At 46.5% G+C, this 114548-nt stretch carries 118 protein-coding genes, 2 tRNA genes, 9 pseudogenes and 1 riboswitch (1 of these 130 cut by a window edge); of the genes and pseudogenes, 68 read left to right on the top strand and 61 right to left on the bottom strand.

Features of this window, described 5'->3' with window-relative positions:
* The first annotated feature begins 536 nt into the window (after window positions 1-536).
* The gene (locus tag DXE27_RS03515) at window positions 537-1091 is read left to right on the top strand and encodes a GNAT family N-acetyltransferase (RefSeq protein ID WP_231969638.1); all 555 of its coding nucleotides are present in this window, start codon (window positions 537-539) and stop codon (window positions 1089-1091) included.
* 58 nt (window positions 1092-1149) lie between these two features.
* Here DXE27_RS03515 and DXE27_RS03510 read toward each other — a convergent pair whose 3' ends face one another.
* Genes DXE27_RS03510 through DXE27_RS03500 form a run of 3 tightly spaced genes read right to left on the bottom strand, consistent with a single transcriptional unit; the run spans window position 1150 to window position 2747 of the window.
* Complete coding sequence (locus DXE27_RS03510; protein WP_231969637.1) at window positions 1150-1446, bottom strand: c-type cytochrome; 297 nt, start codon at window positions 1444-1446, stop codon at window positions 1150-1152.
* An 18-nt stretch (window positions 1447-1464) separates the two neighbouring features.
* Window positions 1465-2115 carry a BON domain-containing protein gene (locus tag DXE27_RS03505; RefSeq protein ID WP_128112925.1) on the bottom strand — a complete coding sequence of 217 codons (651 nt, stop codon included), beginning with the start codon at window positions 2113-2115 and terminating at the stop codon, window positions 1465-1467.
* A gap of 29 nt (window positions 2116-2144) precedes the next feature.
* On the bottom strand, window positions 2145-2747 hold the full coding sequence (locus tag DXE27_RS03500; protein ID WP_128112924.1) for a phosphoheptose isomerase: 603 nt from the start codon (window positions 2745-2747) through the stop codon (window positions 2145-2147).
* A gap of 106 nt (window positions 2748-2853) precedes the next feature.
* Between DXE27_RS03500 and rsmI the strand changes: the two genes are divergently transcribed.
* Window positions 2854-3759, top strand: a complete 906-nt coding sequence (gene rsmI, locus DXE27_RS03495; protein WP_128112923.1) for a 16S rRNA (cytidine(1402)-2'-O)-methyltransferase — start codon at window positions 2854-2856, stop codon at window positions 3757-3759.
* A 42-nt stretch (window positions 3760-3801) separates the two neighbouring features.
* Here the strand turns inward: rsmI and DXE27_RS09585 are convergent, their stop codons facing one another.
* The gene (locus DXE27_RS09585) at window positions 3802-3942 is read right to left on the bottom strand and encodes a hypothetical protein (protein ID WP_231969636.1); all 141 of its coding nucleotides are present in this window, start codon (window positions 3940-3942) and stop codon (window positions 3802-3804) included.
* Between the two features lie 107 nt (window positions 3943-4049).
* The gene (locus DXE27_RS09580) at window positions 4050-4286 is read right to left on the bottom strand and encodes a hypothetical protein (protein ID WP_231969635.1); all 237 of its coding nucleotides are present in this window, start codon (window positions 4284-4286) and stop codon (window positions 4050-4052) included.
* Window positions 4287-4394: 108 nt separating this feature from the next.
* On the opposite strand from DXE27_RS09580, the gene DXE27_RS03485 reads away from it, so the two are divergent.
* The 3 genes from DXE27_RS03485 to DXE27_RS03475 all read left to right on the top strand — a co-directional run bounded on the left by DXE27_RS03485 (window position 4395) and on the right by DXE27_RS03475 (window position 5931).
* Window positions 4395-4470 (top strand) — tRNA-Arg (locus DXE27_RS03485).
* Between the two features lie 80 nt (window positions 4471-4550).
* Window positions 4551-5702 (top strand): fatty acid desaturase, encoded by a 1152-nt coding sequence (locus DXE27_RS03480; RefSeq protein ID WP_231969786.1) that lies wholly within the window; start codon window positions 4551-4553, stop codon window positions 5700-5702.
* Window positions 5703-5745: 43 nt separating this feature from the next.
* Window positions 5746-5931 carry a hypothetical protein gene (locus tag DXE27_RS03475; RefSeq protein WP_041396810.1) on the top strand — a complete coding sequence of 62 codons (186 nt, stop codon included), beginning with the start codon at window positions 5746-5748 and terminating at the stop codon, window positions 5929-5931.
* A 20-nt stretch (window positions 5932-5951) separates the two neighbouring features.
* Here the strand turns inward: DXE27_RS03475 and DXE27_RS03470 are convergent.
* A pseudogene (locus DXE27_RS03470) lies at window positions 5952-6600 on the bottom strand (MBL fold metallo-hydrolase).
* An 81-nt stretch (window positions 6601-6681) separates the two neighbouring features.
* Here DXE27_RS03470 and gcvH point away from each other — a divergent pair.
* Window positions 6682-7077 (top strand): glycine cleavage system protein GcvH, encoded by a 396-nt coding sequence (gene gcvH, locus DXE27_RS03465; protein ID WP_128112921.1) that lies wholly within the window; start codon window positions 6682-6684, stop codon window positions 7075-7077.
* Window positions 7078-7080: 3 nt separating this feature from the next.
* On the opposite strand, the gene priA is transcribed toward gcvH, so the two are convergent.
* The 26 genes and pseudogenes from priA to dnaA all read right to left on the bottom strand — a co-directional run bounded on the left by priA (window position 7081) and on the right by dnaA (window position 33813).
* Window positions 7081-9207, bottom strand: a complete 2127-nt coding sequence (gene priA / locus DXE27_RS03460) for a replication restart helicase PriA (RefSeq protein WP_128112920.1) — start codon at window positions 9205-9207, stop codon at window positions 7081-7083.
* 266 nt (window positions 9208-9473) lie between these two features.
* Window positions 9474-10592: a uroporphyrinogen decarboxylase gene (hemE, locus tag DXE27_RS03455; RefSeq protein ID WP_128112919.1), complete on the bottom strand. Its 1119-nt coding sequence runs from the start codon at window positions 10590-10592 to the stop codon at window positions 9474-9476.
* Window positions 10593-10601: 9 nt separating this feature from the next.
* Window positions 10602-11018 carry a F0F1 ATP synthase subunit epsilon gene (locus DXE27_RS03450; protein ID WP_128112918.1) on the bottom strand — a complete coding sequence of 139 codons (417 nt, stop codon included), beginning with the start codon at window positions 11016-11018 and terminating at the stop codon, window positions 10602-10604.
* A gap of 21 nt (window positions 11019-11039) precedes the next feature.
* On the bottom strand, window positions 11040-12440 hold the full coding sequence (atpD, locus tag DXE27_RS03445) for a F0F1 ATP synthase subunit beta (RefSeq protein WP_071467468.1): 1401 nt from the start codon (window positions 12438-12440) through the stop codon (window positions 11040-11042).
* A gap of 55 nt (window positions 12441-12495) precedes the next feature.
* Window positions 12496-13365 (bottom strand): F0F1 ATP synthase subunit gamma, encoded by an 870-nt coding sequence (gene atpG, locus DXE27_RS03440; protein WP_128112917.1) that lies wholly within the window; start codon window positions 13363-13365, stop codon window positions 12496-12498.
* Window positions 13366-13382: 17 nt separating this feature from the next.
* On the bottom strand, window positions 13383-14924 hold the full coding sequence (gene atpA / locus DXE27_RS03435; protein ID WP_128112916.1) for a F0F1 ATP synthase subunit alpha: 1542 nt from the start codon (window positions 14922-14924) through the stop codon (window positions 13383-13385).
* Between the two features lie 45 nt (window positions 14925-14969).
* Complete coding sequence (locus DXE27_RS03430; RefSeq protein ID WP_128112915.1) at window positions 14970-15506, bottom strand: F0F1 ATP synthase subunit delta; 537 nt, start codon at window positions 15504-15506, stop codon at window positions 14970-14972.
* 1 nt (window position 15507) lies between these two features.
* Window positions 15508-15978, bottom strand: a complete 471-nt coding sequence (locus DXE27_RS03425) for a F0F1 ATP synthase subunit B (RefSeq protein ID WP_128112914.1) — start codon at window positions 15976-15978, stop codon at window positions 15508-15510.
* 63 nt (window positions 15979-16041) lie between these two features.
* On the bottom strand, window positions 16042-16308 hold the full coding sequence (atpE, locus tag DXE27_RS03420) for a F0F1 ATP synthase subunit C (RefSeq protein WP_011901869.1): 267 nt from the start codon (window positions 16306-16308) through the stop codon (window positions 16042-16044).
* Window positions 16309-16353: 45 nt separating this feature from the next.
* Window positions 16354-17229: a F0F1 ATP synthase subunit A gene (gene atpB, locus DXE27_RS03415; RefSeq protein ID WP_128112913.1), complete on the bottom strand. Its 876-nt coding sequence runs from the start codon at window positions 17227-17229 to the stop codon at window positions 16354-16356.
* Between the two features lie 40 nt (window positions 17230-17269).
* Window positions 17270-17761 (bottom strand): ATP synthase subunit I, encoded by a 492-nt coding sequence (locus DXE27_RS03410; RefSeq protein WP_128112912.1) that lies wholly within the window; start codon window positions 17759-17761, stop codon window positions 17270-17272.
* A 69-nt stretch (window positions 17762-17830) separates the two neighbouring features.
* Window positions 17831-18721 (bottom strand): ParB/RepB/Spo0J family partition protein, encoded by an 891-nt coding sequence (locus tag DXE27_RS03405; protein WP_128112911.1) that lies wholly within the window; start codon window positions 18719-18721, stop codon window positions 17831-17833.
* Window positions 18722-18741: 20 nt separating this feature from the next.
* Window positions 18742-19512, bottom strand: a complete 771-nt coding sequence (locus DXE27_RS03400; RefSeq protein WP_128112910.1) for a ParA family protein — start codon at window positions 19510-19512, stop codon at window positions 18742-18744.
* A gap of 14 nt (window positions 19513-19526) precedes the next feature.
* A complete protein-coding gene (gene rsmG / locus DXE27_RS03395) occupies window positions 19527-20198 on the bottom strand; it encodes a 16S rRNA (guanine(527)-N(7))-methyltransferase RsmG (RefSeq protein WP_128112909.1) in 672 nt (223 codons plus the stop codon).
* Window positions 20191-22113 (bottom strand): tRNA uridine-5-carboxymethylaminomethyl(34) synthesis enzyme MnmG, encoded by a 1923-nt coding sequence (mnmG, locus tag DXE27_RS03390; protein WP_128112908.1) that lies wholly within the window; start codon window positions 22111-22113, stop codon window positions 20191-20193. The genes rsmG and mnmG overlap by 8 nt, the downstream gene beginning before the upstream one ends.
* Before the next feature lie 106 nt (window positions 22114-22219).
* Window positions 22220-22959, bottom strand: a pseudogene (locus tag DXE27_RS03385) (sulfite exporter TauE/SafE family protein).
* 123 nt (window positions 22960-23082) lie between these two features.
* Window positions 23083-24012, bottom strand: coding sequence for a branched-chain amino acid ABC transporter permease (locus DXE27_RS03380; protein ID WP_128112907.1), 930 nt, complete (start codon window positions 24010-24012; stop codon window positions 23083-23085).
* A 2-nt stretch (window positions 24013-24014) separates the two neighbouring features.
* Complete coding sequence (locus DXE27_RS03375) at window positions 24015-24902, bottom strand: branched-chain amino acid ABC transporter permease (RefSeq protein WP_128112906.1); 888 nt, start codon at window positions 24900-24902, stop codon at window positions 24015-24017.
* A gap of 51 nt (window positions 24903-24953) precedes the next feature.
* Entirely contained in the window at window positions 24954-26180 is a 1227-nt protein-coding gene (locus tag DXE27_RS03370) for an ABC transporter substrate-binding protein (RefSeq protein WP_128112905.1), read from the bottom strand.
* Between the two features lie 22 nt (window positions 26181-26202).
* On the bottom strand, window positions 26203-26907 hold the full coding sequence (locus DXE27_RS03365) for an ABC transporter ATP-binding protein (protein ID WP_128112904.1): 705 nt from the start codon (window positions 26905-26907) through the stop codon (window positions 26203-26205).
* Window positions 26904-27665: an ABC transporter ATP-binding protein gene (locus DXE27_RS03360; protein WP_128112903.1), complete on the bottom strand. Its 762-nt coding sequence runs from the start codon at window positions 27663-27665 to the stop codon at window positions 26904-26906. Before DXE27_RS03360 ends, DXE27_RS03365 begins: the two co-directional genes overlap by 4 nt.
* A 94-nt stretch (window positions 27666-27759) precedes the next feature.
* The gene (locus DXE27_RS03355; protein ID WP_128112902.1) at window positions 27760-27984 is read right to left on the bottom strand and encodes a DUF3717 domain-containing protein; all 225 of its coding nucleotides are present in this window, start codon (window positions 27982-27984) and stop codon (window positions 27760-27762) included.
* A gap of 15 nt (window positions 27985-27999) precedes the next feature.
* Window positions 28000-28493, bottom strand: a pseudogene (locus DXE27_RS03350) (SET domain-containing protein).
* A gap of 3 nt (window positions 28494-28496) precedes the next feature.
* The gene (gyrB, locus tag DXE27_RS03345; RefSeq protein ID WP_128112901.1) at window positions 28497-30995 is read right to left on the bottom strand and encodes a DNA topoisomerase (ATP-hydrolyzing) subunit B; all 2499 of its coding nucleotides are present in this window, start codon (window positions 30993-30995) and stop codon (window positions 28497-28499) included.
* Window positions 30996-31006: 11 nt separating this feature from the next.
* Window positions 31007-32122: a DNA polymerase III subunit beta gene (gene dnaN, locus DXE27_RS03340; protein ID WP_128112900.1), complete on the bottom strand. Its 1116-nt coding sequence runs from the start codon at window positions 32120-32122 to the stop codon at window positions 31007-31009.
* A gap of 251 nt (window positions 32123-32373) precedes the next feature.
* Complete coding sequence (gene dnaA, locus DXE27_RS03335) at window positions 32374-33813, bottom strand: chromosomal replication initiator protein DnaA (RefSeq protein ID WP_128112899.1); 1440 nt, start codon at window positions 33811-33813, stop codon at window positions 32374-32376.
* Between the two features lie 227 nt (window positions 33814-34040).
* Here dnaA and rpmH point away from each other — a divergent pair, with 227 nt between their 5' ends.
* The 7 genes and pseudogenes from rpmH to DXE27_RS10405 all read left to right on the top strand — a co-directional run bounded on the left by rpmH (window position 34041) and on the right by DXE27_RS10405 (window position 40888).
* Entirely contained in the window at window positions 34041-34175 is a 135-nt protein-coding gene (gene rpmH, locus DXE27_RS03330; protein WP_011903922.1) for a 50S ribosomal protein L34, read from the top strand.
* A gap of 7 nt (window positions 34176-34182) precedes the next feature.
* Window positions 34183-34500, top strand: coding sequence for a ribonuclease P protein component (gene rnpA, locus DXE27_RS03325; protein ID WP_231969634.1), 318 nt, complete (start codon window positions 34183-34185; stop codon window positions 34498-34500).
* Between the two features lies 1 nt (window position 34501).
* Window positions 34502-34735, top strand: coding sequence for a membrane protein insertion efficiency factor YidD (gene yidD / locus DXE27_RS03320; RefSeq protein ID WP_128112898.1), 234 nt, complete (start codon window positions 34502-34504; stop codon window positions 34733-34735).
* 15 nt (window positions 34736-34750) lie between these two features.
* A complete protein-coding gene (gene yidC, locus DXE27_RS03315) occupies window positions 34751-36424 on the top strand; it encodes a membrane protein insertase YidC (protein WP_128113694.1) in 1674 nt (557 codons plus the stop codon).
* 39 nt (window positions 36425-36463) lie between these two features.
* Entirely contained in the window at window positions 36464-37828 is a 1365-nt protein-coding gene (mnmE, locus tag DXE27_RS03310) for a tRNA uridine-5-carboxymethylaminomethyl(34) synthesis GTPase MnmE (RefSeq protein WP_128112897.1), read from the top strand.
* A gap of 98 nt (window positions 37829-37926) precedes the next feature.
* Window positions 37927-39792, top strand: a complete 1866-nt coding sequence (locus DXE27_RS03305) for a phosphoenolpyruvate carboxykinase (GTP) (RefSeq protein WP_128112896.1) — start codon at window positions 37927-37929, stop codon at window positions 39790-39792.
* Between the two features lie 53 nt (window positions 39793-39845).
* A pseudogene (locus DXE27_RS10405) lies at window positions 39846-40888 on the top strand (FAD-dependent oxidoreductase).
* A 7-nt stretch (window positions 40889-40895) separates the two neighbouring features.
* Here DXE27_RS10405 and DXE27_RS03290 read toward each other — a convergent pair.
* The 3 genes from DXE27_RS03290 to DXE27_RS03285 all read right to left on the bottom strand — a co-directional run bounded on the left by DXE27_RS03290 (window position 40896) and on the right by DXE27_RS03285 (window position 44475).
* Entirely contained in the window at window positions 40896-43568 is a 2673-nt protein-coding gene (locus DXE27_RS03290) for a DNA topoisomerase III (protein ID WP_231969633.1), read from the bottom strand.
* 227 nt (window positions 43569-43795) lie between these two features.
* The gene (locus DXE27_RS10400; protein WP_415064440.1) at window positions 43796-43906 is read right to left on the bottom strand and encodes a hypothetical protein; all 111 of its coding nucleotides are present in this window, start codon (window positions 43904-43906) and stop codon (window positions 43796-43798) included.
* Window positions 43907-43935: 29 nt separating this feature from the next.
* Window positions 43936-44475 carry a DNA-processing protein DprA gene (locus DXE27_RS03285; RefSeq protein ID WP_269459827.1) on the bottom strand — a complete coding sequence of 180 codons (540 nt, stop codon included), beginning with the start codon at window positions 44473-44475 and terminating at the stop codon, window positions 43936-43938.
* Window positions 44476-44546: 71 nt separating this feature from the next.
* On the opposite strand from DXE27_RS03285, the gene def reads away from it, so the two are divergent.
* From def to DXE27_RS10395, 16 genes are all read left to right on the top strand, one after another.
* Window positions 44547-45062, top strand: a complete 516-nt coding sequence (def, locus tag DXE27_RS03280) for a peptide deformylase (protein ID WP_128112893.1) — start codon at window positions 44547-44549, stop codon at window positions 45060-45062.
* An 8-nt stretch (window positions 45063-45070) separates the two neighbouring features.
* The gene (fmt, locus tag DXE27_RS03275; RefSeq protein WP_128112892.1) at window positions 45071-46069 is read left to right on the top strand and encodes a methionyl-tRNA formyltransferase; all 999 of its coding nucleotides are present in this window, start codon (window positions 45071-45073) and stop codon (window positions 46067-46069) included.
* 2 nt (window positions 46070-46071) lie between these two features.
* Complete coding sequence (gene htpX / locus DXE27_RS03270) at window positions 46072-46938, top strand: zinc metalloprotease HtpX (protein ID WP_128112891.1); 867 nt, start codon at window positions 46072-46074, stop codon at window positions 46936-46938.
* 1 nt (window position 46939) lies between these two features.
* Complete coding sequence (gene rsmB / locus DXE27_RS03265; protein WP_128112890.1) at window positions 46940-48256, top strand: 16S rRNA (cytosine(967)-C(5))-methyltransferase RsmB; 1317 nt, start codon at window positions 46940-46942, stop codon at window positions 48254-48256.
* The gene (locus tag DXE27_RS03260; RefSeq protein ID WP_128112889.1) at window positions 48253-48834 is read left to right on the top strand and encodes a DUF4390 domain-containing protein; all 582 of its coding nucleotides are present in this window, start codon (window positions 48253-48255) and stop codon (window positions 48832-48834) included. The genes rsmB and DXE27_RS03260 overlap by 4 nt, the downstream gene beginning before the upstream one ends.
* On the top strand, window positions 48831-51137 hold the full coding sequence (locus tag DXE27_RS03255; protein WP_128112888.1) for a sensor histidine kinase: 2307 nt from the start codon (window positions 48831-48833) through the stop codon (window positions 51135-51137). The genes DXE27_RS03260 and DXE27_RS03255 overlap by 4 nt, the downstream gene beginning before the upstream one ends.
* Window positions 51138-51139: 2 nt before the next feature.
* Window positions 51140-51826 carry a response regulator gene (locus DXE27_RS03250; protein WP_128112887.1) on the top strand — a complete coding sequence of 229 codons (687 nt, stop codon included), beginning with the start codon at window positions 51140-51142 and terminating at the stop codon, window positions 51824-51826.
* Between the two features lie 102 nt (window positions 51827-51928).
* A tRNA-Phe gene (locus DXE27_RS03245) sits at window positions 51929-52004 on the top strand.
* A gap of 154 nt (window positions 52005-52158) precedes the next feature.
* Window positions 52159-52536, top strand: coding sequence for a DUF1924 domain-containing protein (locus DXE27_RS03240; RefSeq protein ID WP_128112886.1), 378 nt, complete (start codon window positions 52159-52161; stop codon window positions 52534-52536).
* Between the two features lie 7 nt (window positions 52537-52543).
* A complete protein-coding gene (locus DXE27_RS03235; RefSeq protein WP_231969632.1) occupies window positions 52544-53002 on the top strand; it encodes a diheme cytochrome c in 459 nt (152 codons plus the stop codon).
* On the top strand, window positions 52999-53556 hold the full coding sequence (locus tag DXE27_RS03230) for a cytochrome b/b6 domain-containing protein (protein WP_197712291.1): 558 nt from the start codon (window positions 52999-53001) through the stop codon (window positions 53554-53556). The genes DXE27_RS03235 and DXE27_RS03230 overlap by 4 nt, the downstream gene beginning before the upstream one ends.
* A 233-nt stretch (window positions 53557-53789) precedes the next feature.
* A complete protein-coding gene (locus DXE27_RS03225) occupies window positions 53790-54179 on the top strand; it encodes a tautomerase family protein (protein ID WP_128112885.1) in 390 nt (129 codons plus the stop codon).
* Between the two features lie 77 nt (window positions 54180-54256).
* Window positions 54257-54940, top strand: a complete 684-nt coding sequence (locus tag DXE27_RS03220; RefSeq protein ID WP_128112884.1) for a haloacid dehalogenase type II — start codon at window positions 54257-54259, stop codon at window positions 54938-54940.
* Between the two features lie 10 nt (window positions 54941-54950).
* Complete coding sequence (locus tag DXE27_RS03215) at window positions 54951-55346, top strand: MAPEG family protein (RefSeq protein ID WP_128112883.1); 396 nt, start codon at window positions 54951-54953, stop codon at window positions 55344-55346.
* 226 nt (window positions 55347-55572) lie between these two features.
* Window positions 55573-56370 carry a hypothetical protein gene (locus tag DXE27_RS03210; protein WP_128112882.1) on the top strand — a complete coding sequence of 266 codons (798 nt, stop codon included), beginning with the start codon at window positions 55573-55575 and terminating at the stop codon, window positions 56368-56370.
* 152 nt (window positions 56371-56522) lie between these two features.
* On the top strand, window positions 56523-56711 hold the full coding sequence (locus DXE27_RS10395) for a hypothetical protein (protein WP_415064459.1): 189 nt from the start codon (window positions 56523-56525) through the stop codon (window positions 56709-56711).
* Here DXE27_RS10395 and DXE27_RS03200 read toward each other — a convergent pair.
* The 3 genes and pseudogenes from DXE27_RS03200 to DXE27_RS09575 all read right to left on the bottom strand — a co-directional run.
* Window positions 56655-57161 (bottom strand): annotated as a pseudogene (locus DXE27_RS03200) (histidine phosphatase family protein); the annotation flags it as partial. The gene DXE27_RS10395 and the pseudogene DXE27_RS03200 overlap by 57 nt on opposite strands.
* A gap of 21 nt (window positions 57162-57182) precedes the next feature.
* Window positions 57183-57578, bottom strand: coding sequence for a GNAT family N-acetyltransferase (locus DXE27_RS03195; RefSeq protein WP_128112880.1), 396 nt, complete (start codon window positions 57576-57578; stop codon window positions 57183-57185).
* Window positions 57579-57757: 179 nt separating this feature from the next.
* A complete protein-coding gene (locus DXE27_RS09575; RefSeq protein WP_231969630.1) occupies window positions 57758-58099 on the bottom strand; it encodes a hypothetical protein in 342 nt (113 codons plus the stop codon).
* 82 nt (window positions 58100-58181) lie between these two features.
* Between DXE27_RS09575 and DXE27_RS03185 the strand changes: the two genes are divergently transcribed.
* The 4 genes from DXE27_RS03185 (at window position 58182) to DXE27_RS03170 (ending at window position 59871) form a co-directional block, all read left to right on the top strand.
* The gene (locus DXE27_RS03185; protein ID WP_128112879.1) at window positions 58182-58706 is read left to right on the top strand and encodes a DMT family transporter; all 525 of its coding nucleotides are present in this window, start codon (window positions 58182-58184) and stop codon (window positions 58704-58706) included.
* A 15-nt stretch (window positions 58707-58721) separates the two neighbouring features.
* Window positions 58722-59033, top strand: a complete 312-nt coding sequence (locus tag DXE27_RS03180) for an EamA family transporter (protein WP_172457103.1) — start codon at window positions 58722-58724, stop codon at window positions 59031-59033.
* Between the two features lie 359 nt (window positions 59034-59392).
* Complete coding sequence (locus DXE27_RS03175) at window positions 59393-59626, top strand: DUF2798 domain-containing protein (protein ID WP_128112877.1); 234 nt, start codon at window positions 59393-59395, stop codon at window positions 59624-59626.
* Window positions 59623-59871 (top strand): hypothetical protein, encoded by a 249-nt coding sequence (locus DXE27_RS03170; protein WP_128112876.1) that lies wholly within the window; start codon window positions 59623-59625, stop codon window positions 59869-59871. The genes DXE27_RS03175 and DXE27_RS03170 overlap by 4 nt, the downstream gene beginning before the upstream one ends.
* 18 nt (window positions 59872-59889) lie before the next feature.
* On the opposite strand, the gene DXE27_RS03165 is transcribed toward DXE27_RS03170, so the two are convergent.
* The 7 genes from DXE27_RS03165 to can all read right to left on the bottom strand — a co-directional run bounded on the left by DXE27_RS03165 (window position 59890) and on the right by can (window position 66065).
* Window positions 59890-61518: a peptide chain release factor 3 gene (locus tag DXE27_RS03165; protein ID WP_128112875.1), complete on the bottom strand. Its 1629-nt coding sequence runs from the start codon at window positions 61516-61518 to the stop codon at window positions 59890-59892.
* A gap of 58 nt (window positions 61519-61576) precedes the next feature.
* Window positions 61577-62314, bottom strand: a complete 738-nt coding sequence (locus tag DXE27_RS03160; RefSeq protein ID WP_128113691.1) for a pseudouridine synthase — start codon at window positions 62312-62314, stop codon at window positions 61577-61579.
* A 54-nt stretch (window positions 62315-62368) separates the two neighbouring features.
* Entirely contained in the window at window positions 62369-63706 is a 1338-nt protein-coding gene (locus DXE27_RS03155; protein ID WP_197712290.1) for a serine/threonine protein kinase, read from the bottom strand.
* Window positions 63707-63812: 106 nt separating this feature from the next.
* Window positions 63813-64466 (bottom strand): metallophosphoesterase family protein, encoded by a 654-nt coding sequence (locus DXE27_RS03150; protein WP_197712289.1) that lies wholly within the window; start codon window positions 64464-64466, stop codon window positions 63813-63815.
* Window positions 64467-64491: 25 nt separating this feature from the next.
* Window positions 64492-64929: an LpxL/LpxP family acyltransferase gene (locus tag DXE27_RS10010; protein WP_269459799.1), complete on the bottom strand. Its 438-nt coding sequence runs from the start codon at window positions 64927-64929 to the stop codon at window positions 64492-64494.
* Entirely contained in the window at window positions 64892-65434 is a 543-nt protein-coding gene (locus DXE27_RS10005) for an LpxL/LpxP family acyltransferase (RefSeq protein ID WP_269459798.1), read from the bottom strand. The genes DXE27_RS10010 and DXE27_RS10005 overlap by 38 nt, the downstream gene beginning before the upstream one ends.
* The gene (can, locus tag DXE27_RS03140; protein ID WP_128112874.1) at window positions 65394-66065 is read right to left on the bottom strand and encodes a carbonate dehydratase; all 672 of its coding nucleotides are present in this window, start codon (window positions 66063-66065) and stop codon (window positions 65394-65396) included. The genes DXE27_RS10005 and can overlap by 41 nt, the downstream gene beginning before the upstream one ends.
* Before the next feature lie 22 nt (window positions 66066-66087).
* Between can and DXE27_RS03135 the strand changes: the two genes are divergently transcribed.
* The 3 genes from DXE27_RS03135 (at window position 66088) to DXE27_RS03125 (ending at window position 67351) form a co-directional block, all read left to right on the top strand.
* Window positions 66088-66384: a DUF167 domain-containing protein gene (locus DXE27_RS03135; protein WP_128112873.1), complete on the top strand. Its 297-nt coding sequence runs from the start codon at window positions 66088-66090 to the stop codon at window positions 66382-66384.
* 278 nt (window positions 66385-66662) lie between these two features.
* A complete protein-coding gene (locus DXE27_RS03130) occupies window positions 66663-66953 on the top strand; it encodes a hypothetical protein (RefSeq protein ID WP_231969783.1) in 291 nt (96 codons plus the stop codon).
* Between the two features lie 77 nt (window positions 66954-67030).
* Window positions 67031-67351: an HU family DNA-binding protein gene (locus tag DXE27_RS03125; RefSeq protein WP_269459797.1), complete on the top strand. Its 321-nt coding sequence runs from the start codon at window positions 67031-67033 to the stop codon at window positions 67349-67351.
* 58 nt (window positions 67352-67409) lie between these two features.
* On the opposite strand, the gene rodA is transcribed toward DXE27_RS03125, so the two are convergent.
* From rodA to DXE27_RS03100, 5 genes are read right to left on the bottom strand one after another with little or no spacing between them, the layout of a single operon-like run.
* Window positions 67410-68561, bottom strand: a complete 1152-nt coding sequence (rodA, locus tag DXE27_RS03120) for a rod shape-determining protein RodA (protein WP_128112870.1) — start codon at window positions 68559-68561, stop codon at window positions 67410-67412.
* Window positions 68543-70450: a penicillin-binding protein 2 gene (gene mrdA / locus DXE27_RS03115; protein ID WP_128112869.1), complete on the bottom strand. Its 1908-nt coding sequence runs from the start codon at window positions 70448-70450 to the stop codon at window positions 68543-68545. Before mrdA ends, rodA begins: the two co-directional genes overlap by 19 nt.
* 8 nt (window positions 70451-70458) lie before the next feature.
* Window positions 70459-70983, bottom strand: a complete 525-nt coding sequence (mreD, locus tag DXE27_RS03110; protein WP_128112868.1) for a rod shape-determining protein MreD — start codon at window positions 70981-70983, stop codon at window positions 70459-70461.
* Complete coding sequence (gene mreC, locus DXE27_RS03105; RefSeq protein WP_128112867.1) at window positions 70980-71915, bottom strand: rod shape-determining protein MreC; 936 nt, start codon at window positions 71913-71915, stop codon at window positions 70980-70982. The genes mreD and mreC overlap by 4 nt, the downstream gene beginning before the upstream one ends.
* 24 nt (window positions 71916-71939) lie before the next feature.
* Complete coding sequence (locus tag DXE27_RS03100; protein WP_128112866.1) at window positions 71940-72983, bottom strand: rod shape-determining protein; 1044 nt, start codon at window positions 72981-72983, stop codon at window positions 71940-71942.
* Between the two features lie 64 nt (window positions 72984-73047).
* Between DXE27_RS03100 and gatC the strand changes: the two genes are divergently transcribed.
* The 12 genes and pseudogenes from gatC (at window position 73048) to DXE27_RS03040 (ending at window position 84341) form a co-directional block, all read left to right on the top strand.
* The gene (gatC, locus tag DXE27_RS03095) at window positions 73048-73341 is read left to right on the top strand and encodes an Asp-tRNA(Asn)/Glu-tRNA(Gln) amidotransferase subunit GatC (protein WP_128112865.1); all 294 of its coding nucleotides are present in this window, start codon (window positions 73048-73050) and stop codon (window positions 73339-73341) included.
* Window positions 73338-74855 (top strand): Asp-tRNA(Asn)/Glu-tRNA(Gln) amidotransferase subunit GatA, encoded by a 1518-nt coding sequence (gene gatA, locus DXE27_RS03090; protein ID WP_128112864.1) that lies wholly within the window; start codon window positions 73338-73340, stop codon window positions 74853-74855. Before gatC ends, gatA begins: the two co-directional genes overlap by 4 nt.
* Window positions 74855-76324, top strand: a complete 1470-nt coding sequence (gene gatB, locus DXE27_RS03085; protein ID WP_128113690.1) for an Asp-tRNA(Asn)/Glu-tRNA(Gln) amidotransferase subunit GatB — start codon at window positions 74855-74857, stop codon at window positions 76322-76324. The genes gatA and gatB overlap by 1 nt, the downstream gene beginning before the upstream one ends.
* Before the next feature lie 133 nt (window positions 76325-76457).
* The gene (locus DXE27_RS03080) at window positions 76458-76994 is read left to right on the top strand and encodes a DUF484 family protein (protein WP_331852073.1); all 537 of its coding nucleotides are present in this window, start codon (window positions 76458-76460) and stop codon (window positions 76992-76994) included.
* The gene (locus tag DXE27_RS03075; RefSeq protein WP_128112863.1) at window positions 76975-77976 is read left to right on the top strand and encodes a tyrosine recombinase XerC; all 1002 of its coding nucleotides are present in this window, start codon (window positions 76975-76977) and stop codon (window positions 77974-77976) included. Before DXE27_RS03080 ends, DXE27_RS03075 begins: the two co-directional genes overlap by 20 nt.
* 69 nt (window positions 77977-78045) lie before the next feature.
* Window positions 78046-79120: pseudogene (locus DXE27_RS03070) on the top strand (CobW family GTP-binding protein).
* Between the two features lie 213 nt (window positions 79121-79333).
* Window positions 79334-79711, top strand: coding sequence for an RNA polymerase-binding protein DksA (dksA, locus tag DXE27_RS03065; protein WP_172457147.1), 378 nt, complete (start codon window positions 79334-79336; stop codon window positions 79709-79711).
* Window positions 79712-79724: 13 nt separating this feature from the next.
* On the top strand, window positions 79725-80627 hold the full coding sequence (gene argB, locus DXE27_RS03060; RefSeq protein WP_128112861.1) for an acetylglutamate kinase: 903 nt from the start codon (window positions 79725-79727) through the stop codon (window positions 80625-80627).
* 10 nt (window positions 80628-80637) lie between these two features.
* On the top strand, window positions 80638-81288 hold the full coding sequence (gene slmA / locus DXE27_RS03055; RefSeq protein ID WP_128112860.1) for a nucleoid occlusion factor SlmA: 651 nt from the start codon (window positions 80638-80640) through the stop codon (window positions 81286-81288).
* On the top strand, window positions 81285-82427 hold the full coding sequence (gene metX, locus DXE27_RS03050; RefSeq protein ID WP_128112859.1) for a homoserine O-succinyltransferase MetX: 1143 nt from the start codon (window positions 81285-81287) through the stop codon (window positions 82425-82427). The genes slmA and metX overlap by 4 nt, the downstream gene beginning before the upstream one ends.
* On the top strand, window positions 82424-83017 hold the full coding sequence (gene metW, locus DXE27_RS03045; protein ID WP_128112858.1) for a methionine biosynthesis protein MetW: 594 nt from the start codon (window positions 82424-82426) through the stop codon (window positions 83015-83017). Before metX ends, metW begins: the two co-directional genes overlap by 4 nt.
* Entirely contained in the window at window positions 83010-84341 is a 1332-nt protein-coding gene (locus DXE27_RS03040; RefSeq protein WP_197712395.1) for an AmpG family muropeptide MFS transporter, read from the top strand. Before metW ends, DXE27_RS03040 begins: the two co-directional genes overlap by 8 nt.
* An 18-nt stretch (window positions 84342-84359) precedes the next feature.
* On the opposite strand, the gene DXE27_RS03035 is transcribed toward DXE27_RS03040, so the two are convergent.
* On the bottom strand, window positions 84360-85142 hold the full coding sequence (locus DXE27_RS03035) for an exodeoxyribonuclease III (protein ID WP_128112856.1): 783 nt from the start codon (window positions 85140-85142) through the stop codon (window positions 84360-84362).
* Between the two features lie 8 nt (window positions 85143-85150).
* Between DXE27_RS03035 and pyrE the strand changes: the two genes are divergently transcribed.
* Window positions 85151-85819, top strand: coding sequence for an orotate phosphoribosyltransferase (gene pyrE, locus DXE27_RS03030; RefSeq protein WP_128112855.1), 669 nt, complete (start codon window positions 85151-85153; stop codon window positions 85817-85819).
* Here the strand turns inward: pyrE and dapF are convergent.
* The 3 genes from dapF to DXE27_RS03015 all read right to left on the bottom strand — a co-directional run bounded on the left by dapF (window position 85816) and on the right by DXE27_RS03015 (window position 88515).
* On the bottom strand, window positions 85816-86670 hold the full coding sequence (dapF, locus tag DXE27_RS03025) for a diaminopimelate epimerase (protein ID WP_197712394.1): 855 nt from the start codon (window positions 86668-86670) through the stop codon (window positions 85816-85818). The two genes, pyrE and dapF, sit on opposite strands and share 4 nt — an antisense overlap.
* 59 nt (window positions 86671-86729) lie before the next feature.
* Window positions 86730-87566: an LpxL/LpxP family acyltransferase gene (locus DXE27_RS03020; RefSeq protein ID WP_231969629.1), complete on the bottom strand. Its 837-nt coding sequence runs from the start codon at window positions 87564-87566 to the stop codon at window positions 86730-86732.
* A 70-nt stretch (window positions 87567-87636) separates the two neighbouring features.
* Window positions 87637-88515: a lysophospholipid acyltransferase family protein gene (locus tag DXE27_RS03015; protein ID WP_231969628.1), complete on the bottom strand. Its 879-nt coding sequence runs from the start codon at window positions 88513-88515 to the stop codon at window positions 87637-87639.
* A gap of 189 nt (window positions 88516-88704) precedes the next feature.
* Here DXE27_RS03015 and metK point away from each other — a divergent pair, with 189 nt between their 5' ends.
* The 3 genes from metK (at window position 88705) to metF (ending at window position 92419) form a co-directional block, all read left to right on the top strand.
* Entirely contained in the window at window positions 88705-89871 is a 1167-nt protein-coding gene (gene metK, locus DXE27_RS03010) for a methionine adenosyltransferase (RefSeq protein ID WP_128112853.1), read from the top strand.
* Window positions 89872-89938: 67 nt separating this feature from the next.
* Window positions 89939-90044: riboswitch (S-adenosyl-L-homocysteine riboswitch) on the top strand.
* Between the two features lie 61 nt (window positions 90045-90105).
* Window positions 90106-91551, top strand: coding sequence for an adenosylhomocysteinase (gene ahcY / locus DXE27_RS03005; RefSeq protein ID WP_128113688.1), 1446 nt, complete (start codon window positions 90106-90108; stop codon window positions 91549-91551).
* A gap of 37 nt (window positions 91552-91588) precedes the next feature.
* Complete coding sequence (gene metF, locus DXE27_RS03000; protein ID WP_128112852.1) at window positions 91589-92419, top strand: methylenetetrahydrofolate reductase [NAD(P)H]; 831 nt, start codon at window positions 91589-91591, stop codon at window positions 92417-92419.
* 1 nt (window position 92420) lies between these two features.
* Here the strand turns inward: metF and DXE27_RS02995 are convergent, their stop codons facing one another.
* Window positions 92421-93038: a 5-formyltetrahydrofolate cyclo-ligase gene (locus DXE27_RS02995; protein WP_231969627.1), complete on the bottom strand. Its 618-nt coding sequence runs from the start codon at window positions 93036-93038 to the stop codon at window positions 92421-92423.
* A gap of 78 nt (window positions 93039-93116) precedes the next feature.
* Here DXE27_RS02995 and DXE27_RS02990 point away from each other — a divergent pair, with 78 nt between their 5' ends.
* From DXE27_RS02990 to DXE27_RS02980, 3 genes are read left to right on the top strand one after another with little or no spacing between them, the layout of a single operon-like run.
* Window positions 93117-95081, top strand: a complete 1965-nt coding sequence (locus tag DXE27_RS02990; RefSeq protein ID WP_231969626.1) for a lytic transglycosylase domain-containing protein — start codon at window positions 93117-93119, stop codon at window positions 95079-95081.
* A 35-nt stretch (window positions 95082-95116) separates the two neighbouring features.
* On the top strand, window positions 95117-96025 hold the full coding sequence (locus tag DXE27_RS02985; RefSeq protein ID WP_128112850.1) for a complex I NDUFA9 subunit family protein: 909 nt from the start codon (window positions 95117-95119) through the stop codon (window positions 96023-96025).
* Window positions 96025-97155 (top strand): polynucleotide adenylyltransferase, encoded by a 1131-nt coding sequence (locus DXE27_RS02980; RefSeq protein ID WP_128112849.1) that lies wholly within the window; start codon window positions 96025-96027, stop codon window positions 97153-97155. The genes DXE27_RS02985 and DXE27_RS02980 overlap by 1 nt, the downstream gene beginning before the upstream one ends.
* A gap of 8 nt (window positions 97156-97163) precedes the next feature.
* Here DXE27_RS02980 and DXE27_RS02975 read toward each other — a convergent pair whose 3' ends face one another.
* Complete coding sequence (locus tag DXE27_RS02975; protein WP_231969625.1) at window positions 97164-98339, bottom strand: class I SAM-dependent methyltransferase; 1176 nt, start codon at window positions 98337-98339, stop codon at window positions 97164-97166.
* A 37-nt stretch (window positions 98340-98376) separates the two neighbouring features.
* On the opposite strand from DXE27_RS02975, the gene DXE27_RS02970 reads away from it, so the two are divergent.
* From DXE27_RS02970 to DXE27_RS02935, 9 genes and pseudogenes are all read left to right on the top strand, one after another.
* The gene (locus DXE27_RS02970) at window positions 98377-99186 is read left to right on the top strand and encodes an SDR family oxidoreductase (protein WP_128112847.1); all 810 of its coding nucleotides are present in this window, start codon (window positions 98377-98379) and stop codon (window positions 99184-99186) included.
* Between the two features lie 22 nt (window positions 99187-99208).
* Window positions 99209-99606 (top strand): annotated as a pseudogene (locus DXE27_RS02965) (dihydroneopterin aldolase).
* Between the two features lie 26 nt (window positions 99607-99632).
* The gene (gene ttcA / locus DXE27_RS02960) at window positions 99633-100541 is read left to right on the top strand and encodes a tRNA 2-thiocytidine(32) synthetase TtcA (protein WP_128112846.1); all 909 of its coding nucleotides are present in this window, start codon (window positions 99633-99635) and stop codon (window positions 100539-100541) included.
* The gene (glmU, locus tag DXE27_RS02955) at window positions 100538-102034 is read left to right on the top strand and encodes a bifunctional UDP-N-acetylglucosamine diphosphorylase/glucosamine-1-phosphate N-acetyltransferase GlmU (RefSeq protein ID WP_128112845.1); all 1497 of its coding nucleotides are present in this window, start codon (window positions 100538-100540) and stop codon (window positions 102032-102034) included. The genes ttcA and glmU overlap by 4 nt, the downstream gene beginning before the upstream one ends.
* Window positions 102034-103866, top strand: coding sequence for a glutamine--fructose-6-phosphate transaminase (isomerizing) (gene glmS / locus DXE27_RS02950; protein ID WP_128112844.1), 1833 nt, complete (start codon window positions 102034-102036; stop codon window positions 103864-103866). Before glmU ends, glmS begins: the two co-directional genes overlap by 1 nt.
* 132 nt (window positions 103867-103998) lie before the next feature.
* On the top strand, window positions 103999-104670 hold the full coding sequence (locus DXE27_RS10000) for a TolC family protein (RefSeq protein WP_269459796.1): 672 nt from the start codon (window positions 103999-104001) through the stop codon (window positions 104668-104670).
* Entirely contained in the window at window positions 104606-105526 is a 921-nt protein-coding gene (locus DXE27_RS09995; protein ID WP_269459795.1) for an efflux transporter outer membrane subunit, read from the top strand. The genes DXE27_RS10000 and DXE27_RS09995 overlap by 65 nt, the downstream gene beginning before the upstream one ends.
* 188 nt (window positions 105527-105714) lie before the next feature.
* Complete coding sequence (locus tag DXE27_RS02940; RefSeq protein WP_462803968.1) at window positions 105715-106854, top strand: efflux RND transporter periplasmic adaptor subunit; 1140 nt, start codon at window positions 105715-105717, stop codon at window positions 106852-106854.
* Between the two features lie 7 nt (window positions 106855-106861).
* Window positions 106862-109898 (top strand): annotated as a pseudogene (locus tag DXE27_RS02935) (efflux RND transporter permease subunit).
* Between the two features lie 19 nt (window positions 109899-109917).
* Here the strand turns inward: DXE27_RS02935 and DXE27_RS02930 are convergent.
* The 3 genes from DXE27_RS02930 to DXE27_RS02920 are packed head-to-tail and all read right to left on the bottom strand — an operon-like array spanning window position 109918 to window position 111416.
* Window positions 109918-110580: a glutathione S-transferase family protein gene (locus DXE27_RS02930; RefSeq protein WP_128112842.1), complete on the bottom strand. Its 663-nt coding sequence runs from the start codon at window positions 110578-110580 to the stop codon at window positions 109918-109920.
* Between the two features lie 28 nt (window positions 110581-110608).
* Window positions 110609-111109 carry a flavin reductase family protein gene (locus DXE27_RS02925; protein WP_128112841.1) on the bottom strand — a complete coding sequence of 167 codons (501 nt, stop codon included), beginning with the start codon at window positions 111107-111109 and terminating at the stop codon, window positions 110609-110611.
* A 10-nt stretch (window positions 111110-111119) separates the two neighbouring features.
* On the bottom strand, window positions 111120-111416 hold the full coding sequence (locus DXE27_RS02920) for a hypothetical protein (protein ID WP_128112840.1): 297 nt from the start codon (window positions 111414-111416) through the stop codon (window positions 111120-111122).
* A gap of 87 nt (window positions 111417-111503) precedes the next feature.
* Here DXE27_RS02920 and acuI point away from each other — a divergent pair.
* Window positions 111504-112485, top strand: a pseudogene (acuI, locus tag DXE27_RS02915) (acrylyl-CoA reductase (NADPH)).
* Between the two features lie 22 nt (window positions 112486-112507).
* On the opposite strand, the gene DXE27_RS02910 reads toward acuI, so the two are convergent.
* A complete protein-coding gene (locus DXE27_RS02910; protein WP_128112839.1) occupies window positions 112508-112684 on the bottom strand; it encodes a DUF1289 domain-containing protein in 177 nt (58 codons plus the stop codon).
* 120 nt (window positions 112685-112804) lie between these two features.
* On the opposite strand from DXE27_RS02910, the gene DXE27_RS09055 reads away from it, so the two are divergent.
* Both DXE27_RS09055 and DXE27_RS02905 read left to right on the top strand, forming a co-directional pair.
* Window positions 112805-113029, top strand: coding sequence for a hypothetical protein (locus DXE27_RS09055; RefSeq protein ID WP_197712288.1), 225 nt, complete (start codon window positions 112805-112807; stop codon window positions 113027-113029).
* A complete protein-coding gene (locus DXE27_RS02905) occupies window positions 113008-113514 on the top strand; it encodes an MBL fold metallo-hydrolase (RefSeq protein WP_197712287.1) in 507 nt (168 codons plus the stop codon). The genes DXE27_RS09055 and DXE27_RS02905 overlap by 22 nt, the downstream gene beginning before the upstream one ends.
* Here DXE27_RS02905 and DXE27_RS02900 read toward each other — a convergent pair.
* Window positions 113426-113887 (bottom strand): PhaM family polyhydroxyalkanoate granule multifunctional regulatory protein, encoded by a 462-nt coding sequence (locus tag DXE27_RS02900; protein WP_128112838.1) that lies wholly within the window; start codon window positions 113885-113887, stop codon window positions 113426-113428. The genes DXE27_RS02905 and DXE27_RS02900 overlap by 89 nt on opposite strands.
* 82 nt (window positions 113888-113969) lie before the next feature.
* Between DXE27_RS02900 and DXE27_RS02895 the strand changes: the two genes are divergently transcribed.
* Window positions 113970-114548, top strand: the 5' portion of a protein-coding gene (locus DXE27_RS02895; protein ID WP_128112837.1) for a homocysteine S-methyltransferase family protein. The gene runs 486 nt beyond the window's last position; 579 of the gene's 1065 nt are visible here — the first part of the coding sequence; the start codon lies at window positions 113970-113972; the stop codon falls past the right edge of the window.

Raw genomic sequence — 114548 nt, 5'->3', positions numbered from 1 at the left:
TAATAAAACCAAATCTTTTTACTGTCTTGTCTATGAGTACTATTTATTTACATCTGTCCCGAAGGACTGGATGCTTTCACTTAGTACCCACAATTATCGGTTGACTAATTTTTAAAGAGGGCTGACTTGTTTCTTGTTTCAAAAAACATTTAGCAGAGAGATGAGACTATATCCCACTTTTTTAGGGTCGTCAACACCTTTCGTAGTCTTTTTCCTAAAAAAGGCAGGGTTTTTTCCTAGATTAAAAATTATTTCAATAAAAACAGTTACTTACACATTTTAAAAAATTTAACTTTTTTTCTTAAATTTCTGTTTTTTGATAATTCTTGGTGCGGCCCACAAATTTGGCCTGCTTTTTCTGCATTTTTATGGTGTTTACGCCACATACTAGGGGAAAACCCTGCATTTTTCCCTTGCTTCTGTTAAAGCTATGCACAATAAAAAAGCGATTAATCACTTACCTGTCAAGCCATATACGGCAGGGCAGGCTGTGCCTGTCCGCGAACTGCACGCCGGGTATCTATCGCCAAGAAATATTGGGTCATTTACTCCAACTAAATGAGGATGACAGGCGCTTACGCTTTGGCACTCAAACGCCTGATGAGGTCATTTTACACTACGTAGAGGGTCTTGATTTCAATAGAGACGTACTTTTTGGGGTGTTTGATCTTGATCTCAAGCTCATTGGCATAGCCCATTTGGCTTATTTGCCTGAAATTAAAGGCCAGGCACGAGCCGCTGAATTCGGAGTTTCTGTGCTGCCAGAAGGCCGGGCACAAGGCCTTGGTACCGCTTTATTGCAGCGCTCAGCAGTCCATTCGCGCAATACTCGCATTGAAACGCTCTACGTTCATTGTCTATCTAATAACAAGGCCATGATGCACTTGGCACAAAAGGCCGGCATGCGCGTTGAATATGCCTACGGCGATGCTGATGCTTACCTCACGTTACCGCCAGCAAGCCCAGCAACCATCGTTGAAGAAGCTGCAAACGAACAATGGGCAGACTTAGATTGCGCCTTGAAAGAAGGGCTTAAACGCTCCAATCAAGCGTGGTGGTGGCTCTTGGGCAGACCGGGAATGGCTCGTTAATTATCGATCGGGGCGCCACGCAATATCCAACGCGCCAACAAAGATAAATCTGCATCACTTAATTTGCTATTTGCGGGCATTGTGGTACAACACCCCATGAACCTGCGCCCCCTCTGGCGATTTTGTTTTTCAAAAAACTTTGTGCGTCAGATTGATTCTTATATTTCTCCGCAACAGATTGGAAGCTAGGTCCAACGATTTTTTTGTTGGTTGCATGACAACCTAAACAAGCGCTTTGTTTTGCGAGTGCATAGGCCTTGCTATCACCTTCATCAGCATGAGCTAGCGTGATGCCAAAAAAGAAAATGGCGACTACAAAAATACTTCTTGCATGTCGCCACAAACTAATCATCATCAGATTTTCTAAAAAACTTTACTGAAATTTTGGCGGGGAGCTTGGCTGCGATTCATCTGCCTTGCCTTGCTTTTCAAGACGATTTTTTTCTGCCTCAGAAATGAGGTCAAAGTATGCATAAACATCTTTTACGCCATTGGTGTTGCTCGCAATTTTCTTCGCCATATCAACTTCGCCTTGCGTCAAGATGCCCATCAAATAAACGCTGGTTCCCTCTGCAACAACCGCCATTGAGTTAGACGGTAATTTTTCTGTGAATAGCATTTGCGTTTTAATCTTTGATTCTAGATAAGACTCATTGGCGCGTGATGTATAGCTGCTGTTAGGCCCAACAATTAATTCATTAAATACAGAGCGCGCATTCTTCATCGACTTCACGTATGCGTCAGCCTCTCCTTTAATGCCGGCATCTTTCACCTCGCCCGTCAGTAAAACTTTTTGATTAAATGAGGTGACATTGATATGTGCGTCATCGCCAAAGCGTTTTGCTAAAGCATTCTCAGCCTCAAGCTCGATACCTTTATCAATAGCTTGCACAGCTGGGGTGCGACGATCGGTCGCAACAGAAGCGGTTGCAGCAACGCCGCCAACGGCCAGCACTCCACATGCAGTGACCTGCGAAGCAATAGCTACAGCAACAATTAACTTAATGAATGAAGAAATTTGCATTAGATGTTTTTTAAGTGGGTTACAGGGAATTAATCTAGCAAGATGTGATCAACGCCGTCACAAAGAGCGTGAAGTAAAACTAAATGCGTTTCTTGAATGCGTGCAGTACGTGTTGATGGGGCGCACAAATGAACGTCATCCTTATCCAACAGTTGCGCAATCTTGCCGCCGCCATTGCCAGTCAACGCAATGATTTTGATGCCCATTTTTTTAGCTGCTTCAATTGCTCTAATAACGTTCTTTGAATTACCTGAGGTGGAGATTCCCAGGAGAATATCGCCTTTTTTTCCAAGGCCACGAACTTGCTTACTAAATACTTCGTCATAGCTGTAATCATTTCCAACGGCAGTCAAAATCGAGCTGTCTGTTGTTAATGCAATAGCGGCCAGTTCTTGGCGCTCTCTTTCAAATCGCCCAATAAGTTCTGCTGCAAAGTGCTGTGCATCGGCAGCTGAGCCCCCGTTTCCGCAAGCCATCACCTTGCCGCCTGCACGCAAACAATCCACCATTGCAAGCACTCCCTGCGCCACCAATTCTGGAAGAATTTTTTCAGCCTCTTGCTTGACGGCAATGCTATCTAAAAAATGCTGGGAAGCGCGCTGGCGCAATCGTTCAGTAGTATTTTTTTCCATAACAATATTATGCGCCAAACCAGGCATGGCCTGTAGTGAGTCCGGCCTTCTGCAAAAGCAACGTATTCTCTTGCTTATTCACTAATCTTGCATAGACAATACCCCCATGGAAATAGGCTCATTAGATTTTTTAAAGCAGCAAGATTTGCCGGCTGGAGCCCTATACATGGTGGCCACGCCGATTGGCAACCTGGGTGACATAACGCTTCGCGCCCTTCATGTTCTTGATGCCGTAGATGGTATAGCCTGCGAAGACACGCGCCACAGCGTTGCGCTGTTACAGCAATTTGGCCTGCATAAAAAATGTATGGCTCTACACGAACACAACGAGCTAGAAGGTGCTCAGGCGGTCATACAAAGACTTGCCAATAATGAGCGCTGGGCATACGTTTCCGATGCAGGTACCCCTGGCGTCTCAGACCCAGGAGCTCGCCTCGTTAATGAAGTACAAAAAGCAGGCTTTAGAGTTATTCCGATTCCCGGGGCAAGCGCCGTATCGTGCGCGATTTCCGCGTCAGGATCTGTAATGTTAGATTCCGATGGACGCTTTCAATTTTTAGGCTTTTGGCCGAACAAAAGCAAAGAGCGCGACGCCATCCTTCAAGACATTTCTAGCAGCAAAAAAACGAGCGTCTTTTTTGAATCCCCTCATCACATTCGCGACACTCTACTATCGCTGGGCTCAACGTTAGAGCCTAAGCGATCAGTATTGGTGTGTCGTGAGTTAACCAAAAAATTTGAGCAATTAGTTTCACTGCAAGCATCTGAAATTGCCGCTTGGCTAGATAATGCAGAAAGCCTTAAAGGTGAATTCGTGATTGTTGTTGCTGGCCGCCCAGTCAGCAGTGACGAGGCTCCCGAACATACCTCACTTCTATTGTGGGCAAATGCCTTAAGCCCTTTTCTTGGCAGCAAAGAAATTGCTACGGTTCTTTCGCAAACATTAGGGCTACCCAAAAAAGAAGCGTATCAAATTGCCTTAGATGCAAAAGACGCCGACAACAAGAAATAAAAAAGCTGGCATGTAGCCAGCTTTTTAGTGCGTTACTTTTTTTTATTTAGCTGCAGCAGGGGCCTTAGGTTCAGGCAGTTTTCCACCTGCGCCATTTGCCATATAAACCACTGCACGTCCTAACTCATAGTCGCTCACATCGGCAGGGCTTGCGCCCTTTCCTTTGAGTACGGATGTTGGCAATCCATCGTAGCCTTTGCCTAAGCGTGAAGCCCATGCACCTGTATCACCAAATTTCGGAGCGCCTGCTGCGCCCTGCGCCTGAAGCGTGGCATGAAGAACAAACTGCCTTATAAACTTGCTCGCCAGTTTGCAACTCTTTTGGTGCGCTCGCTAGCATCTTTGAAATTTAACTGGGCTACCGGCTTAATCAATTGTTCGGTCGTGGTTGTCGAATCGCCACGCTTGCCATTGTTCACAAACACCATCAACAGCAAAATAATGATGAGTGGCACAAAGAAGCTTGCAAACACCATGATGATGAGTTGTTTTGGGGACTTAATTAGATTTCCGTGCTCTTCGCTCATAGGACTTTTACCGTTAGACGGGTTTTAGGGTTGGTTTGCCGTGATTATAACTAGAGAGTAGGGTTATAGGCACTTACAATAATAGTGAGGTAGCCAGATTTTCTACTGGCGCCCGTAGCTCAGTGGATAGAGTATTGGCCTCCGAAGCCAAGGGTCGCAGGTTCGATTCCTGCCGGGCGCGCCAAAACAGAGGGCAGAGGGGGTTTTTGACTTACATCATGCACAAAATCATTAAAACCGCTATCATTTGCACCTAACTTATTGATTCTTATCGTGTCTACACATCTAAATTCAGCCCTTTCAGAGCCATCTCTGACAAATCCTTTGCCACCTGAGGCGCCGTTGCCGCACCGGAAAATTATCCGAAGCTGGCTTATTCCTATGGCGCAAGGCGAAACTGGCCGCGCAATCATGCTCCTAGTCATTGATGCCTTTTTATGGCTTGGCTGCATTGCCGGAGCAGTATTTGTCGAAAACATCCTGCTGAAAATCATCTTCGGTTTAATTGCTGGTTTCGTTACTGGCCGCATCTTTATTTTGGGTCATGATGCATGCCATCAAAGCTACACGCCTAATCGTGAACTCAATAAAGTTTTGGGTCGTATTGCGTTCTTGCCATCACTTACACCATATAGCTTGTGGGATGTTGGTCACAATGTGGTTCATCATGGTCAAACCAATCTGAAGGGTTTTGATTTCGTTTGGGCACCATTATCAAAATCTGAATACGACGCGCTCCCCGCATGGCGTAAGGCTCTAGAGCACTTATATCGTAGCGGCTGGGGCCCTGTTTTCTACTACCTCATTGAAATTTGGTGGAGACGCGAGTACTTCCCAAATGCCAAAAACAAACCCGGTGATCGTCCAATTTTCTTAAAAGACAATTTGTTGGTTACTGCATTTGCGATTGTTTGGATTGGCTGCTTAATTGCTGGAGCTATTGCAACTGGTCAATCTATTTGGATTGGGCTACTCACAGGCTTTGCTGTTCCTTTCTTGTTTTGGAACGGCATGATTGGCTTCGTAGTCTACGTTCATCACACCCATCCAAAAGTTTCTTGGTACGACAAGAAATCTGAATGGTTGCGCGCCCAGCCATTTGTATCTACAACGGTTCACCTGACTTTTAACTGGATTTGGGGCAAATTGATGCACCACATCATGGAGCACACCGCCCATCATGTGGACATGAGCGTGCCACTTTATCGCCTGCCAGAGGCTCAACAGACCCTGGAAACCATCCTTCCAGAGCGTATTTTTGTGCAAAAGTTCTCTTGGGGCTGGTATTTCGATACTGCTCGCAAGTGCAAGCTTTATGACTTCGAAAACAAGGCTTGGCTCGATTTTGATGGCAATAAGACGGCTGATTCAGTCCGAGTTGTGCTGAGCCCAGCTCCAGCGGGACAAAACGGGTAAAATAGATCTTCTGTATAAGATTTGCCTTACCCGCGGATTGCCCATGACTACCTCGACTCCAGCAGCTACCCAAGAAACCTCTCAGAGCCTGAAATTTTGCTCTTCTTGCAGTCGCGAAAAACGACTTGAGGGTGGCACATGGATTCCGACAAGCAATCGCAAACAGCGTTGGATCTGCGCCAGCTGTTTATACAACCGTACTCATCGTACCGGTTCAGCAAAAACCTAATTTCAAGGCAGTAAAAAATTTTAAGCACCATCCCCGACATAGGGGTTGGTCTTTCGTTCTTGGCCAAACGTCGACATCGGCCCATGTCCAGGAACAAATTGCACGTCATCGCCTAAGGGCCATAACTTTGTTTTAATCGCGTTGATTAAGTCCGCATGATTGCCGCGCGGAAAATCCGTTCTACCAATCGAGCCAGCGAACAACACATCGCCAACAATCGCAAGTCGATCCTCTTTGTCAAAAAATACAACGTGTCCAGGGGTATGCCCAGGGCAATGAAACACCTCAAGATCTACATTGCCTACTTGAACTGAACGTGATCTCCATTATTTAACCAACGATCAGGCTCAAAAACTTTGGCATGACCAAAACCAAAGCGCACTGTTTGCTCAGGCAATTGATCAATCCAGAAACGCTCATCTTCCTGAGGCCCCTCAATAGGCACGCCTAGCTGATCAGCTAAATCTTTAGCAGCTGCGCAATGATCCAGGTGACCATGTGTCAGTAAGATTTTTTAACCTTGCCACCCATCTGCTGAACGCCTGCAAGAATCTTTTCAATGTCTCCTCCTGGGTCCACCACAGCAGCATCCCCGGTCTCTTGGCAAACCAAGATAGAGCAGTTTTGCTCATAAGGCGTAACAGGGACAATTCCTAATTTAATCGGCATATATATCCAAAAGATAAATTCATAATTAGATGATTAATCATTTTATGAGAGTGCGCATAAAATGAAACCAAAGGACGAACAATGAATACTCAAGATACTTTTAAATTTGCTGAAACCCATGAATGGGCCGACCTTGAAGGTGATGGTCTGGTGTGGGTTGGTATTAGCAACCATGCGCAAGAAGCTCTTGGCGATGTCATGTTTTTCCAGACACCAAAGCTTGGCCAGCAAGTAAAGCAGGGTGAAGCAATAGCCGTCATCGAATCGGTAAAAGCAGCCAGCGATATTCATGCGCCTGTGAGCGGAGAAATTATTGCGCTCAATGAAGAGGTGGATGCCTCTCCTGAGATTGTGAATGAGAAGCCTTATGGTGTATGGCTATTCAAAATCAAACCTAGCTCTGAAGAAAATCTTGCTGCTGAATTAAATCAACTCCTAGACCTAGAAAGCTATCAGTCGGGCCCCGGCGGCGCATAACAATTAGATTGAAATAGGGTCGCGCTCAATGAGCCAACGAATGCGGCCCTCTTTGCTAATACGCCCTTGAGATTGATCGCGCAAATAATGATCTATCGCCTCTAAAAGTTCCTGCAAATCCTTACGATCGTCCGACTCAACCAATAGTTGAGCGCGCTCTGTGCCTGCGACTCGCATTACCGGCTTGGGAACCGGGTCGTAGACTCTAAGCCCTTTATTTATATGGCCTTGAGACTTAACATGCCCCTTCAGGGCACTCAAAAACTGAATTGCTTTATCCAGATTTTTTGCTTCGGCATGAATGAGGGCTTGATAGGCAAACGGCGGCAACCCGGCCTCTTTTCTTTCATTTGCTGTAAATGATAGAAACCCATCTACATCGTGGCGTAGTAAAAACTGAAAAACAGCCGCCTCTGGAAATTGGGTTTCGGTATAAATGGCGCCGCCCATTTCACCGTCCTTATTTGAACGTCCAGCACGCCCTGCAACTTGAACTAGTTGCGCAAATAATCTTTCTGCAGCCCTAAAGTCTTGTGAGAACAGTCTACTATCCGCATCTAAAACAGCAACCAAGCCAATGTTTTGATAGTCATGGCCCTTGGCAATCATCTGGGTTCCAACCACGATATCGACGTTACCCTCGTGTATCTCCTGAAACAATTCTTCAGCACCTTTGCTTTTTCTGCTGGAGTCTGTGTCGACTCTTAGCACCCTTGCGCCAGGCCACATTTCCTCTATAGAGTCTTCAATCTTTTGAGTGCCTTGCCCCAAGGTTTTCATATCTGCATTTCCACAATCAGGGCAATGATTTGGAATGGCCTTTACCAAACCACAGTGATGGCAGCTCAATACCGACTTCCGACCCAGTGCGCCAGCCTTATGGAGCACCATATATGAGGTGCATTGCTCGCACTTTGAAAGCCACGAACATGCGCTACAACTGAGGACAGGAGCATAGCCACGTCGGTTAATGAGGATCAAGCTTTGTTCTTTGGAGGCAAGACTCTTGCTGACCGCATTGGCCAGCGTTTTAGTAATCAAACTTTTTGATTGGGGCTTCTCGCTATCACCTGGGCTAAATTGCGTTTGTGGATCACGCGTATTAATCAAATGTACTTTGGGCAAACTTGCGCCCTGTGCGCGTTGATCCAGGCAGATATATTCATAGCGGCCTGCCTTTGCTGCCATCCAAGTTTCAAGCGATGGAGTTGCTGAAGCAAGCAAGATTGGTATTTTTAAATCATGCGCCCGCCAAATCGCCATATCACGTGCAGAGTAGCGAATGCCATCTTGCTGTTTATAGGAGGGGTCATTTTCCTCATCAACAACAATCGCGCGCAGCTTTGGCAAGGGCGTTAATGCTGCCAGGCGTGTTCCCAAAATAATTTGAGCGGCGCCAGTCATCGCATCATGCCAGGCGATACCTCTCACTTTTTCACTCACTCCGCTGTGAAGCACCACCATTTTTTTATCTGGAAAATAGGCTCGGACTCTGCGCTCTAATTGCGGTGTTAGATTAATTTCAGGGACTAAGAGCAGCACTTGCACACTAGCGTCCTCCAAAATTCCACTGAGCCAATTTAAAAATACTGCCGTCTTTCCACTGCCAGTTTGCCCTTGCAGAAGTATGGCTTTAAATGCATCTGAAGGGCATGTGCGAAGTTTTTCAAGGGCAAGCTTTTGCCCTTCGTTTAAATGGCCTTCATCAATGAATCCTTCGCTTGATCCCTGCAGGCTCTTATTCTTTTTCTTTTCTGCATCAGTTGCCAATTTCTTGGGAATCTTTTCCCAGTCGTCTGGCTTTTTCCACATCGCCGGGATAGTGGGGATGATAGTTTCCCCAAGGGCATGAATGTAGTACTGGCTAGCAAAATTCATTAGTCTTAAAACTGCCTGATCCAATGGGGGAAGGGGGGCAACCCGAGTAACGCTCTTGAGCTTTTCCATCTCATATTCAGAGTGAGCACTTACTTTTATTACCATACCAACAAGATAGCTGCGCCCAAATGGAACCTCCACTATTGCTCCAAGCTCTGGCTGAGCTCCGAGCGCATCTTGGTCCCACAGGTAGTCAAAGCCCTGCGCAAGGGGCTTATCGACGACGACCTGAACAACAATTGGAGGGGGCATGTTTTACTTCAAATTTCTATTTTTGCTTGTGGATAAGTCTGTGGATATCATCCAAGGATTCTGATTTATAAGCTAATTTATCAGCTTTCTTTTTTTGCACCCTTTTAAAGATTTTTAGTTAATTTATATATTAATCAATAACTTACAGTGATATTCGAAAGTGAATTTTCACCTTTAATCGCAATCTCACTGAATTTCGAATTTTGTCACTAACTGTGCATAACTTTCGCTAAAAATTCCAGCGGCAAGTTAGCAATCACTCAGTATTAAGACTTGGTCCTGATAGCCCTTGACCTGGAAATCACTGCCTCAGCAAGGGCCGTGACGCTTTCTGGCGGGGTGAACCGAGAAATGCCGTGACCCAAGTTAAAGACGTGGCCGTCTAAAGGATGCAAACCGGTTTTAAGGGCTGGAGCGCTCGCTAAATCTTCCAGCAGAAGGTTTGCTTGCTCAGCGATTTGTTTTGGCCCTGCAAACAGAATAAGCGGGTCTAAGTTGCCCTGTAATGCCAAAGGCTTGTTCAAGGCGAGCAATTGTTTTCTTGCGCGACTCAGCGACATAGTCCAGTCCAAAGCAATCACATCAGCACCAACTTGCGCCATATCACTCAACCAAATTGCACCGCCTTTGGTAAACATGATCACCGGAATTTTTCGTCCTTCATGCTCACGTGGCAACAAAGCAATCACTTTTTGCATCGAAGCTAAAGACATCTTTTGATACCAACCATCCGGAAGCATTCCGCCCCAGGTATCAAAAATCATCAATGCTTGCGCACCTGCTTTTACTTGTTCAATTAAATAATCAGCAACAGATTGTGTATTGATATCCAAGATATGCTGCATCAAGTCGGGGCGACTAAACATCATGGTTTTGGCATGACGGAAATCATCCGCACTGGAACCATCCACCATATAGCAAGCCAACGTCCATGGACTTCCAGAGAAGCCAATTAAAGGAACGCGCTGCTTGCCATCCCGAATAAGTGCCTTACGAATTTCCGAAACCGCATCAAAAACATATTTGAGCTGATCCATATCAGCCACACGCAATTTCTTAACTGCTTCCTCTGTGCGAAGGGGATGATCAAAGCTTGGGCCTTCGCCGGCAGTAAATTTGAGCCCCAATCCCATTGCATCAGGAATAGTCAAAATATCGGAGAACAAAATTGCTGCATCCAGTGGATAGCGATCCAAAGGCTGAAGGGTTACTTCAGTGGCGTAAGCGGGTGTTTTTGCTAGGCCTAAAAAGCTTTCAGCTCTAGCACGAGTAGCGTTGTATTCGGGGAGATATCGGCCGGCTTGGCGCATGAGCCAAAGCGGTGTTTGATCAACCGCTTCGCCCAGGCAGGCCTTTAAAAACCGATCATTTAACAACAAGGAGATGACCCGCTATTACTTTTTACGACGGAAACGAGCAATTGCAGCCAACTGTGCGGCTGCCATTGCAAACTCAGATTGGGCCAAAGCCAAATCAAAGTCTGTGCCACGATTCTGCATGGCTTCTTCAGCGCGCTTCTTAGCTTCAGTTGCTTTTGCTTTATCGAGATCATGGCCGCGGATAGCGGTATCCGCTAATACAGTAACGTGATCTGGCTGAACCTCTAAATAGCCACCTGCTACGAAAACAAACTCTTCGTCACCATCAGCTTTTTCAATGCGAACTGAGCCTGGACGAATACGTGTAATCAAAGGAGTGTGGCCGCGCAAAATGCCGAGCTCACCACTTTCGCCAGGAAGCGCAACAAACTTGGCTTCCCCGCTGAAAATAGACTGCTCAGCACTTACTACATCGACGCGTATGGTTGACATAATTTCCCTAGATGAGTTCGATTAAAGCTTCTTGGCTTTCTCGATGGCTTCATCAATTGAACCCACCATGTAGAACGCTTGCTCAGGCAAGTGATCCAATTCGCCGCTGCAGATCATTTTGAAACCACGGATGGTTTCTTTCAATGGAACGTATTTGCCTGGTGAACCAGTAAACACTTCAGCAACGTGGAAAGGCTGGGACAAGAAACGTTGAATCTTACGAGCGCGTGACACAGCCAATTTGTCTTCTGGTGACAATTCGTCCATACCCAAAATCGCAATAATGTCGCGCAATTCTTTGTAGCGCTGCAATGTCATCTGTACATCACGAGCTACTTCATAGTGCTCTTGACCAACCACTTGTGGGTCGAGCTGACGGCTGGTTGAATCCAATGGATCAACCGCTGGGTAAATACCCAATGCAGCGATATCACGTGACAACACAACTGTGGAGTCTAAGTGCAAGAAGGTTGTAGCTGGTGACGGATCGGTCAAGTCATCCGCAGGAACGTAAACGGCCTGAATAGAAGTAACAGAACCTGTCTTAGTAGAAGTAATACGCTCTTGCAATTTACCCATCTCTTCAGCCAACGTAGGTTGGTAACCCACGGCAGAAGGCATACGACCGAGCAACGCAGAAACTTCAGTACCGGCCAATGTGTAACGGTAGATGTTGTCAACGAAGAACAAAATGTCACGGCCTTCGTCACGGAACGCTTCAGCCATTGTCAAACCAGTCAACGCAACGCGCAAACGGTTGCCAGGAGGCTCGTTCATCTGACCAAACACCATCGCCACTTTGTCGATAACGTTAGATTCTTTCATCTCGTGGTAGAAGTCATTACCTTCACGAGTACGCTCACCAACACCGGCAAACACAGATAAACCTGAGTGTTGCTTAGCAATGTTGTTAATCAATTCCATCATGTTCACGGTCTTACCAACACCCGCACCACCGAACAAGCCAACCTTACCGCCTTTAGCGAATGGGCAAACTAAGTCAATAACCTTAATACCGGTTTCGAGCAAGTCAACAGAAGGAGAGAGCTCATCAAACTTAGGTGCTGGCTGGTGAATAGCGCGACGCTCTTCAGTAGCAATCGGACCTGCGTCGTCAATTGGGCGACCCAAAACGTCCATGATGCGACCCAAAGTTGCTGGGCCAACAGGCACAGAAATTGGCTTGCCAGTAGATTTCACTTCCATGCCACGACGCAAGCCATCGCTCGCACCCATAGCAATCGCGCGAACTACGCCATCACCGATTTGTTGCTGAACTTCAAAGGTCAAACCTTTTTCAGCAAATGATTTTTCGCCGCTATCAACTAATGTCAATGCATCATAAATGTTTGGCATTTTGTCGCGTGGGAACTGAATGTCCACCACTGGACCGATACACTGCACGATATTTCCGTTACTCATCGCATTTCTCCGCTTTTAATTCCTGAATTCTTTCGTATTCCTAAACGCTGACCGCTTAAACAGCAGCCGCTCCGCCAACAATCTCTGACAACTCTTTAGTAATAGCAGCCTGTCGTGTCTTGTTGTAATCCAATTGCAATTCGCCAATTACGTTCTTCGCGTTATCTGAAGCGGCCTTCATAGAGACCATACGTGCAGACTGCTCAGAAGCCATGTTTTCAGCTACAGTCTGATAAATCATTGCTTCAACGTAACGCTTAAGCAGGCCATTCAAAATGGACTCTGCATCAGGTTCGTAGATGTAATCCCAAGAATTGCCTGTTTTCTCTTGCGGGGTTAAAGCTTCTGCCTCTAAAGGCAAGAGCTTTTCCAAAACAGGCTCTTGTTTCATTGCATTTACAAAGCGGGTGTATGCCAAATAAACAGCATCAATCTCGCCACGCTCAAACGCTTCTAATTGACTAACAATCGCGCCAATCAAAACATCCATATGCGGTGTATCACCAATTTGGATTGTTTGAGAAATGAGGTTTGCTTTTGAGCGATTCAAAAACTGCAGGCCTTTTGAACCAATCGCTGTGTAAGCGATCTCAATATTTTTTTCTTGCAAATCGCGCACTTGGTTAGCAATCAAACGCAAGACGTTGGTATTTAAACCGCCGCACAAGCCTTTGTCTGTTGTAACCAAAATCGTGCCAACTTTCTTCACTTCACGAGTTGCCATGTAAGCAGGGCGGAACTCAGGATTTGCTTTTGAAAGGTTAGCAACAATCTCACGAATTTTTTCAGCGTATGGACGCGCATTACGCATGCGCTCTTGGGCGCGACGCATCTTAGATGCGGCGACCATTTCCATTGCCTTCGTGATCTTGCGCGTGTTTTGCACGCTCTTGATCTTAGATCGTATCTCTTTTGTGCTTGCCATGATTTATGCGAGCCCTCTTAGAAAGAGGCAGAACGCTTGTAATCCTCAATAGCAGCGCGCAAAGCAGCTTCGTCATCTTTGCTCAAGTCTTTGGTTTCTTCGATACGCGCAACTAAGTCAGCGTACTTAGATTTCAAATGATCTTGCAAACCTTTTTCGAAGGCCAATACGTTCTTCACTTCGAGGTCATCGAAGTAGCCGTTATTCACAGCGTACAGTGAGGCAGCCATTTCCCAAACTTGGAGTGGCTTGTATTGAGCTTGCTTACATAATTCAGTAACGCGACGGCCACGCTCGAGCTGCTTGCGGGTTGCTTCGTCAAGGTCAGATGCGAACTGAGCAAACGCTGCCAATTCACGATATTGCGCTAAGTCGGTACGGATACCACCAGACAATTTCTTAATAACTTTAGTTTGTGCAGCACCACCAACGCGGGATACAGAAATACCGGCGTTAATCGCAGGACGTACGCCAGCGTTAAACAAGTCAGCTTCCAAGAAGATCTGGCCGTCAGTAATCGAAATCACGTTGGTTGGAACGAATGCAGAAACGTCACCAGCTTGAGTTTCAATAATTGGCAATGCGGTCAAAGAACCAGTTTTGCCTTTTGCTGCGCCGTTGGTGAACTTCTCAACATACTCAGCATTTACACGAGCAGCGCGCTCGAGCAAGCGTGAGTGGAGGTAGAACACGTCGCCAGGATAAGCTTCGCGGCCTGGTGGGCGGCGGAGCAACAAGGAGATTTGACGATAAGCAACTGCTTGCTTGGTCAAGTCATCATAAACAATCAAAGCGTCTTCGCCGCGATCACGGAAGTATTCGCCCATTGTGCAACCTGCGTATGCAGAGAGGTACTGCATAGCTGCAGACTCAGAAGCACTCGCCGCAACAACAACGGTGTACTCCATCGCGCCCAATTCTGTGAGCTTGCGAACAACGTTAGCAATAGTAGAAGCTTTTTGACCGATCGCCACGTAAACGCAATAAACGCCTTTACCTTTTTGGTTAATGATCGCGTCAACCGCAACAGCTGTCTTACCTGTTTGGCGGTCGCCAATGATCAACTCACGCTGACCACGGCCAATTGGAACCATCGCATCAATCGCCTTCAAACCAGTTTGAACTGGCTGGCTAACAGATTGACGTGCGATAACGCCAGGAGCTACTTTTTCAATAAAGTCAGTTAACTTGGTGTTGATTGGGCCTTTGCCATCAATCGGTTGACCGAGTGCGTTTACAACGCGACCGAGCAACTCTGGACCAACTGGAGCTTCCAAAATGCGGCCAGTACATTTAACTGGGTCGCCTTCTTTAACGTGGGTGTATTCACCCAACACTACGGCACCAACAGAATCACGCTCAAGGTTTAACGCGAGGCCGATAGTGTTGTTAGGAAACTCCAACATTTCGCCCTGCATAACGCCTGACAAGCCATGTACGCGGCAAATACCGTCGGTCACTGAAATAACAGTGCCTTCGTTGCGAACTTGGGAGTCAACGCCCAATTCGCTAATTCGGCTTTTGATCAGCTCGCTGATCTCGGAAGGGTTGAGTTGCATTACTTACTCCTGGGTCTTATTTCGTATGTTCTTAATAGGGATCACTTATGCGCCAAGACTTGCTTGCATTTGAGCTAACTGGGCCTTAACTGAACTATCCATCACTTCATCGCCAACTTGAATGCGAACTCCGCCAATCAATGTTGGATCAACTTGAATAGTTGGGCGCAATTCTTTACCCCCAAAGCGCTTCTTCAAACTTGACAACAAATCATTTAACGCAGAACCCTCTAGAGGGAATGCGCTAGTAATATTTACTTCTGCTGCACCTTCGCTCTTGTTCTTCATTGCCTCAAATTGATGTGCAATTTCAGGAACAGCTGCTAGGCGGTGGTTTTGATTCACAAGATTTAAAAAGCTAGCGACCTTAGGATCAAGCTTGGTTTTAACCATGCCGGTAAGTAGCTTGCTTAAATCATCAGCGGATACTTTTGGATTGTTTGATAAAGCAGCAACTTCTGGCAAAGCAGCAAGCTGTGCCAGTTCGTTTAATTGCTCCAAACATCCAGCAAGCTCAGCTGACTTGGCGTTTTGAAAAAGCGCTTCCGCATAAGGACGTGCAATAGTGGCTAAATCAGCCATATCAAAGTTCTGCCTTTAGTTGGTCAAGCAATTGGCCGTGCGCTTTTGCATCAACTTCACGACGCAAAATTTGCTCGGCTCCTTTAACAGCAAGCAGGGCAACTTCTGCGCGCAATACTTCACGTGCGCGAGTAACTTGTTGGGCTGCATCTTGCTGCGCTTGGGAAATGATTCGAGCGGCTTCAGCTTGTGCGTTAGCGCGAATTTCTTCGGCTGACATTTGTGCACGTTTTTCAGCTTCGGCAACGCGTTGAACACCTTCTTGGCGTGCTTTAGTTAATTCTTGCTCAGCTTCATTGCTGGCTAGTGCGAGAGCTTCTTTACCACGCTCGGCAGCAGCTAAACCATCAGCAATTTTGCTTGAACGCTCATCTAACGCCTTTACTAGCGGTGGCCACACAAAGCGTGCAACAACCCACCATAAGACGAAGAAAACGATCATTTGCGCGAATAGGGTCGCGTTCAGATTCACGATATTCCTTTCAGTATTGTTGAGAACAGTTGGATGACCCGTTGGTCATCCACGCCAAAACAATTACTTAATAACTGCGAGCAGTGGGTTTGCGAAAGCAAACAACATTGCAACACCAACGCCGATCAAGAACGCAGCGTCGATCAAACCAGCCAAAAGGAACATCTTAGTTTGGAGTGGCTCCATCAATTCTGGTTGACGTGCACAAGCTTCGATGTATTTACCACCCATCAATGCGATACCCAAACATGCACCGATCGCGCCGAGGCCGATGATGATGCCGATACAGATAGCTGTTGAACCTTGAATAGTTGCTAAAAATGCTTGCATGTTGCTGACTCCTGAAGTTAAAAGAGGTAAGTTAAAAATAAAATCTTAGTGATGGCTATGTGCCTGCCCGATGTAAACCAAAGTCAACATCATGAAAATAAAGGCCTGCAACAAAATAACCAAAATGTGGAAGATGGCCCAAGCTGATCCAGCAATAACGTGGCCCACCAATCCGAACAGGGATAAATCTAAATTAAATGTCCATACGCTACCGAGTAGAGCGATCAATAAGAAGACCAATTCGCCGGCGTACATATTGCCGAAAAGTCGCATTCCTAAAGAAACGCCTTTCGCCAAATATTCAATGATGTTCAATGCAAGATTGAAGGGGGCCAAATACCACTTCGCACCGAATGGGGCAGAAATAAGTTCGTGCAAGAAGCCGCCAACACCTTTTACTTTGAAGCTATAGAAGAACACCAATACCAAAACTGAAAGTGACATGCCCATGGTGGCATTCAAATCGGTTGTAGGAACCAATCTGTGGTGAGGAACGTGCACACCAAAGCTTTCGATGAAATGATTCACGCCCAAAACCCAATCCACTGGAATTAAGTCAAGCGTATTTAAGAGGATGATCCAAAAGAACACGAAGAGTGCGAGCGGTGCAATGAAAGTGCGATTGCCATGAACAATGCTCTTTGCTTGTGTATCCACCATTTCCACGATCATTTCCACTAAGCATTGGAAACGGCCAGGAACACCAGGCGTTGCGCGACGCGCTGCAATTAACAAAATAAATACTGCTAAGAAGCCCATTAAAGAGGCCCAAAAAATAGTATCTAAATTAATTACGCTGAAATCAACAATGGATGCCTGAGGTCCACCAGTATTGGTGAGGTTTTGTAAATGCTCAGAAATGTACGCCGTTGGCGTCATCTGCTCTGCTGCCCCGTGGGCTTGGTTTACTTCGCTAGACATCTCTTAACTAGTCCTTTGTTTCAATCTCAATTGTCACTACTTAGCGCCAAATCCACGCCAGCCACACGCACTTCAAGGCAAGCAGGTAAGTCACCAAAAGGGGGGGCCAAAGCACGCCAGGGATGTAATAAGCAACCCCTATAAACAACATCAGCGTCACGGCGATTTTGATAAATTCACCCGAAACTAATGCTACTAAAAATCTTCCTGGATTTAATCTTTGCGATTTTTTTGCCAACTCCAACCTTGTTAAAAACAACGTTGTAGGCAAGACGCTAATTAAACCACCTAAAAAGGCCGACTGAGTATAATGGCTTACCCCTACCAGCTCCCCAAAAATTGACCAAACCACCATGCTGATAGCTGTAATTAGCACTTGGGCCAAAATAATTTTCCAAGGCGAAAGGGCGCGATATTTTGTTGCATTACTTTGCTGCAGCGCAACAATCTCTTCTTTACTGTAGACCCGAATAACTTCTTCTTCGGGCTCATCCCATTCTATATCGGAAAAGTGATTTTTTTGAGGAATCAATTTAGCCCCGAAAGTTTAATGTGTGCACTGCAATATGTCAAAGGATTTGGGGACATTTTTTAACCTAATTTATGACTCAATACCCAACTTTTTTAATAAGGAATCAAGCTCATCAAACTGGCTAAAGCGAATTCTGAGCTCTCCACTCTTGCCTTTAAGCTTAAATTCAGTGCTTAGGCCAATCAAATCTGCAATTTCTTGGGTTAAACGCTGCATATCTGGGTCTGCACTCTGCGCTGTGGTGCCGGGTTTACTATTTGCCTTTTTGTCCCCAATTTGCCCACCAGCAATTACCAATGCAGCCGTCATTCGCTCTGCCTCACGAACAGAAAGGCCCTGGGCAGAGATTCTTTGGGCCAAAGCCACCTGGCTAGAACCCGGAAGGGGTAGAAGTGCTCGGGCGTGGCCCATATCGATATCGCCAGCTAGCAGCATGGCCTGTACAGGCTTTGCGAGCTGCGCTAGGCGCAATAAATTGGTAATGGCGCTGCGTGATTTGCCTACCGCCTTGGCGGCTTGCTCATGTGTAAAGCCAAACTCCTCGATCAGTCTTGCCAAACCTTGCGATTCTTCAAGAGGATTTAAGTCCTCGCGTTGCATGTTTTCAACCAAAGCCATTGCAGCGGCAGCTTGATCATCTGCACCAGACACTAAAACCGGAACCTCTTTTAAGCCAGCGATAGTGGCCGCACGAAAACGTCTTTCGCCCGCAATAATTTCGTACTTGCCTGGCGCCACCAAACGTACTAACAGCGGTTGCATTACGCCCTGTTCACGAATGCTTTCTGCTAACTCTTGCAAAGCGCCCGCTTCCATTTTTTGACGCGGCTGATATTTGCCCGCTTGCAACGCCGTTAGCGGCAAACGATTGATATCGGTGGACGGACTTGCTGCTTGAGTCTTTTCTCCAAGCAGGGCTTCAAGACCTCTACCCAAACCTTTTCTCTTAATAGCAACCATGATCTTTTTCTTTCTACAAATTACATGTGTTTGATGCGCTCAACCATTTCAGCACCAAACTCTAAATAGGCTTTTGCACCGCGCGATGACTTATCAAAAGCGACGCCAGGAAGCCCATAGGACGGAGCTTCGGCAAGGCGGACATTACGCGGAATAATGGACTTGAAAACTTTGTCGCCAAAGTGTTCAAGCAGTTGATCGGAGACTTGTTGTTGCAATGTCATGCGCGCATCAAACATCACGCGCAATAAACCAATAATGACTAAATCCGGATTCAAGTTTGCATGTACTTGTTTGATGGTGTTTACTAAATCAGACAATCCTTCCAGCGCGAAGTATTCGCATTGCATTGGAACAATTGCACCATTTGCTGCACACAATCCATTGAGCGTTAGTAGAGATAAAGCAGGCGGGCAATCAATCAAAATAAAATCGTAATCATTTGCCACTTGCGCAAGCGCATCTTTCAGGCGCACTTCGCGCGAATCTAAATCTACCAATTCAATTTCAGCACCAGCCAAATCACGATTGGCTGGCAATACGTCATAGCCAGAACTTTCGCAACGCTGTGCACATTCCTTAACAGACGCCATGCCAATCAAGACTTGATAGACGCTGGTATTTAGGTCTGCCTTTTCTACCCCTGAACCCATGGTTGCGTTGCCCTGGGGATCCAAGTCCACCAACAAGACGCGCTGCTGAAGACCAGCCAAACCCGCCGCCAAGTTAACGGCTGTGGTGGTCTTACCAACACCGCCTTTTTGATTTGCAATACAGAAGATTTTTGCCATGGCTACTTTTTGTTTTACTTTAAGGGGGAGGGGGATTTTCTCACGGGGGCTAACACCAAAAGGCGTCGCTCTACCGCTAAATTAGGAATATGAAGAGGTTCATCGGCCACCAAACGCCAATCATCCATGCAAACATCCTGCATTTCTTCATCGGCACGCTTTGCCTTCATGGCAAATACCAGTCCGTCTGGCTTTAAAAAAGGCAACGAGAGTTCTAGAAAGCGCGCAAGATTAGTAAATGCGCGAGAAATCACCGCATCAAATTGACCGGGTTGCTGCAGTGCAACATCTTCAACTCGCTCGCTTAGTACTTCGATATTTTTTAGCTTCAACTTTCCACGTACATGCTGCAAAAACGCTGTCTTCTTGCGAATCGCCTCTATCAGGGAAAGCCGCCACTCGGGCTGCACAATGGCAATAGGAATCGCTGGCAGGCCGCCACCTGAACCCAGGTCAGCTATCTTGGGCGATGCGCCCAATAGAAACCGTCTAAGAACAGGTAAAACTGCAATAGAATCAATGAGATGCAATCGCACAGAATCCTTTTCACCCTCAATGGCTGTTAGGTTATGCACCTGGTTCCAACGGCCCATTTCTTGCAAAAATAGCTCTAAATCAGCGATATTGGCCGCGCTCAAATCCAGGCCGATCTCCTGTATTCCAAGCTCGAGCAAACCCTCACTCATGAGTTTCTTGGGTACGGCCCAAACCTTTTTTAAGGTGCACTAAAAGCAGCGAAAGCGCTGCGGGCGTTACCCCAGAAATACGACCTGCCTGACCCAACGTTTCAGGCTTATGGAGATTGAGCTTTTGCTGAACCTCTTTAGAAAGCCCAACCACCTGCGCATAATCAAGCGATTCTGGCAGTGGAAACGTCTCATTGTGTTCTTGGCGAGCGATTTCTGTGGCCTGGCGCTCAATGTAGCCCTGGTACTTCACTGAAATTTCCACTTGATCGCTAATTTGAGCCGCCAAACCCAGATCCTCATCCAAAGTCTCCGGCGCCCACATTCCGCCGCCAAGCGCAGTAATTGATTCATAAGTAACGCCTGGGCGCCTTAAAAGCTCCGCCAAACTGCACTCATGGGAAAGATCTTGGCCCAATAATTGGGATACAAAAGGGGCTGCCTCACTTTTAGGGCCCACCCAAATGCTTTGCAAACGAGATGTTTCACGTGAAACAGCCTCCTGCTTTCTGCAAAAGACTTCCCAACGATAGTCATCTACAAGTCCCGACTCTCGCCCAATGGTAGATAAACGCATATCTGCGTTGTCCTCACGCAAACTCAAACGGTATTCCGCGCGGCTTGTAAACATTCGATAGGGCTCTTGAACTCCACGGGTAATCAAATCATCCACTAAAACACCGATGTAGGACTCGCTTCGCTTTGGCAACCAAGGCTCCTTGCCTTTGGCGGCTAAGCCAGCATTGATTCCCGCTAGCATTCCCTGCGCTGCAGCCTCTTCATATCCCGTAGTGCCATTAATTTGACCAGCAAAGTAAAGGCCTCCAATAACTCTAGTCTCTAGACTATGGCGTAATTGGCGCGGATCAAAGAAGTCATACTCAATGGCATAACCAGGGCGCACGATAACCGCAGACTCCATGCCGCGAATGCTACGGACTAAGTCCCACTGCACATCAAAGGGCAGGCTGGTCGATATCCCGTTAGGGTAAAACTCGTTCGTCGTTAAGCCCTCGGGCTCCAAAAAGATCTGGTGACTATTTCTAGAGGCAAAGCGATGAATTTTGTCTTCAATGGAAGGGCAGTAGCGAGGGCCAACACCCTCAATAACGCCGGTATACATTGGCGAACGATCCAAACCACCGCGAATAATGTCGTGGGTTTTCTCGTTGGTATGTGAAATCCAGCAAGGCACCTGCTTGGGATGCTGCTCAGGACGGCCCAAATAAGAAAAGACCGGAACTGGATCGAGATCACCAGGCTGCTCAAGCATGACGGAGAAGTCGATCGTCCGACCATCAATCCGGGGCGGAGTACCAGTCTTGAGTCTTCCTTGTGGAAGCTTCAATTCTTTTAGTCTTGCAGATAAAGAGGCTGCCGCGGGATCGCCAGCGCGACCACCAGCATAATTATTTAAACCAACGTGGATCTTGCCATCCAAAAAGGTGCCGGCCGTCAAAACCACTTTTTTGGCCATAAACTCCAGGCCCATTTGAGTAACTACACCCTGAACCTCGTCGCCCTTAACCAACAGATCATCTGCCGCCGCCTGAAACAGGCTTAAATTGGGTTGATTTTCTAGGCGACGGCGAATTGCTGCCTTATATAAAACCCGGTCGCCCTGAGCACGAGTAGCACGAACAGCAGGGCCCTTACTGGAGTTCAGAATACGAAATTGAATGCCCGCCTCATCTGTAGCGGCGGCCATGGCGCCACCCATAGCGTCAATCTCTTTAACTAAGTGCCCCTTACCGATCCCGCCAATGGAGGGATTGCAGCTCATCGCACCCAGGTTTTCAATGCTATGGGTAATTAATAGGGTGTCGCAACCCATGCGCGCCGATGCCAGGGCGGCCTCGGTCCCAGCGTGACCGCCACCAACCACTATGACATCGAAACTTTTGGAATAACGCATGATTTGCCTCTGATAGGGCGATGATCATAGCATTTTGTTTGTTTCACGTGAAACAAAAGATTACAAAATCCTAGAAAAATAAAGGTAAGTTTTCTAAGTATTTGATTTAATTGAGAAAATAGGCATTCCAGGCAGACTTCAGAATCAGCACACTCACAATCACAAGAAAAGCTTTTCTGACAAACGTGCAGCCATGCTGAATTGCTAAACGACCTCCAAACTGACTGCCCGCAATATTGGCAATCATCATGGCAAAACCCAGAGTCCAATTAATTTGTCCAAGACTGGCCAGCATCAAGATTGCAGCTAAGTTGGTTGCAACATTCACTAATTTTGTAGCGGCCGATGCGTGCAAAAAATCAAAGCCAAAAAAAACGCACAAATCCAAACAATAAAAAGCTTCCGGTGCCTGGGCCAAAAAAGCCATCGTAAAAACCAATTATCAAACCAAGCGCAATCCCTTTAAGTTGTTGAAGTCTCCCAAGACTCTTGGGTGCATGGGCCTGACCGAGGTTAGGCTGGAACCATGTATAAATTAACAAGAACAACAATAAAAATGGGAGCGCTTTGCGCAAAGGCTCCGCGGGAAAATTGCTCACCGCATTAGCACCTAAGAGTGAACCAACAAAACCCGCAACAATTGCAGGCCCAACAACAGCCCAAGGCAAAGAAACATGACGCAAATATCTGCGCGCAGCATTTAAGGTTCCACCAACAGCAGATACTTTATTGGTTGAAAGCAAGGTCGCAGGGGGCACGTCAGGATAAGCCGCAAACAAGGCGGGCACCTGTATGAGGCCCTCCGCCACCAGCCACGGCGTCAACTAGAGCGGCAAAAAAAGCCATCGCTAACAGCAATGGCCAGATATAAATTGAGAATTCGATGAGTGTCTCTTTTAATTAAATGAGTGTGGCGCAATTAAAAATTGGCGCCACACTAAAACCAAATAATAAAAGGAAAACAAAAACTCAGTTTTTGTTTTTGAAGTGCGCAGCGATTTCACCAACAACGCCACGACGAAATGCTAAAACGCAAATTACAAAAATAAAGCCCGTTGCGATCGTGCTCCACGAGCCAATGTTTGCCAAGTAGTTCTGCAAGCCGACAACAATGCCAGCGCCAACCACCGGACCAAGAATGGTTCCCATGCCGCCAAGTAATGTCATCAACACCACTTCGCCAGACATATGCCAATGCACATCGGTTAATGTTGCCAATTGGAATACCAACGACTTCATTGATCCAGCCAAACCAGCGAGGGCGGCTGAGATTACAAAAGACATCAACTTGAATCGATCAACGTCGTAACCCAAAGAAATGGCACGAGGCTCGTTTTCACGAATCGCCTTAAGTACCTGACCAAACGGGGAGTGGGCCGCGCGCATGATGAGAGCGAAACCAAACAAGAAAACGGCCAAAACGAAGTAATACATCGCAACGTCGTCTTTTAAATCAATCAAACCAAACAACATTCCACGAGGAACGCCCTGAATTCCATCCTCACCACCAGTAAATGGCAGCTGAACCGCTAGGAAGTAAATCATTTGCGATAGAGCCAAGGTCACCATCGCAAAATAGATGCCCTGTCTGCGAATAGCCAAAGAACCAATCAAAAAACCAAGGGTGCCAGAGCCAAAGACGCCCAAGATGATTCCCAACTCAGGGGAAAGGCCGGCTTCTTTGCAGAAATAGGCGGTAATGTAAGCGGCGGTTCCGAAAAATGCCGCATGCCCAAAAGACAATAGTCCTGTGAAGCCAAGCAACAAATTAAAAGCACAAGCAAAGAGAGCGAAACACAATACCTTCATTGCGAAGACGAGGTAAATGAAGTCTTGGAAAGGCAGCAATAGGGCAATCAACACTAAGATGCCGTACAACATTTTTGTTTTTGGATTCATGATTATTTCTCCCGCCCAAATAGTCCAGCAGGGCGAATCAACAAAACAATTGCCATGATCACAAAAATAACAACGCCAGAAGCTTCTGGGTAAAAGACTTTGGTAAGGCCCTCAACCAAGCCCAAACCTAAACCGGTCAAGATGGCGCCCATGATGGAGCCCATACCACCGATTACAACCACTGCAAAAACAACAATGATGAGGTTTGAACCCATCAATGGGTTAACTTGAAATATTGGGGCAGCCAAAACACCAGCGAAGCCCGCAAGACCAACGCCATAAGCGTAGGCCAAAGAAATCATCAAAGGAACATTGATACCAAAAGCTTGTAACAATTTTGGGTTTTCAGTGCCCGCACGTAGATAAGCCCCGAGTTTTGTTTTCTCAATTACATACCAGGTAGAGAAGCACACAACCAAAGAAATAACTACTACCCATAAACGGTATTTTGGCAAGATGATGCCAATAGACTCAAGGGGGATCGCACCCTGCAGCAGCTCAGGAGCTGGATAGCTCTCGCCGGAGATGCCATACCAATGACGGAACATACCCTCAATAATCAAAGCCAAACCAAACGTGAGGAGTAGGCCATATAAGTGATCAAGGTGATACAAACGGCGCAGCATGGTTCGCTCAAGAATCAAACCGAAACCCGCCAACACTAGTGGCACAACAATCAATGCAAACCAATAGTTGATGGAAAGATCAGGAAAGCCGAGCCACTGGCTGATCTGAGTTAAGCCAATCCAGGCGATAAATGCACCCATGGTGTATTGAGCGCCATGAGCAAAATTAATAATGTTGAGAAGGCCAAAAATAATGGCCAGTCCCAAGCTCAATATGGCGTAAAACGAGCCATTAATAAGCCCCCCCAAGAGCTGGGCTACCAGCCCTTGGGGGGGGTAATTCCGAGAAGTTCAAACATGCTTAATTAAGGTTAATTACTTGTTAGTAACCAGCTTGCATCGTGACAATGAGAGCGGTTGTGTAGCTTCAGCAGCAGGAATCACCGCCTTGACGTTGTAATAATCCCATAGGCTCTTAGAGTCAGCAGGCTTCTTCACTTCCAGCAAATACATGTCATGCTCAAATTTGCCGTCAGCACGAATCTTGCCTTTGAAGAGGCCGTCATCAATGTTTGTAGACTTCAAAGCCTTCATAACCGCCTGTGTGTCATCGGTACCCGATTTTTGTACTGCACTTAAGTAAGCAAGAACGGATGAATAAACGCCAGCTTGAACGCTGGTTGGCATACGCTTATGCTGCAAAATAAAACGCTTAGAAAATGCGCGGGTCTTGTCGTCCCTATCCCAATAGAAGCCCTCTGTAAGGTACATGCCTTGAGCGGCAGGCAGACCTAAAGAGTGAACGTCAGAGATAAACATTAACAGAGGAACAACTGTTTGTTTTTTGTTGATACTGAATTCAGATGCTTGCTTAACGCTATTAATAGTGTCCTGTCCCGCATTTGCTAAAGCCACTACGTCAGCTCCACTAGCCTGCGCCTTCAAAAGATAGGATGAAAAATCGCTATCAGGGAATGGATGCTTGCTGGTTCCTAAAACCTTACCGCCATTAGCATTCACAACGTTGGTTGAGTCTTTTTCCAAAGCTGCGCCAAAAGCATAGTCAGCAGTTAGGAAGTACCAGTTCTTTTTACCTTGTTTTACAACCGCTTTGGCTATTCCGTTTGAAAGAGCGTATGTGTCGTAAGTCCAATGTACGTTATTGGCAGTACATTTTTCGTTGGTGATTGGCAAAGAAGCCGCTCCAGAAACCAAGGTAATCTTATTTTTTTGCTCGGCAACTTCCATTACAGCCAAGGCAACGTTGGTAGAAACTAGCTCAACGATAACGTCTACGCCATCCTTGTCATACCATTCGCGGGCTTTATTAGCGGCAATGTCGGCCTTATTTTGGTGGTCAGCACTAACAATCTCAATTTTCTTTCCAACAACAGTGCCGTCTTTAGAAAAATCAGCAATTGCCATCTTTGCTGCAATTACAGCGCCTGGACCAGCCAAGTCAGAATAAGTTGATGACAGGTCGGTCAATACGCCGATCTTAATAACATCACCACTAACTTTTGGTGCATTTTGCGCAAACACTGGGTTTGAACCAAACATGGTCGCCGCAACCAGACACGCGGTTATTTGCTTTAACTTCATTACCGTCTCCTATAGAAATCCACTAAACACCAAGATACTCATTTAATAGCGTTGCTTTTTCAGCAAGCTCATTCTGATTTACAACCTCAACCACATTTCCATGCTCCACCACATAATGGCGATCCGCCAAAGGTGCCGCAAAACGGAAATTCTGCTCAACCAACACAATCGTGAAGCCCTTGTTACGAAGGCTGGTTACGACCTCTCCCAACTTTTGCACAATCACTGGTGCCAAACCTTCAGTAATTTCGTCAAGCAACAAAAGCTTGGCGCCGGTTCTTAAGATTCGCGCCATGGCCAACATTTGTTGTTCGCCGCCAGACAGCCGAGTGCCAGGGCTGTTGCGCCTCTCATAGAGATTAGGAAACATTTCGTAAATCTCATCCAAACCCATGCCGCCCGGAGCAATCTCCGGCAAAAGTAATAAATTCTCTTCGGTACTTAGGCTAGCAAAGATTCCTCTTTCTTCAGAACAAAACCCAACGCCCAAGCGTGCAATTTTGTACGTTGGCATATCAATAGTTTGTGTGCCGTAGATCTCTACCGAACCGGTTCTCTTGCTGGTTAAGCCAAGAATGGTTTTTAGTATGGTGCTTCGCCCCGCTCCATTGCACCCAAGCAAAGTAACAACCTCGCCGTCGCGCACAGCAAAATTAACGCCGTGCAAAATATGGGACTCGCCATACCAAGACTCTAGGTTCTTAACCTCTAACGCCATTGTGCTCATAGGTTGTCTCCCCCATGGCTACCCATATAAGCCTCTACAACCAAGGGGTTGGTAGAAACCTCGTGATATGAACCCTCTGCCAAAACTGAACCCCGCTGCAACACGGTAATTTTGTCGGCAATGGATGAAACAACCTTCATGTTGTGCTCAACCATCAAGATGGTGCGGCCCTTGGCCACGCGATCAATTAATTCGGTTACACACTCGACATCCTCATGGCCCATTCCTTGAGTTGGCTCATCCAGGAGCATTAACTCTGGCTCCATAGCCAAGGTGGTGGCAATTTCGAGCGCTCTTTTACGGCCATAATCCAGATTTAAGGTCTCTTCATGGGCAAAGTCCTCCAAACCAACTTCATGCAATAACTCCAGCGCACGGTCATTTAGAACATTCAAAGAGTTGCCGGATTTCCAAAAGTGGAACTCTGTACCCAAACCTCGCTGCAGTGCAACACGAACGTTTTCCAAAACAGTCAGATGCGGAAACACAGCGGAGATCTGAAAAGACCGAATTACGCCTCGGCGGGCAATTTGAGCCGGCGCCTCATTGGTGATATCAAACCCATTAAACAAGATTTGGCCGCTACTTGGCTCCAGAAACTTTGTTAGCAAATTAAAGCAGGTTGTTTTTCCGGCGCCGTTAGGGCCAATCAACGCGTGAATAGTCCCCCTGGTGACATCCAGGTTGACATCAGTAACTGCAGAAAATCCTTTAAAAGATTTCCCCAGTCCAATTGTTTTTAATATCGTCTCTTGCAATCTTTTACCCTCTAAATAGAGCAAGACATTGAGGATAACCCAAGACGGCCTTGTCTTATATAGCGATAACCCTAAATACGAAAAGGAGAAATGCTTATTTTGTTTGGGTGACTTTGGTAAATTTTTGCACCGCAGATCGCGCTAGTTCATCCAAAACATCCACAGGGATACGTTGTGAGCCTTGAATAATCATGAGTGCATATGGCTTGGCGAGGGCCGAGGCCTCAGCACACAGACGGAGCTCGTCACCCTCTGATGGCGACTGGCTGCGCCAGTAATTGATGGCGGCCTCAAGCTCTTGGATTGTTACGTACAACATTAGAAATAACTCTGTTTATTTACTCTTAGATGCAAGCATAGTGCCGCGGCACTTTTTTGCACCACAACGACACTCGTAGTCTTTTTTCATTTGCTTAGTAATGCGGCCCTCAACATCCAATGAGTAGTCATAGAACAACTCTTCACCAACCTTGAGTGCGCGCTTTGCATAAATAAATACCTGTGGCTCGCCACCAAAATCATCCTCACGCGCCTCGCAACTGGGTGCGCAAGAGTGATTAATCCAGCGCGCAGCATTGCCGCCGTACTTAGCATCAATTACCCGACCATCTTCTAAAGAAAAATAAAAGGTGTGATTTGGGTCTTTTGGATCGTGTGGGTGGCGCTTTTCAGCCAGCTTCCAACTAATACGCTCACCCTGATACTCAATAATGGCTTGGCTTTTTTAATCGGCTTAGCAACAAAGACGCCTTTCCCGTGGATGGGGGAAGACTTAACAACAATAGAAGATCGATCCACCTTTGGTGGCTTTGATTTTTTGGATGCCATAAATTAAACGTCTAGGTTGCGAGCAATAAGCGCGTTCTTTTCAATAAACGCGCGGCGAGGTTCTACCTCGTCCCCCATAAGTGTTGTAAAGACTTGATCGGCCGCAATGGCATCTTCAATCTTCACCTGCAGCAAGGTTCTTGAGCTTGCATCCATAGTGGTTTCCCACAGCTGCGAAGGATTCATCTCACCAAGACCTTTGTAGCGTTGACGACTTAGAACGCGCTCTGCTTCAGACAGCAACCATGCAAATGCGGCCCTAAAGTCGCCAATGGTTTGCTCTTTCTGATTCTTATCGGGATCGCCGCGGCGAACTTTTGAACCCGGCACCACCTTGCCAGACAAAACAGCTGCCGCATTCGCAAGACTTTGATAGTCATCGCCATGAACAAAATCGGAGTTAATTGAGGACAGCTTTAGGTTTCCGTGAATGCGACGTGACAACAACAAACGGAAACGCTCAGTGCGGTCTTCTTTTTGAACAATAATTTCTGGTGGTAAAGCCAATGGGTTAAGTGAATCAGCAAGCGCCTGTCGTAAACGATCTGCTGACTCATTAGCAGATTTCTCGGTGTCGAGATTTAATGGTGTACCAGAAGCGATTGCGCGCAAAGCATCTTCATCTATTGTGCGCGAGAGGCGGTCAACAATTGACTGAATTACTTGATAGTGCTTTGCAAGCTCATTAAGTGCATCACCCTCAACAACCTCTCCAGATGGGGTCTGCAAGGACGCGGTTTCCAACGCTATCTTTAACAACAGTTGGTTTAATTCGTTGTCATCCTTAATGTATTGCTCATTCTTACCAAACTTCACCTTATAAAGTGGTGGTTGGGCAATATAGATGTGGCCACGCTCAATTAACTCCGGCATCTGTCTATAGAAGAATGTTAACAAGAGTGTGCGAATGTGACTTCCGTCAACGTCAGCATCGGTCATGATGATGATGCGGTGATAGCGAAGCTTGTCAGCCTTATATTCTTCAATGCCAATACCCGTTCCAAGAACAGTAATTAAGGTAACAACCTCTTGGCTGGCGAGCATTTTGTCAAAGCGCGCTTTTTCAACGTTTAGGATTTTTCCTTTTAAAGGAAGAATGGCCTGGAAGCGACGATCGCGACCCTGCTTAGCAGAACCGCCCGCGGAGTCTCCCTCAACGATAAATAATTCGGACTTAGATGGGTCCTTCTCTTGGCAATCAGCCAGCTTTCCAGGCAAACCCAAACCGTCTAAAGCGCCCTTGCGACGAGTCATATCGCGCGCTTTGCGAGCAGCTTCTCGAGCGCGCGCAGCATCAACAATCTTTCCGCACAAAATCTTTGCATCGGCTGGGCGCTCTTGCAAATATGCACTTAATGCTTCCGCAACAATTTCCTCTACAGGGCCACGAACTTCGCTAGATACAAGTTTGTCTTTGGTTTGGCTTGAAAACTTTGGCTCAGGAACTTTGACAGAAAGAACACAGGCCAAACCTTCGCGCATGTCATCGCCAGAGATTTCTACTTTAGCTTTTTTGGCGACTTCATTTTCATCAATGTATTTATTGATAACGCGCGTCATTGCCGCGCGCAAGCCCGTTAGATGGGTACCACCATCTCGCTGAGGAATGTTGTTGGTAAAACAAAGCACCTGTTCACCAAAACTGTCATTCCACTGCATAGAAACTTCGGCTGTAATTTGACCGCCGAGATCTGAAGGACGAACGCCTTCCGCGTAAAAAATATTTGGATGTAAGACATTTTTAGTTTGGTTGATGTACTCAACAAATCCTTTAACACCACCAGAGAAAGCAAAATCTTCCTCTTGGCCTGTGCGCTGATCAATTAACTTGATGTGTACGCCATTATTTAAGAAAGATAGTTCGCGAATGCGCTTAACTAAAATCTCATAATGAAACTCTACGTTTCCAAAGATTTCTTCATCAGCTAAAAAGTGGACCTCGGTACCTGACAACTCAGTGTCACCAGTAACGGTAATCAGGGAAACCGAAACACCATTCTCATCAACTACATTGCGATTCTGTATAACCCCGCGAGCAAACTCCATGTAATGAGCTTTACCATCGCGACGAATGGTTAGCTTTAACCATTTAGATAGTGCATTTACACAACTAACACCCACACCATGAAGACCACCAGAAACTTTGTAGCTATTCTGGTCGAACTTACCGCCAGCATGAAGCTCAGTCATTACGATTTCAGCAGCACTTCTTTTTGGCTCGTGCTTATCATCGTATTTAATACCGGTTGGGACACCACGACCGTTATCGACAATGGAAATAGAGTTATCAGTTTGAATAACCACCGTAATCTCAGAACAATAGCCGGCCAATGCCTCGTCAATAGAGTTATCTAAAACCTCAAAAACAAGGTGATGTAGACCTGTTCCATCGGAGATGTCTCCAATGTACATTCCAGGGCGTTTACGAACAGCCTCAAGACCCTCTAAGATTTGAATCGATGCAGCGCCGTACTGCTCTACTAGTTTTTTTTCTTCAGTCATTTTTTTCTAAATTAAATACGCATTGGCATCACAACATACTTAAAGTTCTCTGAGCCAGGCAGAGTAATTACAGCACTGCTGTTTGCATCACCTAAGCTAATTTGAATCTTCTCAGTCTTTAGGCTTGATAAAACATCTAATAAATAACTTACGTTAAATCCAATCTCAACCGCATCACCACCATACTCGGTTTCAATCTCTTCTTGCGCTTCTTCTTGCTCCGCATTGGTAGATTGAATGGTGATGCGATTTGGAGATAAAGAGAAGCGCACACCTTTAAATTTATCTGTGGTCAGAATTGCAGCGCGTTGGAGTGCGGCCTGAAGTTCATCGCGACCAACAACCAATGAATTTTTATGGCCTTTTGGAATCACTCTTTGAAAATCCGGGAATTTACCCTCAACCAATTTGGAAATCAGTTCAATGTCGCCAAAAGCAAATTTTGCCTGTTTCGCAGTTAAGCGTGCTTCCAACAACTCATCTGAATCCTCTAAGAGATGCTGTAACTCAAGAATGGTTTTGCGAGGAATAATAATTTCTTGCTTTTGACCAGACCCAGAAGGTGCTTCAGCCAACTCAACCTGAGAATAAGCCAAGCGATGGCCATCGGTCGCAACGGCAACAACCTCTTTACCTTCAATCACCAACAACATCCCGTTTAAGTAGTAACGAATGTCTTGTTGTGCCATTGAAAAATGTACCTGGCTGATTAGCTGACGGAAATTCTTTTGCGTCATCTTCCAAGCTGCAGTCACTTCACCCACTGTTTGCATGATTGGAAATTCAGTAGCCGATAAGGTCTGTAATGAGAAACGACTCTTACCGCTTTGAACAACCATACGATTGTCCTTAAGATTTAAAGCCACCGGCCCCTCAGGGAGTGCACGCAAAATATCCAACAACTTTCTTGCTGCAACGGTAGTGGTTACATCTTCAGAACCAACGCCGAAATTTGCGTTCGTTGTAATTTGAATCTCGATATCGGTAGAGACAAAAGAAACCTTTTCTCTATTTTTCTTAAAGAGTAGGTTTGCCAAAATTGGCAATGTGTGTCTACGTTCAACAATGCCACTAACAACCTGAAGCGGTTTTAGTAAGTTATCGCGCGAAGTATTAACTAGTTGCATTGCTTTTAAACCCTTGTATGTATCTTAGTAGTAATAGTAATAGGGCTCTCTATTTCGGTGGATAAGTCAAAAACCCCATCAAAAACAACACATTAAAACCAAAAAAACCTGTGGAAAACTTTTGTATAAACGCTGCATAAAAAGGGGATAACTTTTTATCAATCTCCTATTTTTGCATGAAGCTGGATCTTTCCACAATTTATCCACATCTAATCCCCAAACTTATCCCTAGGCTTATTCACAGGGAAAATTTAAGCCTTTAAGGTTTGCTCAATCACATGAATTTCGTGATTTAACTGACTATCGTGAGCCCTTTCATCCGCTATCTTGCGAACAGCATGCAAAACGGTTGTGTGGTCCCTGCCACCAAATAATTCACCAATCTCGGGAAGGCTTTTTTGTGTCAGCTCTTTGGCCATAAACATAGCAATCTGACGTGGTCTAGTGATATTGGCAGGCCTCTTTTTGGAGTACATATCAGCAACCTTAATGCTGTAAAAGTCTGCCACCGACTTTTGGATGTTTTCCACGGAAATTTGTCGATTTTGGATTGAAAGCAGGTCTTTTAAGGCTGTCCTGGCCACATCAATAGTGACCTCACGGCCGTGGAAGCGAACAAAGGCAAGGATCTTGCGTAATGCGCCTTCAAGCTCGCGCACGTTAGAGCGAAGGTGTTTGGCAACAAAGAAAGCCACATCCTCACTCATGGGGATGCCTTCGCTAATCGCCTTCTTCATTAAGATGGCAACGCGCATTTCTAGCTCCGGTGGCTCAATTGCCACGGTTAGCCCAGAGTCAAATCGCGAGATGAGGCGGTCGTCAATCCCCGCCATCTCTTTGGGATAGGTGTCGCTAGTAATGATGACTTGGGACTTATTGCTAAGGAGCGCCTCGAATGCGTAAAAGAACTCCTCTTGAGTTCGTGATTTGCCGCTAAAGAACTGAATATCGTCAATTAGTAACAAATCAAGCGAGTGGTAATAGCGCTTAAATCGATCAAAAGCCTTTTGTTGATAAGCGCGCACCACATCAGAAACGTACTGTTCAGCATGAATGTAGCGAATTCGTGCGTTGGGCTTTTCCTTTAAAAGATGGTTTCCAATTGCATGTATTAAGTGGGTTTTACCCAGACCCACGCCGCCATACAAAAACATTGGGTTATATGAGGTGCCCGGGTTGTGTGCCACCTGAATAGATGTCGCCCTTGCCAGTTGGTTTGCTTTACCAGTCACAAAAGTTTCAAAAGTAAGGTTTGGGTTAAGTTTTGAGTGATCCCCAATCTCAAAAGCACCCTCTTCTAGAGATGTCGTTGTGTCTGGCTCGGGGCTTGTCGAGGGTTGCAGCATCGCCATCGCAGCCTCTGGGATTGGAGTTGAGCCTGTGTTTTGGGTTGCTGGAGCACCCTCCGGGGCCAATGCAAAATTGACATTAATGGGGCGGCCAAAGTGCTGCGCTGCCAATTCTTGAAAACGGTCGGCAAATGTTTTTTTGATCCAATCCAATTTAAATCTATTGGGAGCGCCAATTGTTAGTGAGTATTCACAATCCTCTTGCGACAATAGGGTTAATGGTTGAATCCATGTTTTAAACTGTTGGGGCGACAGCTCGCGGGATAAAATGCCAATAGCATCATCCCAAAAACCCAGTGGGCTGATTGAATTCAAGGTGGGGGGATTGTGTAGGTTGCTCATATTTTTGGAGGATCCATTGCATTGTAGCGATAGCCCAAAGTTATCCACAAGCTAGAAAAACGTGTAAAAGCTGTGGATAACTTGTGAATAAAGAAAAAATCTCTATTTAAATTAACGATTTAGATAAAAACCACCTAAAAATAGAGAAAAACACCTACATATTCACCAAGATAGATTGACCTTTTGCTCTGCAACAAGGAAAATATTTGGTTTTCCCGGGATCTATCATGAAAAGAACATACCAACCCTCAGTAACACGTCGTAAACGTACCCACGGCTTTCGCATTCGCATGAAAACCAAAAGCGGACGCGCAGTATTAAATGCTCGCCGTGCAAAAGGCCGCAAACGTTTAGCTGTTTAATTAATCGTTGAACAGCGCAAGGATTTCTGAATTATTAAAAATACGCCCCAAGACAAGTTTGTATTGGGGTATGTATTTTGCGTCCACCAAGGACGGTCAAAAGCCTGATCTAGGAATTGCGGTAGCTAAGAAATTGGCCAAAAGAGCTGTAGACCGAAATCGCTTAAAGCGGATGATTCGCGAACTGGTTCGAGCAGCCCAATCCACAAACCTTAAAGAGGATGTTGTGGTGAAGCTTAAAAAACCAATTGGTCGCGAAACCCGTGGCAGACTCAGAAAAAAAGAAAAGACGCTCTTGCGCGCACAAGTATCAGGATTGATTTAAGGTGCGCCCACTAAATTATGTGGCGGTAAAGTTGGTAAGAATTTATCAACTTTCCCTTAGCCCTTATTTTGGTACTCAATGCAAGTTTGTGCCTAGCTGCTCACAATACGCTTGCGACTGCTTCAATCATTACGGATTCGTTAAGAGTTTTGGCTTAATGGTGTGGCGCATTTTGCGCTGTAACCCATGGTCACGAGGCGGTCACGACCCTGCAGTAAAACAAACATCTCATTAAATTAAGTGAATGCAAATGGACTTTAAAAAAACAATTCTTTGGGCAGTATTCTCGATGTCGGGTCTGATGCTCTACAACAATTGGCAGGTTCATGAAGGCAAACCATCTTTGTTTGGTGGTGCGCAAGTAAGCGCCCCAGCCACAGCCGATAAGGCTGTAGGAAACAATAAGGTTGATGTACCAACCCAGTTGTCTGGGTCACCGGTAGTTGCTGCAACCCCAGCTGTTAATAGTGGTGCCATTGAGGGCGCCGAAAAATTCACACTACAAAATGATGTGCTGGTTTTAGAGATCAGCGCAAGCGGCGCAAATGTCATTGACGCAAAATTGCTCAAGCAACTTACACCTGAGAAAAAGCCGGTTGAGTTGTTTCAATACACCCCCACCCACAAATACTTTGCGCGATCTGGCTTAATTTCATTGGGCAACAATGATTTGCCAAACCACACCTCGCCTTTCAAGCTAATTCAATCTGGTAAAGATGGTTCTGGTAGGCCATTTGCGATTTTTGCTAGCGAACGTAATGGCGTTAAGCTTGAAAAAACATTTGTTTTAAATCCGGGAAGTTATGTTGTTGATGTTGGTCACCGCGTTACACAGGCTTCACCCAATGCAAGCCCTTTGGTTCTCTACACAGAGATCGTGCGCGATGCTACGCAAGAACAAAAAATTGGCCCATTTGACGGCGCTTTTTCAGCAAGCACCTTTACGGGCCCTGCCGTCTATACTGCAAAAGAGAAATTTAACAAGCTCGAATTTACGGCCATTGATAAAAACAAAATTACGATTCCTACGCAAGTTGCGGCCGGCGATCCAGCTTGGATTGCTATGGTTCAACACTACTTCGCAAGCGCCTGGATTCCCGGCGACAAATCTGCTCGCGATATTTATGCAGGAAAAATAGATAACGGCCTGTACCACATCGGAATGCAGACACCCCTTGGTGTTGTTGCCCCTGGCGCTACTTTGGTAGAAAAAGCACGCCTCTTTGTTGGACCTCAAGAAGAGAGCGTTCTGGAAACTATTGCCCCAGGTTTTGAATTGTTGAAAGATTATGGTTACTTGACCATTTTGGCCAAACCCATTTTCTGGTTGCTAGAAAATATTCACTCATATGTGGGTAACTGGGGCTGGTCAATCATTCTATTGACGATCCTCATTAAGCTGGTTTTCTTCCCCTTGTCTGCTGCTAGTTATAAATCTATGGCTCGCATGAAGGAAGTCCGGCCACGCCTAGCTGCCATGAAAGAGCAATATAAGGGTGAGCCACAAAAACTCAATCAAGCAATGATGGAGATGTATCGCAAAGAGAAGATCAACCCATTGGGTGGGTGTTTGCCTGTTGTGATTCAGATTCCAGTATTCATTTCTTTGTACTGGGTGTTATTGTCATCGGTTGAGATGCGCGGCGCACCTTGGGTTTTGTGGATACATGACTTATCTGTTCCAGATCCGTATTACATCTTGCCGGTCGTTATGGCCGTATCTATGTTTGTACAAGCCAAACTTAATCCAACGCCGCCAGATCCAATTCAGGCTAAGGTGATGATGTACATGCCAATCGTTTTCTCGATCATGTTCTTCTTCTTTCCGGCTGGTCTGGTTTTGTACTGGGTTGTGAATAACTTGTTGTCGATCGCACAGCAGTGGCAGATCAACAATACGTTTGGAAAAAAGCCAGCCAAGTAATTAAGCACGGCATCCAAGCTCAATAGAAAACGCACAGCAATGATGACTGGAAAGTTGCCCATCATTGCTGTAGCTACTGCCCCAGGCAAAGCCGGGGTTGGCGTTATCCGCATTAGCGGACAAAATCTCAATGCTATTGCAGCGGCCCTGTTCCAAAAAAAGCTTGCGCCACGCCAAGCCAACTTACTTACTTTGCGCGATGCTGCCGGTCAAGCAATTGACCAGCTAATTGCCATTCATTTTGTTGCGCCTGCATCTTTTACGGGCGAGGATGTTTTAGAGCTTCAATGTCATGGAGGCCCTCATCTCCTCGAGTTGGTAATGAAGCGCTGCTTGGAGTTGGGCAAGGATGAAGGCCTGGTAATTGCTGAGCCGGGTGAATTTACTTTACGCGCCTATCTCAATAACAAAATTGATTTGGCCCAGGCAGAAGCAATTGCTGACCTCATGGATGCGCAAAGCGAAGCTGCGGTGCGTGGAGCTGCGCGCTCTTTGCAGGGCGAGTTTTCAAATGATATTAATGATCTTATTGAGGAAATTACCCAATTACGCATTCTGGTTGAGTCGACTCTAGATTTCCCCGAAGAAGAAATTGAGTTTCTAGAGAACGCACAGGCAAGACAACGCTTATCAGCTGTGAAAGCAAAACTACAAGCCTTGCGCGAAGGTGCTAAGCAAGGAAAAATTTTGCGCGACGGCGTACAGCTGGTTTTGGCTGGAGCTCCCAATGTTGGAAAAAGCTCGCTGCTAAATAGGCTCGCAGGTGAAGAGGTGGCCATTGTTACCCCCATTGCAGGAACTACTCGTGACCGCGTAAAAGAAAGCATTTCGATAGAGGGCGTGCCAATGCACATCATCGATACGGCCGGCCTGAGAGAAACGGCTGATGTGGTTGAAGCAAAAGGCATTGAACGGTCCTGGGAGGCTATTCGTTTGGCCGACTTGGTGATTTTCTTGTCAGACTCGCATTCAAACCAGGGGCAGGATGACCTAAAAGAGCAAATATTGGCAGCATTACCATCCAAGTGCTCTGTATTGGAGGTGTTTAACAAGGCAGATTTGCTTGATCAGGGCTCAAAAGCGGAGCTAAAAGACGCCCTGTTGATTTCAGCCAAAACTGGTGATGGAATTGAGGCCCTAAAGCAAAAAATCCTTGAAATCGCAGGTTGGGGCGGCTCTCAAGAGGGCGCAATTATCGCTCGCAGAAGGCATTTAGACTGCCTGGAGCGCGCCGCAGAACATATTGCAAAATCCGAAGAATTCGCAGCAAATGGCAACAATTCGCTGGAGTTATTTGCAGAAGAGCTCTCTTTGGCCCAGGGCCGCCTTGGAGAAATCACTGGAAAGCTGCTTCCGGACGACCTTTTAGGCAAAATTTTCAGCCAATTCTGCATCGGCAAGTAAAGGGTTTGTGCGGTGTAGGGCAGAAGGTATAAATTTGCCCAAAATGTTAAAATCATTGGATTATTAAAAAATTCAATCTTCATAAGGAAACGAAACATATGACTTCAACTACCAGCGGCCAGATCAATGTAAATGCGCCGGCTTACGTTAAAAACAAGCGTTTAATCGAGTGGGTAGGTGAAGTTGCCGCCCTTACCAAGCCCGATGCAATTCGTTGGTGTGATGGCTCCCAAGCTGAGTACGATGAGCTTTGCGAGCTGTTGGTTTCAGCAGGTGTTTTCAAGCGCCTCAATCCAGCCAAGCGCAAAAACTCATTTTTAGCGCTTTCTGATCCTGGGGATGTGGCGCGCGTCGAAGACCGTACATTTATCTGCTCCGCCAAAAAAGAAGATGCAGGCCCGACTAATAACTGGGTTGAGCCAAGCGAAATGCGCGCAATATTGCAGCCTTTGTTTGATGGTTGCATGCGCGGCAGAACAATGTATGTAGCGCCATTCTCCATGGGCCCAATTGGCTCACCAATTGCACACATCGGCGTTGAGTTATCCGATAGCCCATACGTTGTAATCAATATGAAGCTCATGACCCGCATGGGCAAGGCAGTTATTGATCAGTTGGGTGCCGATGGCGAATTCGTTCCTTGTATCCACACTGTTGGCAAGCCTTTGGCTGCTGGCGAAAAAGACGTTGCATGGCCAAACAATAAGAACAAGTACATCGTTCATTACCCAGAGACTCGTGAGATCTGGTCTTTTGGTTCGGGCTACGGCGGCAATGCTTTGTTAGGTAAAAAATGCTTTGCATTGCGCATTGCCTCTAACATGGGCCGCGATCAAGGCTGGTTAGCAGAACATATGTTGATCCTTGGCGTGACTTCACCTGAAGGCAAGAAATACCACATCGCGGCTGCGTTCCCGTCTGCTTGTGGCAAAACTAATTTCTCCATGATGATTCCGCCAAAAGGTTTTGATGGCTGGAAGGTAACCACTATTGGTGACGACATTGCATGGATCAAGCCACGTAAAGATGCCGTGACTGGTAAGACCCGTTTATTTGCGATTAATCCAGAGTCTGGTTACTTTGGCGTTGCTCCAGGTACAAATCGTCAAACCAACCAAAACTGTATCGACTCTTTGAATCAAGACGTTATCTTTACTAACGTTGGCTTGACGGATGATGGTGATGTTTGGTGGGAAGGTTTGACAGACACGCCTCCTGCACACTTGATTGATTGGCAAGGCAAAGACTGGACTCCAGCTGATGGTGCTGCTGGACGCAAAGCCGCACATCCAAACTCACGCTTTACGGTGGCAGCAACCAATAACCCAGCAGTTGATCCTAAATGGGATGATCCAGAGGGCGTTCCAATTGATGCATTCTTGTTTGGCGGTCGTCGTTCAAACACGGTGCCTTTGGTTAGCGAAGCGCGTGACTGGGTTGAGGGTGTTTACATGGCTGCAACATTGGGCTCAGAAACTACCGCAGCAATTACTGGCCAGATCGGCGTTGTACGTCGTGACCCATTTGCGATGATCGCATTTGCTGGTTACAACATGAGCGACTATTTCCAGCACTGGCTCAATATTGGCAAGAAGCTTGAGGCTGAAGGCGCAGTATTGCCAAAAATCTATTGTGTGAATTGGTTCCGCAAAGACGAGAACGGCAAATTTGTGTGGCCTGGCTTCGGTGAAAACATGCGCGTTCTCTCATGGATTTTGAATCGTGCAGAAGGCAAGGCAAATGGCAAAGAAACTCCGTTTGGTATTACTCCAGAGTACGCCGATATGCATTGGGGTGGTCTTGACTACTCAGCAGAGAGCTTCACTAAAGCCATCAATGTTGGAATTGATGACTGGAAGAATGAGTTGAAGTTACACACCGAGTTGTTTGATCATTTGGGCGATCGTTTACCAAAAGAGTTGAAAGAGACTCGTTCCAAAATTGAACAACGTTTAAATGCTTAATTGCATCAGCGCATAGTCTTAGCAATACAAAACGTTTTATTTAAATTAGTTTAATGACCAAACCCCAACACCATGAAATAGTGGTGATTGGGGCAGGCATTTGTGGCGCCACAAATGCCAATGAATTACTTCATCGCGGTAAATCAGTCTGCATTGTTGACGCAGCATCCTCTCCCGCCACAGCCTGTTCTAGTCACGCATATGCAATTGCCCACCCACATATTGGTAAGGATTCGCCACGTTTATTGCGTTTAACGCGCATTGCATTTTTGTTGGCTGAAGCTAGATGGGGCAAGGCTTGGCGCCAGCATGGAATATTTCAGCCAAGCAAAAAAGACAAAGCCTTTGATCACGCCCAGCTTGCTGCCCACCTTCAATCTCTTGGGTTGGATGAAGAAATGGCGATTGCTTTAGATGCGCAAAACGCCAAAGAAAAATGCGGCATTGCGCAGAGCGGAACTTGGTTGCCTCGAGGTGCGAGTTTAAATTTATTTGAGGCGAGCAATGATCTCTTGCGCCCTCAAGATGGACTGAGCTGCTTGTTCAATACACGCATTGCTCGATTAGAAGAGAGTGCTGTGGCAAGTGGAAATTATTTAATTCAGAAAATGAATATATTCTGTCTGCAGATAAGTTGGTGGTTGCCGCAGCAATTGAAAGTAAGGCCTTGATGAGCAGCATTGGCGTTCGCCTGCCGCTGAAGCCAGTGCGGGGCCAGTTAAGTATTTTCTCGATTCAAAAAAATAGCTCATGGATAGAAAAATTGCCAAGAGTAGGCATCTCTGGCGATGGCTACTGTTTTCCGGCGGAGCGGCTTGAGGGTGGCGATTATCAGTGGATTGTTGGCTCTAGTTTTGATGAGGGCGAAGACGACTTATCCCCTAGGGATAGCAGCGATGCATTTAATCGCGAACAAGCCAACGGCCTAGTTAATTATGGGGGCGGCGTGCTTGATGAGCTCCATAAAAAAGGTGAGTTTGTAGGCGTCCGATGTGTTGCTGGCGATCGCCTGCCAATCATTGGCGCCCAGGGATTTTCTTGGCTACTGCCCTGGGATCGCGAGGCGTTTTGTGGTCTGCGCTTGCGGCAAAGTTAATTACAGCTCAACTGCTAGAGGATGATTTTGTTTTGCTGGCGCGCTTAGGTTTTGCTGCTGACTTGGTTGCGGCGCTTGCCCCAGCACGTTTCTTCGCTGCTGGTTTAGCTGCGCCCGCAGCCTTGGGTGCTTTGGCCTCAAATTCAAAGCCAATCTTTCCATCGGCACCCAACGCTAAGTAAGCCTTAAAGCCATGTCCAGTGCGGTTCGACTTAAAGTTGGTTAAAAGATCAGTCTTACCTTCTTTTAACAACTTTTGAACCTGTTCTTGCGAAATCGCTTGCCGTAAAACGACTTTGCCAGTTTTAAAGTCGCACGATTTGCTCGGGCCCGTGTTGCTTTCGCAAACATAGCGCATGCCATCTTCATAGACTGCACCGGAACATTTAGGACATGCGCCTAAAGCCAGTCGTCCCGTGAAATCAATGGCCTCGGATTCATCATCCTGTGTGTTGCCAAAGTCGAACTCTAATTTGAAGCCTGCATTTGGATAGTCAGCATCATCTTCCGGTATTTCGCTTAACTTAATGATTGCTGCAAATGGGCGCCCCATTTTGCTGCGGAACCCTTGCAGTGGTCCGATGGATTTTTCGCGCAACAACTCTTCAACCTCTGGGTATTCAAAGGCGCGCCCACCAGGTGTTTTGCTAATCGTAAATCCACACTTCTCGCAAGCAAAGCGACGATAGTTTTCCTTTACCGGACCCTTACAGTGTGGGCATGGCGTGGTCATCGTTGCGTAATCACCGGGAATGGTGTCGCTGTCATATTCCTTGGCGCGCTTCACAATGCGTTGCGTCATCTGTGCAATTTCTTGCATGAAGGTGTCGCGATTCATCTTGCCTTGTTCAATGAGCGAGAGTTTGTTTTCCCAGCTGCCAGTTAAGTCAGGACGGGTTAACTCTTCCACATCTAAGCCGCGCAACAAAGTCATTAATTGAAATGCTTTTGCTGTTGGGATAAGTTCACGCGCTTCACGCACAATATATTTTTCAGCTAGCAGACCTTCAATAATGGCCGCGCGCGTTGCAGGAGTTCCCAGGCCTTTTTCTGCCATCGCCTCGCGCATTTCGTCATCATCAACCCACTTGCCGGCACTTTCCATGGCTGACAGCAAGGTCGCCTCGGTATAGCGTGCAGGAGGCTTAGTTTTTAAGGGTACGGCCACTACAGCTTCGTTCTGAACGCTTTCACCCTCTTGTACTGGCACGAGCTCATCATCGGCCTGGTTAGACTTGCCATAGACTGTGAGCCAGCCTGGATTTACCAGCACCCGTCCCTCGGTCTTGAAATGGTGTCCAGATGCCTCTGTAATTCGGGTTGTAACTCGGAATTCAGCCGCAGGATAAAAGACCGCTAAGAAACGGCGCACCACCAAGTCGTAAAGTTTTGCTTCTGGCTCACTTAAGCTCTTGGGTGTCTCAAGGGTTGGAATGATCGCAAAGTGATCTGAAATTTTGGAATTATCAAAAATACGCTTATTTGGTTTTACCCAGCCATAGCCCGCTTTTGCTTTCGGATCTTTTGGATCGCCTTGCAAAATTTGCTTAGCAAATGCGCGGTAGTCTTGCGAATGCTCCGCAAGATTCTCCATAGTTTGTTTCACTGTATCGAGATAATCTTCGGGAAGCGCTTTGGCATCAGTACGTGGATAGGTCAAGACTTTATGGCGCTCATAGAGGGCCTGTGCGAGACCTAAAGTATTTTTTGCAGAGAAACCAAAACGTGCGTTTGCCTCGCGTTGCAAGCTGGTTAAGTCAAATAGCTGTGGCGCTAATTGCGTCGCTGGCTTGGCTTCTTCAGTTACGGTTGCTTTTTTTCCACGGCATGCAGCAACGATGCTTTGTGCAGCAGCCTCGCTCCAGAGACGATTCTCACGGGCATCAGGTTCGGCGGCATCTTTCTTAAACTTCGGGTCAAACCAGCGGCCTTCATAGATGCCGGCTGCAGCAATAAATTCAGCTTTAACTTCCCAGTAATCTTTAGAAACAAATTTACGAATTAATTCTTCTCGCTCGACAACAATTGAAAGTGTTGGTGTTTGTACGCGGCCAACTGTTGTTAGAAAAAATCCACCGCTCTTGCTATTAAAAGCAGTCATGGCGCGGGTGCCATTAATGCCAACCAACCAGTCTGCTTCGGAGCGACAACGCGCTGCATCTGCTAGCGGCTGCATGTCTTCATCAGAGCGCAGATTAGTAAAGCCTTCTCTAATGGTGGCCGGTGTCATGGATTGCAACCAAAGACGTTTAATGGACTGCGATGCTTTGGTGTGCTGAGCAATTAAACGGAAAATCAGCTCACCTTCTCGTCCCGCGTCACATGCATTAATTAAAGCAGTAACGTCTTTACGCTTAATGAGTTTTTGTAAAACCTTAAGACGAGACTCGGTCTTGGCGATAGGGCGCAAATCAAAATAAGGCGGCACAACAGGTAGATTGGCAAAAGACCATTTACCGCGCTTAACGTCATATTCTTCTGGGGCGGCGATTTCTAAAAGGTGACCAACGGCTGACGAAATTAGGAAGTCGCCGCTCTCGAAATAGTCCTCGTATTTGGTAAAGCCACCCAAGGCTTTGGCGATATCGTTTGCAACCGAGGGCTTCTCGGCAATGATGAGCGCCTTAGGGTGGTCCACGGATGAGGTCTTTGAGCTGCTTTTGGTAGATGCTTTAGCCACGCGTTTGCCTAAATTTGAGCCTGAAATGATGTTTTTAATAGGGAAGGAAAAAGGATGAACAATTTAAACCAAATCAGGAATTGGTCTATTGCTTACCCCTTTTTTATTATTAACCGATAAATTAAGAAAAGTCCAAAAAGCCACATTTCAGCCGGTTTAGGCGACCCCAGAAACCCCCTAATTTTTCTACAAAACCCCATTTAAGATCCTTTAAACACGGTTTTTGCCTATAAATGGAGGTCTTCTAGAATGTCCGCCAGCCCGCGGACCAGTTTTGCCCCCTGCTGAATAAGTAGGTGGCAACCCCCTGAGTTGGCGCTCTGAATAGACCCGGGCACTGCAAATACCTCTCTTCCAAGGTCTGCGGCTAGGCGCGCAGTAATAAGAGAAGAGAGCCTGATTTTTCGGCGGCCTCAACCACCACGACACCCAGGGCTAGGGCTGCAATGATTCTGTTGCGCCTTGGAAAGTGAAGGCGCTGGGCCCCAGTTCCCGGAGGAAATTCAGACAACAAAAGCCCCTGCTGGCTAATTGTTTTTGCTAGCCCAACATGTTCCCTGGGATAAATAACATCAACGCCCGTCCCAAATACGGCGCCCGTGAAGTGATTCACCCCCAATTCAATACAAGCTCTATGGGCTGCGCCATCAACCCCTTTTGCCATCCCAGAGAGGATAAGCAGGCCTGCCCGAGCTAGCGCCTTAGCCAGCACACTCGAGTTTTGTAGGCCTTCGGCGCTGGCGTTTCGAGAGCCGACGATGGCGATCATGGGCTGGCGCAGCAAGTGGACATCCCCTTTTATATATAGATTGCTGGGCGGGTCATGTAAATCATTTAAACGCGCCGGGTAATATTTGGTCCCGCGTGCAATTTTGACGATCGGGTCGGATGGTTTTATTGTCTGCATCAAACAATTTTGATCTTTAGGGAAATTGCAGCAATCAGGACAGATGGATTGCTCTGTTAGATAATTCTTATATGGCTTTATTACCCGTCCTTTGTTATCCAGACCCGCGCTTGCACAAGGTTGCCAAACCTGTGGCACAAGTGGATGAGCGCATTCAGAAAATAGTCGCCGATATGGCAGAGACTATGTATGAGGCACCGGGCGTTGGCCTCGCTGCAACTCAGGTAGATATACATGAGTGCATCGTAGTCATTGATGTGTCTGATGATCAAAACGAGCTCATGGTTTTTATCAACCCAGAAATTATTTGGGCAAGCCCCGAAAAGAAATCTTGGCGTGAAGGATGTCTTTCAGCGCCCGATTACTACGATGAGGTTGAGCGACCTTCCGAGATACGAGTAAAAGCTTTAGACATTAAAGGCAAGGAATTTGAGTTAGATGCAGATGGTCTTCTGGCGGTTTGCTTGCAGCATGAGCTAGACCATTTGCAGGGCAAAGTGTTTGTTGAGTATTTATCAATTCTCAAGCGCAGTCGTATTTCACAAAAAATGAAGAAGCGCGCAAAAGAATTAGAGAGTCAGCGCTAAGCGCCCCAATGAAAATTGTATTTGCTGGTACCCCAGAATTTGCTGCACAAGCAATGCGTGCAATTCATCGCGCGGGCCACGAAATTGTTTTGGCGCTTACGCAGCCTGATCGGCGTGCGGGCAGGGGAAGGCACCTACAAGCAAGCCCCGTGAAAGAGTTTGCAATAGAAAATCATATCCCTGTATTGCAGCCAGAAACACTTAAAGTCAATCATGCAGATCCTGTAAAGAAGGCGCAAGCCTTAGAAACCTATCGGCTGCTTTCTGAAATTGAATTTGATGCAATGGTTGTGGTGGCTTATGGCTTAATTCTTCCTCAAGAGGTTCTAGATATAGCGCAAAAGCCAGGTAGACATGGCAGCTTTAATATTCATGCTTCGTTATTGCCGCGTTGGCGCGGTGCAGCCCCAATTCAAAGAGCGATTGAGGCAGGAGATGCCAAAACCGGCGTTTGCATCATGCAAATGGACGCAGGGCTCGATACTGGCGACACTGTTTTAGTCGCAGATCTTGAAATAGCCTCCGGAGAAACGAGTGAGAGCTTACACGATCGACTGTCAGATTTAGGCGCTAAATTAATTGTGGATGTTTTGCGAGAGTTGCAAGAAGGCAAAAGCTTAAACAGAACGCCGCAGCCGACAGTCGGCATTACCTACGCAGAAAAGATATTAAAAACAGAGGCAGAAATCGATTGGCGTTTAAGTGCAAGCCAAATAGATTTTCGAATTCGTGCGTTTAATCCTTTTCCTGGTGCAACAAGCGCTCTCGAAGGTCAGTCAATCAAGTTTTGGGATTCTCGTCTTCCAAAAGCAGGCCTTTATAGCGAAACCACAAACGTAGGCGAAGTATTGGGCTTTAGCGAGGACGGTGTATACGTCCAATCTGGTAATGGCGTCATTGAGGTTTTGGAAATGCAAAAGCCAGGCGGAAAAAGAATGAGTGCCAAGACATGTATACAGTCTATGACCCCCACTGAAAAATTGTTGTGCTTTCATGCAAAGGAGTAGAAATGTTTAATTTTGCAAAGACTGCTGTTTTGATGGCCGCAATTACCGCTTTATTTATTGTGGTCGGCGGGATGCTTGGTGGCGAACAGGGCATGTTGATGGCATTGCTAATGGCTGTTGGCATGAACTTCTTCAGCTACTGGTTCTCAGACACGATGGTCTTGAAAATGACCAATGCTCAACAGGTCGACGAGAGGTCTGCGCCTCAGTTCTATGGGCTTGTTAAGGAGCTTTCCGAAAAGGCCGACCTTCCAATGCCCAAAGTATTTTTAATTGATGAGGATGCACCCAATGCTTTTGCAACAGGACGCAACCCAGACAATGCATCGGTCGCTGCCACGACTGGGATTTTGAAAATACTCTCTAATCGCGAATTACGCGGTGTGATGGCCCACGAGTTGGCGCACGTGCGGCATCGCGATATCTTAATTTCAACTGTCGCCGCCACAATGGCTGGCGCTATCTCTGCAATAGCAAACTTCGCGATGTTTTTTGGTGGGCGTGACTCTGAGGGTAGACCAAACAACCCAATAGCCAGTTTGATGGTGGCAATTCTGGCGCCGATTGCTGCTAGCTTGATTCAGATGAGTATTTCACGCGCAAGAGAATATGAAGCGGATCGCGGAGGAGCAGAAATTAGTTCAGATCCCGAGGCGTTAGCGCATGCACTAGAGAAAATTCATAACTATGCTCAGGGCATCCCATTTCAGGCGGTTGAGCAACATCCTGAAACTGCCCAAATGATGATTTTGAATCCCTTAAGTGCGGGCGGCCTTGCCCAGTTGTTTTCAACCCATCCGCCGACTGAGGAGCGAGTGGCTCGCCTGATGAGTATGGCAAAAAACGGGGCATATCCCGGAGCGAATTAATTTGATCGATCAAAAAACACCACGTAGTCTCCCGCTTTCTGAAGCAATCACAATTGCAGCGCAAGCCATTACCGAGGTCATGAGTGGTCGATCACTCACGGAGGTGCTAGAAGAATTAGAGGCGCACGAGCGTCCTATTGTCCAAAGCCTTAGCTTTGATGCTTTGCGTAAATGGAATCGTTCTCACGAGCTCATCAAACAATTTATTCCCAAGACTCCGCCACCGGAGGTAGACCATCTTTTGAGCGTTGCAATTGCCTTGTTTTTGCAGAGCGCAGCCGATGGCAAAGGTTACGCATCTCACACGATTGTTGACCAGGCCGTGAAGGCTTGCGGTGAATATGACAAGACGATGTATGCCAAAGGTTTTGTGAATGCGGTATTGCGCAAGGTGAGCCTTTTGGTGCAGCCGCCCGAAGGCGAAACTCGTTACCCTCCCGACCCCATCGCGATGTTTGTGCCAGCTTGGTGGCGAGCAAGCTTAAAGCGTAATTACTCCAAAGTTTGGCAGACGATTTTATTTCAGCAAGCAAAGAGAGCGCCTTTGATTTTGCGAGTAAATCAAAAACAATATTCTCGCGAACAATATCAGGCGCTATTACATGATGCAGGAATCTTCTCAAGTGTGATTGAAGAAGTTGCTGGTATTAAATTGCCTGCAGCGCTCCTGTTGGCAGACCCCGTACCCGTTTCTGAATTGCCAGGGTTTTATGGTGGCGCAGTCTCTGTACAGGATGCCGGCGCTCAGTTAGCGGCAGTTTTGCTTGATCCCCAGCCTAATGAATTGGTGTTGGATGCTTGCGCTGCCCCTGGTGGAAAAACTGCACACATGCTCGAGTTATCCGATTGCAAGATGGTTGCTCTGGAGTTGGATGGTGCCCGTTTGGGGAAGATCAGCGGTAACTTGGATCGCCTGCGCTTGCAGTCTGAGAATGTAAAAGTATTGAGGGGTGATGCCTCTAAAGCCGCGTGGTGGGACGGAGTTTTGTTCGACAAGATTTTGCTGGATGCCCCCTGTTCTGCTGCCGGCATTGTTTCAAGGCATCCAGACATCCCATTTTTAAGGCGTGAATCCGATATTAAAGCTTTGCAACAGAAGCAGCGAGCCATCTTGGCCCAGGCGTGGGCGATGCTAAAGCCTGGGGGCACAATGCTCTACGTGACTTGCTCTATATTCCCCGAGGAGGGTGAGGAGCAAGCAATTTGGTTTGCTGCTGAGCACGGCAATGCGGTACGATTAGACGCTCCAGGGCAGCTGTTGCCCTCTGAGATAAACGATGGTTTTTACTATGCCTTGTTTAAGAAAAATGGGCCATGAGCCAAAGAATTAAACAATTCATCTTTTTATGCTTGATGGCGATGTCTGTTTTTTCAACAGCCGTCAATGCAGAAGGAATCAAGATTAAATCCTTTGAGCTGGAGAGGGTGGATAACGACTGGCTATTAAATGCTAGTTTTCAAATTGAGCTTTCCCCTGGTCTTGAAGATGCTGTGCAAAAAGGAGTGGTACTTTATTTTCAGACCGAGTTTGATTTGTCTCGCTCTCGCTGGTACTGGTTTGATGAAAAGCCAGCGATTGCCCAAAGGCAAACGCGCTTGTCATATCAACCATTAACTCAGCAATATCGCATCGCATCAGATGGCCTGACATTTTCAGCAAGAACGATTGCTGAGGCCTTGCAGGGCGCAGGAAGTATTGGCGGTTGGCGCGTTGCAGATAATGCGCAACTTGACCCCAGCAAGCTCTATACAGGTAGCCTGAGAATGACTTTGGACTTGAGCAAGCTACCCAAGCCGTTTCAGGTGAATGCGCTTAATAACCGCGATTGGAGCGTTTCCAGTGACTGGCTGCGCTTCCCGCTTTCACCTACTGGCCCGAGCTTAATTAAGCGATGAGTTCAATTGCCTCCCTTCTGAACTCAGGGTTTTTTACTTCTAAAGCCTGGAGAAAAAAAGCCATTCCGATTGCGATTGGTTTAATTGGCGCATTTGCTTTATTGCTTTTGGTTTTGCTTTCTATTGCATCATCCAATACAGAGTTTTTTGATAACTACTTTATTTGGTTATATGCCGCCAATGTAGTTATTGGTATTTGCCTTACTTTGGTAATTTTGATTTTGGTTGGGGTAATTGCAGTACGTTGGCATCGAGGGCATTTTGGTACGCGCCTTATCGCCAAGCTAGCCATGATTTTTGCTTTGGTTGGAATTGTTCCTGGCTTAATTTTGTACGGCGTTTCTCTTCAGTTCGTTTCCCGAAGTATTGAAACTTGGTTTGATGTGAAGGTCGAATCAGCACTAAATTCTGGCCTAGAGTTAGCGCGCGTTACTTTAAGAGTTGCCCAAGAAGAGATTTTGGCCGAAGGAGGTTTCATTGCCGAGCAGGTTGTTCAAGCTCCTGTGGGCGCAACCTCTGATCAAGTTGGCGCTACGGTGATGAAAATCCGCAACCAATTCGGCATTCAGGAAGTAAGCCTTTTCAATATGCAGCGCAATTTAATCTTAACCAGCGAGTTAAGGCCTAAAAAATATTTTCCAGCACCTAGTGCCGAAGTTGTTGCAGAAGCATTTAAAAAGAAGGGCATTACCTTTTTAGATCAAATTGAAGTAGAGGGTGGGCAGCGCGGCTATCGAGTAAGGGCAATTATTCCGATAGTTCGAAAAAAGTTGGCGCATAGCAAGCTGGATGCGGGTAAGGAATCAGAGGATAAATATTTTTTACAGTTAGTGCGATATATACCAACTCCATTTGCCAAGAATATTTTTGCAGTCGAGTCTGCTTATAGTGAATATCAAGAAAAAGCTCTTGGGCGCACTGGTCTTCGCAAAATGTTTGTCGGCACTTTAACGCTGACCTTGTTCTTCGCTGTATTTGTAGCGATTACGCTCGCACTGATGTTGGGGCGCCAACTGGCGCGACCACTTTTGATGCTATTAAGAGGTACGCAAGCTGTTGCACAAGGAGACCTGTCGCCAAAGCCAGAGCTAGACACTGGGGACGAGCTAGGCATGCTCACGCGTCAATTTAACGTGATGACGCGGCAATTGGCGGACACACGCACTTCCTTGCAAGAATCTAAGGCGTTTTTGGAAAGGGTTCTTGGAAGCTTAACTGCGGGTGTTTGTATCTTCGATAAAAATTACAACGTGGTGTCTAGCAATGCTGGCGCGGACCGTATTTTTGGCCAAGGCCTAACTTATCTAGATGGAAAGCCGTTGAGTAACAGCCCTGCATTATTGGAGTTTGAGGAGGCTGTGAAAGAGGGCTTTGCCACAATGAAATTGGCCGTGACTGGTGAGGGTGCATCTACACAGGGGGCACCACAAAATGCTCCTGTGTGGCAAAAACAAATTCAACTGCACAGCACCAATGAATTTGAAAATGAACTGGGCATCACCTTATTTGTGCGCGGAACAGAGCTTACTGGTGATTTGCGTATGGTGGTGTTTGATGACATCACCGATGTGGTTAGTGCTCAAAGGTCAATTGCGTGGAGTGAAGTTGCTAGACGCTTGGCGCATGAAATTAAAAATCCATTGACGCCGATTCAGCTCTCGGCTGAGAGATTGCAACATAAGCTTGCCGGTAAGCTAAGTCCAGAGCGGGAAGAGATGATTAATCGCAGCACTGAAACCATTATTGGCCAAGTGCAGGCGATGAAAGAAATGGTCAATGACTTCAGGGATTTTGCAAAGACCCCATCACCACAGCTCAAGCCAATCTCTATCAATACCCTAACATCTGAAATACTGGGTTTATATGAGGGCAGCCCATTGCGCACTCAACTTGATCCACATTGCCCAGACATCATGGGTGACCCGACCCAGTTAAGACAAGTTATTCATAATTTGTTGCAAAATGCACAAGATGCCGCGCTTGAGGGCCCTCGTCCAAACGAGCCAGTAGAGGTTAAAACGGAGTTAGTTCCTTATGGTGAGCACAATGCCGCAGCACAAAGTGCAGTTCGCTTAACAATAAGTGATGGTGGAGTTGGATTTCCAGCTAAGATATTGGCAAGAGCATTCGAGCCGTATGTCACTACAAAGAGTAAAGGTACGGGATTGGGTTTGGCGGTAGTCAAAAAAATTGTTGATGACCACTCGGCTAAAATTGAAATAAGAAACCGTATGCACGGAGAAGATGTAGTTGGTGCGCAAGTATCAATATTGTTTATGAATCTAGCAAAAGAGGCCGCCTAAGTATGGCTAGTATTTTGGTTGTTGATGATGAGATGGGAATTCGTGAGCTTCTCAATGAGATCCTCACAGATGAAGGCCATACTGTTTACGCAGCAGAAAGCGCCGTTCAAGCTCGCACCATTCGTGAACAAATGCGTCCTGATCTTGTACTGCTTGATATTTGGATGCCAGATACTGATGGCATTACTTTATTAAAAGAGTGGTCTAAGACTGGTCAGCTCACTATGCCTGTAGTGATGATGTCTGGTCACGCAACCATTGATACTGCGGTTGAGGCAACTCGTATTGGCGCACTAAACTTTTTAGAAAAGCCAATTGCTCTGCAAAAGCTTTTGAAAACAGTGAGCAAAGCGCTAGAGAGCTCCCCAAAATATATTGAGCCTGAAGAAGAAAAGGCGGTCTCACCAAGCGCAAGTGCAACTGCTGCTCCTAAGCCAGCTAGCTCAGAGGTAGCATCTACTGCACCAGAGGGTGATGAGTACATCAGCGGTATCGCAAAAACCTATTTTGATCTCCCCTTAAGAGAGGCCAGAGATCTATTTGAGAAGGCTTACTTTGAGCACCAAATGCAAATCATGGGCGGCAGCATGACCAAGATTTCTGAGTACACCGGCCTGGAGCGAACACACCTATATCGCAAGCTCAAAGCCTTGGGAATTGATACCTCTCGCAACAAGAGTGAAAGCTAGCCCCCAATCCAGGCCCAGCCCTGCCAAGAAAATGGACATATCAAGGGCATCCAAAGGAAATTTCAGGGCTCCTTAAGCCAATTCGTTATAATTCCAAGTCTTGGCCTGGTAGCTCAGTCGGTAGAGCAGAGGATTGAAAATCCTTGTGTCGGTGGTTCGATTCCGCCCCGGGCCACCAAGAAACACCAAAACCACCTTCGGGTGGTTTTTTCATTTATGTAGATAGAGATATTGTCTTAAATGAAAGCCTAATCCCCAGTAATTTGGTGATGCATTGATTTCGCCGGCTTGTCATAAGCGCATACTGACAAGATATAGAGGAGTCATTGGGTATGAAAGTTTTATTGTTTATTTTGTCGTTGGGTATTTTTGGGTTGGCACATGCAACAACCCCCCAGGAATTATTAAAAACCTACGAAGCTCAATCAGGCAAAGCATCGACCAGCAAGGGTGAGCAATTCTTTAACGCTAAGCATGGAAAAGAGTGGAGTTGTGCCTCTTGTCATGAAAATCCACCCAATCACGACACAAAGCATATTGTTACTGGAAAAGTAATTAAGCCTTTAGCGCCATCGGCCAATCCAGCTCGTTTTACTGACGAGGCAAAGGTAGATAAGTGGTTCAAGCGAAACTGTAATGATGTGCTTGGCCGTGAATGTACTGCGCAAGAAAAAGCAGATGTTCTTGCTTGGCTTATCAGTGTTAAGTGAGGCGTCTATGAAAAAACTATTTACATTCTTGCTTGTTACTTTGGTTACGAGCTCAGCATTTGCCGCAAAGATGCCCATGCCATCAGACATGCCAAAATCTTATGATGCTGAGTGCGCTAGCTGCCACATGGCTTACCCGCCAGGTTTGTTAAGCGAGCAGAGTTGGCAAAATGTGATGGGGAGTCTTAGCAAGCACTTTGGCACAGACGCGAGCATTGATGAAAAAGACAAAAACGAAATTACGAATTGGCTTAAGAAAAATGCCGCAACCAGGCAAAAATATTCTGAGCTAGCCCCGGGTAATCGCATTACAAAAACCTCCTGGTTTATTCGTAAGCATGATGAAATCAAGGCCGATGTTTGGAAAAGGCAGGGTGTAAAAAGCCCTGCTAACTGTGGCGCATGTCATACCGGTGCGGCAGAAGGAGTCTTTAGCGAAAAGAACGTTTCGATACCAGGCAAATGAACAATAAACAAACTATCTTGGTATGGGATGTGCCAATCCGTGTTTTTCATTGGCTCTTGGTGATCTGCTTTGCTGGGGCTTGGCTTACGTCAGAGAGTGAGCGACTCCAAATGATTCACTACGCATTTGGTTATTCCGCTGTCGCCTTAGTTCTATTTAGGTTGGTGTGGGGTTTTATTGGAACGAAGTACGCTCGCTTTCATCAGTTCATTAAAGGCCCTAAAGAAATGATCGCGCATGCCAAGGGGCTGTTGGGTGGTCATCAACATATAATGCCTGGGCATAATCCAGTTGGCGGCATTGTGATGCTTGGTCTAATGCTGGTGATTTTATTAATCGGACTCACAGGTTACTGGACTGTTAAGGAGTTTCTTGGCGACTTCATGAGCGGAGCGCACGAAGCAATTGCCAGCCTTGCTTTGGGTTTGGTAATCATTCATATTGCTGCGGCAGTCATCATGAGCCTACTTCAAAAAGAAAATTTAGTTCTGGCAATGATGAATGGCAAAAAAATGGGTTACCTGAACAAGCAATTCGATTTCCTCAGTATTTGATTGGGCTCTTGTTGGTGCTGGGGTGGGGATACTGCTTTTATTTGGTCTTCAGTGGCGCTATACCCAGCCTTACGCAGTAGTTAGAGCCATATATTATTAGCCATGGCCGCTTTCGCCCCGGCTACCAAGAAACACCAGAACCACCTTCGGGTGGTTTTTCTATTTAGGGCGCATCAAAGTTAAGTGAAAGTTCTTGGGCCCGTATAAGATGATGAGAATTGAGGAGAGGCACTATGCCATTAGTCAGAATTGATTTAAGCAACAAGCACCCCCAAAGCTTTGCTCGGCAAGTTGGAGACATTGTCTATAACGTCATGCGTGAGCAAATCAATGTTCCTGAAGACGATAAGTTTCAAATAATTACTAGGCACGATTCAATGGAGCTCAATATTCCCAAAAGCTATCTGGGAATTGAATATTCCGAGGGAATCATTTTTATTCAGGCGACAATCAGCTTTGGCCGAACTGTTGAGGTGAAAAAGAGCTTATACAAAGCCATCTGCGGGGCTTTAGTTCAAGCGCTTGGGGTTAGGCCTCAAGACGTCTTCATAAACTTGCTTGAAGTGAATAAAGAAAACTGGTCATTTGGCAATGGCGAGATGCAATACGCAGATAAGGATTAAATATCCCCGGCTGGCGTGTTGATGTAAGGGACGCAGTTTTAATAGCAATCAAATTCATAATAAAAATCGGAGACAAGATGTATAAACTCGTTGCCTTTGACGCCTACGGCACATTGTTTGATGTTTACTCTATGGGGCAATTAGCAGAAGAATTATTTCCAGGGCATGGTCAGGCCTTTGCTTTGATGTGGCGCGATCGCCAAATCGAATACACCCGATTAGTGACGATGAGTGATCCTAGTGCTAATGGCAGCAAATACTACCTCCCGTTTTGGGAGCTAACTATTCGCTCGTTGCGGTATGTGTGCAAGCGCATGAGCTTGAATCTCACGCCTGAATATGAAAAACGCCTGATGGATCAATATGCCAAGCTCACTGGCTTTGAAGATAGTCTGACCGTACTTAAGGCCATCAAAGAAAAAGGTTTGTCTACTGCGATCTTGTCTAACGGCAGTAGAGAAATGTTAGCCACTGTTGTCGAGAGCAATGGCTTAAAGCCCTATCTAGATAAGGTTGTAATAATTGAAGATGTGCAGCTATTTAAAACGGCTCCTCAGGCCTATGAGTTATTGCTAAAAGCATTCCCTGTGACAAAAGAAGAAATTTTGTTTGTGTCTAGTAATGCCTGGGATGCCTTAGCTGCCAAGTGGTATGGTTTTGATGTGTTTTGGGTTAATCGTTTAGGCCACCCCTTTGAAGAGATTGGAGAGAGGCCCAATTACGAAGGTAGCCCACTTAGTAAAGTATTAGAAGTGATCTAAGGAAAAATTCATGCTACTCATTACCTCAATCATCGCCTCTGTTTTAGCCATCATTTTTATCAAACCCTCTTTTACTGTTATTGGCCTTCGCAGGAAGAATAAGATTGGTTTAGGCAGTGGCGGGCATGAAGATTTAGAGAGGGCTATTCGTGCTCAAGGCAACTTTGCTGAGTATGCCCCTTTTGGAATTATCTTAATTGCTTGTCTTGAATTAAATGGAGCGCCTTGGTGGATGGTTGCCATTCCTGGCATTACTTTAATTATTGGGCGCCTTATCCATGCCGTGGGAATTAATCGGCCGCCGCCTGATTTCAGCAAGCGGGTGCTTGGAATGAAATTTACATTCAGCACGCTCATTACCTTAGTGGCAATGAATTTAGGCTGGCCTCTTTATAGATGGTTTTAGTGTTTATCAATTAGGTTCAATGTGGGAGAATGAGCACAACCGATCTAATCAATTTCACGTGAATATGAAGCGAACAACAAAGACAGTTTTAACGGCACTATTTTCTGGTACTGCTAGCAGCGTGCGCTGCAAGCAGTACGTCCCCGATTGGCGTGAATTGTGACTTCAGCCAAGGCAAGCCATTATCGGAAATGCCACTTGCTTGCCAAGGTAGATAGGCAAATATATGGAACCACTATATGGTTTGAGCCTGGAGTTAGTTCGCTTAGCACCAGCCTTTTTCGCAATCTCTATCTCATTATTTATGGCGTTGGGCTGGCTTTTTGGGCGCTATCGAATTAAGAAGCACGGAGAGGGCGGAGTGGCTGTTCGCGATTCCTTAGTTGCCACCATTTTTGGTTTATCCGCCCTAGTTTTAGGCTTTACTTTTTCAAGTGCCTCAAATCATTACGATTCGCGTATAGAAACCATTCGAATTCAGGCGGGTAGCATTAAGGCCCTGTATGCCTCAATGAAGTATTTGCAGCCCGACGATCAAATAGTCATTAAGAAGTCTTTGTCTGATCTTTTAGATTTGCGTCTAGGGGCATATGAGAATATTGAATCCATGAGCGACATTGATCGTGGTGGCGATAAGGTTTTAGCCATGGTTAGCGCGATTAACGAGGAGGTGGTTGCCGCCTCATTAAGGGCATCCCCAGATAGCAAGGCTGCGATCGACGAAATTCTACTTCCACAAATGCGAAATCTAGTGACCGAATTTAATGCGGGTGCGATCAAGACAAAGGCGCATCCACCGTCTTTGTTGATGCGATTTTTATATATTTTGTTATGTATTGGTGCGCTGTTGATAGGCTACACCATGGCAGTAAAGCGAGAGAGTGATTGGTTTTTAGCGGTTATCTATGTGCCTTTAATGGGCTTTGGCCTCCATGTGATTCTCTCGCTTGAATACCCTAATTTGTTGATGCCCTTTGGGGAGTTCAACAGAGATTTATTGCTCCTGAGAAAGTCATTGGGTTAACCGGTGCAGCATTAAACGATTGGCGCTAATTCAATTCATCGAGATGAGCAAACTTGTCTGAGCTTATTCTTCAGGCTTTAGTCCTGGGCTCCCTGGGTCTTGGTGCTGGGGTTCTAGGTGGCGTGATTGGGTTTGGTACGACGATCATTCTCATGCCCGCCTTGGTCTACTTCTACAGACCTATCCAGGCGATCCCAGTGATTGCTTTGGTTGCGACGGTCGCAAATCTTTCCCGAATTTTTTTGTGGTGGAGCGTGTACCGCAACAACTTTTTGAGCATCCAGGGGCTGCTTACTGACAAGTCGGTACATCATGTCGAGCGCGCCGCCATGGCTTACTAATAAGATTGTTTGTCCGATATATTGCTTGCGTATTTTCTCTAGGACTGTATGAATTCGATCAACAAATTGTTGAATACTTTCACCATCGCGCAATTTTTCTTCAATATTTCTGCTGAGATGCGATTTCCAAAGCAGAGGTTCGCGCTCTGGGGCTTCTTCGGTGGTGAGTCCTTGTAGTGCGCCCAAATGCCTTTCTCTGAGTTCTGCGTCTGTGATTGCAGATACTGCAAATAATTCTTCGATAGCTTTGGCAGTCTTTGCGGCACGCTGAAGATCGCTGGTATATAAAACATCAAACTGGAGCTCGATACGCTTAAGTGCGCGCGCCATTTGTTCAGCTTGCGCCAAGCCGCGCCCGTTCAGGTCAATATCAGTATGGCCCTGAAGGCGGTGCTCGTCATTCCAGTCGGTTTCACCATGGCGTACTAAGCAAAAACGAGTAATAGTCATGATGTGATGATAAGGACTAGATTATTTTTTGAGAGTCCAGGCGCGCGGATTATGTTCAAAGCCAATATGCTCGTAATACTCGTTGGCTTTGGGGGCGGCCAGCAAAACAATCATGCATTCTGGGTCAAGTCGCGATTTAGTTTCTTCAATCAATTGCTTGCCAATGCCCGAGCGTTGATATTGTTGATCTACGGCCAGATCGGCGAGATAAGCGACATAAGCAAAGTCTGTAAGTGATCGAGAAATACCCACCAAGCTCTCGCCATCCCAGGCGGTAATAGTGAGGTTGGCATTTTTAAGCATTGCTTCAAATGTTTTGACATTGTTTATTGGGCGGCGCTCTCCAAGTGTTGAGCGAGCGTACAAATCAATAGCTTGCTCGGCAGTGATGCTGGCGTTATCGCGGTATTCAATCATAGATTCTCGGTATTTAAGAGTAGTTTGCTGCCAAGTTGCAGAATGCCCGAAGTGATAACTTCAGCCCGAATGCCGCCGCGCCCTTCAAATGCATCCAGAAAACTTGGCCTATTTAGCAGTTGAGCTGGTCTCTGACACGGCGTACAAAGTTCAGTGCCCAGCAAGAGAATTTCTCCAAGCTAAAATTGCTTTCCAACTAAGTCGTTAAGTGCGTTTGCTGTGATGCCCTCGAGCACAATGTTGCGGTGCGTTTCAGCCCCATCAAAAATGGGCTCATCGCCTGCTCGAAGCCAATCATTCGCAATCTCAATACCTGCTAACGCAATCAGGCTGATATGGCGAATCTTTGTGGGTTTAGTGTCCGAGTAGGCGCCTGTCCCAAGCGCATAGCGATCGCCCTCTATGCCTAGATTTGCATCGACTTTGGCATGGCGGCTGACAGCTTGCATCGGCGCTCCAGCCGAAGGCGCAATATATATGGCTTGAATGTGGGCATTGAGTTTCATAAGCAGTGAGTACATATTACAACCCATGCTTTGCAGATTGTTAATACAATCAATTCAAGACTAAAAAAGGGCGATAGTGAATAGAGAAAGCAAGGGAATGCTAATTGGATTTATTGGCATTTTGATATTCAGCTTAACGCTGCCGGTAAGCAAGATTGCAGTTTTAAGCTTTAACCCCTATTTCATTGCATTTGGCAGAGCCTTGCTGGCAGGCTTGGTTGCGCTGGCATATCTTCTTTATAAAAAAGAAGCGATTCCTAGCAAAGTGGATTTCATTAAGTTTGTGATCATATCCTTGGGCGTCGTATTTGGCTTTCTAATTTTTACAACGGTTGCGATGACTCAAGGCTCATCGTCACATGGCGCAGTTATTTTAGGAATGATGCCTCTTGCCACAACCGTTATTGGAGTGCTACGTTTTAAAGAACGACCTTCGCTAGGATTTTGGCTGGTTTCTATTCTGGGCGCCGGCCTTGTAGTCCTGTACGCCCTCCTCAAGAGCTCAGGCAGCTTTACTTATGTTGATGGCTTGTTGGTGCTGGGTGGTATTAGTGCATGCGTTGGATATGTAGAGGGTGGCGTATTGTCTAGGAAGATCAACCCACGCGCAGTTATTTCCTGAGCGCTGGTCATTTCATTGCCGTTGAATGCTGTAATGGCCTGGCTTACTTATAGCCCAGAATATATTCATGCTGGCGCAATAGCTTGGACAAGCTTTGTTTATTTAAGCCTCTTCCCGATGTTTCTAGGATTCTTCTTTTGGTATGAGGGGCTTGCAATTGGCGGTATCGCACGCGTTAGCCAAGTACAGTTGGTGCAACCTTTTTGTACGCTGGTAGCGGCTAGCGTTTTACTTGGAGACTCACTGACGGTAATGAACTTTATTTTTTCTATGTTGGTTGTATCGACAGTCATTCTTGGAAAAAGAATGTTGGTCAAAAGAGCGTAATCTATCTTGATATAAATAAAAAAAGCCCCGTTGTGTCGGGGCTTTTTAGTTATGCAGCAACAACTTTGTGTTTGCTGAGCGCTCGTAAAAGCTTGCCCTTTTCTTTTGGTTTGGTGCTCGCTTCTATTAGCTTGGTAAGCTGGGTTACGTTAAGGGGTCCTAGGCGCGTTTTACCTGTTTTGGTAAGCATAGAGTCATTTTTTCTGGATCTTTGATTTTGGCCAACAGCCATGAATTTTCCTAGAGTAATGGAATGATGAATCTCAAAGCATTGTTAATGAGATTCCCCTGTCTAGGACGCACGATAGTGATCACAGTTCAGAATAACAGTTAAGCACTTGAGACGCTATGATGTATGCATGATGAATTTAGCTAATCTTGTGTTTGCCCTTGTAATGGGCTTTTTAATGTCCTTAAGCATCACTCTTGCCACTACATTTGTGCGCGTTGGTCTCGCAGAAAATTTCTTCTTAGTATGGCTAGAGGTTTGGGCGGTAGCCTATCCAGTAGCCATCGTTTGCATTCTGATTTATAGGCCATTGGCCAGCAAGATCAGCGCCAAGATTCTGAATAGACTGGGGATGAGCAAATGAATACATCGCTGAAATTTTTAGCATTAGCTATCAGCTGTATTTTGGTCCTTTGTTCATGTGCGGCCGTGTATACGGATGCCTCAGATGCAAACCACGTAACTTTTTTAAATACCAGTGGCGAATCGATGGAGCAGCTAAGCAAAAAAGCAAGCGCCTATTGTGAGCAATATGGCAAAGTGGCCGCATTCAAAAGTAGTGACACTCAGTTAGTGACTGTATTTGATTGCAAAACAACGCGCCAATGAAATAAAAAGGCGGTGTAGTTAACCCGCCAAGTCTGATTGATAAATCAGGCCAGCATGCTCTCTTAGGGCGTGGAATTGAATATACTCCCAACGCTGTTGCGCTACATCGAGCTCTGATTTGTGCGAGGCTAGAAATACTGATGCGCCGACCACATCCTCTGCCATGCGATGAATATTTTCTTGGGTAAATTTTTTCAAGGCAACAGGATCATCCGAGCTTACCCAGCGAGCCAGGCTATAGCGAGCCGGTAGCAGTCGTACTTCTGCGCCATATTCTGTCTGCAGGCGATGGCTTACCACCTCAAACTGAAGCTGACCAAAGGCGCCAAGCAGCATGGTGCCTCCCGCCATTGGCCTAAAGACTTGAATTGCACCTTCTTCACCCAACTGCATCAGTCCGGTACGCAATTGCTTTGATCGTAATGGATCGGCAGACTCAACCATGCGGAAGATTTCTGGCGCAAAGAATGGCAAACCAGTAAATTGCAATTGCTCGCCTTCAGTCAGGGTGTCGCCTAAGCGAAGCAGGCCGTGATTTGGCAGGCCAATGATGTCACCAGGAAAGGCTTCATCCAAAATGTCACGCCTCTGGGATAAGAAAGATAGCGCATTGTTCGTGCGCACTTCTTTTCCATTGCGACAAATTTTTAATTTCATGCCGCGCTGAAAGTGGCCAGAGCAAATGCGTAAAAACGCTACGCGGTCGCGATGAGCGGGATCCATGTTTGCTTGAATCTTGAACACGACGGCAGAGAATTTATTTTCTGCTGGACTAACTTCGCGCTGCAAAGCCTTGCGTGAACCTGGCGATGGCGCTAATTCAACTAAGGTATTGAGAATCTCACGCACGCCAAAGTTGTTAATGGCTGAACCAAAGAAGACGGGTGACTGACGCCCAGCTAAAAATGCCTCAAGGTCAAATGCTGGCATGGCTTCTTTAATGAGCTCCACTTCAGCCAATGCATTCTCTAGGTCTGTGCCTAGGCGCTCTTTCAGCGCGGGATCATTTACATCAACCACTGCATGGGAGTCCTCGGTGACACGATCTTCGCCGGCTTTAAACATCCGCATGCGCATGTTGGCAATATCAATTTCGCCGGCAAAAGATTTGCCCATGCCAACAGGCCAGGTAAAGGGAACCACTTCAATGCCAAGAGCAGTTTCAATCTCGTCCATTAACTCCATCGGAGGATTTACCTCACGGTCCATCTTGTTGATGAATGTCACAATGGGCGTATTGCGCGCACGGCAAACTTCAAGCAAGCGCAAGGTTTGGGATTCGACACCATTTGCTGCATCGATCACCATCAGGGCGGAGTCAACTGCAGTAAGTACACGATAGGTATCTTCAGAGAAGTCTTGGTGACCCGGAGTGTCAAGCAAATTAATGATGCAGTCACGGTATTCCATCTGCATCACTGAGCTCGCTACAGAAATGCCGCGTTGCTTTTCAATTTCCATCCAGTCAGATGTTGCATGACGACTCGCTTTGCGAGCTTTAACACTTCCTGCAATTTGAATCGCTCCCGCGTACAGCAATAATTTTTCAGTAAGCGTAGTTTTACCTGCATCTGGATGGGAGATGATGGCAAAGCTGCGGCGTCTAAGTACTTCTGCGCCTGGAGTGCTGGTGGTTAAGGTTTCGATGGTAATTCTGCGCTGATTAATCTAGGATTGGGCGCAATTATAAGCGTGCCAAGGTACCTCAGAACTGCTCATGAGGCCCTACATAGCGCCATTGGCCGGGTAGCAGCGGACCTAATGAGATTCGACCCATTCTCACGCGCTTTAAGCCGAGCACCTTAAGTCCGACCATCTCACACATCCGGCGAATTTGGCGCTTACGTCCTTCGCGCAATACAAATCGAAGTTGGTCTTCATTCTGCCAACTTACTTGTGCGGGTTTTAGTTCGACGCCATCAAGTGATAAGCCATGTCTTAGGCGATCCAAATCTTCGAATGAAAGCTTCCCCTCAACGCGGACTAAATATTCTTTTTCGATCGGGCTATTTTCACCAATCAGCAATTTAGCAATACGACCATCTTGAGTTAAAACCAACATACCTGTGGAGTCAATGTCTAGTCTTCCTGCAGGCGCTAAGCCCTTAGTGTTAAACCGAGGGCTTCTGCCTTTGTCTAGCGGGCTAGCAAAGTAATTTTCAGGTGTAATTAAGGAAGCTGCGGGCTGATATTCTTGTTCATCATCGTAGTGAGAGATGTAGCCAACTGGTTTGTTCAGAATGACTGTAATACGAGATGCTTGTTGTGCTTTGGCGCCGGATTGCAATTCAATTTTTTGGTGACGAAAAGCACGCACGCCTAGCTCATTTACAACCTCACCATCAACAGTGACTAAACCTTGTTCAATGTATGAGTCAGCCTCGCGACGTGAGCATAGGCCTAGCTCGGAGAGCAATTTAGAGACGCGTACTTTTTCTTCCATGCCTGCATTATCCGTCAAATGCAGGCTATAAGGGGCGCTAGGGCTTCCTAGGTTCTAACAATATGTACGCTTGTAGGGCGCTTCCTCGACAATCTTGGTCATCGAGGTTCTCCAGGGAGTTACCTTGTTAGGAAGTTTATGTGATGCACCGATCAGAATGAAGGACGCATCATTATCATTGTCTTTGGCAAACTCCACAATACGAGAGGCGGGGTCAAGCGCTTCGAGCACGTGATAAGAAATTCTTTCTGGGGGCAATTTAAGAGGCTTGGCCCAATCCATCAATTGCACCAAGTGGCCACGCACAATCCCACTGGCAGTTTCATTTTCTTGGTTGCCTTCAAATGTGGGGGTGCTGCTAATAGTGCTTAAGCAAACTAAGCGACTTTCGGGATAAGCTTGTAATAAGTTTTTTGCGGTAATTTGCATGCGCTCACGCAAGTCTTCATCAGACTGACGGGTATCAATTGCAGCAATCATGAGGGGCGCATCAAAATTGCCCATACTGGGGCGTGGGCTAGGTGAGGGTTCGTAGCCGGCAGCCTTGAACATGCCTTTGAGGTTTTCCCAAAAGCTGGGAGGTTCAACTCGGTCAGCCCGCTCCGTAAGCGTGACGCCTTCTGGGTCTCGCAATACTTGACGCAAGCGCGCAGCACTTTGATATCGATCGGCAGCGCGTGGCTCCAGGCATCTAAGAACCACTTCTTGTAGCCAGCGAGGAATCTTACGACGAATTGCTCTTAATGGGAAGGGTTCGGCCCACATGCGTCTGCGCAGCCCGCTCATTGTTTGTGGATTACCAAATGGCAAATCGCCAGTTAGTAGTTCATACATGATCACGCCAATGGAAAAAATATCGCTTCGTGAATCAGAGCGAATACCTGCTACTTGCTCAGGAGAAATATACGGCGCAGAGCCAACGCCTTTTCGCATCTCTTCTGCAAGCAAGTCAGGATAGCGTGCATGGCGTGACAAACCAAAATCAATTAATGTCAGCTTACCTTGGTCATCAACCAAAATATTTTCTGGTTTGATATCTAGATGAATGGCATCTTGAGAGTGCAGCGACTGAACTGCTTGCGCTAAATCTGCGCCAATGCGCACCACTTCATCAATCGTAAAAACTTTACCTTCTTTGATGTAGTCCTCAAGCGGCCTACCCACAACTCTTTCCATTGCAATATAGGGGCGCGTAGCCATATTGCCGGAGCCTAAATACTTGGGAACGTAAGGACTTTTTAGTGAGCGCAAGATGGTGAGCTCAGTTTCAAATCCAGTCAAACTCTCTACCGGCTGATCTCTGCCAACTCGCGGTATCTTTAGCAAGATTGGAATATCGATGCCCTCTTGAAATATATCGTCGACCGCTTCAATATCAGTATTAATTCCCATAAATATTATTTGCCTGTAATGAGGCGGTTCGCCAGATCTTCTGGAAGTCCAGCACGACGTACTTTGTCGGCGGCAGTAAAGTGATCGTAAGGCGTGCGGTGGAATGTCAACACTTCAGATTCTGGTTCAAAAACAGCCAAGCAGCCTTCTGGATTACCGTCTCTAGGCTGACCAAGTGATCCAACAACGCCCACCCCCATTGGCGGTGCTGTAGGACGGGAATTTCATCGCCAGGATGCGGCGTAAAGCGAATTAATTTGCCAACAGCGCTTTGATAAAAAAGCGCCTGTTCATGCGCATGCCCAACAAAGGTATAGCTCTTTCCAGAGTTCTGTACGCAGCGCCATGCGCTCATGCTGTCGGTAATGTAATTCCAGTCAGCAGGATTGTGAGCAGAGGCTTGTACAAAGCAAATTTTTTCTTCCTGAACAATAAGTGGCAGATTTTTTAAAAACTCTACATGACTGTTTTGGAGTTGAGATTTACTCCACTCGATAGCGGCATTCGCGCTAGCATTCATCTGATTGCGCGTATCTTTAAAAATTGCCTCATCATGATTGCCAAGAACGGCAATTGCTTTTTTGCTTTCTACAAGCGCAGCGATGCAATCAATCACCGCTACCGGGTCTGCGTTATATCCCACGAGATCGCCTAAGAAGACCATGCGGGTAACGCCAAGCTCTTCGGCGCGAGCCATACAGGCCTCAAAAGCTTCTAAATTACTGTGGAGATCGGCAAAAAGCCCAATACGTTCGGTCATCCCTTAATGATAGGACAAAAGGCCTCTAGATAGAAGGGTTATAGGGGTTTGAGCCGCCATTAGGTGGGTTTTTGAAGCGCTTATGAACCCAGTAGTATTCCGCTGGTCGAAGGCGAATTTCAGATTCAAAGTATTGATTAAGGCGCGCGGTGTCTGACTTTGGATCCGCGCCCGGGAAATTTTCCAAGGGCGCTCTAATTTCGCAAAGATAACCAGATTCATCTGCTTTTAAAGTGGTGGTCATTAGACACGCATCGGCACCGGTAATTTTTGCTAAACGAGAGATGGTGGTGATGGTATTAGCTTGAATTCCAAAGAAGGGAACAAACTCAGAGTCCTTAAGCCCCAGATCAATGTTAGGTGAAATGATGATGAAATCGCCATTGCGAATTTCGCGAATGATGGCTTTGGCATTCCCCTGGCGCTCAATTGAATTGCCGCCAAAGCGATTGCGCCATTCCACAATTTTTTTGATTAAAAAACGGACTTTTCATTCTTTGAAAAAACCCTGAAGTGCGGGGCCAGTGCTTTTCTTTAGAGAGAGCACTCAAAATAATGCTGCCCTCAATTCCTATGAAGTGCATATTAACTAAGATGCGCGGTTTTTTGCTGGCAAGATCTACGGCTGATTTCACCTCAATCATTTCGCTCAATTTTTTTGAGCTACCAAACCAGATGATGCTTTTTTCAACTAGGCTACGACCAAGCAGTCGCCAGTGCTGTTTACTAAGCTCATCAATTTCGGCTTTGTTTAAGTTCGGAAAACATAAGCGCAGATTCGTTTTGACAACGCGCGCCCTATCGCTCGGGATGCGAGCGGCTATATAGCCCAGGCCATAACCAATAGCAACTAAGAGCTTATAAGGAAGAAGCGAGAGGGGCGCAAGAAAGCCAACCCCCAGGTAGTTCAAAAAAGATTTGAGCAAATTAGCTTTGCTCTGATTCGTAACGCTTGATGGACTTGGCATAACGCTCGGTCATTTCTTCGATTGAGCTGCTTGACATGCCCAAATCATTGACCAAGCCCGTTTCAAGACGATAAGCCCAGCCATGAACAGTGAGGTCCTGGCCATGTGCCCAGGCATCTTGCACGATCGTTGTCTCGCATACGTTAATAACCTGCTCAATGACATTGAGTTCGCATAAACGATCTTGACGTTTTGGCGTTGGGATGACATCCCCTAGGTAACGCTCATGTTTTTGGTGCACATCTTTTACGTGACGCAACCAGTTATCGGCTAAGCCAACTCGTTTGTCAGTTAGCGCTGCATGCACGCCGGAACAGCCATAGTGACCTACAACCAATATGTGTTTGACCTTGAGTAAGTCAATAGCAAACTGAATGACGGATAGGCAATTTAAATCAGTGTGAACTACGACGTTTGCAACGTTGCGGTGAACAAATAATTCGCCGGGTAATAAATTCACAATATCGTTGGCGGGCACTCGACTATCAGAGCAACCTATCCAAAGGTATTCAGGGGCCTGCTGGGAAACTAGGCGTTTAAAGAAGTCGCCATCCTTTGCCACCATGCTTTCGGCCCAAGCACGATTATTTGCAAATAATTGCTCGAGAGCTTGAGAATTCTTAGTCGTCATAGATTCAGTTTAAAGTACTTTAATGACGCCCATTTGGTTAAAGCAAACCCCTGCCGGAATCATCTTAAGTTTGCATTGCCAGCCAGGGGCAAAACAAACCAAGGTGGTTGGGCTGCATGACGGCTGCCTGAAGATCTCCCTTCAAGCCCCAGCCCTAGAAAATAAGGCCAATGAGCTTTTATTGGCCTGGCTTTCGAGGCAATTGAGGGTGCCCCAAAAGCAGATTCAATTTGTATCCGGTCAAAATAGCCGCAAGAAGCGGGTGGAAATATGGGGAGCGATCAGTCCGGAACAGATTGCCCAGATATTGGCACCCTAAGTCACCAAACGACCACCTACAAAACGCTCAAAATATTTGCATGACTAATTGTCTTTGGTGTGAGTCAAGCCTTAGGCCGCCAAATAAACGTAGTGCGCTGACTATAAAGAGGCCGTTTTTAATATTGAGATGCACATATACTGCATATAGAAGATGTAATGACCTGCCCAAGGTTTGTGTGAAGATTTATTAAGGAAGATCGTATAAATAGCTTTATAAAGTTGCTCTTAATCCTTGTTTTAATTGGGTTAGTGGGTATTTCTGCATACACGTGGGTGATGCTAAATTGGAGCTATGGAAGCGGTGAGCGCGCAGGATATGTGCAGAAATTCTCCAATCGTGGCTATTTATGCAAAACCTGGGAGGGTGAATTGGCGATGGTTTCTATGCCGGGCACCATGTCAGAAAAATTCCTCTTTACGGTGCGTGAAGATGCTGTTGCGCAAAAAATAAATGCCAATTTAGGGAAAAAAGTTGCACTAAAGTATGACCAACACATTGGTTTGCCAACTTCTTGTTTTGGCGATACCGAGTATTTTGTTTCCGATATCACCGTTTTGGATGACTAATTTGTAGTCGTAGTAAAAAATTGCTGTAACGCAACTTTATTTTTGTAATTTTTTGTGGTTAAAATCATGTAAGCGTAATGTGCGCTGACATCAATATCTATAAGGAGCTTCACTTGAACAAAGCCGAACTAATCGCAGCGATTGCTGACGACGCGGAGATTTCTAAAGCCAAAGCTGAATTCGCATTGAATTCTGCAATCGACACAATCATCAAAGCTGTTACTAAAGGTGACTCAGTGCAACTGATCGGCTTTGGTACATTTGCTTCTGGCGAACGTGCTGCACGTATGGGTCGCAACCCAAAAACTGGCGAGCCACTCAAAATCGCTGCTGCAAAAACTGTTAAATTTTCTGCTGGTAAAGCATTTAAAGATTCAGTTAACAAGCGTAAGAAGTAATTCTTCCTTTTTTATTTCCTCAATAATTCTTGAGGCTTATCAAGCAAGTGACTTCTATTTAGCTTTGCACTAAACGGCGATGGCGATGAATGCTCATCAAGATGCCGGCACCAAAACCAAGGGTAGCGAGCGCGGTGCCGCCGTAACTAATAAATGGCAGCGGCACCCCAACAACCGGCAATAAGCCACTCACCATTCCGATGTTCACAAAAGCATAGGTAAAGAAAATTAAAGTTACTGCAGCGCCTAATAGTCGTGTGAATAAATTAGGCGCGCTTGCTGAAATGGTCAAACCTCTTTTAATAAGCGAGAAGAAAAGGGCAAGCAATACTAAGTTGCCTAATAGACCAAATTCTTCTGAGAACACAGCAAAGACAAAGTCAGTATGTTTTTCTGGAATAAATTCCAAATGCGCTTGAGTTCCTTGAAACCAGCCTTTTCCAAAGAACCCGCCAGATCCGATGGCAATCATGGATTGGATTGTATGAAAGCCTTTTCCTAGTGGATCGCTAGTGGGGTCGAGCAAGGTGCAGATACGATGCTTTTGGTAGTTATGTACAAATGGCCAAACAACATCGTGCGCGCAAATAGTGCTGCCGAAAATAATGATTAACAAAATGCCAATAACGCCTAGGCCAACAAATGGCAGAATCCATTTCCAAGGCAGACCCGCCAAGATAATGACATAAAGACCTGCTGCAAAAACTAAGAGTGCCGTACCTAAGTCGGGTTGGCGAGCAATTAAGAATACGGGGATTGCCAAAATAATCGCTGCAACTCCATAGTCCCAAGATTTTTGGATGCCTTCGCGTTTCTGGAAATACCAAGCAAGCATCAATGGCATGGCAATCTTCATAATTTCAGATGGCTGAATTACAACGCCAATGTTTAGCCATCGACGTGCACCTTTTTTGATGAGTCCAAACGCAGCTACTGCGATTAAAAGTGCAACACCAAATCCGTAAATCCATACTGCACCCATCTCCAACCATTTTGGTGGAATGCGGGACACAATCCACATCACGGCAAATGAAAGTGCGAGATTGCGCAATTCATCTGCAATTTGTACGGGAGTGTTTTGGCTTGCCGATAAAAAAGTGAAAAAGCCAACAGCCGCCAAGCCAAGCAGAATAAGGCCTAGCTGGTGATCTAAGCCCGCAAAGATACTAAAGAAAAATGCTTTTACTTTGATTAAGGGGCTCTTTTCCATTCAGGAATCTCCTTAGGCCACTTGCCCTCTATGTAAAAGTCCAAAGCTTTACGCGCAATCGGAGCTGCATACTGCGCACCAAAGCCTGCATTCTCTACAACCATTGCAATCACAATTGTTGGTTTGTCTGCTGGCGCAAAAGCAATATATAAAGCATGGTCACGTAAAAATTCTGCAGTTGAGCCGTGTTTATATTCTTTAGAATTCAAGCTAAAGACCTGTGCGGTTCCAGTCTTTCCGCCAACCTGATAACCAGTTCCTTTAAATGCTGCTGCTGAAGTACCTGAGACGTTTACTTCTAGCATGGCCTTTTTAATCACCTCAATATTCTCTGTATTGAGATCAATGCGATAACTTTCTTTTGGTGTTGTCAGAACTCTATTACGAGTAAACGGATCTTCAATTGCTTTCACTAAGTGCGGCTTCATCACGATGCCATTATTAGCAACGTTTGCCATGGCGTGCGCTAATTGCAAAATAGTGAAAGCGTTATAACCTTGGCCAATGCCCAATGAAATTGTTTCGCCTTCATACCATTTCTGCTGCTCTGGTTTTTTGAATGTATTTTTTTTCCACTCGGTAGACGGCAAAACGCCTCTTGCTTCGCCTTGTAAATCAATTCCGGTAATTTGGCCAAAGCCAAGTGGCTTCATGAAGTCATGCATCATGTTCACGCCCATATCACGCGCAAGCATGTAGTAGTAAGTGTCACAAGACTCAACAATAGACTTTTGCATACCAACAATTCCGTGACCACCTTTTTTATCGTCGCGGAACGTATGGTTACCAAAGTCAAAGTAACCGGGATCAGAAATCGTTTGTGATGGCGTACGCTTTTTATTTTCTAGAGCGGCTAGCGCCATGAAGGGCTTATAAGTCGATCCTGGCGGGTAGATACCTTTGAGTGGACGGTTATAGAGCGGCTTTTGTGGAGAGTCATTGAGCTCCTTCCAGGTAACTGAGTCAATGCCTTCAACAAAGTCATTGGGATTGAAATTAGGTTTAGAGACGAATGCCAAAACATCGCCTGTCTCAGGTTCAATTGCAACGAATGCGCCACGGAAATTTCCATATAGCTGCTCCACTAAATATTGCAGCTTGATATCAACCGAGAGAACCACATTTTTACCGGGCACTGAAGGTGAGCTAGAAAGAGTGCGAACTGGTTTTCCGCCAGCAGTGATTTCTACTTGGTCGTAACCAGGCACGCCACGCAAAACCGTTTCATAACTTTGCTCTAGGCCAATTTTTCCTACGTATTGAATGCCCGGCAAAAATAAAGCTTGCAAAGCATCTGGATCATCTGATTTGGCGCCCTCAATTTCAGCCTGCATGCGCTCCTTGTCCTTCTGAGAAACGCGGCCAATATAGCCAATTAAATGGGAGGCTAATTCGTTATATGGGTACTCCCGGAAGCTCCTGGCGCGGATTTCGACCCCGGGAAAACGGTAGCGATTGGCCATAAATCGGGCAGTTTCGGCCTCATTGAGCATGGAGCGCAGGGGAAATGTCCCCATATTGCGAGAATCCTCTAAGAAGCGCTTGAAATTGCGGCGATCCCTCGGGGAAATATCAATGATTTCGGAAAGATCGCTAATTAGCTGGTCGACATTGCCCTTCACTTCCTCTGCATTTACATCTAGCGTAAGGGCGGAGTAATTTCGGCCGATGACGATGCCATTGCGATCAATCAAAAGGCCTCGGTTGGCTGGCGCTGGCACCAACGCAATTCGATTACTCTCCGCTAAAAGGGCGTATTTACCGTGACTAACAAGCTGTAACCAAACCAAACGAGTAATGAGCAGTAAAAAACAAAATGTGACGAATAGCGTCGCAATATGAATGCGCTCTTGAAATGAGTCGAGGTCCGGCTTTTTAAAAGAAGCCATACCGCTTCTTAGAGAGGTCGATTGTGATCAACATCTAATGGCCGGCGCTGCGGCGCTAACAAGATGCGTGTTGCTAACGGCCATAGCATCGCTTCAATTACTGCCTGAATAGCACCTGTGAGGGCCCACCAATATAGCTCGCCGCTCAGCAGCCAATGCGCCAATACGGGGAAAAGCGATACCAATAAAAAGATGGGTAGCAGATGCAAGGCCTGCGGGAGAACGGTGAGTGCCACAATGCGTCGATGCCATGAGATGGCGACGTACGCGACGAGTGAATAACTAAAGGCATGTAGGCCCAGTAAATCTGAATTGTGAACATCCATCATCAAGCCAAGAATGAAGGCGGTGATGACGTTGACATAGCGATGCTGGTGAATATTCCAAAACACAATACACAGAATTAACCAGTCGGGCACCCAGCCGTAGTTGCCAATCGGCAATAGGTTTAATAACAGCGCACAAAATAAACTGAAATAAATAAAGACCAGATTTACCGGACGCAGAATGTAGCCGCTTTGGAAATCAATCACTGCATTCCTCGCGCGCGCGTTTGGCGTCTACCCGGCGTATTCGTTAATGGGGCGCCCGAAGTAGATTTGTTGCTAATGGTTGGCGCTTTAGCGTCAAACTGTGGGTCATACAAAAGAGCAAGCGCTTGACGGTAGCGATTGACTGCGGCAACAGGTACGCAAAACACATTAGAAGAGTTCTTATCAATATTGCGCTCAATCTTACTAATTACCGCTACCGCAAACCCAGGGGGATAAACGCCATCAATTCCTGAGGTCAGCAAAATATCGCCCACTTCCAAGTCGCTGGCCACAGGTAAATAGCGAAGTTCTAGGGGATTGCCCCTTCCGGCTCCAAATACCGCAGCTCGAAGCCCGTTACGAGCTACTTGGACGGGAACCGCAAAATCACGGTCCTCTAGCAGGGAAACCTCTGCAGAGCGCTCATAAAGGCGCACTACCTGGCCCAATATGCCGGAATCATTAGCAATCGGGTTGCCAAGCTTTAGGCCATCGTTGCTGCCGCGATTAATCACAATACGTTGTGAAATTGGGTTGGGTGGATTAAACAAAATTTCCACAGGCAATGCTTTGAATGGAACCTGTTTTTGCAAAGCCATCAGCTCGCGCAAATTTTGGTTCTCGACTATGAGAAATTCGGATTGATTAGCCAGCAGAGAAAGTTCAGCTTGGCGAACTTTCATCACTTGATTTTCTTGATCAAGAGTAGATCTAGTTGTGAAATATTCTGATGTTGCTTCGTACGCATTTCGCGGCGCCATCATGACATATTCAAGAGGACGCAAAATCCAATTGACATTGTTGCGAATCGGATCGAGTGCTTTAAAGCGAAAATCGATTAGCATCAGAGCGATGCTGATCGACAGACAGACAATCAGTTTAAGTAAGGCCGGAATGCCCTGTCTGAAAAGTGGTGGAGCGCTATGTTGCAATTCCCTGATCGACGTGTATGTCGCTTACTCGTGCGAGAACACTCCGCCTAACTTATCCATGCGCTCAAGTGCGATACCGCATCCGCGAGCCACGCAAGTTAATGGATCTTCTGCAACGTGAATTGGCAAACCAGTTTCTTCGAGCAAGAGACGATCAAGGTCGCGCAACAAGGCGCCGCCGCCTGTGAGCATCATTCCGCGTTCGGCGATATCAGACGCCAACTCAGGCGGGATCTGCTCGAGAGCTGCTTTTACAGCGGTCACGATCTGATTCAACGGATCAGTCAATGCCTCAAGGATTTCATTGCTAGTAACGGTGAAGCTGCGTGGAATACCTTCAGAAAGATTGCGACCTTTTACTTCCATCTCGCGCACTTCAGCGCCAGGGAAAGCAGAGCCAATTGCCTTTTTGAGCAACTCAGCAGTTTGCTCACCGATCAACATGCCGTAGTTACGACGGATGTAATTGGTAATCGCTTCATCAAACTTGTCGCCACCAACGCGAACAGAGCCTTTGTAAACCATGCCGCCTAATGACATCACGCCAACTTCAGTTGTGCCGCCGCCGATGTCAACAACCATTGAGCCTGCAGCTTCAGAAACTGGCAAGCCAGAACCAATTGCAGCTGCCATTGGTTCTTCAATCAAAAATACTTGTGATGCACCAGCGCCTAATGCGGCCTCGCGAATCGCGCGGCGTTCAACTTGAGTAGATCCGCAGGGAACGCAAATGATGATGCGTGGGCTTGGCTTTAATAATTTACTTTCATGCACAAGCTTGATAAATTGCTTGAGCATTTGTTCGGTAATGGTGAAGTCAGCGATAACGCCGTCTTTCATTGGGCGAATTGCCTCAATATTCCCTGGAACACGGCCCAACATTGCTTTTGCCTCTTTACCAACGGCCAAAATGGTCTTTTTGCCGTTAGGGCCACCTTCTTGGCGAATTGCCACAACAGAGGGTTCATCGAGGACAATACCCCGCTCACGCATATAAATTAAGGTGTTGGCGGTTCCTAGGTCGATGGCTAGGTCATTGGAAAAGTAGCTGCGGAAAAAATCAAGCATGATGTAGTGGGAAAATAGAAAGTATTAATGAAAATATATAAGAATGATACTCTTCTAGCGCCCCATGAAACTTGATGATGTCCAGCGCATTGCGCACCTTTCTAGGCTTGAGTTAAATCAGGCAGAAGCCGAGGCAGTTTTGCCTCAATTGCAGGCTATTTTTTCCTTGGTTGAGGAAATGCAGGCCGTTGATACAACCGGACTTGAGCCTTTGGCCCATCCGATCCTCTTTTTGCGTGATTTGGCCCAGCCCATGCGGGTCGACCAAGTTACTGAAAAAGACCATCGCTCCGAAAACATGCAATCAGCCCCCGCACAGCAGGATGGCTACTTCCTAGTTCCGAGGGTGATCGAATGAGTTGGCACAACACCCCTATCGTCTTAATGGCAAAAGCGCTTGCTGCAAAAGAGGTTTCTAGCACCGAGTTGACCCAGTACTTTTTGGACCGTATTGAGGCTGGAAAACAGTGGAATGCTTATCTTGATGTGAATGCTCACTTAAGCTTAGAGAAATCAAATAAGGCGGATCACTTGATTTCTTCAGGGAAGGCCGGCAAGCTGACGGGCATTCCTGTCGCACATAAGGATGTCTTTGTAACGCGTGGCTGGAAGTCAACTGCTGCCTCCAAAATCCTGTCCGGATATCAAAGCCCCTTCGACGCTACAGTGGTTGCTAATCTGGGTATTCCGGATGAAAACAATCCCCATGGTGCTGGCATGGTTTGTTTGGGTAAAACGAATATGGATGAGTTCGCAATGGGCTCATCTAATGAAAACTCTGCCTTTGGGCCGGCTTTAAATCCTTGGAATGCAGCCCACGTAGCAGGCGGCTCCTCGGGCGGTTCTGCGGCAGCGGTTGCAGCAGGTTTGGCGCCCATCGCCACAGGAACTGATACTGGCGGGTCGATTCGCCAGCCAGCGGCATTTTGCGGTTTGACTGGAATTAAGCCTAGTTACGGGCGCGTGTCTCGTTACGGCATGATTGCCTACGCCTCTTCACTCGATCAAGCTGGTCCGATGGGCAAGACTGCAGAGGACTGCGCGCTCCTCTTGTCTGCAATGTCTTCTCACGACCCACGCGACTCCACTTCTTTGGCTGATTCCGGGGAAGATTACGGTCGTTACCTTAATCAGAGTTGGAGTGATGGCAGCGCGAATTCTGCAAAACCATTGGAGGGTTTACGCGTTGGTTTGCCTAAAGAATTTTTCGCAGAGGGTTTGGCAAGTGACATTGCAAAATCCGTCAATGAGGCAGCCAAACTTTTAGAAAGCTTAGGCGCCAGTCTTGTTGAGGTGAGTCTGCCAAAAACTAAGTTATCTATTCCGGTCTATTACGTCTTGGCGCCGGCCGAGGCATCAAGTAATTTGAGTCGTTTTGATGGCGTGCGCTATGGATATCGTGCGAATGAATATCGTGACCTTGGCGACATGTATGCGAAGTCGCGCACCGAAGGTTTTGGTTCTGAGGTAAAGCGTCGCATCATGATTGGAACCTACGTTCTTTGTCATGGTTACTACGATGCTTACTATTTACAGGCACAAAAAATTCGCCGCATTATTGCAGCAGATTTTCAGGCTGCATTTAATCAATGCGATGTGATCTTGGGGCCTGTAGCCCCGGATGTGGCCTGGCGCCTGGGCGAGAAATCAAAAGATCCAGTGCAAATGTATTTAGAGGATATTTATACGCTCTCCACTAACTTAGCTGGCTTACCGGCGATGAGCGTTCCTTGTGGATTTAATACAAACAACTTACCTATTGGCATGCAATTAATCGGTAATTATTTTTCTGAAGCGCGCTTGTTGCAAGTGGCTCATCAATATCAGCAGGCCAGTGATTGGCATTTGCGTCAAGCAAGCGAGGTGGCATGATGCAATGGGAAGTCGTTATTGGTCTAGAGACCCACGCACAACTACAAACACAATCTAAAATTTTTAGTGGCGCAAGCACGCGCTTTGGAGCAGAACCAAATACACAAGCATGTGCGGTTGATTTGGCGTTACCTGGTGTTTTACCAGTGCTCAATCGTCAAGCTGTTGAGCATGCGATTCGTTTTGGTTTAGCCGTAAATGCGAAGATTTCCCCAGCAAGTATTTTTGCGCGTAAGAACTATTTCTACCCCGATCTACCTAAGGGCTATCAAATTAGCCAGATGGAGATCCCGGTGGTGGTCGGTGGACATCTTGAAATTCTGGTGGGCGACGAAGTGAAGGTGGTTGAACTTACTCGCGCTCATATGGAAGAAGATGCGGGCAAATCGGTCCATGAGGAGGGCTTTACGGGCCCCCATGGCGAACCTTCAAGCGGCATTGACTTAAACCGCGCTGGTACGCCTTTATTAGAAATCGTGACTGAACCAGTAATGCGCAGCGCCGCTGAAGCCGTTGCTTATGCCAAAGCTTTGCATGGCCTGGTGGTTTGGTTAGGGGTGTGTGACGGCAATATGCAAGAAGGCTCATTCCGTTGTGATGCGAACGTATCTGTTCGACCCAAGGGGCAGGCTGAGTTCGGCACTCGTTGCGAAATTAAGAATTTGAACTCCTTCCGCTTTTTGGAAGAGGCTATTCAGTATGAGGTGCGTCGTCAGATTGAATTGATCGAAGATGGCGGCACTGTAGTTCAGGAGACGCGCTTATACGACCCTGATCGTGGCGAAACTCGTAGCATGCGTAGCAAAGAAGACGCCAATGACTATCACTACTTCCCAGATCCAGATTTATTGCCAGTAGTGATTGATGATGCTTGGATTGCAGGTGTTCGTAGCAAGATGCCCGCCCTGCCAGCGCAATTGCGCGAGCAGTGGCAAAGCGAATTTGGTCTAAGCGCATACGATGCGCAGTTGCTCACTCAAGACCGTGATACCGCAAAAGTATTTGAAGATCTGTTGGCAATCGTTGGTAAGCCATTAGCAAAAGCAGCCGCCAATTTAATTGCTGGTGAACTTGCATCATCATTAAATCGTGCTGGCATTGCCATGGCTGATGCGCCATTAAAGGCCGAACACTTGGCGCCTTTGCTGATGCGTGTGGCTGATGGAACCATCTCCAACAAGATCGCCAAAGACATCTTTGCAATTCTTTGGGAAGACGCTGTTGCAGGCAAGGACATTAGTACGGTTGACCAGGTCATTGATGCAAAAGGCTTGAAGCAGATTAGCGATAGCGGTGCGATTGAGGTCATCATTGATCAAGTATTGGCAGCTAATCAGAAATCAGTTGAGGAGCTCCGCTCAGGTAAAGAGAAGGCCTTTAATGCATTGGTGGGCCAAATCATGAAGGCCTCTCAAGGCAAGGCAAATCCTGGTCAAGTGAATGAGCTCTTGCGTAAAAAGCTTAGTTAATAAAAGAAACCATTTAGAAAGAAATTGATGAGCGCAATAGATCCAAAGCAAGCAGAACAAGAAGAGTTGGTTGCTGAGTGGTTACGTGTAACCCCAGGCTTTTTTTGAGCGCTACGCTGATCTCTTTAATGGGATTCGGATTAAGCATCCACATGAGGATCGCACAATTTCTTTGCAAGAGCGTCAGATGACAGTATTGCGTACACAGAACCAAGAGCTCAATCGTCGTCTTAGTGAGATGCTGCACTTTGGTAGTCGCAACGATAAAACACAACAAAGTTTAGTTGCGTGGTTGTTGCGCTTAATGAGGGCTAACAATAAGGCCGAAGTGTTTGAGGTGGAGTCTGCGCAATCGCTGTCCCCCAATTCTGCTTTTGGCCCATGGGTAGATACACCGCTTTGCGGCTCGGCTAAGGAGTTGGCCGCTGCCAGCGTGGATCTATTAGCAAGCCAAACCACAATTGAGCCTGAGTGGCAAAGCATGGTGGCGATTGGCCTTCCTTTGGGCAAGAGTACTGGCACCACTCAATCTCCTGCGGTATTGCTGTTGGCTAGCAAAGATGAGTCTCGCTTTACGGCAGATATGGGCGCGTTCTATTTGCGCCAGATCGCTGAATTAACTGCTGCAGCTTTGGATCGTATCCAGGCTTATGAAATTAAAGGCGACTGATCTTCATCCACTCATGCAAGAGTATTTGCATGAGTTGCATGTGCTGCGTCAACTCTCGCCCCATACGCTAAAAGCCTATGGCATGGATCTGAGCGATCTGCAAAATTTCGCCCTAGAAGACAGCGTTGAATTACTAAAAGTTAGCAATGGTCACGTGCGTCGATGGGCTGGGCGTTTGCATTCCAAAGGCAAATCCTCAAGAAGTATTGCAAGAGCACTTTCTGCGTGGCGCGGATGGTATGACTGGCTTACTGAAAAAGATGCCAAGCGCGATGCGCGTGCAGGCAAGGTAACTAATAATTTAATTGCCAATCCTGTTGATGACGTAAAGGCGCCAAGGCGCCTAAGGTCCTTGCCTAAGGCGCTATCGGTAGAGCAGGCGCTCTCCCTTGTAAATCAGGCTGTCAAAGAGGTTGAAGAAAGCAAAGATTTGGAATCGATACGTGATGCAGCAATCATTGACTTGCTTTACGCCTCGGGCTTGCGTCTTTCAGAGCTTTTAGGGATTGATGTGATGCAAAGCAAAGATCGCCAACATGAATCTGCGGGATGGCTAGATTGGGATGCTGCTGAGGTAACGGTTTTAGGTAAAGGCGGTAAGCGCCGTTCTGTTCCAGTGGGTGCGCCTGCAATGAAGTCTCTTGCAGCATGGAGAGAGTTGCGTGATGCGGGAACCTATGCCCAAGAGTCGATAGCTTTATTTTTGTCTGTGACTGGTAAGCGCCTATCTCCTCGCACCGTGCAGGCGCGGTTGCGTACTCTGGCGATGCGTGCAGGCTTGCCCACCCATGTTCATCCGCATATGATGCGACACAGTTTTGCAAGCCATGTTTTGCAATCCTCGAAAGATTTGCGCGCCGTACAGGAGATGTTGGGGCACGCCAGCATCGCTAGCACCCAGATTTATACGTCCTTAGATTTTCAGCACCTAGCTCAGGCATACGATAAAGCGCATCCTCGCGCAAAGGCTGGTAAAGACTGAGGAACTCGGTAATATAGAAGGTTTCCCGCTTTGGGAAATCTTGGCTTTTAGATTTTGATTGGATCATCCATGGCATTAATTCCGGTAACCATTTTGACGGGCTTCTTAGGAAGCGGTAAAACAACTTTGCTTAAACACATTCTGACTGAAGAACATGGCAAAAAAATTGCCGTGATCGAGAATGAGTTCGGTGAAGAAAACATTGATAACGATATCTTGGTGCAAGACAACCAAGAGAACATTGTGCAAATGAGTAATGGCTGTATTTGCTGCACCACATCCGTGGTGATCTTGTAGAGGCTCTTAATGAGCTTTGGGAGCAACGCAAAGACAAGAAAATTAGCTTTGATCGTGTAGTGATTGAAACCACGGGCGTTGCTAATCCAGGCCCAGTGACCCAGACTTTCTTTGTGGATGATGATGTTGCTGACCATTACGTCCTAGATGCTGTAGTCACCTTAGTAGACGCTAAGCATGGCCAGCAGCAGCTGAATGAACACGAAGAGGCGCAGCGCCAAGTTGGTTTTGCCGATCAGATTCTTTATTACCAAAACCGATTTGGTAAGTCCTGCAGAAGTAGACGCTTTGCGTAATCGCCTGATGCATATGAACCCAAGAGCGCCTATTGCAGGCATTTCTAAGGGCATAGTGCCATTAAATGCCGTTTTGGATCTCAAAGGCTTCAATTTGAACGCCAAGCTGGATATTGACCCCCATTTCTTGGAGCAGGACGACTATGACCACGAGCATTGTGGCCATGACCATAGCCATGATCACGATCACAGCACCTGCGGCCATGACCATAGTCATGACCACCATCACCATCATGGGCATGCTGGCCATACAGACCGTATTCAATCCTTTGTTTTTCGTAGTGATAAACCCTTTAATCATAAAAAATTGGAAGACTTCCTTGGGGGCATTTTGGAGGGAGGTCTTTGGCGAGAAGATGCTGCGCTATAAAGGCGTGCTCTATGTGAAGGGAAGCAGCCGAAAAGTGGTGTTCCAGGGGGTTCATCAGATGATGGGCAGCGATTTAGCCGGTCCTTGGGGTGCAGAATCTAAGCAAACCCGTATGGTGTTTATTGGCATTGATTTGCCTAAAGATACCCTACTGGCTGGGCTTGAGGGATGTTTGGCCTAGAAAGATTCGGGTACAATCCGCCGCCGCCACGGTCAATATTAATAAAGGCTGTAAAAGTTTGGCAGAATGAGGCAATAATGCTTCAAACCAGGAAAGAATGAGATGACGGTAAAAACAGCAACAAAACCAGCGACCGCTGCAAAAGCTAGCAGCAAAGCTGCGAGCGCTAAAGTTGCAAAAGGTGCTCCATTAACTGAAGTGGAATTACTCAAGATGTCCGAGAAGGACTACATGAGTGCTGCCCAGTTAGATTTTTTCCGTCAAAAATTACTCACTCTTAAAGATGACATTTTGAAAAATGCATCCGAGACCACTGAGCATCTGCGTGAAAATATTTTGGTTCCAGACCCTGCTGATCGTGCAACGATTGAAGAAGAGCATGCGCTGGAATTGCGTACTCGCGATCGTGAGCGTAAGTTGCTGAAAAAAGTAGAGCAAGCGTTGGCACGCATTGAGTCTGGCGATTACGGTTGGTGCGAAGAAACTGGCGAGCCAATTGGCCTGAACCGTTTAATTGCAAGGCCTACAGCCAATTTGTCTCTTGAAGCTCAAGAGCGTCGTGAACTCCGTCAAAAATTGTTTGGCGAATAAATTTTAAGTAGCAATGACTAAGCATTTACCAACCATTAGTGATATCTCCCCTTTGTTAAAGGCGGAGATTCTTGCTGAGGCTTTGCCTTATATCCGCGCGTATCACGGCAAGACCATCGTGATTAAGTACGGCGGAAATGCCATGGTTGAAGAGCGCCTCAAAGAAAGCTTTGCGCGCGATGTCATTTTGTTGAAATTGGTTGGCATGAATCCGGTTGTGGTTCATGGCGGCGGCCCACAAATTGATGAAGCCCTTAAGAAAATCGGCAAGACTGGTACCTTTATTCAAGGTATGCGCGTGACCGATGAAGAAACCATGGAAGTAGTGGAATGGGTTCTTGGTGGCGAAGTGCAGCAAGATATCGTGATGTTGATTAACCACTTTGGCGGCCAAGCTGTTGGCTTGACCGGCAAAGACGGCGGACTCATTCACGCCAAGAAAATGATGATTCCAAGCGATACAGAGCCAGGTAAAAAAGTAGATATCGGTTTTGTGGGTGAAATTGAAGCAATTAATCCTGCGGTTGTTAAAGCATTGCAAGACGACGCGTTTATCCCGGTGATTTCTCCGATTGGCTTTAGTGTAGAAGGTCAGGCATACAACATCAATGCAGACTTAGTGGCCGGCAAGGTGGCGGAAACTCTTCATGCGGAGAAGTTGGTCATGATGACCAATATTCCTGGCGTGATGGATAAAGACGGCAAATTACTGACAGATTTAACGGCACGAGAAATTGATGCATTGTTCGCTGACGGTACGATTTCTGGCGGCATGTTGCCAAAGATTTCTTCTGCATTGGATGCGGCTAAGAGCGGCGTGAATTCAGTGCACATCATCGATGGCCGCATTGAGCACTCTTTATTGCTAGAAATTCTGACCGAGCAAGCATTCGGCACGATGATCCGCTCAAGATAAGTAGATAAGCATGCGTGAATCTTTAGGGCCGACAGATATTAACGACAGCAGCGCTGACGCCGGTAAGGTGCGCAAGCGCCCACGTCCTGGCGAGCGCCGCTTACAGATTCTGCAGGTGCTCGCTGAGATACTGCAAAACCCAAAGGGCGAGCGCGTTACTACTGCTGCCTTAGCGGCAAAGATTGAAGTATCTGAAGCAGCTCTTTATCGTCATTTCGCAAGTAAAGCGCAGATGTTCGAGGGGCTGATTTCTTTTATTGAGCAAACAGTTTTCGGATTGATTAACCAAATTAATCAGAAGGAAGAATCTGGTCTTGCTCAAGCGCGCGGTATTTTGCAAATGCTTTTGTTCTTTGCTGAAAAAAATCCAGGCATGACCCGTGTTTTGTTGGGCGATGCTTTATTGCAGGAGGATGACCGCTTGCAAGAGCGCATCACTCAGGTGTTAGATCAAGTTGAGGCGTCTCTAAAGCAAGCCCTGCGTATTGCCCAAACACAAGGTGGAAATTGGGCGCAGCTGGGTCAAGAAGAAGTTAGCATTCGCGCTGCCATGTTGATGAGTTTTGTTTTGGGTCGTTGGCATCGATTCGCCCGTAGCGGATTTAGGAAATTGCCGACTGAAGCCTCCGATGTTAGTTTGCGCCTTCTCCTGTCAGAATGAGCGAGCTACACCTCTCTAGAAATACTATTCACTTTGTCGAGCCCTTGCCTTTGCAGAGTGGCGCCATGTTGTCCGGCTACGATTTAGTTATTGAAACTTACGGCAAGCTCAATGCCGATAAAAGTAATGCGGTACTGGTATGTCATGCGCTCAATGCATCTCACCATGTGGCCGGCCCAAGCCCTGAGGATCCAGAAGATATCGGCTGGTGGGACAACATGATTGGCCCCGGCAAGCCGGTAGACACCAACCACTTCTTTGTTATTGGCGTCAATAATCTAGGCTCTTGCTTTGGCTCTACTGGGCCGATGAGCATTAATCCGGCGACTGGCAGCAAACCTTATGGTGCAGACTTTCCGGTTGTAACGGTTGAGGATTGGGTTAATACACAAGCTCGTTTAGCGGATAAATTAGGTATTCGGAAATTTGCCGCAGTCATGGGGGGCAGTTTAGGTGGCATGCAGGCAATGGCTTGGGCTATTCAGTTCCCTAAGCGTCTAGATCACTGCGTAGTTGTTGCGTCGACCCCAAAGCTGAGCGCCCAAAATATCGCATTCAATGAAGTGGCACGCAATGCCATATTGTCTGACCCAGATTTTCATGGCGGCAACTATTACGAGCATGGCGTTGTGCCAAAGCGCGGTTTGCGTTTGGCTCGCATGGTCGGACATATTACTTATCTGTCTGATGATGACATGGCTGAAAAGTTTGGACGTGAACTACAGCGTCCTAACGGTGAGTCAAACGATTACCGGTTTAGTTTTGATGTCGAATTTGAGGTTGAAAGTTACTTGCGCCATCAGGGCGATAAGTTTTCAACCTACTTTGATGCAAACACCTATTTATTAATTACCCGCGCACTTGATTACTTTGATCCTGCGCGTCGCTTTGATGGCAGTCTGAACCGTGCCTTAGCAGAAGTGCAGGCCAAGTTCTTGGTGGTTAGCTTTTCAACCGACTGGCGTTTCCCGCCAAATCGGAGTCGCGAGATTGTCCAGTCTTTGCTGAGTAATAAGAGTGAAGTTACCTATGCAGAGATTGATGCACCGCATGGACATGATGCATTCTTATTGGATGATGAGCGTTATCACAATTTAGTACGGGCCTACTTTAAGCAAATGCGCGAGGCTCAAGTATGAGTAATTTCAACAAGCGCGCAGACTTTGCTGCTATAGCCAATTGGATTGCACCGAATACTCAAGTGCTTGACCTGGGCTGTAGCGACGGTAGTTTTTTAGAGTTTTTGCAGAAACAAAAACCAGTTCATACCTATGGCGTAGAAATTGATGATGCGCGAGTGCTGTCTTGCGTTCAAAAAGGTTTGAATGTGCTTCAGCAAGATTTAGAGGGTGGCTTAGCACTCTTTGAAGACAATAGTTTTGATACGGTAGTCTTGTCACAAACATTGCAAACGATTCATCAAACTGAAAAGATTTTGCGTGAAGTGGTTCGCGTTGGAAAAGAATCGGTCATTTCGTTTCCAAACTTTGGACATTGGTCTCATCGCCTCGCCGTTGGTCTGGGCCGTATGCCGGTGTCTAAGAGTTTGCCTTATCAGTGGTACAACACGCCAAACGTGCGCGTGTTAACAGTTGCAGACTTTGAGAAGCTAGCCTCAAGCCTTGGCCTGAAGGTGATTGATCAATGCATCTTGCATGAAGGGCGCCAAGTTACCTTGATGCCAAACCTTTTTGGCAGTCTTGCCTTGTTCCGTATTCGTCGTGCCTAACAAGCTACTCAATGTAGTGCAGTCATGGCTTAAAGACTTTCGGGTCTATCTCGAGTGGCCTTGCTTACGCATGCTCTTCTTAGGCTTCTCCGCAGGCCTTCCTTTGCTGCTGATTCTAGGGACGTTGAGTTTTTGGTTGCGAGAAGCAGGAATTGATCGCAGCACCATCGGTTATTTAACCTGGGTAGGCTTGATCTATGTCTTTAAGTGGGTTTGGGCTCCTCTCGTTGATCGTTTGCAAATCCCATTGCTGACGAAGTTGTTTGGACGTCGTCGAAGCTGGCTACTTTTTGCACAAGCGCTCATTATTTTGGGTCTTGTTGGGATGTCGACACTAGATCCTAAGCTCGCCTTAAATTCCATTGTTTGGTGTGCGCTACTGGTTGCGTTTGGTTCTGCGACTCAAGATATTGCATTAGATGCTTTTCGTATTGAATCAGCCAACAGCGACCATCAGGCGGCCTTGGCTGCAACTTATCAAACTGGATACCGACTTGCTTTGATTTGGGCTGGTGCCGGCGTTCTCTGGCTTGCTGCGCGGGCTGAAACAGGCAGTGGATATGATGCGGGTGCGTGGCAGTTTGCTTATCTTTGCATGGCGGCATCGATTGGTATTGGCGTTATAACAACCTTATTAAGTAAAGAGCCTGCGAGATATGAGTTGGCACAAGTGCGCACTGCAAAAGCATGGCTTTATCAAACCTTAGTTGAACCATTTGCAGAATTTATTACACGCTATCGCTGGCATGCCGTTTTGATTCTGTCTTTAATTGCCGTATATCGCATTAGCGATGTAGTGATGGGCATCATGGCTAATCCATTTTATGTTGATATGGGCTACACCAAAGATGAGGTGGCTGCTGTGAGCAAGGTGTTTGGCGTTGTGATGACTTTGGTTGGTGCTTTTGTTGGGGGTGTGCTCACGCTGCGTTTTGGTGTTTTGCGAATTCTCTTTGTTGGCGCAGTGCTATCAGCGGTAAGCAATTTGTTATTTGCCTGGCTTGCAACGCAAGGGCATGATTTACATGGTTTGATTTGGGTGATCTCTGCCGATAACTTAAGCTCAGGCATTGCAAGCGCGGCATTCATTGCCTTCCTATCTTCGCTAACGAACATCCGCTACTCAGCAACGCAGTACGCTTTGTTTAGCTCGATGATGTTGCTCTTGCCCAAATGGTTGGCGGGATTCTCAGGCGCGTTTGTTGATAACTTTGGATATCAAGCTTTCTTCTATGGCACCGCCATTATTGGCGCCCCAGCCCTGCTCTTAATTTGGGCGACGATTCATTTCAAGATCGTTCAGATCAAAAAAGAAGGGGGGTAACTTCTCCCCCTAGCTTTTTCAAAGCTTCCAGTCATAGTCCACGGTGAGTGGCGCATGGTCTGAAAATTTCTCATCTTTGTAAACAGCAGTTTTTTTGGCGGTGGCGGCAATGCCTAGTGTGCTGATGTGATAGTCGATACGCCAACCTACATTTTTTGCATAGGCTTGACCGCGATTGCTCCACCAGGTGTAACAGCTCTCAGTTGCCTCAGGCTCGAGCTGACGATACACATCTACATAGCCAACCTTGTTAAAAAGATTTGTGAGCCATGCGCGCTCTTCAGGTAAGAAGCCTGAATTTTTGAGGTTGCCTTTCCAGTTCTTAAGATCAATTTCTTGGTGTGCAATATTAACGTCGCCGCAAAGCACAATTTCACGCCCAGATTTTTTAAGGGATATGAGGTGCGGCAAAAAGCTGTCGAGATAGCGATATTTGGCCTCTTGGCGCTCTGGTGAGCCTGAGCCTGAGGGCATATAGACCGAAATCACAGAAAGCCCTTTAAAGCGCGCCTCTACATAACGCCCTTCCGCATCAAACTCTTCATTGCCATATCCATACAAGACTTCATCTGGTTTGTGGGGGGTATAAATGCCACAGCCGCTGTAACCCTTTTTTTCTGCATGGTGGAAAAAGCCATGCATCCCATCTGGGTTAAGGATGGCGTTCTCTAGATCGTCGCGCTGAGCCTTGAGCTCTTGCATGCAAATGAAGTCTGCTTTTTGCTGAACGGCCCATGGCAGAAAGCCTTTTTTGACTGCGGAACGGATACCGTTGAGGTTCGCTGAAATGATGCGTAACATGTAGGCCTATGAGCTCAAATAATTCAAATCAAGATAACTTTATTCGCTTTGCCTTAGAGGCAAAGGTTTTGTCCTTCGGGGAGTTTAAAACTAAAGCCGGAAGACTCTCGCCTTATTTCTTTAATGCGGGTGAATTTAATGATGGAGCTCGCTTGAGCGCATTGGGTCGCTATTACGCTAAAGCCTTGCAAGAGTCGAATATTCAGTTCGATATGTTGTATGGCCCTGCATACAAGGGAATCACGCTTGCTGCTGCCACAGCAATTGCTTTGGCAGATAACGGCATTAATGTGCCGTATGCCTACAACCGCAAAGAAGCCAAAGACCACGGCGAAGGTGGCATGCTGGTTGGTGCGCCAGTTAAGGGTAGGGTGGTGATTATTGATGACGTGATTTCAGCCGGCACTTCAGTGAGAGAGTCGGTAGATCTTATTCGTGGTGCCGGTGCAGAGCCGGCAGCAGTACTTATTGCGCTTGATCGCATGGAGCGCTCGGGGAATGCAGTTGAAATTGGAGATAAGTCTGCTGTGCAGGCAGTGGAGCAAGAATTTGGTTTGCCAGTTATTGCAATTGCAAGCTTGGCCGGGCTAATGTCTTTTTTAACCTCTTCAAGCGATGCTCAGTTGACCAATTACTTGCCTGCAGTAAAAGCCTACCGCGAAAAATACGGCATTTAGATTGTTGTTTCGCCTTCGAAGACCGTGACCGCTGGGCCGGACATGATGACGGGCTGAATAACGTTATTAATAATGCCGCCCCAAGCAATCTGCAAGTCTCCTCCACGTGTATGAACTTTCACGGGCGAATCTAAAAGACCTCTGCGGATGCCAGAAACCACGGCCGCACAAGCGCCAGTGCCGCAAGCTAATGTTTCTCCCGCGCCGCGTTCAAAGACGCGCAACTTTACTTCGTTGCGATTGATGACTTGTAGATAGCCTACGTTTACCTTTTTTGGAAACGCGACAAACTTTTCAATTTCAGGGCCCTCTTCTAAGACCGGCGCGCTATCAACATCCCCGACAACTTGTACGGCGTGCGGGTTGCCCATAGAAAGAACGCCAACAAAACTGTCATGCGTAGCGGGTTGGTTTAGGGGGAGTGCGTATAGCGTTTCCTGAAACTCCTGAATGCTCGCTAAACCATTTGCATTAAATGGAATGCTGCTATGTTCAAAAATAGGTGCGCCCATATCCACTTCAACCTGACCATCAGGATGAGATTTAAGGGTCAGAACGGTATGGGCAACTTCTACTCTCAAGGGATTTTTATTGGATAGGCCTTGATCCAATACATAACGTACAAAGCATCGAGAGCCGTTACCGCACTGTTCTACTTCGCCGCCATCTGCATTAAAAATGCGATAGCGAAAATCAGCGTCTGCACGCGTTGCTTTTTCTACCAAAAGAATTTGATCTGCGCCAATGCCAAATTGACGGTGAGCCAATGTTTGCCATTGCTCGCGCGTAATGCCACTAAGATCTTGATCGATTCCACTGAGCACAATGAAGTCATTGCCAGCACCATGCATTTTGGTGAAGCGCAGCTTGCGTACTGGGTTGCTTGTATTGGCGCTCAAAATATTTCCATTTAATCGTAAAGACTGGGCTCGCCAGGCGATCTATGTTTAAAGCGCTTGTGTACCCAATAGTACTCTGCCGGTCTTTCGTGAACAAGTTCTTCGATGTATTGATTTAAGCGCGCAGTATCTTTTTCTACGTCATCGCTCGGAAAGTTTGGCAGAGGTTCGCTGATGTGACAGGTGTAGCCCTTGCGATCTTTGTTTAGCGTAGTTGTCATCAGGCAGACCTCAGCCCCGCTGAGCCTTGCTAGGCGAGACACTGAGGTGATGGTGTTGGTTTGTACGCCAAAAAAAGGAACAAAGACTGAGTCACGCGGACCCAAGTCGATATCTGGGGCAATAAAAATAAAGTTCCCCGTTTGAATTTCGCAAATGAGATCACGCAAGCGACTTTGCCTTTCGATTGGCTTGCCGCCAAAACGATTTCTCCACTCAATCATTTTTTGATTAAAGAACGGGTTCTTCATGTTTTGATACAGGCCTGCGCCACGCGGCCAGTCATGTTGACTGGCTAATACTGATAAAGCCATGAAGCCGCCCTCGAGCCCCACAAAGTGAGGGTTGATTAAAAGACGTGGCTTTCGATTGCCTAGAGTGAGGGTTGATTCGATTGTCACAATGTCAGTAATTTGTTTGCCGCTTCCAAGCCAAATGCAACTTCTTTCTAATACGCTGCGACCAAAAAGTTTCCAATGCTCAATTGCAAGCTCATCAATTTCTTTTTCGCTTAGATTTGGAAAACACAAGCGTAAATTGGTTTTGACAACGCGGCTGCGACCATTTGGAATATGGGCTGCAAGCCAGCCCAAGCCATAGCCTACATGGACGGTGATGGTGTAAGGCAAAAAGGCGCAAGAGACTCAGCGCTAAGAAATTGAAGGGGTTTTGTAACCAGGTCATTTCGAAATTTTATAACTAGTTGCTTGGAGGCAATTCTGCACCGGCGGGATGCTTGTAACGGTTGTATGACCAAATGAATTGTTCTGGTGCGACGAGTACGGCATTTTCAATCGCCATATTAATTTCTGCGGCAGCTATGCTGGTGTCCTCAGAAAAAGGCGCAAGACGGGTTGCTTGCATGAGCCAGCCTGCACCAATACCTTTGCGTTTGGCGGTAAACATAATTACCGGCGTGCTATTGCGATTTGCAAGCCGAGCTGGCAAGGGCGTAGTGTACGCAGGGCGTCCAAAGAAAGGAACCCATACACCTTCGCCTCCACTTGGAACTTGATCCGGAAGGATTCCGATGGCTTCTCCGCGTGTGAGCGCACGAGTCATTTGACGCACACCGTTTAGGTTTGTCGGCACAAAATGCACATTGGGATAGGCCCGTCCTTCCACCACCACTTGATTTAGCCACTCCTGGCGTGGGGGACGATAAAGAATGGTTGCGGGGAAGTGCTGAGCGAGTACGCGCGGAATGATTTCAAAGCCACCAAGGTGCGGGGTAAGCATGACTAGGCCATGACCCTCTCCAATCGCAGCCTCTACAAGATCCCAGTTTTGAACCTCTACCAATGACAGGGCTTTTTGAGGATTGCGCCAAATCCACAAACTATCTGAAAACAGCATTCCAGAGACTCTTACCGCATCCCATAGGCTGAAGGGCAATCCCCTGGCATTAACAACGGCTTCATATTGAGGGCGAAAGAGGGATCGGTATTGCTTTGAGCCGATGTAAGCCAGAATGCCCAAAAAAGCCCCAATCACCTGTACTAGCGCAAGAGGAAGCGCGGCAATCGTATTGAGGCAGAGCTTAAAAAAGAGTTTTCGCACCTCCTTAATGATATTCAATGCAGCAGCTCTTGGTGTGTGGATTTCAAGGTGCCTTGCTCAATATGGCATTTTTCGGATAGAATTCACCCCATCGCTGAGTTAAGACAACTTGCAGAGCGATTCATAAATTCTGCTAAAGCGTCGCCGTTGTGGTTCTTGGCACGTGAGTTGTCCCAATGATCGTGTTAATAAATTAAGGAATATGCAATGGCTAATGATTACTTCTTTACCTCAGAATCCGTTTCTGAAGGTCACCCCGATAAAGTAGCAGACCAAATCTCTGATTCGATCCTCGATGCCATCTTGGCTCAAGATCCAACTGCGCGTGTTGCAGCAGAAACTTTATGTAATACCGGCTTAGTAGTTTTGGCTGGTGAAATTACCACCAACGCTAACGTTGACTACATTCAGGTTGCACGCAATACCTTGCGTGAAATTGGTTACGACAACACTGCTTACGGTATTGATTACAAGGGTTGCGCGGTCTTAGTTGCCTACGACAAGCAAAGCCCTGATATCGCTCAAGGCGTTGATAAGGCGCATGATGACGGCTTAGATCAAGGTGCTGGTGACCAAGGCTTAATGTTTGGCTACGCTTGTGATGAGACGGCAGAGCTCATGCCTTTACCAATTCATTTGTCGCACCGTTTGGTTGAGCGCCAATCACAGCTGCGTCGTGACGGTCGTTTGAACTGGTTGCGTCCTGATGCGAAGTCACAAGTGACCTTGCGTTACGTGGATGGCAAACCTGACTCTATCGACACTGTTGTGCTCTCTACTCAACATGACGAAGATATTTCTCTTGAGAAATTGCGTGAAGCAGTGATCGAAGAAATCATCAAACCAGTATTGCCAAAGCATTTGATCAAAGGCGCCATTAATTTCTTGGTTAACCCAACAGGTCGTTTTGTTATCGGCGGCCCACAAGGCGATTGCGGTTTAACTGGCCGCAAAATTATTGTTGATACCTACGGTGGCGCAGCCCCTCACGGCGGTGGCGCTTTCTCTGGTAAAGATCCTTCTAAGGTTGACCGCTCTGCTGCATACGCTGGACGTTATGTTGCGAAGAACGTGGTTGCTGCTGGTTTAGCAAGCAAATGCTTGATTCAGATTTCTTACGCGATTGGTGTTGCCAAGCCAACTTCAGTAATGGTGAGCACCTTCGGTACAGGTAAGATTTCGGATGAAAAGATTGCTCAATTGGTTTCTGAGCACTTTGACTTGCGTCCAAAAGGCATCGTGAAGATGCTCAATCTCTTGCGCCCAATTTATAAAAAGACTGCTGCTTATGGCCACTTTGGTCGCGAAGAGCCAGAATTTACTTGGGAGCAAACAGACAAAGCGGCTGCATTACGTGCAGCAGCAGGTCTGTAAGTAGGAAATACGCAGTTTGTAGGTGTATTGAGGCGAAATATGCCGTAATTGTTTACAATTACGGCATACCTTCAAGGAGCGTTGCAAGGAATGCTGAGACCCAGTACTTCCCCAGGCTTGAAGGGAGTGGACTCCTAAACGGAGTTTGCTAATTGCAACCGCGCTCGCTAACCCATGATTCAATGGCTAGCGAGTTTCTACTCCAGCATTGGATCGTATTTGGCTGGAGCATTAATGAATACCGTTTCTGATTTAAATAACTTTGTAGCAACTCGTTGCGCAATTGCCGATATTTCTTTGGCTGACTTTGGTCGTAAAGAAATCGCTATTGCTGAAACAGAGATGCCTGGCTTGATCGCTATTCGTGACGAGTTTGCTGCGCAGCAGCCATTGCGTGGCGCACGCATTACTGGCTCATTGCATATGACTATTCAAACCGCTGTGTTGATCGAGACGCTTGAGGCGCTTGGTGCGGAAGTTCAATGGGCATCTTGCAACATTTTCTCAACACAAGATCATGCTGCTGCAGCTATCGCTGCTAATGGCACACCAGTGTTCGCAATCAAGGGCGAAACCCTTGAGCAATATTGGGACTTTACGCATCGCATTTTTGAATGGGCTGATGGCGGTTACACCAATATGATTTTGGACGACGGTGGCGATGCTACTTTGTTGTTACACCTCGGTGCCCGCGCTGAAAAAGATCAAGCTTGCTTGAGTAACCCAACTAGCGAAGAAGAAACTATTTTGTTTGCAGCCATTAAGAAAAAATTGGCGCAAGATCCAACTTGGTACTCAACACGCTTGGAAAAAGTAAAAGGCGTTACTGAAGAAACCACTACAGGTGTACATCGCCTGTATCAAATGTTTGCTAAGGGCGACTTGAAGTTCCCTGCGATCAACGTAAATGACTCTGTTACTAAGAGCAAATTCGACAACCTCTATGGTTGCCGCGAGTCCTTAGTGGACGCGATCAAGCGCGCTACTGACGTGATGGTGGCGGGTAAGGTTGCGGTAGTTTGCGGCTACGGCGATGTGGGTAAGGGCTCAGCACAAGCATTGCGTGCTTTGTCTGCTCAAGTTTGGGTTACTGAGGTAGATCCAATCTGTGCTTTGCAAGCTGCGATGGAAGGCTACCGCGTTGTGACTATGGATTACGCCGCGGATAAAGCAGACATCTTTGTTTCTGCAACTGGCAACTACCATGTGATTACACACGACCATATGGCGAAGATGAAGAATCAAGCCATCGTTTGTAATATTGGCCACTTTGATAATGAGATCGATGTTGCTGGTATTGAAAAATACAAATGGGAAGAGATCAAGCCACAAGTTGACCACGTGATTTTCCCAGCCGCTAATGGCAAGCCTGAAAAGCGCATCATCATTTTGGCCAAGGGTCGTTTGGTAAACCTGGGTTGTGGAACAGGACACCCTTCTTATGTAATGAGCTCTTCATTTGCAAATCAAGTGATTGCCCAAATCGAATTGTGGAATGCGGTAGGCACGGATAAATACCCAATCGGTGTTTACACATTGCCTAAGCATTTGGATGAGAAGGTTGCTCGTTTACAACTCAAGACTCTGAATGCAGAGTTAACTGTGCTGTCTGATCAGCAAGCTTCTTATATTGGCGTAACGAAGGAAGGCCCATACAAGGCTGACCACTATCGTTATTAATCCAATCACTGTTCAATAGATACCTAGGCCCAAAATCATGGAATTAAGCGTCGAATTCTTTCCTCCTAAAACACCTGAAGGTGAGAGTAAGTTGCACCTTGTGCGTGAGCGCTTTAGTGAAACGCTCAAGCCAGCGTTTTATTCCGTGACCTTTGGTGCCGGTGGCTCTACTCAGTCTGGCACATTAAAAGTGGTGAGTGATATTCATGCTGCTGGTGCAGCGGTTGCTCCACACTTATCTTGTGTTGGCAGCTCACGTGAAAGCGTGCGCGAAATGTTGAAGCAGTACCAAGCCTTAGGCGTGAAGCGAATTGTGGCTTTGCGTGGCGACTTGCCTTCTGGCATGGGTCAGTATGGAGAATTTCATCATGCCAATGAGTTGGTTGAATTTATTCGTTCAGAAACAGGCGATTGGTTTCATATCGACGTAGCTGCATATCCAGAGACGCACCCCCAGGCCAAGTCACCAGCGAGCGATGTGGATTTTTTTGTGCAGAAAATGAAGGCAGGTGCAAATTCAGCTGTTACTCAATACTTTTACAACAGCGATGCTTACTTTCGCTTTGTGGATGAAGCCTACGATCTTGGTGTAACTCAACCCATCATCGCCGGCATTATGCCGATTACTAATAGTACTCAATTATTGCGCTTCTCGGATGCGTGTGGTGCTGAAATTCCACGCTGGATTCGTTTGCGTCTTCAGTCCTACGGGGATGACGTTGCTTCTATCCGCGCATTTGGCGAAGAGGTTGTAACAGACTTATGTGATCAGCTATTAACTGCGGGCGCTCCTGGCATTCACTTCTACTCGTTAAACCAGGCCGATGCTGTTTTGGCCATTGCAGACAATCTAGACTTAACGAAGTAATCTAGCTGTATAGTCCTGACTCTGTGATGAGCATATCTAGTGGCTCATCATGAGTCTGCGCTGACCACTGGTCATCATTAAGTTCTTGCCAATCAAAACCAATCCCAATGCAAACTAGCTTGGGATTTTTCTTTCTGAGGTCAGCCAGGGTGCGATCAAAATATCCACCCCCATACCCTAAACGCCAGTAATGCTTTTTTCCTTCGGCGACTGAGCTCGACCAGCCAACACAGGGGATGAGAATGCAGCCTGGCCTGCTAAGTGGTCTTTCGGCGTTATCGGGGTCCGGCTCTGGTACACCATGCTTACTAGGAATCAATTGATCCCCCTGTAGCCATTGATAAAAATCGAGATGTTTATCAGGACGAGCAAATGGCAGCGCTAGAGTTCGCTGGGGGGCTTTTTTGACCCAGGCTAGCAAAGTAGAGCGCAAATCGACTTCATCTTGAATGGGCCAATAGAGGGCAACAGATTGCCATGAGCTACCTTCTTCTAAAAGCAGTTGATTTAAGTGATCAATGAGGTCGGCCTGCATTTGAGCGTAATTTTGCTCAGCAGCAAACGCAGTACGTTGCTTTAGTAAATTTTGACGAAGAGATTTTGGCGAATTCTCGTGCATATCAAGCATTATCAGGCGAAAATTAGAAGATATAGCAAATAAGATAACACTCAGTAATTACAGATAAAAGGTTAGATAGTGAAAAAGCAGTTTGAAATTCGTCAATGGCAATCCCGCGTATGGATCACAACGCTGATTTTGGGTCTAACGCTGCCCTTTCCAAATGCGTTTGCGGAAAAGTCCAAAAAGCCAATTCTGCCTAAGTCCTATGAAAGCAAGGCTGCACCAGCAGAAATTACTGATACCGATCGGATGTTTATTGATTTGCGCGAAGCTGCAAAAAAAAACGATGTATTTCGTACTCAGCAGTTGTCTTCTAATTTGGTGGGTTACCCATTTGATGACTGCGTAACGTATTTCCGCATCAAACCACAATTGTTTGATAGTGCAGGTGCTGCACGAGGGGATTACAGCGCCGACTCTCAAGTGGCTTCATTTCTAAATCAATATCAAGGGACAGCCTTGGCTGACCGAATGCGCAATGATTGGCTCTTGGTTTTAGGTAAGCGCAAGGACTGGGCACGCTTTGATGCTGAGTACGCTAAGTTTGTTTTGGATGACGATATGCAAGTGAAGTGCTATTCGTTGTTGTCAAAGTTATCCCGGGGCGAGAATCCAACAAAATTAGCAATGGACTCCAGATCTATTTTGTTAGACCCGGGTTACTTTGGTCAGGCATGTCAGGAGTTGGTGCCGTCACTCGTTGCTGCTGGTGGGATGAGCCCAAGCGAAGCGAAGGCGATTGGCCGCGCTGCAAGCGAACGTGGCTTTGACACGATGTCACGCCGACTTGGTGGTGAAGATCCTATTGCCGATATTGTTAAGGCGGCCAAAGCAGATCCAGCAAAAGCGTATCGCGACTTCTCACAAAACGCTTCGCGTTATAGCAAAGAGAATCAAGCTGTTGCATGGGGCGTGATCGGACAATTTCTGGCTAAGAAACTAGATCCCAATGCAGATGATGCTTATCGTATGCAACAAGAGTTGGGCTATAACGAATTGCTTTCGACCGAATCACAAGAGTGGAAGGTACGTGCAGGCTTGCGCGCTAAAGATTGGGTTTTGGTAAAGAATGCTATTGATGGTATGAACCCTGCAGTGCGCAGCAAAGATCCAGCATGGACTTACTGGTATGGTCGCGCGCTAAAGGCAGAGGGGCAGGACACAAAAGCCAAAGAGAGTTTTGAGTTAATTGCCGATCAATACAATTTTTATGGCCAACTCGCCCGCGAAGAATTGGGTAGATCAAATCATGCGCCCGCCCGAACCAAAGTAAGCAAGCAAGAAATTGATGCAATGGCGAGTCGTAAGGGTTTCATTCGCGGTGAGCGCTTGTATGCCATGAATCTTCGCTTCGAGGGTAATCGCGAGTGGAATTGGGAATTGCGCAATATGACCGATAAGCAATTATTGGCTGCCGCAGAGTATGCGAAACGGATCAATCTATATGACCGTGTTGTTAATACTGCTGATCGTACAAAACAAGAGCATGATTTTAGTTTGCGCTATCCAACTCCGTATAAAGAAGAGTTGTCGCCAATTGCACGACAGATCGATTTGAATCTTGCTTGGGCTTATGGCCTGATTCGCCAAGAATCCCGCTTCATCATGAATGCAGCATCCTCCGTGGGTGCGTCTGGATTAATGCAAGTAATGCCGAACACCGCCAAGTATGTGGCTAAGAAAATTGGCATGACCAACTACACCAATGACAAGTTGAGCGATACCAACACCAATCTGACATTAGGTAGTAATTATTTAAATATGGTCCTTGTCGATCTAGATGGTTCTTGGGTTTTAGCCTCGGCCGCCTATAACGCAGGTCCTTCTCGCTCAAAGGCTTGGCGTGAAAAGTTATCAGGCCCAACCGAGGGAGCAATTTTTGCTGAGACTATTCCGCTTACGGAAACTCGAGTCTACGTAAAGAATGTTCTCTCCAACGCAAGTTACTATTCATCGGTGATGAATGGTCAGACACAATCTTTAAAACAACGCTTAGGTGTAATTACACCTAAGGCTGCCACTCAATCTGAGCTCCCTTAAACAATTCACTTCTGCGCAAGCAAAGAAAGCTTCTGATGAAATATGACATTCTTCTGATTGGCGGCAATGGATTTGTTGGGCGAGTGATTGCTGCGCAACTTCAGCTTGCTGGCTATTCTGTCTTGATCCCAACAAGCCATTTAGGTGCGGCGCGCGAATTGCGCATGCTACCTAAGGTGCATGTTGAAGAAGCTGATATTCATGAGTTCGATGAATTACAGAGTCTTTGTGAGCGCATCAAACCAAATGGCGCTGTGATTAATTTGGTTGGCATGCTTCACGATAGGCCTGCTAAACCTTATGGAAAAGTGTTTAGGGCGGCGCATGTGGAGTTGCCAAAAAATATTATGACTGCAATGCAGTTGCATGGTCTAAAGCGCTATTTGCACATGAGTGCGCTGGGCGCAGATTCCCAAGGCCCATCTATGTATCAACGTAGCAAGGGTGACGGTGAGGCGGCTGTTAAGGCCAGCTCTCTTGATTGGACTATCTTTAGGCCTTCAGTCATCTTTGGTGCCCAAGATCAATTTATTAACTTATTTTCTAAATTGACTAAGTTATTTCCAGCAATGCCCTTAGCCAATCATCAGGCTAAATTTCAGCCAGTAAGAGTAGATGATGTTGCGAGTGCATTTGTAAAATCATTAAGCATGCCGCAAACAATTCATCGGTCCTATGACCTGGTGGGCCCAACGGTTTACACCATGAAAGAGATTGTCGAGTTTGCTGCGCGTAAAGCGAAAACATCATGTGCGATTATTCCGGTTCCAGCATTTGTCGGTTATCTACAAGCTTTGGCATTTGAGTTCTTGCCGGGGCCAACTTTAATGTCTCGTGACAATATTGCCTCGATGAAATTGCCCAATACCTTGCCGGTAAATGGTGTTGACGCGTTGACTGAAGTATTTAAATTGAGTCGCCGCAGCCTAGAGGGCATGCAGTAATGAAAATTTACGCTGTCGGCGGAGCAATTCGGGACACCTTGATGGGTTTGCCCGTGCACGACATTGATTATGTTGTAGTGGGCTCAAGCGTAGAAGAGATGGTTGCCAAAGGTTTTCGACCTGTTGGCAAAGATTTTCCGGTGTTTTTACATCCAGAGACGCAAGCAGAGTATGCGCTTGCGCGTACTGAGCGTAAGACCGGAAAAGGTTATAAAGGCTTTCATTTTTATGCAGATCCTTCCGTCACCTTGGAGCAGGATTTAGAGCGTCGTGATTTAACGATTAATGCAATGGCGCAAGAAGTGGGCGCAGACGGCAAACAATTCGGCCCCATTATTGATCCTCATAACGGCCAAGAGGATTTGGCTCATAAGGTATTTCGTCATGTATCCGATGCATTTGCTGAAGACCCATTGCGTCTATTAAGAATTGCTCGCTTTGCCGCTCGTTTCCCAGAATTTACAGTTGCAGAAGAAACATTGATCGCTCTTAAGGCAATTGTTCAGTCTGGTGAATTAAATGCGTTGTCAGCAGAGCGTATTTGGCAGGAGTTAGCCAGAGGTTTGGTTGCCACCAAGCCGATGCACCTATTTCAGGTCTTATTAAATACCGGTGCCGCTAGCGCGATATTGCCGGCTGCCCTGACCGCCAGGCTGGCTGAAGAGCCTTTCCGTGAAGTGTTGATCACGCACTTTTCATTGGCTGGCAATAGTCTGGAAGAGCGCTGTGCCATTGCATTGATGGATTTGCCGGCCAAGGAAATTCGTTCCTGGGCTGATTGTGTCCGTATGCCAATTGAAGTAAGAGATTTCAGTGAAATATTTAGCGATCTGAGAGTATTAATAAATCAATACCCCAATCACTCTTATCAAGCAGTAGATATTTTGGCTTGGTTTAATCGCGCTGATGTTTGGCGCAAGCCAGATCGCAGTCAGGCAATTTTGAATCTTGCGGAAAATTTAGGACTAAATGTTTCGCCTTTAATGAAAGCGATGCGCAACGCACAGGCAATCAATACAGCAGAAATTATTGCTGGCGTTGCTGCGGAAGATCGATCTAATGGTGAGCGCATTGGTAGCGCATTTGAATCTGCCAGATTGGCTGCAATTACCGCGGCTCTAGAGAGCTAAGCAAAAATCTATAGTCGATTTCTGCCGCGTAAACCTGGCAGATCCTCAAGCACATGGCCGGGCAGCAAACTTTCTAAGCTCTTAGAAAACGCAAATGCCTTAAAGAGTTCGCCCATCTCCGCCTCAGACAATAACTTTTGCAAAGAGTTTGAGATTGGTAGAAAAGTCTCTGGATCGCTCGGATCACCAGTCTCCAGGGCGATATCGCCAATGCCCGCATCTAACAAGTATGCGGCCTGGTTGGTGAGATAAACATCATCTACATTTTCAGCCAATGCACTACGAGCAATTTGTGACCACTCAACGTGAGTTGTTAAGTCACAAAGACCAGGCAGGTGAAATGGGTCCTGAATTGCATGATGGCGATGGTGAGCCATCAAGGTGCCTTCAAGTCTTTGTGGGTGGTAATACTCGCTCTCAGGAAAGCCATAATCAAAAGTTAGAAATAAGCCCACTTCTAAATGCTTGGCAACTTGTTGCATCCATGCGTTTGCTGGGGTGTGCAGTTCGGTGACATAACCTTCTGAGAGGTTTCCGCTGAGGAGACTTTCGGGAAGCAATTTTTGCTCAACCGGAGCGCCTGCTTTCCAAAGTAGATTGTCGCCCTCAGAAGAAACACCATACCAATACCAAAATCCATTTTGATAAATGATGGCATCACAAGGAATGGCATCAATCACTTCGTTTGCCAAAATGACGCCTTTGAAATTTTCTGGCAACTGAGAAAGCCAGCTACATTGAGTGTTGCTATTAAGTTGTTTAACAGTTGCGCCAATTCTTTCTTGCTGACGTTGCGCTAAGTCTGGCGAAATCTCAATGATGTCGTAACGGTCTAATTGAAATCCAAGATCACTTAAGCGGGTCAATATGGATGTTGCTAGCTTGCCAGTCCCGGCACCAAACTCCAGAATTTGTGTCGGGAGTCCTTTTTCCTTTAGGCCCTCAAGAACCGGCAAGAGCGTTGAGCAAATAGCCGCTCCAAAGAGGGGGCTTAATTCGGGGGTGGTGGTGAAATCGCCACCAGCTCCTAGTTTGTGAGCTCCGGCGCTGTAATAGCCCATCCCGGGCTCGTAGAGGGCCATCTCCATATAGCGAGAAAAGGGCAGCCAGCCGGCCTGTGAGGCGATCTGAGAGGCTATTTTGGCCTTTAGAAGCGCACTATGCTCCGTTTCAAGGCTGGTCAAGGTAATATCCATAGCTTGCTAGTCTAAGAGAATTTAATTGAACCCTAGTTCAACATCACCATCCCAGCAAAAAAAGGCAGTTTTAGTGACTGGCGCCGCCAAGCGCCTTGGTCGTGAAATTGCTTTGCAGTTTGCCCGTCAGGGCTGGGATATTGCTGTTCATTATGGGCGTTCAGAGCAAGAGGCCGCCCAAACAGTCCAGGAAATTCAGGATTTAGGTGTCAAGGCTCAGGCTTTTCAGGCAGATTTGGCCAATGAGGCATCGACCAAAGATCTTTTCTTGGCTGCGAGCAAAGCTTTCCCAAATTTGGCCTGTTTAGTAAATAGCGCATCTATCTTTGAATACGATCGCGCCAACTCAAAAACCCCTTTAACAGGGAAAAGCTTGCAAGATCACATGCAGGTGAATTTGACGGCACCAATCTTGTTATCTCAGCTGATGTTTGAATATCAGAAAAATAAAACAAATAAGCTGGAAATCATTCCGGCGGTAATTCAATTGCTTGATCAAAAGCTGATCAATCTCAATCCAGATTATTTGTCTTACACCTTATCTAAGGCCGCACTACTTTCCTCTGTTGAATTATTAGCAATGGATTTTGCGCCGCATTTACGAGTAGTTGGATTGGCTCCAGGAATCTCTCTGCCATCCGGCGATCAAACGCACGATGGTTTTTCTAAAGCGCATCAAATGACGCCATTGGGAAAATCTTCTACCCCTGCAGACATAGAAAAAGCAGCTGTATTTCTGGCTGACTCGGGCGCGATCACTGGAACAACTTTATATGTCGACGGTGGACAGCACTTGCTGCCATCATCACGCGATGTGATGTTTAAAACCCATTAAGTATTTTAAAAAGTAAATATACATGCACGCAATTCTTTCTCATCCTGCCCTTGTTGATTGCCGCCGCTTATTTTTGCGCGACTATGAAATCTATATCTCAACATCGGCGTTCATGACTTTGAGAAAAAAGCGGAACAACGTGTTATCTTAAATGTCGATCTCTATATTCCACTGGCGATGAATGCGCCCACTCAAGATCAATTGGATGAGGTGGTGGATTATGACTTTATGCGCGAGACCATTAAGGCTAGAGCCTCTCAGGGCCATATCCATTTGCAGGAAACCTTGTGCGACGACATCGTGACAGCTATGCTGCTGCACCCTAAAGTCTTAGCTGCACGCGTCAGCACAGCCAAGCCTGACGTGTATCCAGATTGCCACTCAGTGGGCGTTGAAGTGTTTCGTATTAAGACATCTTGAGTTAAAGAATTTAGAAAAGAACGCTTATGGGCGATATTCGTAAAGTTGTCTTCGAAGAAAACAAGTTAGAGAAAAAACTCTGTCGTTTGGTAGGTCAAGCTATTGGTGACTTTGGCATGATTGAGGATGGCGACAAAGTCATGGTCTGTGTATCTGGCGGAAAAGACAGTTATGCCATGCTCGATATTCTGTTGAAGTTACGTGAGCGTGCGCCGATTAACTTTGAAATCGTGGCTGTCAACTTAGATCAAAAGCAACCTAATTTCCCTGCTGAAATTTTGCCTAATTATTTAAAGGGCTTGGGCGTTCAGTATCACATTGAAGAGCAAGATACTTACAGTATTGTGAAGCGCGTTATTCCTGAAGGTAAAACTACCTGCGGATTGTGCTCACGTTTACGTCGCGGCATTTTGTATCGCGTGGCAGATGAGTTGGGCGCAACGAAAATTGCTCTAGGGCATCATCGCGATGACATTTTAGAAACCTTGATGCTCAACATGTTCTATGCGGGCAAACTTAAAGGAATGCCACCAAAGTTGCGTTCTGATGACGGCAAACACATTGTGATTCGTCCTTTGGCTTATGTGCCCGAAAAGTTGCTTGAACGTTATGCGACAGATATGAATCTCCCGATCATTCCATGTGATTTGTGTGGCAGTCAGCCCAATTTACAGCGCCAGGTCATGAAAGAAATGCTGCGCGAATGGGAAAAGAAGCATCCGGGCCGAGTGGAAAACTTATTCCGCTCAATGCACCATATCGTTCCATCCCATTTGATGGATGGCGAAGCCTTTGATTTCAAAAATCTAGAGATTTCGACTGAGCTATCGGGTATTGCCGCTAGATCAGCGGGTGATAGGGTAATTGATGAGGCTGATTTGGATGAATTAGCCTGTGGAACCATGATTCAGGGGACTTATAATCCCCCTTTATGAATATCGTCATATTGGCTGCTGGGCAAGGAAAGCGGATGAAATCCGCTTTGCCCAAGGTCCTGCAAACTCTGGCAGGAAAACCTCTCCTGCAACATGTACTGACTACTGCCCTCTCATTGCAGGGCAAGCAAGCTAAGGCGGGTCCTGTTGTTGTAGTGGGTCATGGGGCTGCTGACGTTAAAGCATTCTTAGTGAGCGCAAGCAAAGAAGATGCGGGATTTAGCAAAGTAGTAACTGCACTACAAGCCGAGCAAAAGGGTACGGGTCGCGCACTCTTGCAAGCATTGCCTAAGTTAGATGTACAAGAGCCGACATTGGTTTTGTATGGCGACGTTCCTCTGACAACTAAAAAGACGCTTAGTAAATTAGCAAAATTAGCCGATGGTGTAAGAGGGCAAGATTGCGCATTGGCTTTGCTGACACAGAACCTAAGCAATCCAACTGGATACGGTCGCATTGTGCGCGATGCTGATGGTTCGGTAAAAGAGATTGTTGAAGAAAAAGACGCCACAGCAGCGCAAAAATTAATTCAAGAAATCAATACCGGCATCATGGTGTTGCCAACGAATTCCCTAAAGAAGTGGTTAAAGGCTTTACGCTCTAGCAATGCTCAGGGCGAGTATTACTTAACTGATGTAATCGCCATGGCAGCGAAAGATGGCGTGTCGATTCGTACAACACAAGCCGATGATGAGTTTGAAACTGTTGGCGTCAATAGTCGCGATCAACTGGCTGCACTAGAGCGCGTACATCAACTCAATATTGCCAATCAATTAATGGATGCAGGCGTTTCGCTTGCGGATCCAGCTCGCATTGATGTGCGCGGCACATTAGAGTGTGGCACCGATGTATCGATTGATGTTGGTTGTGTATTTGAGGGCTGCGTCACTTTAGGCGCTGGCACAAAGATTGGGCCTTATTGCGTGATTCGCAATAGCGTTATTGGTAAAGGTGTATCCATTCATGCGTATAGCCATGTAGACGGCGCAAAAGTAGGCAATCAATCATTGATTGGTCCTTATGCTCGTTTACGTCCAGGTGCGGACTTATCAAACGATGTACATATTGGTAATTTCGTAGAAGTAAAGAACAGCAAAATTGCTGCCAATAGCAAAGCGAATCATTTGGCTTATGTTGGTGACTCGATTGTTGGTTCAAGAGTCAATATTGGCGCTGGTACGATTACCTGTAACTACGATGGCGTTAATAAACATCAAACCATTATTGAAGATGACGTATTCATTGGTTCGGATGCACAGTTAGTTGCACCGGTCAGAGTAGGCCGCGGCGCTACATTGGGTGCAGGCACAACACTCACCAAAGATGCCCCAGCAAATCAACTAACCGTATCTAGAGCAAAACAAATTTCTTTGCAGTGGCAGCGCCCTATAAAGCAAGATAAAAAATTGCCCACAAAAAAACCGGCAGCAAAGAAAGCTGTGAAGAAAGTGGTTAAAAAGACGGTTAAGAAAACTGCAAAGGGTAAAAAATAATGTGCGGTATTGTTGGTGCGGCTTCTCATAAGAATATTGCTGATGCTTTGGTTGAGGGCTTGCGTCGCTTGGAGTACCGTGGCTATGACTCTTGCGGTTTTGCAGTTATTAACGGCGACGATGTAAAGCACCCGATTGAAAGAGCGCGCACTACTGCTCGAGTTTCTGAGCTTGCTGAGCAGGGCAAAGATTTTCATGGGACTTTAGGCATTGCCCATACGCGTTGGGCAACCCACGGTAAGCCTGATACACAAAATGCCCACCCTCATATTTCAAACGGTTTGATTGCAGTAGTGCATAACGGCATTATTGAAAACTATGAAGCGCTACGTGCTGAATTAAAAGCTGCCGGATATGTATTTACATCTGAGACAGACACAGAAGTCATTGCGCATTTAATTCATCAGCAATACGTTGCTGGCGGACAAAAAGATATTGCCCAATCGGTAAAAGCAGTATTGCCTAGATTGCTTGGCGCCTATGCTATTGGCGTGATTGCGCAAGACAACCCAACCACTTTGGTGGGCGCCCGCGTTGGTTCGCCCCTAGTGGTTGCGCTTGGTGAAAAAGAAAACTTCTTGGCATCTGATGCTTTAGCTTTGGCTGGGCGCGCGCATTCCATGATGTATTTGGAAGAGGGCGATGTTGCGGTCTTGAAGGCAGATAGCGTTGAAGTGATTGATCAAGCTGGTAGAACAGCCCAAAGAGAGCTCAAGCCAATGCCACCGCAGGCTGATTCCGTTGATCTGGGCCCCTATCAGCACTACATGCAAAAAGAAATCTTTGAGCAGCCACGTGCAATTGGCGACACTCTTGCAAATATCGCTACATTTGGGCCAGAACTATTTGGTGCGAATCCAGAAGACTGGAAATCTTTCGATCAAATATTAATTTTGGCTTGCGGAACGAGTTACTACTCTGCATGTGTTGCTAAATATTGGCTAGAAGATATTGCAGGCATTCCTACGCAAGTGGAAATTGCTAGCGAGTATCGCTATCGCACCACGGTACCAAATCCCAAAACATTAATTGTTGTGGTTTCTCAATCTGGTGAGACTGCGGATACCTTGGCAGCATTGCGACATGCTAAGAGCTTAGGTCATCAATACACCTTAGCCATTTGCAACGTGGCTAGCAGCGCTATGGTTCGCGAAACGAATTGGCATTTCTTGACCAAAGCCGGGACAGAGATTGGCGTTGCTTCAACCAAGGCATTTACCACTCAACTCTTAGCACTTTATCTTTTAGCGGCTTCTATTGCGAAGCGCGCAGGCAAGATTTCAGCCGAGAAAGAAAATTCATTACTTCGTGAATTGCGCCATTTGCCAAAAGCGCTGCATGCAGTACTGGCACTTGAGCCGCAGATCATCGCTTGGAGCGAAGCTTTTGCTAAATGTGAGAATGCGCTCTTTTTGGGGCGCGGAATGCATTACCCAATTGCACTCGAGGGCGCGCTCAAATTAAAAGAAATTTCTTATATCCATGCTGAAGCCTATCCAGCTGGTGAGTTAAAGCATGGCCCATTGGCCCTGGTGACAGACAAAATGCCAGTGGTGACAGTTGCTCCAAAAGATGAGCTTCTGGAAAAGCTCAAATCGAATATGCAAGAAGTTAAGGCGCGCGGCGGAAAGCTTTATGTGTTTGCTGATCACGATACTGAGATTGTGAACAGTGACGGCATCAACGTCATTCGATTGTCTGAGCACTACGGCAATCTCTCGCCTATTCTTCACGTAGTGCCACTACAGCTTCTGGCGTATCACACAGCCTGTGCTCGCGGGACTGATGTTGATAAGCCAAGAAACTTAGCTAAGAGCGTAACGGTTGAATAATTTTTTTGATCTTGTTTGACTTTTGCTTCAAGCTGTGAACAAATTTAGGTAGATAAATCAGGGCTTTACGAGGCCCTGATTGCATTTTTGTGTTCAAATAACTCTTGTAAAAGAGGATATTTGTCGCAACTCATGTTTCTGTCGAAAGCACCCCTAGTCTCCCGCTTGCATTTACTTGCGCTCGTTTGTGTAGGCGCGTTATCTGCTTGCGCAGTGGGCCCAGACTTTAAGCAGCCAGACGCACCCAATACCTCCTCTTATACAGAGACAACTCTCTCCAAAAAATTAGCCACTGCTGAAGGTGTACCTGGCGGATCCGATCAAGAGTTCGTTGAAGGTGCCGACATAGAGGCGCAGTGGTGGGAGCTTTATAAATCTCCAGAACTTGATGCGTTGATTAAAAAAGCGCTTCAGCAAAATCCAAATTTAGGCGCAGCAGATGCAGCACTGCGTGCAGCCCAAGAAAACGTCAATGCACAAATTGGCGGCCAATACTTTCCGGCAATTGGTGTTGGCGCTAATGCCTTACGCCAAAAGCAGCCTTCTGCAGTCTATGGCATGAACTACGGAACGGATACTTACAACCTATACAACACCTCGGTGAATGTTAGTTATAAGCTTGATGTGTTTGGTGGCGCGCGTCGTGCTGTAGAGGGCGCTAGAGCCCAGGCTGAGGTTGCTCAGTTTCAACTAGAGGGCGGCTTACCTTTCACTAACAGCAAACATTGTTACAAGTGCAGTGCGAGAAGCGGCGCTGCGTGCGCAGATGCAAGCAACAGAAGAAATTCTGAAAGCACAAACTAATCTTGCTGAGGTGACTGAGAAACAATTAGTGATTGGTACTGTATCAAGGGTGGACGTCACATCACAAAGAACATTAGTTTCCAACTCTCAAGTTGATTTATTTAACTATGAGAGAAATTTAGCATTCGCTCGCAATCAATTAGCAGTGCTCATTGGCGAATTACCAAGCAGTGCTGATATTGCGAAATTTGATTTAAGCACTTTGCATCTGCCAGCAAAATTACCACTTTCAGTGCCATCGAGTCTAGTGCGTCAGCGCCCTGATGTACGTGCTGCAGAGGCTCAATTAAAAGCTCAGAATGCGTTTGTAGGTGTGGCAACAGCCAATTTACTGCCGCAATTTACGATCACCGGTTCTGCTGGAGCTGCAGCGCTGACATCGAGCTCCTTGTTTGGGCCAAATTCTGCTTTATGGACTTTGGGCGGCGGCATCTTGCAACCTTTATTCCAGGGCGGACAATTATTGGCTCAGCGTCGTGGCGCAATCGCCAACTATGAACAAGCGGCGTTTCAATATCAAGCAACAGTGTTGAAAGCATTTCAGGAAGTTGCGGATGCGTTACGTGCTTTGGAGACGGGAGCTCAAGCATTAAAGTCCGCATCGGATGCAGAACGCTATGCCTACGAAACATTGGACTTGGTACAGCAGCAATACAAGCTGGGCACAGCAAGTTATTTAGCAGTTTTGTATTACCAAAATCAATATCAACTTGCGAAGGTCAAGTCCGTTTCTGCGCAAGCAACACGGTTCTCTGATACCGCAGCTTTATTTGCAGCATTAGGTGGTGGCTGGTGGAATCGCGAAGGCCCCGCATTTAAACCAAAAGACATAGATAGCGAACAAAGATCAAAATGAAACTTCTGGAAACAATTAAGAGCAAGCTGATTGCTGCTGTTCTTGCCCTGTGGGCATGGACTCAACGCAAAGCAATTGAGTGGAAATTGCATGAGAAGGTGATTGCGCTTTGGGAAAAGGCTAAGGCCTTCTATGCGCGTATGGGCGCGAAGTGGCGCAATACCAAGGCTTACGCAAAGCTCATGGCGATGGAGCCATTGCAACGTCGTATGACTATTATATTGTGCGGTGTTTTCATATTGCTTGGATTGATTTTTACTTTTAATCAACTCAAGACTTTCATGATTAAGCATTTCATCTCTGGAATGGGTCTGCCGCCTGCGACTGTTTCCACAATGGTGATTGCTACTTCTGAATGGCAGCCAAAACTTACTAGCGTAGGTAACGTTCGTGCATTTAGAGGTGTAGAACTCAGCACTGAGATTGGCGGTTTGGTGCAAACCGTGCCAGTGAAATCGGGCCAAGACGTTAAAGAAGGTGAATTGCTCATTAAATTAAACGATGCTTCTGATGTTGCACAACTGAACTCTTTAAAGGCCTTGGCTGATTTGGCTAAGGTGATTAATGAGCGCGATAGACAGCAGTTAGCTATTCAGGCCATTAGTAAGAACGTGTTTGATACCAGTGCAGCCGATGCTAAATCTAAGCAAGCCCAGGTAGAGCAACAAACAGCACTCGTTGCTAAGAAAAATCTGAAGGCGCCATTTACTGGTCGCATCGGTATTGTGGCCATTAACCCTGGTCAGTACGTTAATCCAGGCGATGAGCTGTTAACCCTCCAAACTTTGGATCCTATTTTTGTTGACTTTAATTTGCCGCAAAACAATGCCGAACAAATTCAGGTTGGGCAAGATGTCGTAGTGACCACTGATGCATTCAAGGATGCGAGCTTCACTGGCAAGATCACTGCAGTAAGTCCAAAGGTGGATACCAACACTAGAAATATTCAGGTTGAGGCGCAAATCGCTAATCCCGATAAGAAAATTCTGCCAGGTATGTTCGCCAATGTGAACATTAAAGTGGGCGATCAAGTGCAGCTATTGACTTTGCCACAAACAGCTGTCACTTATAACCCTTACGGGTCTACAGTGTTTATCGCCAAACCGACTGGTAAGAAAGATAAGCAAGGTAAGCCTGCCTATGAGGCGCAACAAGTGTTTGTCACAACTGGCACGACTCGTGGTGATCAGGTTGCAATTCTTAAAGGGGTTGATGAAGGTGCTACGGTTGTTACTAGTGGTCAGTTGAAGCTCAAAAATGGCACACCATTGATCATTAATAACAAGGTGCTCCCTGCAAATTCACCTGACCCTAAGCCACAGGAATAAATAGCAGATGAATTGGGCTGACATATTCATCCGCAGGCCGGTGCTCTCACTGGTTGTGAGTGCGCTCGTCTTGGTGTTTGGATTGAAGGCGATTGGCTCATTGCCGGTAAATCAGTACCCACAAACGCAAAATGCGATTGTGACTATTACCACCGCTTACTATGGCGCTGATCCTGAGACGATTGCAGGCTTTATTACTCAGCCTCTCGAAGCATCGGTTGCACAGGCGCAAGGAATTGATTACTTATCTTCAACTAGTGTGAGTGGCGTCTCTACAATTATTGCCACCCTCAAGTTGAACTATGACTCTAATGCCGCATTAACGCAGATTCAGACTCAAATTAGCGCAGTAAAAAATCAACTCCCACCCCAAGCGCAGCAGCCCGTATTAACCGTTCAAGTTGGCCAATCAACTGCGGCAATGTATATGGGCTTTTATAGCGATGACATTCCTAATAACGCCATTACTGATTATTTATTGCGTGTTGTAACACCAAAATTAGATTCTGTTGAGGGTGTGCAGAACGCAGAAATTACTGGCGGCAGAAAGTTTGCGCTACGCGCCTGGTTAGATCGCGAGAAGATGGCTGGCCTCGGGATTGGTGCCGATGATGTCTATAGCGCTATGTCCGCAAATAATTACCTCTCAGCAGTCGGTAGCACCAAAGGCGATATGGTTGCTGTAGATCTGGTGGCTGGCACAGATTTGCATACCCTAGAAGAGTTCCGTAAGCTGGTTGTCAAAAAAGATGGCGTCAATATTGTTTATCTTGACCAGGTTGCTACGGTTACTTTGGGTTCTGAGGATTACAACACTAACGTAGCATTTAGCGGTAAGAAGTCGGTCTTTATTGCCATCAAGGTGGCACCTCAAGCGAACTTGCTTGATGTTGCGCAACGTGTCCGTGATGTTGTTCCAGATATTCAGAAGCAATTGCCTATCGGTATGACGGGCAAAATTGTTTATGACTCTACAGAATTTATTACCAGCTCTATTGATGAGGTTGTATCTACCTTATTAGAGGCCTTGGTGATTGTGACAATCGTGATTTATCTATTCTTGGGAAGTGTGCGCGCTGTTGCTGTCCCGGTGATTGCAATGCCACTCTCATTGATTGGCACCTTCTTCTTGATGCAGGTATTGGGTTACTCCATCAACCTGCTTACTCTGCTTGCTCTAGTGTTGGCCATTGGTTTGGTGGTGGACGACGCCATCATTGTGGTGGAAAACGTTGACCGTCATATGGAAAGAGGGTAAGTCTCCGTTGGAGGCTTCTCTGATTGCTGCTAGGGAGCTGGGCGGCCCAATCTTGGCAATGACAGTTGTGTTGATTGCCGTGTACATTCCAATTGGTTTCCAGGGCGGTCTTACTGGCGCACTCTTTACTGAGTTCGCCTTCACTTTGGCAAGTGCTGTTGCCGTCTCTGGCTTGATTGCGCTGACGCTTTCGCCAATGATGTGCTCCCGCATCTTTACTGAAGAGCAAGAGGCATCCTCTTTTATGCAAAAAATTGACAAGATTTTTGACAAAGTACATCACAGCTATCAAACAACATTGCGTGACTTGTTAAGCACTTGGCAGGTAATTATTGTGATGGGCGCAATCTTGTTAGGCGGAGTAGCGTATTTGTATGCAACAGCAAGGGCAGAATTAGCGCCTACTGAAGACCAGGGCATCGTATTGATGCAGGCTTCGGGTCCGCCTGATAGCACCGTTAATCAGATGCAGACGTACGCAGATCAGATTTACCAGATCTCTAGCGCTGAACCTGAATACGAGCAAATGTTCCAAATCACCAGCCCAACTAGTAGCTTCGGTGGTGTGCTATTGAAAGATTGGAAGGAGCGTAGTCGCAACGCAACCAAGTTCCAAGAAGACATGCAACAAAAATGGAACACGATTGCTGGCGCAAGAGTTGCAGCCTTCCAGTTCCCAGCTTTGCCAGGCGCACAAGGCTTGCCAGTGCAGGCGGTGATTAACACTACCGAGTCTTATGAGCAATTAAATGAAGTGTCCCAAGCGGTGTTGGATAAAGCACGTCGCAGCGGTAACTTCTTCTTCGTCGATTCAGATTTGAAAATTGATAAGCCACAAGATGTACTGGTGATTGATCGCGAAAAGGTTGCCGCACTGGGAATGACTCAACAGCAAGTGGATGCAGCCTTATCTGCGGCTTTGGGTGGCGGATACGTAAACTACTTCTCAGTTGCAGGACGCTCATACCGAGTGATTCCACAAGTAAAACAAGTGGATCGTTTAAATCCTGATCAGATTTTGGATTACTACATACGTACTCCTAGTGGTGCAATGATTCAGGCGCGCACGATTGCTAGCATTAAACAAAAAGTAGTTCCCCAATCGATTAATCACTTTCAGCAATTAAACTCCGCAACGATTTCTGGAGTAAGTACACCGTTTATTTCACAAGCGGATTTGTTGGAGTTCATGCGTCAAACCCTCAAAGAGGTCGCGCCTAATGGCTACAGCATGGACTACGCTGGTCCATCTAGACAGTTTATGGCTGAGTCCGGTGGATTCTTGGTGACAATGTTCTTTGCGATCCTGATCGTATTCCTCGTGTTAGCCGCTCAGTTTGAAAGCTTCCGTGATCCGATCGTGATTCTGGTTTCAGTTCCGCTGGCTTTATTTGGCGCTCTGATATTTATTAATCTGGGATTCACTACCTTAAACGTTTATACGCAGGTGGGATTGGTAACGTTAATGGGCCTCATTAGTAAGCACGGTATTTTGATCGTAGAGTTTGCAAATGAGTTGCAAGAGGCGGGGCGTAGCAAGGTCGATGCGATTGTTGAGGCTAGCAGCATGCGTTTAAGACCAATTCTGATGACTACAGCAGCGATGGTCTTGGGTGTCTTGCCTTTGGTGATTGCCTCTGGAGCTGGCGCTGCAGGACGTCAGTCAATGGGCATCGTCATCTTTACCGGCCTATCCATCGGCACACTCTTTACCTTGTTTGTTGTGCCGGCCATGTATCTGTTTATCGGCGCAGATCACCACGCTAAAAAGTTCAAGCAACAATAAGGTTGCTGAGCCTTGAGGCTTATTTAACGATATTAAGTTCTTTATCGGCAAATTCGCTAAAACAAGTTTCAGCTCTTAGTTTCTTTAACCAGCGCTCTACATTCTTCAGTTCGGTGCGTGGACCCGTTTTTTCTGGAAACGTATCGTTCAGCAAAACCCAGCGATGAACACCCAAGGCCACCACAATATCGCCGATATTAAATTGATTGCCAGAGCAGTAATCTTGCGAAGCTAGGATGTTATCGAGCAAGCTGAGAGTTTGGTTGGTTGTTTGATAGCCCTTGTAGATCGCGTCGTAATCACGATCTTTTTCTGGTGTTCTGGTAAGTCCCAGAAAAGCCGTTCGCAAAGGTGGCCATAGAGTAGCTAATTGCCAATCCATCATCTTTTCAGAGCTGTATTGGGCTGCAATGCCTTTAGGAAAGCGCCCATTTTTATCGTACTGCGAACTCAGGTAGCGCAAGATGGTGTTGGACTCCCAAAGCACCATATCGCCATCTTCGAGCGTAGGCACAAGTCCATTCGGATTCGTTTTGAGAAACTCAGGCGTATTGTTTTTCCCAAAATGAAGTCCTGCATCGATGCGCTCAAAATCTTTGCCTTCTTTGAGCCCAAGCTCCGCAAGGCACCACAAGACTTTTTGAACATTGATGGAACTTTTGCGACCCCATAAACGCATCATGGTAATTCCTTGTGAGTATTAATTGGTTTTAAGCAGTTTTAGCTTCAGAGAAATCTAGACCAACGAATTTACTGCGAGCAAAAATCAGCGGCTCATTTTCGGGATGATTTTTTAAGTTGATCACTTTTGCAACAATGATGTTGTGATCTCCACCGGTATGAACGCAAACGGTTTCGCATTCGTAGTAGGCGACGCAGCCATCAATTTGGGTAAGTCCGCTTGCAGCTTGCTTATGCGCCACCCCGGAGAATTGATCGATCTTTACCGTAGCAAAGTGCATCGCTAAATTTTCTTGGGAGCGTTCAAGCACATGAATGAGATGTTTTTTCCCCATCTCAACCCAAGGCATGAGGCGCGAGTGTTTTTTCAGGCTCCACAAAATAAGTGGCGGCTCTAAAGAAACGGTATTGAAAGCGCTGATAGTGATGCCATGAGAATTTTTTTCTTCATCAAGGCAGGTGATCACGGTGACCCCGGTTGCAAACGATGCAAATCCTTTGCGCAACTCTCGTGAGGTAAACGGGGTCATCAATTTTTGCTTATTTAGCTGCAGCTGCTGGTTCAGCAGCAATTGTTGTGCCTGGAATAGGAATCAAAATCTCATTTTCTTCAGCTTTTACGCATTTAAAGCGATATTGCTTGCCAGCCTTGGATAAAAAGCTTGCACCTTGGTAGAAGTCATCTTTGCAGGTCTGGGTGGCGAAATCCATCACATCCTGGGGATTGGCGCTAGAAGAGATCAGGCGCATATTGCCCATCGACATATTGATCTGCGTGGAATAGCACCCAGATAGTAGCGAGCCAGAAATTACAGTTAATAGTAGAATTTTTTTCATGGAAACCTCCATAATCAGCAATGCTCGTTAGGATAAACCTATTAAGCAATTGTTGCGGGGAAATCGTTCGTTCTACAAGGAAGAGATATGTTTAAGGCAATTTTGGTCAATAAAGATGAGCAAGGCTATCGTGCTGAGCTTGGACAAGCTGATGAAGCAAGTCTCCCAGAAGGCGATGTCAGGGTAAAGGTGCTCTATTCAACCCTGAACTATAAAGACGGTTTAGCCATTACTGGCAAAGGACCGGTGGTGCGTAGTTTTCCGATGGTCCCCGGAATAGATTTTGCTGGTGAAGTGATCGAAAGCAGCAACTCAGACTTTAAGACTGGTGACATGGTTCTCCTAAATGGCTGGGGTGTGGGCGAAGGCCATTGGGGGGTTAGCGCAACAGGCTCGCGTAAAGGGAGATTGGTTGATTCCTCTGCCTAAGGGCTTTACAGCTAAACAGGTATTGGCAATTGGAACGGCTGGGTATACAGCAATGTTGTGTGTGATGGCGTTGCAAAAGCACGGTCTTAAGCCTAGCGATGGCGAAGTTTTGGTAACTGGCGCTGCAGGCGGCGTTGGTAGTTTTGCGATCACCCTTTTGAGTAAATTAGGTTTTACTGTGGTTGCTAGTACGGGCCGTATGGCAGAAGCGGATTACCTGAAAAAATTAGGCGCTGCAGAAGTGATTAACCGTGCAGCTCTGTCTGCTCCAGGCAAGCCATTGGCTAAAGAGCGTTGGGCTGCAGTAGTGGATAGCGTTGGCAGTCATACCTTGGCAAATGCATGCGCCCAGACTAAGAGCGATGGGGCTGTCGCTGCATGCGGCCTTGCCCAGGGAATGGATTTCCCCTCTACTGTTGCGCCATTTATTTTGCGAGGCGTAACTTTATATGGAATATATAGCGTAACTGTGCCACGTGCAAAACGTATTGCGGCGTATGAGCAACTCAGTAAATTAGTGGATCTCAAAACATTGGATGAAATTTCTCATGAAATTACTTTAGAGGAATCATTAAAGTATGCGCAAGAGTTAATGGCGGGCAATGTGCGCGGCCGTTTAATTGTGGATGTGAACAAATAACCCAAACAATAAGTAGTGGCACCTATTCTGATGCTTGAGGTTTGCGATCTGCTAATAATGACCATACCTCAAGCTTTTCAGGATTTGAGAGCTCAGACCAATTTGCAATTTCAGTAAGCGTACGATAACAACCACGGCAATAACCATTTTCTGGGTTGATATCACACCAATTAACGCAAGGCGATGGAGCGGTAGTCAAAGTAAGCCTAAAACAAAATAAACATAAAAGAAAACGCTAGACCATGAGCACTCAAATCCGGATCATGTTGGCCTATCGCAATGGCTATGTGAAAAGTGGAAAGTACCTTTATGGATTTCCATGACGGATTACCTTACTGCTCAGTGGTTGAGTTGCAAAGAGGGTGGCGCAGCGATTGGTGCGCGCGCGGGCAGCGGCGGCTCAGCAGATCATTTTCAGAAACATGGATTAACAGCGTCACAGGATTTAGAAAAAATTCGGGCGCGCACCAATTACTACAGCAATATGGTTCCTGGAGTTCCACGTCAATATCGCCGCACATTATGGAAGGCGAGAACATTTTGATTGGCGGTAGAAGCTGGCAAATTATTATGGGGTATGGTCATGCACCCGAGCATGCATCTTTATATTGCAAAGAGATTGGCGTACTAATTTCTGGCGACATGCTCTTACCGCGCATCTCAACGAACGTCAGTGTTTATGATGCCGATCCATTGGGGCTTTATTTAGACTCGATTGAAAAGTATTCAGCATTGCCAGCGGATACTTTGGTATTGCCTTCTCATGGCAAGCCTTTTCAGGGGATGCTCCCACGCATTGCACAACTGAAGGCACATCATGACGAACGTTTGGCGGATACTTTAGCCGCATGTAAAAAACCGGCACATGCTCGAGAGATAGTGCCGGCTTTGTTTAAACGTGAATTAGATATTCATCAACTCACATTTGCGATGGGTGAGGCTATTGCTCATCTGAATTACCTACTTCGTCGAGGAAAGTTGGATCGCCAGCTTTGCGAGGACGGCGTGCTGAGGTTTTCCGCGGTTTAGCTTTAGTCGACTTAGTTGATGCAGTTTCAGAGCTTTCGCTAGGGCTTGTTGCTGCAGCTCCAGCGGCTGACACTGCGTCACCAAAGGATTTGAGCGCCATCATCGTGGCGTGTTGCACCTCAAGACCTTGAATGGTCGATTTCAGGATATTCAGATTCAAATTGAGCCAGTTTTCAACGCTTTTAAGGTCTTTAATGCGTTTTTCTAGCTCATCTACATCTAAGCCAGGAAAGGCTGCCCCAAAGCCACCGCCGCCGGCCTTAGAGGCGTCAGCGGAAAAGGGAAACTGTCCGGCTTGTGCCGCTGCACCTTGACCCCACATGGTTTTAAACATATCAAGGCTTTGGTTGAATTCTGGAATGGTTCCAAACATAGGGGCTCCGGGGTAAATGAAAAGTGGCTTTTCCAATAGTCCAATAGAATAAGGGATTCTAGAGATTATTCCCGGTTCAACAATGCAATTTAATGGTTTATCCCAGCCTTATACCCGCGGTCAGGCACTTCCTGAGCTGCTAAAGCAGCGCATCCTCATTTTGGATGGGGCTATGGGCACCATGATCCAGCAATACAAATTAACTGAAGCTGACTATCGTGGGCTGCCGGGGAATACTCGTTTTGCGGATCATCCAGGCGACATCAAAGGCAATAACGAACTTTTAGTTCTGACCCAGCCACAAATTATTAGCAAAATTCATGAGCAGTATCTAGATGCCGGTGCGGACATTATTGAAACCAATACTTTTGGCGCAACCTCAGTTGCACAAGAAGACTACAAAATGACTGGCTTAGCGCGCGAGATGAATGAAGTCTCTGCAAAATTGGCGCGCGCTGCATGTGAAAAATACAGCACCCCTGAAAAGCCGCGCTTTGCTGCGGGCGCGATTGGGCCTACCCCAAAGACTGCCAGCATTTCTCCTGACGTAAATGATCCGGGTGCGCGCAACGTCACTTTCGATGCTCTACGCGCTTCTTATCGTGAACAGATTGAAGGTTTATTTGCGGGTGGTGTAGATTTATTTTTAGTCGAAACTATT

Origin of the sequence: Polynucleobacter necessarius, from assembly GCF_900096755.1 — a bacterium.
GTDB lineage: Bacteria > Pseudomonadota > Gammaproteobacteria > Burkholderiales > Burkholderiaceae > Polynucleobacter > Polynucleobacter necessarius_K.
This window is presented reverse-complemented; position numbering and strand designations above follow the sequence as displayed.

Coding starts and splice junctions, on each gene's coding strand:
- DXE27_RS03510 (WP_231969637.1), bottom strand. CDS start 1,446: ATGATGATTAGTTTGTGGCGACATGCAAGAAGTATTTTTGTAGTCGCC.
- DXE27_RS03505 (WP_128112925.1), bottom strand. CDS start 2,115: ATGCAAATTTCTTCATTCATTAAGTTAATTGTTGCTGTAGCTATTGCT.
- DXE27_RS03500 (WP_128112924.1), bottom strand. CDS start 2,747: ATGGAAAAAAATACTACTGAACGATTGCGCCAGCGCGCTTCCCAGCAT.
- rsmI (WP_128112923.1), top strand. CDS start 2,854: ATGGAAATAGGCTCATTAGATTTTTTAAAGCAGCAAGATTTGCCGGCT.
- DXE27_RS09580 (WP_231969635.1), bottom strand. CDS start 4,286: ATGAGCGAAGAGCACGGAAATCTAATTAAGTCCCCAAAACAACTCATC.
- DXE27_RS03475 (WP_041396810.1), top strand. CDS start 5,746: ATGACTACCTCGACTCCAGCAGCTACCCAAGAAACCTCTCAGAGCCTG.
- gcvH (WP_128112921.1), top strand. CDS start 6,682: ATGAATACTCAAGATACTTTTAAATTTGCTGAAACCCATGAATGGGCC.
- priA (WP_128112920.1), bottom strand. CDS start 9,207: ATGCCCCCTCCAATTGTTGTTCAGGTCGTCGTCGATAAGCCCCTTGCG.
- DXE27_RS03450 (WP_128112918.1), bottom strand. CDS start 11,018: ATGTCAACCATACGCGTCGATGTAGTAAGTGCTGAGCAGTCTATTTTC.
- atpD (WP_071467468.1), bottom strand. CDS start 12,440: ATGAGTAACGGAAATATCGTGCAGTGTATCGGTCCAGTGGTGGACATT.
- atpG (WP_128112917.1), bottom strand. CDS start 13,365: ATGGCAAGCACAAAAGAGATACGATCTAAGATCAAGAGCGTGCAAAAC.
- atpA (WP_128112916.1), bottom strand. CDS start 14,924: ATGCAACTCAACCCTTCCGAGATCAGCGAGCTGATCAAAAGCCGAATT.
- DXE27_RS03430 (WP_128112915.1), bottom strand. CDS start 15,506: ATGGCTGATTTAGCCACTATTGCACGTCCTTATGCGGAAGCGCTTTTT.
- atpE (WP_011901869.1), bottom strand. CDS start 16,308: ATGCAAGCATTTTTAGCAACTATTCAAGGTTCAACAGCTATCTGTATC.
- atpB (WP_128112913.1), bottom strand. CDS start 17,229: ATGTCTAGCGAAGTAAACCAAGCCCACGGGGCAGCAGAGCAGATGACG.
- DXE27_RS03405 (WP_128112911.1), bottom strand. CDS start 18,721: ATGGTTGCTATTAAGAGAAAAGGTTTGGGTAGAGGTCTTGAAGCCCTG.
- DXE27_RS03400 (WP_128112910.1), bottom strand. CDS start 19,512: ATGGCAAAAATCTTCTGTATTGCAAATCAAAAAGGCGGTGTTGGTAAG.
- rsmG (WP_128112909.1), bottom strand. CDS start 20,198: ATGAGTGAGGGTTTGCTCGAGCTTGGAATACAGGAGATCGGCCTGGAT.
- mnmG (WP_128112908.1), bottom strand. CDS start 22,113: ATGCGTTATTCCAAAAGTTTCGATGTCATAGTGGTTGGTGGCGGTCAC.
- DXE27_RS03380 (WP_128112907.1), bottom strand. CDS start 24,012: ATGAATCCAAAAACAAAAATGTTGTACGGCATCTTAGTGTTGATTGCC.
- DXE27_RS03370 (WP_128112905.1), bottom strand. CDS start 26,180: ATGAAGTTAAAGCAAATAACCGCGTGTCTGGTTGCGGCGACCATGTTT.
- DXE27_RS03365 (WP_128112904.1), bottom strand. CDS start 26,907: ATGAGCACAATGGCGTTAGAGGTTAAGAACCTAGAGTCTTGGTATGGC.
- DXE27_RS03355 (WP_128112902.1), bottom strand. CDS start 27,984: ATGTTGTACGTAACAATCCAAGAGCTTGAGGCCGCCATCAATTACTGG.
- gyrB (WP_128112901.1), bottom strand. CDS start 30,995: ATGACTGAAGAAAAAAAACTAGTAGAGCAGTACGGCGCTGCATCGATT.
- dnaN (WP_128112900.1), bottom strand. CDS start 32,122: ATGCAACTAGTTAATACTTCGCGCGATAACTTACTAAAACCGCTTCAG.
- dnaA (WP_128112899.1), bottom strand. CDS start 33,813: ATGAGCAACCTACACAATCCCCCCACCTTGAATTCAATCAGCCCACTG.
- rpmH (WP_011903922.1), top strand. CDS start 34,041: ATGAAAAGAACATACCAACCCTCAGTAACACGTCGTAAACGTACCCAC.
- yidC (WP_128113694.1), top strand. CDS start 34,751: ATGGACTTTAAAAAAACAATTCTTTGGGCAGTATTCTCGATGTCGGGT.
- mnmE (WP_128112897.1), top strand. CDS start 36,464: ATGATGACTGGAAAGTTGCCCATCATTGCTGTAGCTACTGCCCCAGGC.
- DXE27_RS03305 (WP_128112896.1), top strand. CDS start 37,927: ATGACTTCAACTACCAGCGGCCAGATCAATGTAAATGCGCCGGCTTAC.
- DXE27_RS03285 (WP_269459827.1), bottom strand. CDS start 44,475: ATGCAGACAATAAAACCATCCGACCCGATCGTCAAAATTGCACGCGGG.
- def (WP_128112893.1), top strand. CDS start 44,547: ATGGCTTTATTACCCGTCCTTTGTTATCCAGACCCGCGCTTGCACAAG.
- fmt (WP_128112892.1), top strand. CDS start 45,071: ATGAAAATTGTATTTGCTGGTACCCCAGAATTTGCTGCACAAGCAATG.
- htpX (WP_128112891.1), top strand. CDS start 46,072: ATGTTTAATTTTGCAAAGACTGCTGTTTTGATGGCCGCAATTACCGCT.
- DXE27_RS03260 (WP_128112889.1), top strand. CDS start 48,253: ATGAGCCAAAGAATTAAACAATTCATCTTTTTATGCTTGATGGCGATG.
- DXE27_RS03255 (WP_128112888.1), top strand. CDS start 48,831: ATGAGTTCAATTGCCTCCCTTCTGAACTCAGGGTTTTTTACTTCTAAA.
- DXE27_RS03250 (WP_128112887.1), top strand. CDS start 51,140: ATGGCTAGTATTTTGGTTGTTGATGATGAGATGGGAATTCGTGAGCTT.
- DXE27_RS03240 (WP_128112886.1), top strand. CDS start 52,159: ATGAAAGTTTTATTGTTTATTTTGTCGTTGGGTATTTTTGGGTTGGCA.
- DXE27_RS03235 (WP_231969632.1), top strand. CDS start 52,544: ATGAAAAAACTATTTACATTCTTGCTTGTTACTTTGGTTACGAGCTCA.
- DXE27_RS03230 (WP_197712291.1), top strand. CDS start 52,999: ATGAACAATAAACAAACTATCTTGGTATGGGATGTGCCAATCCGTGTT.
- DXE27_RS03225 (WP_128112885.1), top strand. CDS start 53,790: ATGCCATTAGTCAGAATTGATTTAAGCAACAAGCACCCCCAAAGCTTT.
- DXE27_RS03220 (WP_128112884.1), top strand. CDS start 54,257: ATGTATAAACTCGTTGCCTTTGACGCCTACGGCACATTGTTTGATGTT.
- DXE27_RS03215 (WP_128112883.1), top strand. CDS start 54,951: ATGCTACTCATTACCTCAATCATCGCCTCTGTTTTAGCCATCATTTTT.
- DXE27_RS03210 (WP_128112882.1), top strand. CDS start 55,573: ATGGAACCACTATATGGTTTGAGCCTGGAGTTAGTTCGCTTAGCACCA.
- DXE27_RS10395 (WP_415064459.1), top strand. CDS start 56,523: ATGCCCGCCTTGGTCTACTTCTACAGACCTATCCAGGCGATCCCAGTG.
- DXE27_RS03195 (WP_128112880.1), bottom strand. CDS start 57,578: ATGATTGAATACCGCGATAACGCCAGCATCACTGCCGAGCAAGCTATT.
- DXE27_RS09575 (WP_231969630.1), bottom strand. CDS start 58,099: ATGTACTCACTGCTTATGAAACTCAATGCCCACATTCAAGCCATATAT.
- DXE27_RS03185 (WP_128112879.1), top strand. CDS start 58,182: ATGCTAATTGGATTTATTGGCATTTTGATATTCAGCTTAACGCTGCCG.
- DXE27_RS03175 (WP_128112877.1), top strand. CDS start 59,393: ATGATGAATTTAGCTAATCTTGTGTTTGCCCTTGTAATGGGCTTTTTA.
- DXE27_RS03170 (WP_128112876.1), top strand. CDS start 59,623: ATGAATACATCGCTGAAATTTTTAGCATTAGCTATCAGCTGTATTTTG.
- DXE27_RS03160 (WP_128113691.1), bottom strand. CDS start 62,314: ATGGAAGAAAAAGTACGCGTCTCTAAATTGCTCTCCGAGCTAGGCCTA.
- DXE27_RS03155 (WP_197712290.1), bottom strand. CDS start 63,706: ATGGGAATTAATACTGATATTGAAGCGGTCGACGATATATTTCAAGAG.
- DXE27_RS03150 (WP_197712289.1), bottom strand. CDS start 64,466: ATGACCGAACGTATTGGGCTTTTTGCCGATCTCCACAGTAATTTAGAA.
- DXE27_RS10005 (WP_269459798.1), bottom strand. CDS start 65,434: ATGCCAAGTCCATCAAGCGTTACGAATCAGAGCAAAGCTAATTTGCTC.
- can (WP_128112874.1), bottom strand. CDS start 66,065: ATGACGACTAAGAATTCTCAAGCTCTCGAGCAATTATTTGCAAATAAT.
- DXE27_RS03135 (WP_128112873.1), top strand. CDS start 66,088: ATGACGCCCATTTGGTTAAAGCAAACCCCTGCCGGAATCATCTTAAGT.
- DXE27_RS03130 (WP_231969783.1), top strand. CDS start 66,663: ATGCTAAATTGGAGCTATGGAAGCGGTGAGCGCGCAGGATATGTGCAG.
- DXE27_RS03125 (WP_269459797.1), top strand. CDS start 67,031: ATGTGCGCTGACATCAATATCTATAAGGAGCTTCACTTGAACAAAGCC.
- rodA (WP_128112870.1), bottom strand. CDS start 68,561: ATGGAAAAGAGCCCCTTAATCAAAGTAAAAGCATTTTTCTTTAGTATC.
- mrdA (WP_128112869.1), bottom strand. CDS start 70,450: ATGGCTTCTTTTAAAAAGCCGGACCTCGACTCATTTCAAGAGCGCATT.
- DXE27_RS03100 (WP_128112866.1), bottom strand. CDS start 72,983: ATGCTTGATTTTTTCCGCAGCTACTTTTCCAATGACCTAGCCATCGAC.
- gatC (WP_128112865.1), top strand. CDS start 73,048: ATGAAACTTGATGATGTCCAGCGCATTGCGCACCTTTCTAGGCTTGAG.
- gatA (WP_128112864.1), top strand. CDS start 73,338: ATGAGTTGGCACAACACCCCTATCGTCTTAATGGCAAAAGCGCTTGCT.
- gatB (WP_128113690.1), top strand. CDS start 74,855: ATGCAATGGGAAGTCGTTATTGGTCTAGAGACCCACGCACAACTACAA.
- DXE27_RS03075 (WP_128112863.1), top strand. CDS start 76,975: ATGAAATTAAAGGCGACTGATCTTCATCCACTCATGCAAGAGTATTTG.
- dksA (WP_172457147.1), top strand. CDS start 79,334: ATGTCCGAGAAGGACTACATGAGTGCTGCCCAGTTAGATTTTTTCCGT.
- argB (WP_128112861.1), top strand. CDS start 79,725: ATGACTAAGCATTTACCAACCATTAGTGATATCTCCCCTTTGTTAAAG.
- slmA (WP_128112860.1), top strand. CDS start 80,638: ATGCGTGAATCTTTAGGGCCGACAGATATTAACGACAGCAGCGCTGAC.
- metX (WP_128112859.1), top strand. CDS start 81,285: ATGAGCGAGCTACACCTCTCTAGAAATACTATTCACTTTGTCGAGCCC.
- metW (WP_128112858.1), top strand. CDS start 82,424: ATGAGTAATTTCAACAAGCGCGCAGACTTTGCTGCTATAGCCAATTGG.
- DXE27_RS03035 (WP_128112856.1), bottom strand. CDS start 85,142: ATGTTACGCATCATTTCAGCGAACCTCAACGGTATCCGTTCCGCAGTC.
- pyrE (WP_128112855.1), top strand. CDS start 85,151: ATGAGCTCAAATAATTCAAATCAAGATAACTTTATTCGCTTTGCCTTA.
- dapF (WP_197712394.1), bottom strand. CDS start 86,670: ATGCATGGTGCTGGCAATGACTTCATTGTGCTCAGTGGAATCGATCAA.
- metK (WP_128112853.1), top strand. CDS start 88,705: ATGGCTAATGATTACTTCTTTACCTCAGAATCCGTTTCTGAAGGTCAC.
- ahcY (WP_128113688.1), top strand. CDS start 90,106: ATGAATACCGTTTCTGATTTAAATAACTTTGTAGCAACTCGTTGCGCA.
- metF (WP_128112852.1), top strand. CDS start 91,589: ATGGAATTAAGCGTCGAATTCTTTCCTCCTAAAACACCTGAAGGTGAG.
- DXE27_RS02995 (WP_231969627.1), bottom strand. CDS start 93,038: ATGCACGAGAATTCGCCAAAATCTCTTCGTCAAAATTTACTAAAGCAA.
- DXE27_RS02985 (WP_128112850.1), top strand. CDS start 95,117: ATGAAATATGACATTCTTCTGATTGGCGGCAATGGATTTGTTGGGCGA.
- DXE27_RS02980 (WP_128112849.1), top strand. CDS start 96,025: ATGAAAATTTACGCTGTCGGCGGAGCAATTCGGGACACCTTGATGGGT.
- ttcA (WP_128112846.1), top strand. CDS start 99,633: ATGGGCGATATTCGTAAAGTTGTCTTCGAAGAAAACAAGTTAGAGAAA.
- glmU (WP_128112845.1), top strand. CDS start 100,538: ATGAATATCGTCATATTGGCTGCTGGGCAAGGAAAGCGGATGAAATCC.
- glmS (WP_128112844.1), top strand. CDS start 102,034: ATGTGCGGTATTGTTGGTGCGGCTTCTCATAAGAATATTGCTGATGCT.
- DXE27_RS10000 (WP_269459796.1), top strand. CDS start 103,999: ATGTTTCTGTCGAAAGCACCCCTAGTCTCCCGCTTGCATTTACTTGCG.
- DXE27_RS02940 (WP_462803968.1), top strand. CDS start 105,715: ATGGAGCCATTGCAACGTCGTATGACTATTATATTGTGCGGTGTTTTC.
- DXE27_RS02930 (WP_128112842.1), bottom strand. CDS start 110,580: ATGATGCGTTTATGGGGTCGCAAAAGTTCCATCAATGTTCAAAAAGTC.
- DXE27_RS02925 (WP_128112841.1), bottom strand. CDS start 111,109: ATGACCCCGTTTACCTCACGAGAGTTGCGCAAAGGATTTGCATCGTTT.
- DXE27_RS02920 (WP_128112840.1), bottom strand. CDS start 111,416: ATGAAAAAAATTCTACTATTAACTGTAATTTCTGGCTCGCTACTATCT.
- DXE27_RS09055 (WP_197712288.1), top strand. CDS start 112,805: ATGACGGATTACCTTACTGCTCAGTGGTTGAGTTGCAAAGAGGGTGGC.
- DXE27_RS02905 (WP_197712287.1), top strand. CDS start 113,008: ATGGAAGGCGAGAACATTTTGATTGGCGGTAGAAGCTGGCAAATTATT.
- DXE27_RS02900 (WP_128112838.1), bottom strand. CDS start 113,887: ATGTTTGGAACCATTCCAGAATTCAACCAAAGCCTTGATATGTTTAAA.